Source organism: Sphingomonas sp. (assembly GCF_017745215.1).
Taxonomy (GTDB): Bacteria; Pseudomonadota; Alphaproteobacteria; order Sphingomonadales; family Sphingomonadaceae; genus Sphingomonas.
Genome location: NZ_JAGHZV010000006.1, coordinates 1 through 110,120 on the forward strand (window position 1 = coordinate 1; position 110,120 = coordinate 110,120).

The 110,120-nt window shown below is 68.6% G+C and carries 113 protein-coding genes and 1 tRNA gene (1 of these 114 running past the window's edge); 68 read left to right on the forward strand and 46 right to left on the reverse strand.

All coding sequences use genetic code 11. From position 1 onward, the window contains the following. Positions 1-662 (forward strand): RNA polymerase sigma factor RpoD (gene rpoD / locus J7495_RS07485; protein WP_294055852.1); only part of this gene is annotated, 662 nt, incomplete at its 5' end. A gap of 61 nt (positions 663-723) precedes the next feature. Here the strand turns inward: rpoD and J7495_RS07490 are convergent. Beyond that, the gene (locus J7495_RS07490; RefSeq protein WP_294055853.1) at positions 724-2,295 is read right to left on the reverse strand and encodes a hypothetical protein; all 1,572 of its coding nucleotides are present in this window, start codon (positions 2,293-2,295) and stop codon (positions 724-726) included. Positions 2,296-2,488: 193 nt separating this feature from the next. Beyond that, positions 2,489-3,427, reverse strand: a complete 939-nt coding sequence (locus J7495_RS07495; RefSeq protein WP_294055854.1) for a hypothetical protein — start codon at positions 3,425-3,427, stop codon at positions 2,489-2,491. A gap of 491 nt (positions 3,428-3,918) precedes the next feature. Here J7495_RS07495 and J7495_RS07500 point away from each other — a divergent pair, with 491 nt between their 5' ends. The 7 genes from J7495_RS07500 to J7495_RS07530 all read left to right on the forward strand — a co-directional run bounded on the left by J7495_RS07500 (position 3,919) and on the right by J7495_RS07530 (position 10,020). Then, positions 3,919-4,584 carry a hypothetical protein gene (locus J7495_RS07500; RefSeq protein ID WP_294055855.1) on the forward strand — a complete coding sequence of 222 codons (666 nt, stop codon included), beginning with the start codon at positions 3,919-3,921 and terminating at the stop codon, positions 4,582-4,584. 71 nt (positions 4,585-4,655) lie between these two features. Further along, positions 4,656-5,504, forward strand: coding sequence for a MoxR family ATPase (locus J7495_RS07505; protein ID WP_294055856.1), 849 nt, complete (start codon positions 4,656-4,658; stop codon positions 5,502-5,504). A gap of 4 nt (positions 5,505-5,508) precedes the next feature. Next, positions 5,509-5,934 carry a GFA family protein gene (locus J7495_RS07510; protein WP_294055857.1) on the forward strand — a complete coding sequence of 142 codons (426 nt, stop codon included), beginning with the start codon at positions 5,509-5,511 and terminating at the stop codon, positions 5,932-5,934. Positions 5,935-5,937: 3 nt separating this feature from the next. After that, positions 5,938-6,804: a DUF817 domain-containing protein gene (locus J7495_RS07515; protein ID WP_294055858.1), complete on the forward strand. Its 867-nt coding sequence runs from the start codon at positions 5,938-5,940 to the stop codon at positions 6,802-6,804. After that, positions 6,794-8,203: a hypothetical protein gene (locus J7495_RS07520; protein WP_294055859.1), complete on the forward strand. Its 1,410-nt coding sequence runs from the start codon at positions 6,794-6,796 to the stop codon at positions 8,201-8,203. Before J7495_RS07515 ends, J7495_RS07520 begins: the two co-directional genes overlap by 11 nt. Positions 8,204-8,261: 58 nt before the next feature. Next, positions 8,262-8,828 (forward strand): helix-turn-helix transcriptional regulator, encoded by a 567-nt coding sequence (locus tag J7495_RS07525; protein WP_294055860.1) that lies wholly within the window; start codon positions 8,262-8,264, stop codon positions 8,826-8,828. Positions 8,829-8,841: 13 nt separating this feature from the next. Continuing rightward, complete coding sequence (locus tag J7495_RS07530) at positions 8,842-10,020, forward strand: VWA domain-containing protein (RefSeq protein WP_294055861.1); 1,179 nt, start codon at positions 8,842-8,844, stop codon at positions 10,018-10,020. 153 nt (positions 10,021-10,173) lie between these two features. Here J7495_RS07530 and J7495_RS07535 read toward each other — a convergent pair whose 3' ends face one another. From J7495_RS07535 to J7495_RS07545, 3 genes are all read right to left on the reverse strand, one after another. Continuing rightward, positions 10,174-11,577, reverse strand: a complete 1,404-nt coding sequence (locus tag J7495_RS07535) for a nitronate monooxygenase (RefSeq protein WP_294055862.1) — start codon at positions 11,575-11,577, stop codon at positions 10,174-10,176. Positions 11,578-11,655: 78 nt separating this feature from the next. Then, positions 11,656-12,792, reverse strand: coding sequence for a glycosyltransferase family 4 protein (locus J7495_RS07540; RefSeq protein ID WP_294055863.1), 1,137 nt, complete (start codon positions 12,790-12,792; stop codon positions 11,656-11,658). A 29-nt stretch (positions 12,793-12,821) separates the two neighbouring features. After that, entirely contained in the window at positions 12,822-13,712 is an 891-nt protein-coding gene (locus tag J7495_RS07545; RefSeq protein WP_294055864.1) for an alpha/beta hydrolase, read from the reverse strand. 18 nt (positions 13,713-13,730) lie between these two features. On the opposite strand from J7495_RS07545, the gene J7495_RS07550 reads away from it, so the two are divergent. The 3 genes from J7495_RS07550 (at position 13,731) to J7495_RS07560 (ending at position 16,068) form a co-directional block, all read left to right on the forward strand. Further along, positions 13,731-15,125: a protein adenylyltransferase SelO family protein gene (locus J7495_RS07550; RefSeq protein ID WP_294055865.1), complete on the forward strand. Its 1,395-nt coding sequence runs from the start codon at positions 13,731-13,733 to the stop codon at positions 15,123-15,125. 158 nt (positions 15,126-15,283) lie between these two features. Further along, the gene (locus J7495_RS07555; RefSeq protein ID WP_294055866.1) at positions 15,284-15,613 is read left to right on the forward strand and encodes a metalloregulator ArsR/SmtB family transcription factor; all 330 of its coding nucleotides are present in this window, start codon (positions 15,284-15,286) and stop codon (positions 15,611-15,613) included. After that, a complete protein-coding gene (locus J7495_RS07560; RefSeq protein WP_294055867.1) occupies positions 15,610-16,068 on the forward strand; it encodes an SRPBCC family protein in 459 nt (152 codons plus the stop codon). The genes J7495_RS07555 and J7495_RS07560 overlap by 4 nt, the downstream gene beginning before the upstream one ends. Before the next feature lie 55 nt (positions 16,069-16,123). Here the strand turns inward: J7495_RS07560 and J7495_RS07565 are convergent, their stop codons facing one another. Beyond that, positions 16,124-17,605 (reverse strand): replicative DNA helicase, encoded by a 1,482-nt coding sequence (locus J7495_RS07565; RefSeq protein WP_294055868.1) that lies wholly within the window; start codon positions 17,603-17,605, stop codon positions 16,124-16,126. An 81-nt stretch (positions 17,606-17,686) separates the two neighbouring features. Here J7495_RS07565 and J7495_RS07570 point away from each other — a divergent pair, with 81 nt between their 5' ends. Both J7495_RS07570 and J7495_RS07575 read left to right on the forward strand, forming a co-directional pair. Beyond that, positions 17,687-18,169, forward strand: a complete 483-nt coding sequence (locus J7495_RS07570) for a UPF0262 family protein (RefSeq protein ID WP_294055869.1) — start codon at positions 17,687-17,689, stop codon at positions 18,167-18,169. Between the two features lie 32 nt (positions 18,170-18,201). Next, the gene (locus J7495_RS07575; RefSeq protein WP_294055870.1) at positions 18,202-18,654 is read left to right on the forward strand and encodes a cytidine deaminase; all 453 of its coding nucleotides are present in this window, start codon (positions 18,202-18,204) and stop codon (positions 18,652-18,654) included. Between the two features lie 130 nt (positions 18,655-18,784). On the opposite strand, the gene J7495_RS07580 is transcribed toward J7495_RS07575, so the two are convergent. Next, entirely contained in the window at positions 18,785-19,180 is a 396-nt protein-coding gene (locus tag J7495_RS07580; protein ID WP_294055871.1) for a DUF1330 domain-containing protein, read from the reverse strand. A gap of 72 nt (positions 19,181-19,252) precedes the next feature. Between J7495_RS07580 and dcd the strand changes: the two genes are divergently transcribed. After that, a complete protein-coding gene (gene dcd, locus J7495_RS07585) occupies positions 19,253-19,807 on the forward strand; it encodes a dCTP deaminase (RefSeq protein ID WP_294055872.1) in 555 nt (184 codons plus the stop codon). Positions 19,808-19,880: 73 nt separating this feature from the next. Here dcd and J7495_RS07590 read toward each other — a convergent pair whose 3' ends face one another. The 5 genes from J7495_RS07590 to J7495_RS07610 form a co-directional block, all read right to left on the reverse strand. Then, positions 19,881-20,255: a tetratricopeptide repeat protein gene (locus J7495_RS07590; protein WP_294055873.1), complete on the reverse strand. Its 375-nt coding sequence runs from the start codon at positions 20,253-20,255 to the stop codon at positions 19,881-19,883. A 183-nt stretch (positions 20,256-20,438) separates the two neighbouring features. Beyond that, complete coding sequence (locus J7495_RS07595; RefSeq protein ID WP_294055874.1) at positions 20,439-20,864, reverse strand: biopolymer transporter ExbD; 426 nt, start codon at positions 20,862-20,864, stop codon at positions 20,439-20,441. Positions 20,865-20,893: 29 nt separating this feature from the next. Continuing rightward, positions 20,894-21,373 carry a biopolymer transporter ExbD gene (locus J7495_RS07600; RefSeq protein ID WP_294055875.1) on the reverse strand — a complete coding sequence of 160 codons (480 nt, stop codon included), beginning with the start codon at positions 21,371-21,373 and terminating at the stop codon, positions 20,894-20,896. Positions 21,374-21,460: 87 nt separating this feature from the next. Then, on the reverse strand, positions 21,461-22,228 hold the full coding sequence (locus tag J7495_RS07605; RefSeq protein ID WP_294055876.1) for a MotA/TolQ/ExbB proton channel family protein: 768 nt from the start codon (positions 22,226-22,228) through the stop codon (positions 21,461-21,463). Between the two features lie 90 nt (positions 22,229-22,318). Further along, positions 22,319-22,993, reverse strand: a complete 675-nt coding sequence (locus J7495_RS07610; RefSeq protein WP_294055877.1) for a TonB family protein — start codon at positions 22,991-22,993, stop codon at positions 22,319-22,321. A gap of 331 nt (positions 22,994-23,324) precedes the next feature. Between J7495_RS07610 and J7495_RS07615 the strand changes: the two genes are divergently transcribed. Next, on the forward strand, positions 23,325-24,056 hold the full coding sequence (locus J7495_RS07615) for a hypothetical protein (protein ID WP_294055878.1): 732 nt from the start codon (positions 23,325-23,327) through the stop codon (positions 24,054-24,056). Between the two features lie 44 nt (positions 24,057-24,100). On the opposite strand, the gene J7495_RS07620 is transcribed toward J7495_RS07615, so the two are convergent. After that, positions 24,101-24,472 (reverse strand): dihydroneopterin aldolase, encoded by a 372-nt coding sequence (locus J7495_RS07620; protein WP_294055879.1) that lies wholly within the window; start codon positions 24,470-24,472, stop codon positions 24,101-24,103. A gap of 158 nt (positions 24,473-24,630) precedes the next feature. On the opposite strand from J7495_RS07620, the gene J7495_RS07625 reads away from it, so the two are divergent. From J7495_RS07625 to J7495_RS07640, 4 genes are read left to right on the forward strand one after another with little or no spacing between them, the layout of a single operon-like run. Then, positions 24,631-25,155: an N-acetyltransferase gene (locus J7495_RS07625; RefSeq protein ID WP_294055880.1), complete on the forward strand. Its 525-nt coding sequence runs from the start codon at positions 24,631-24,633 to the stop codon at positions 25,153-25,155. 17 nt (positions 25,156-25,172) lie between these two features. Further along, on the forward strand, positions 25,173-25,733 hold the full coding sequence (locus J7495_RS07630; RefSeq protein ID WP_294055881.1) for a DUF1285 domain-containing protein: 561 nt from the start codon (positions 25,173-25,175) through the stop codon (positions 25,731-25,733). Further along, positions 25,730-26,317 (forward strand): CoA pyrophosphatase, encoded by a 588-nt coding sequence (locus J7495_RS07635; protein WP_294055882.1) that lies wholly within the window; start codon positions 25,730-25,732, stop codon positions 26,315-26,317. The genes J7495_RS07630 and J7495_RS07635 overlap by 4 nt, the downstream gene beginning before the upstream one ends. Then, on the forward strand, positions 26,314-27,495 hold the full coding sequence (locus J7495_RS07640) for a CCA tRNA nucleotidyltransferase (protein ID WP_294055883.1): 1,182 nt from the start codon (positions 26,314-26,316) through the stop codon (positions 27,493-27,495). The genes J7495_RS07635 and J7495_RS07640 overlap by 4 nt, the downstream gene beginning before the upstream one ends. Positions 27,496-27,638: 143 nt before the next feature. On the opposite strand, the gene J7495_RS07645 is transcribed toward J7495_RS07640, so the two are convergent. From J7495_RS07645 to J7495_RS07655, 3 genes are all read right to left on the reverse strand, one after another. Beyond that, on the reverse strand, positions 27,639-29,216 hold the full coding sequence (locus J7495_RS07645; RefSeq protein WP_294056066.1) for a bifunctional diguanylate cyclase/phosphodiesterase: 1,578 nt from the start codon (positions 29,214-29,216) through the stop codon (positions 27,639-27,641). 235 nt (positions 29,217-29,451) lie between these two features. Continuing rightward, positions 29,452-31,707 (reverse strand): DNA topoisomerase IV subunit A, encoded by a 2,256-nt coding sequence (gene parC / locus J7495_RS07650; RefSeq protein WP_294055884.1) that lies wholly within the window; start codon positions 31,705-31,707, stop codon positions 29,452-29,454. Between the two features lie 54 nt (positions 31,708-31,761). Then, complete coding sequence (locus tag J7495_RS07655; protein WP_294055885.1) at positions 31,762-32,709, reverse strand: LysR substrate-binding domain-containing protein; 948 nt, start codon at positions 32,707-32,709, stop codon at positions 31,762-31,764. A gap of 149 nt (positions 32,710-32,858) precedes the next feature. Between J7495_RS07655 and J7495_RS07660 the strand changes: the two genes are divergently transcribed. The 3 genes from J7495_RS07660 to J7495_RS07670 all read left to right on the forward strand — a co-directional run bounded on the left by J7495_RS07660 (position 32,859) and on the right by J7495_RS07670 (position 35,365). After that, a complete protein-coding gene (locus J7495_RS07660) occupies positions 32,859-33,194 on the forward strand; it encodes a UrcA family protein (RefSeq protein ID WP_294055886.1) in 336 nt (111 codons plus the stop codon). A 214-nt stretch (positions 33,195-33,408) separates the two neighbouring features. Further along, positions 33,409-34,308 carry a hypothetical protein gene (locus J7495_RS07665; protein WP_294055887.1) on the forward strand — a complete coding sequence of 300 codons (900 nt, stop codon included), beginning with the start codon at positions 33,409-33,411 and terminating at the stop codon, positions 34,306-34,308. 172 nt (positions 34,309-34,480) lie between these two features. After that, on the forward strand, positions 34,481-35,365 hold the full coding sequence (locus tag J7495_RS07670; protein WP_294055888.1) for a DUF4349 domain-containing protein: 885 nt from the start codon (positions 34,481-34,483) through the stop codon (positions 35,363-35,365). Positions 35,366-35,392: 27 nt separating this feature from the next. Here J7495_RS07670 and J7495_RS07675 read toward each other — a convergent pair whose 3' ends face one another. Further along, the gene (locus tag J7495_RS07675) at positions 35,393-37,435 is read right to left on the reverse strand and encodes an acyltransferase family protein (RefSeq protein WP_294055889.1); all 2,043 of its coding nucleotides are present in this window, start codon (positions 37,433-37,435) and stop codon (positions 35,393-35,395) included. A 223-nt stretch (positions 37,436-37,658) separates the two neighbouring features. Between J7495_RS07675 and purC the strand changes: the two genes are divergently transcribed. The 3 genes from purC (at position 37,659) to purQ (ending at position 39,493) form a co-directional block, all read left to right on the forward strand. Then, positions 37,659-38,438, forward strand: coding sequence for a phosphoribosylaminoimidazolesuccinocarboxamide synthase (gene purC, locus J7495_RS07680; RefSeq protein WP_294055890.1), 780 nt, complete (start codon positions 37,659-37,661; stop codon positions 38,436-38,438). Positions 38,439-38,600: 162 nt separating this feature from the next. Further along, a complete protein-coding gene (gene purS / locus J7495_RS07685) occupies positions 38,601-38,831 on the forward strand; it encodes a phosphoribosylformylglycinamidine synthase subunit PurS (protein WP_294055891.1) in 231 nt (76 codons plus the stop codon). Beyond that, a complete protein-coding gene (gene purQ / locus J7495_RS07690) occupies positions 38,828-39,493 on the forward strand; it encodes a phosphoribosylformylglycinamidine synthase subunit PurQ (protein ID WP_294055892.1) in 666 nt (221 codons plus the stop codon). The genes purS and purQ overlap by 4 nt, the downstream gene beginning before the upstream one ends. Before the next feature lie 35 nt (positions 39,494-39,528). Here the strand turns inward: purQ and J7495_RS07695 are convergent, their stop codons facing one another. Together J7495_RS07695 and J7495_RS07700 are read right to left on the reverse strand one after the other, a co-directional pair. Continuing rightward, positions 39,529-40,377 carry an alpha/beta hydrolase gene (locus tag J7495_RS07695; protein ID WP_294055893.1) on the reverse strand — a complete coding sequence of 283 codons (849 nt, stop codon included), beginning with the start codon at positions 40,375-40,377 and terminating at the stop codon, positions 39,529-39,531. Between the two features lie 74 nt (positions 40,378-40,451). Next, a complete protein-coding gene (locus tag J7495_RS07700; RefSeq protein WP_294055894.1) occupies positions 40,452-41,201 on the reverse strand; it encodes a queuosine precursor transporter in 750 nt (249 codons plus the stop codon). A gap of 60 nt (positions 41,202-41,261) precedes the next feature. Here J7495_RS07700 and J7495_RS07705 point away from each other — a divergent pair. Beyond that, positions 41,262-41,338, forward strand: a tRNA-Arg gene (locus J7495_RS07705). Positions 41,339-41,345: 7 nt separating this feature from the next. Here J7495_RS07705 and J7495_RS07710 read toward each other — a convergent pair. Continuing rightward, positions 41,346-42,824, reverse strand: a complete 1,479-nt coding sequence (locus J7495_RS07710) for an esterase-like activity of phytase family protein (RefSeq protein ID WP_294055895.1) — start codon at positions 42,822-42,824, stop codon at positions 41,346-41,348. After that, positions 42,814-45,195, reverse strand: coding sequence for a TonB-dependent receptor (locus tag J7495_RS07715; protein WP_294055896.1), 2,382 nt, complete (start codon positions 45,193-45,195; stop codon positions 42,814-42,816). The genes J7495_RS07710 and J7495_RS07715 overlap by 11 nt, the downstream gene beginning before the upstream one ends. Positions 45,196-45,677: 482 nt before the next feature. Here J7495_RS07715 and J7495_RS07720 point away from each other — a divergent pair, with 482 nt between their 5' ends. Then, on the forward strand, positions 45,678-46,127 hold the full coding sequence (locus J7495_RS07720; RefSeq protein ID WP_294055897.1) for a hypothetical protein: 450 nt from the start codon (positions 45,678-45,680) through the stop codon (positions 46,125-46,127). Positions 46,128-46,135: 8 nt separating this feature from the next. Here J7495_RS07720 and J7495_RS07725 read toward each other — a convergent pair whose 3' ends face one another. Beyond that, the gene (locus tag J7495_RS07725; RefSeq protein ID WP_294055898.1) at positions 46,136-46,345 is read right to left on the reverse strand and encodes a hypothetical protein; all 210 of its coding nucleotides are present in this window, start codon (positions 46,343-46,345) and stop codon (positions 46,136-46,138) included. A gap of 104 nt (positions 46,346-46,449) precedes the next feature. Between J7495_RS07725 and J7495_RS07730 the strand changes: the two genes are divergently transcribed. The 4 genes from J7495_RS07730 to J7495_RS07745 all read left to right on the forward strand — a co-directional run bounded on the left by J7495_RS07730 (position 46,450) and on the right by J7495_RS07745 (position 50,430). Next, entirely contained in the window at positions 46,450-47,607 is a 1,158-nt protein-coding gene (locus J7495_RS07730) for an aminotransferase (RefSeq protein ID WP_294055899.1), read from the forward strand. A gap of 104 nt (positions 47,608-47,711) precedes the next feature. Then, positions 47,712-48,977 (forward strand): acetyl-CoA C-acyltransferase, encoded by a 1,266-nt coding sequence (locus J7495_RS07735; RefSeq protein ID WP_294055900.1) that lies wholly within the window; start codon positions 47,712-47,714, stop codon positions 48,975-48,977. 158 nt (positions 48,978-49,135) lie between these two features. Continuing rightward, on the forward strand, positions 49,136-49,867 hold the full coding sequence (locus J7495_RS07740) for a hypothetical protein (RefSeq protein ID WP_294055901.1): 732 nt from the start codon (positions 49,136-49,138) through the stop codon (positions 49,865-49,867). A 149-nt stretch (positions 49,868-50,016) separates the two neighbouring features. Next, complete coding sequence (locus tag J7495_RS07745; RefSeq protein WP_294055902.1) at positions 50,017-50,430, forward strand: hypothetical protein; 414 nt, start codon at positions 50,017-50,019, stop codon at positions 50,428-50,430. A gap of 213 nt (positions 50,431-50,643) precedes the next feature. On the opposite strand, the gene mtnA is transcribed toward J7495_RS07745, so the two are convergent. The 5 genes from mtnA to J7495_RS07770 form a co-directional block, all read right to left on the reverse strand. Beyond that, a complete protein-coding gene (gene mtnA / locus J7495_RS07750) occupies positions 50,644-51,690 on the reverse strand; it encodes an S-methyl-5-thioribose-1-phosphate isomerase (RefSeq protein WP_294055903.1) in 1,047 nt (348 codons plus the stop codon). Then, the gene (gene mtnC, locus J7495_RS07755) at positions 51,687-52,313 is read right to left on the reverse strand and encodes an acireductone synthase (protein ID WP_294055904.1); all 627 of its coding nucleotides are present in this window, start codon (positions 52,311-52,313) and stop codon (positions 51,687-51,689) included. The genes mtnA and mtnC overlap by 4 nt, the downstream gene beginning before the upstream one ends. 103 nt (positions 52,314-52,416) lie before the next feature. After that, positions 52,417-52,971: an acireductone dioxygenase gene (locus J7495_RS07760; protein ID WP_294055905.1), complete on the reverse strand. Its 555-nt coding sequence runs from the start codon at positions 52,969-52,971 to the stop codon at positions 52,417-52,419. Beyond that, positions 52,968-53,597 (reverse strand): methylthioribulose 1-phosphate dehydratase, encoded by a 630-nt coding sequence (locus J7495_RS07765; RefSeq protein ID WP_294055906.1) that lies wholly within the window; start codon positions 53,595-53,597, stop codon positions 52,968-52,970. Before J7495_RS07765 ends, J7495_RS07760 begins: the two co-directional genes overlap by 4 nt. Positions 53,598-53,628: 31 nt before the next feature. Next, entirely contained in the window at positions 53,629-54,432 is an 804-nt protein-coding gene (locus tag J7495_RS07770; protein ID WP_294055907.1) for a L,D-transpeptidase family protein, read from the reverse strand. A gap of 228 nt (positions 54,433-54,660) precedes the next feature. Between J7495_RS07770 and J7495_RS07775 the strand changes: the two genes are divergently transcribed. Then, positions 54,661-55,377: a murein L,D-transpeptidase catalytic domain family protein gene (locus J7495_RS07775; protein ID WP_294055908.1), complete on the forward strand. Its 717-nt coding sequence runs from the start codon at positions 54,661-54,663 to the stop codon at positions 55,375-55,377. A 4-nt stretch (positions 55,378-55,381) separates the two neighbouring features. On the opposite strand, the gene J7495_RS07780 is transcribed toward J7495_RS07775, so the two are convergent. Beyond that, entirely contained in the window at positions 55,382-57,067 is a 1,686-nt protein-coding gene (locus J7495_RS07780) for a hypothetical protein (RefSeq protein ID WP_294055909.1), read from the reverse strand. A gap of 158 nt (positions 57,068-57,225) precedes the next feature. On the opposite strand from J7495_RS07780, the gene J7495_RS07785 reads away from it, so the two are divergent. After that, entirely contained in the window at positions 57,226-59,286 is a 2,061-nt protein-coding gene (locus J7495_RS07785) for an NAD(+) synthase (protein ID WP_294055910.1), read from the forward strand. Between the two features lie 2 nt (positions 59,287-59,288). After that, positions 59,289-59,783 carry a hypothetical protein gene (locus J7495_RS07790; RefSeq protein WP_294055911.1) on the forward strand — a complete coding sequence of 165 codons (495 nt, stop codon included), beginning with the start codon at positions 59,289-59,291 and terminating at the stop codon, positions 59,781-59,783. On the opposite strand, the gene J7495_RS07795 is transcribed toward J7495_RS07790, so the two are convergent. Further along, positions 59,784-61,373, reverse strand: coding sequence for a response regulator (locus tag J7495_RS07795; protein WP_294055912.1), 1,590 nt, complete (start codon positions 61,371-61,373; stop codon positions 59,784-59,786). 87 nt (positions 61,374-61,460) lie between these two features. Continuing rightward, positions 61,461-62,210: a formate dehydrogenase accessory sulfurtransferase FdhD gene (fdhD, locus tag J7495_RS07800; protein ID WP_294055913.1), complete on the reverse strand. Its 750-nt coding sequence runs from the start codon at positions 62,208-62,210 to the stop codon at positions 61,461-61,463. Positions 62,211-62,237: 27 nt separating this feature from the next. Between fdhD and J7495_RS07805 the strand changes: the two genes are divergently transcribed. Further along, positions 62,238-64,505 carry an FdhF/YdeP family oxidoreductase gene (locus J7495_RS07805; protein ID WP_294055914.1) on the forward strand — a complete coding sequence of 756 codons (2,268 nt, stop codon included), beginning with the start codon at positions 62,238-62,240 and terminating at the stop codon, positions 64,503-64,505. Positions 64,506-64,566: 61 nt separating this feature from the next. Beyond that, the gene (locus J7495_RS07810; RefSeq protein ID WP_294055915.1) at positions 64,567-65,652 is read left to right on the forward strand and encodes an EAL domain-containing protein; all 1,086 of its coding nucleotides are present in this window, start codon (positions 64,567-64,569) and stop codon (positions 65,650-65,652) included. 25 nt (positions 65,653-65,677) lie between these two features. Here J7495_RS07810 and J7495_RS07815 read toward each other — a convergent pair whose 3' ends face one another. Continuing rightward, the gene (locus J7495_RS07815; RefSeq protein ID WP_294055916.1) at positions 65,678-66,094 is read right to left on the reverse strand and encodes a hypothetical protein; all 417 of its coding nucleotides are present in this window, start codon (positions 66,092-66,094) and stop codon (positions 65,678-65,680) included. Positions 66,095-66,236: 142 nt separating this feature from the next. Here J7495_RS07815 and J7495_RS07820 point away from each other — a divergent pair, with 142 nt between their 5' ends. From J7495_RS07820 to moaC, 8 genes are read left to right on the forward strand one after another with little or no spacing between them, the layout of a single operon-like run. Then, positions 66,237-66,998, forward strand: coding sequence for a phosphodiester glycosidase family protein (locus J7495_RS07820; protein WP_294055917.1), 762 nt, complete (start codon positions 66,237-66,239; stop codon positions 66,996-66,998). Between the two features lie 31 nt (positions 66,999-67,029). After that, positions 67,030-68,097, forward strand: coding sequence for an alpha/beta fold hydrolase (locus J7495_RS07825; RefSeq protein ID WP_294055918.1), 1,068 nt, complete (start codon positions 67,030-67,032; stop codon positions 68,095-68,097). Between the two features lie 32 nt (positions 68,098-68,129). Continuing rightward, on the forward strand, positions 68,130-68,345 hold the full coding sequence (locus J7495_RS07830; RefSeq protein ID WP_294055919.1) for a hypothetical protein: 216 nt from the start codon (positions 68,130-68,132) through the stop codon (positions 68,343-68,345). A gap of 45 nt (positions 68,346-68,390) precedes the next feature. After that, a complete protein-coding gene (locus J7495_RS07835) occupies positions 68,391-68,975 on the forward strand; it encodes an aminodeoxychorismate/anthranilate synthase component II (RefSeq protein WP_294055920.1) in 585 nt (194 codons plus the stop codon). A gap of 7 nt (positions 68,976-68,982) precedes the next feature. Next, positions 68,983-69,333: a nuclear transport factor 2 family protein gene (locus tag J7495_RS07840; RefSeq protein WP_294055921.1), complete on the forward strand. Its 351-nt coding sequence runs from the start codon at positions 68,983-68,985 to the stop codon at positions 69,331-69,333. Between the two features lie 47 nt (positions 69,334-69,380). After that, positions 69,381-70,376 (forward strand): anthranilate phosphoribosyltransferase, encoded by a 996-nt coding sequence (gene trpD, locus J7495_RS07845; RefSeq protein ID WP_294055922.1) that lies wholly within the window; start codon positions 69,381-69,383, stop codon positions 70,374-70,376. Then, positions 70,373-71,161: an indole-3-glycerol phosphate synthase TrpC gene (gene trpC, locus J7495_RS07850; RefSeq protein ID WP_294055923.1), complete on the forward strand. Its 789-nt coding sequence runs from the start codon at positions 70,373-70,375 to the stop codon at positions 71,159-71,161. The genes trpD and trpC overlap by 4 nt, the downstream gene beginning before the upstream one ends. Then, on the forward strand, positions 71,158-71,625 hold the full coding sequence (moaC, locus tag J7495_RS07855) for a cyclic pyranopterin monophosphate synthase MoaC (protein ID WP_294055924.1): 468 nt from the start codon (positions 71,158-71,160) through the stop codon (positions 71,623-71,625). Before trpC ends, moaC begins: the two co-directional genes overlap by 4 nt. Positions 71,626-71,662: 37 nt before the next feature. Here the strand turns inward: moaC and J7495_RS07860 are convergent, their stop codons facing one another. Further along, positions 71,663-72,214 carry a DNA-3-methyladenine glycosylase I gene (locus J7495_RS07860; RefSeq protein ID WP_294055925.1) on the reverse strand — a complete coding sequence of 184 codons (552 nt, stop codon included), beginning with the start codon at positions 72,212-72,214 and terminating at the stop codon, positions 71,663-71,665. A 112-nt stretch (positions 72,215-72,326) separates the two neighbouring features. Between J7495_RS07860 and J7495_RS07865 the strand changes: the two genes are divergently transcribed. From J7495_RS07865 to lexA, 4 genes are all read left to right on the forward strand, one after another. Continuing rightward, on the forward strand, positions 72,327-72,983 hold the full coding sequence (locus J7495_RS07865; RefSeq protein WP_294055926.1) for a glutathione S-transferase family protein: 657 nt from the start codon (positions 72,327-72,329) through the stop codon (positions 72,981-72,983). A gap of 145 nt (positions 72,984-73,128) precedes the next feature. After that, complete coding sequence (locus tag J7495_RS07870) at positions 73,129-74,103, forward strand: PilZ domain-containing protein (RefSeq protein ID WP_294055927.1); 975 nt, start codon at positions 73,129-73,131, stop codon at positions 74,101-74,103. A gap of 63 nt (positions 74,104-74,166) precedes the next feature. After that, positions 74,167-75,363 (forward strand): molybdopterin molybdotransferase MoeA, encoded by a 1,197-nt coding sequence (locus tag J7495_RS07875; protein WP_294055928.1) that lies wholly within the window; start codon positions 74,167-74,169, stop codon positions 75,361-75,363. A gap of 57 nt (positions 75,364-75,420) precedes the next feature. After that, positions 75,421-76,104, forward strand: a complete 684-nt coding sequence (gene lexA / locus J7495_RS07880) for a transcriptional repressor LexA (protein ID WP_294055929.1) — start codon at positions 75,421-75,423, stop codon at positions 76,102-76,104. Here lexA and J7495_RS07885 read toward each other — a convergent pair. The 3 genes from J7495_RS07885 to J7495_RS07895 are packed head-to-tail and all read right to left on the reverse strand — an operon-like array spanning position 76,098 to position 79,743. Then, positions 76,098-76,766: a 2OG-Fe(II) oxygenase gene (locus tag J7495_RS07885; protein WP_294055930.1), complete on the reverse strand. Its 669-nt coding sequence runs from the start codon at positions 76,764-76,766 to the stop codon at positions 76,098-76,100. The genes lexA and J7495_RS07885 overlap by 7 nt on opposite strands. After that, positions 76,763-77,623 carry a subclass B3 metallo-beta-lactamase gene (gene bla / locus J7495_RS07890; RefSeq protein ID WP_294055931.1) on the reverse strand — a complete coding sequence of 287 codons (861 nt, stop codon included), beginning with the start codon at positions 77,621-77,623 and terminating at the stop codon, positions 76,763-76,765. Before bla ends, J7495_RS07885 begins: the two co-directional genes overlap by 4 nt. Before the next feature lie 14 nt (positions 77,624-77,637). Next, positions 77,638-79,743, reverse strand: a complete 2,106-nt coding sequence (locus tag J7495_RS07895) for a ComEC/Rec2 family competence protein (protein WP_294055932.1) — start codon at positions 79,741-79,743, stop codon at positions 77,638-77,640. A 79-nt stretch (positions 79,744-79,822) separates the two neighbouring features. On the opposite strand from J7495_RS07895, the gene gltX reads away from it, so the two are divergent. The 3 genes from gltX (at position 79,823) to J7495_RS07910 (ending at position 82,857) form a co-directional block, all read left to right on the forward strand. After that, complete coding sequence (gene gltX, locus J7495_RS07900) at positions 79,823-81,253, forward strand: glutamate--tRNA ligase (RefSeq protein WP_294055933.1); 1,431 nt, start codon at positions 79,823-79,825, stop codon at positions 81,251-81,253. A 16-nt stretch (positions 81,254-81,269) separates the two neighbouring features. Continuing rightward, the gene (locus J7495_RS07905; protein ID WP_294055934.1) at positions 81,270-82,547 is read left to right on the forward strand and encodes a citrate synthase; all 1,278 of its coding nucleotides are present in this window, start codon (positions 81,270-81,272) and stop codon (positions 82,545-82,547) included. Positions 82,548-82,632: 85 nt separating this feature from the next. After that, positions 82,633-82,857: a hypothetical protein gene (locus J7495_RS07910; protein WP_294055935.1), complete on the forward strand. Its 225-nt coding sequence runs from the start codon at positions 82,633-82,635 to the stop codon at positions 82,855-82,857. Positions 82,858-83,052: 195 nt separating this feature from the next. Here the strand turns inward: J7495_RS07910 and J7495_RS07915 are convergent, their stop codons facing one another. Continuing rightward, complete coding sequence (locus tag J7495_RS07915) at positions 83,053-83,661, reverse strand: hypothetical protein (protein WP_294055936.1); 609 nt, start codon at positions 83,659-83,661, stop codon at positions 83,053-83,055. Positions 83,662-83,837: 176 nt separating this feature from the next. Between J7495_RS07915 and J7495_RS07920 the strand changes: the two genes are divergently transcribed. Next, positions 83,838-84,062, forward strand: a complete 225-nt coding sequence (locus J7495_RS07920; RefSeq protein ID WP_294055937.1) for a hypothetical protein — start codon at positions 83,838-83,840, stop codon at positions 84,060-84,062. Positions 84,063-84,169: 107 nt separating this feature from the next. On the opposite strand, the gene J7495_RS07925 is transcribed toward J7495_RS07920, so the two are convergent. Genes J7495_RS07925 through J7495_RS07935 form a run of 3 tightly spaced genes read right to left on the reverse strand, consistent with a single transcriptional unit; the run spans position 84,170 to position 87,914 of the window. Further along, positions 84,170-85,591, reverse strand: coding sequence for an ATP-binding protein (locus J7495_RS07925; protein WP_294055938.1), 1,422 nt, complete (start codon positions 85,589-85,591; stop codon positions 84,170-84,172). Continuing rightward, positions 85,588-86,682, reverse strand: a complete 1,095-nt coding sequence (locus J7495_RS07930; protein ID WP_294055939.1) for a DUF2336 domain-containing protein — start codon at positions 86,680-86,682, stop codon at positions 85,588-85,590. The genes J7495_RS07925 and J7495_RS07930 overlap by 4 nt, the downstream gene beginning before the upstream one ends. A 56-nt stretch (positions 86,683-86,738) precedes the next feature. Then, positions 86,739-87,914 (reverse strand): hypothetical protein, encoded by a 1,176-nt coding sequence (locus J7495_RS07935; RefSeq protein ID WP_294055940.1) that lies wholly within the window; start codon positions 87,912-87,914, stop codon positions 86,739-86,741. 107 nt (positions 87,915-88,021) lie between these two features. On the opposite strand from J7495_RS07935, the gene J7495_RS07940 reads away from it, so the two are divergent. Both J7495_RS07940 and J7495_RS07945 read left to right on the forward strand, forming a co-directional pair. Continuing rightward, the gene (locus tag J7495_RS07940; protein WP_294055941.1) at positions 88,022-88,786 is read left to right on the forward strand and encodes a hypothetical protein; all 765 of its coding nucleotides are present in this window, start codon (positions 88,022-88,024) and stop codon (positions 88,784-88,786) included. Between the two features lie 85 nt (positions 88,787-88,871). Further along, a complete protein-coding gene (locus J7495_RS07945) occupies positions 88,872-89,690 on the forward strand; it encodes a hypothetical protein (RefSeq protein ID WP_294055942.1) in 819 nt (272 codons plus the stop codon). A gap of 163 nt (positions 89,691-89,853) precedes the next feature. Here the strand turns inward: J7495_RS07945 and J7495_RS07950 are convergent, their stop codons facing one another. Next, the gene (locus J7495_RS07950) at positions 89,854-91,047 is read right to left on the reverse strand and encodes a DUF1343 domain-containing protein (RefSeq protein ID WP_294055943.1); all 1,194 of its coding nucleotides are present in this window, start codon (positions 91,045-91,047) and stop codon (positions 89,854-89,856) included. Positions 91,048-91,274: 227 nt separating this feature from the next. After that, positions 91,275-91,820: a DOMON-like domain-containing protein gene (locus J7495_RS07955; RefSeq protein ID WP_294055944.1), complete on the reverse strand. Its 546-nt coding sequence runs from the start codon at positions 91,818-91,820 to the stop codon at positions 91,275-91,277. Positions 91,821-92,042: 222 nt separating this feature from the next. Here J7495_RS07955 and J7495_RS07960 point away from each other — a divergent pair, with 222 nt between their 5' ends. The 4 genes from J7495_RS07960 (at position 92,043) to J7495_RS07975 (ending at position 97,433) form a co-directional block, all read left to right on the forward strand. Continuing rightward, positions 92,043-93,665: an FAD-dependent protein gene (locus J7495_RS07960; protein WP_294055945.1), complete on the forward strand. Its 1,623-nt coding sequence runs from the start codon at positions 92,043-92,045 to the stop codon at positions 93,663-93,665. Between the two features lie 88 nt (positions 93,666-93,753). After that, complete coding sequence (locus tag J7495_RS07965; RefSeq protein ID WP_294055946.1) at positions 93,754-94,677, forward strand: hypothetical protein; 924 nt, start codon at positions 93,754-93,756, stop codon at positions 94,675-94,677. 176 nt (positions 94,678-94,853) lie between these two features. Then, positions 94,854-95,468, forward strand: a complete 615-nt coding sequence (locus J7495_RS07970) for a PEPxxWA-CTERM sorting domain-containing protein (RefSeq protein ID WP_294055947.1) — start codon at positions 94,854-94,856, stop codon at positions 95,466-95,468. Positions 95,469-95,570: 102 nt separating this feature from the next. Continuing rightward, positions 95,571-97,433, forward strand: a complete 1,863-nt coding sequence (locus J7495_RS07975) for an ABC-F family ATP-binding cassette domain-containing protein (protein WP_294055948.1) — start codon at positions 95,571-95,573, stop codon at positions 97,431-97,433. 298 nt (positions 97,434-97,731) lie between these two features. Here the strand turns inward: J7495_RS07975 and J7495_RS07980 are convergent, their stop codons facing one another. Further along, a complete protein-coding gene (locus tag J7495_RS07980; RefSeq protein WP_294055949.1) occupies positions 97,732-98,613 on the reverse strand; it encodes an OmpA family protein in 882 nt (293 codons plus the stop codon). Between the two features lie 388 nt (positions 98,614-99,001). Here J7495_RS07980 and J7495_RS07985 point away from each other — a divergent pair, with 388 nt between their 5' ends. From J7495_RS07985 to J7495_RS08015, 7 genes are all read left to right on the forward strand, one after another. Next, the gene (locus tag J7495_RS07985) at positions 99,002-99,175 is read left to right on the forward strand and encodes a hypothetical protein (protein ID WP_294055950.1); all 174 of its coding nucleotides are present in this window, start codon (positions 99,002-99,004) and stop codon (positions 99,173-99,175) included. Next, on the forward strand, positions 99,172-99,471 hold the full coding sequence (locus tag J7495_RS07990; RefSeq protein WP_294055951.1) for a hypothetical protein: 300 nt from the start codon (positions 99,172-99,174) through the stop codon (positions 99,469-99,471). Before J7495_RS07985 ends, J7495_RS07990 begins: the two co-directional genes overlap by 4 nt. Further along, positions 99,468-99,638, forward strand: a complete 171-nt coding sequence (locus tag J7495_RS07995) for a hypothetical protein (RefSeq protein ID WP_294055952.1) — start codon at positions 99,468-99,470, stop codon at positions 99,636-99,638. The genes J7495_RS07990 and J7495_RS07995 overlap by 4 nt, the downstream gene beginning before the upstream one ends. Before the next feature lie 310 nt (positions 99,639-99,948). Then, positions 99,949-100,161 (forward strand): cold-shock protein, encoded by a 213-nt coding sequence (locus J7495_RS08000; RefSeq protein WP_294055953.1) that lies wholly within the window; start codon positions 99,949-99,951, stop codon positions 100,159-100,161. A gap of 74 nt (positions 100,162-100,235) precedes the next feature. Further along, positions 100,236-100,421, forward strand: coding sequence for a hypothetical protein (locus tag J7495_RS08005; protein ID WP_366810913.1), 186 nt, complete (start codon positions 100,236-100,238; stop codon positions 100,419-100,421). A gap of 267 nt (positions 100,422-100,688) precedes the next feature. Beyond that, positions 100,689-101,921 (forward strand): tyrosine--tRNA ligase, encoded by a 1,233-nt coding sequence (gene tyrS / locus J7495_RS08010; RefSeq protein ID WP_294055954.1) that lies wholly within the window; start codon positions 100,689-100,691, stop codon positions 101,919-101,921. Positions 101,922-102,040: 119 nt separating this feature from the next. Next, positions 102,041-102,358: a PilZ domain-containing protein gene (locus J7495_RS08015; RefSeq protein ID WP_294055955.1), complete on the forward strand. Its 318-nt coding sequence runs from the start codon at positions 102,041-102,043 to the stop codon at positions 102,356-102,358. Here the strand turns inward: J7495_RS08015 and recG are convergent. Both recG and J7495_RS08025 read right to left on the reverse strand, forming a co-directional pair. Further along, positions 102,355-104,418, reverse strand: a complete 2,064-nt coding sequence (gene recG / locus J7495_RS08020) for an ATP-dependent DNA helicase RecG (RefSeq protein ID WP_294055956.1) — start codon at positions 104,416-104,418, stop codon at positions 102,355-102,357. The two genes, J7495_RS08015 and recG, sit on opposite strands and share 4 nt — an antisense overlap. A 50-nt stretch (positions 104,419-104,468) precedes the next feature. Then, the gene (locus J7495_RS08025) at positions 104,469-104,666 is read right to left on the reverse strand and encodes a hypothetical protein (protein ID WP_294055957.1); all 198 of its coding nucleotides are present in this window, start codon (positions 104,664-104,666) and stop codon (positions 104,469-104,471) included. Positions 104,667-104,854: 188 nt separating this feature from the next. Here J7495_RS08025 and J7495_RS08030 point away from each other — a divergent pair, with 188 nt between their 5' ends. The 3 genes from J7495_RS08030 to J7495_RS08040 all read left to right on the forward strand — a co-directional run bounded on the left by J7495_RS08030 (position 104,855) and on the right by J7495_RS08040 (position 109,296). Beyond that, positions 104,855-105,121: a succinate dehydrogenase assembly factor 2 gene (locus J7495_RS08030; protein ID WP_294055958.1), complete on the forward strand. Its 267-nt coding sequence runs from the start codon at positions 104,855-104,857 to the stop codon at positions 105,119-105,121. Positions 105,122-105,217: 96 nt separating this feature from the next. After that, positions 105,218-108,676 (forward strand): transcription-repair coupling factor, encoded by a 3,459-nt coding sequence (gene mfd / locus J7495_RS08035; protein WP_294055959.1) that lies wholly within the window; start codon positions 105,218-105,220, stop codon positions 108,674-108,676. Between the two features lie 116 nt (positions 108,677-108,792). Then, positions 108,793-109,296, forward strand: a complete 504-nt coding sequence (locus J7495_RS08040; RefSeq protein ID WP_294055960.1) for a GAF domain-containing protein — start codon at positions 108,793-108,795, stop codon at positions 109,294-109,296. 314 nt (positions 109,297-109,610) lie between these two features. Here J7495_RS08040 and J7495_RS08045 read toward each other — a convergent pair whose 3' ends face one another. Then, positions 109,611-110,066 carry an SgcJ/EcaC family oxidoreductase gene (locus tag J7495_RS08045; protein WP_294055961.1) on the reverse strand — a complete coding sequence of 152 codons (456 nt, stop codon included), beginning with the start codon at positions 110,064-110,066 and terminating at the stop codon, positions 109,611-109,613. After that, positions 110,063-110,120, reverse strand: partial view of a hypothetical protein gene (locus J7495_RS08050; protein ID WP_294055962.1) — the end only. The gene runs 335 nt beyond the window's last position; only the last 58 of its 393 coding nucleotides appear in the window; its start codon lies off the right edge, out of view; the stop codon is at positions 110,063-110,065. The genes J7495_RS08045 and J7495_RS08050 overlap by 4 nt, the downstream gene beginning before the upstream one ends.

Here is a 110,120-nt window from a genome sequence, read left to right on the forward strand (position 1 = left end):
ACACCAACCGCGGCCTGCAATTCCTCGACCTGATCCAGGAAGGCAACATCGGCCTGATGAAGGCGGTGGACAAGTTCGAGTATCGCCGCGGCTACAAATTCTCGACCTATGCGACGTGGTGGATCCGCCAGGCGATCACCCGCTCGATCGCCGACCAGGCGCGGACGATCCGCATCCCGGTCCATATGATCGAGACGATCAACAAGCTGGTCCGCACCTCGCGCCAGTTCCTCCACGAGCAGGGCCGCGAGCCCACGCCCGAGGAAATGGCCGAGCGGCTCTCGATGCCGCTCGAGAAGGTCCGCAAGGTGATGAAGATCGCCAAGGAGCCGATCAGCCTCGAGACGCCGATCGGCGACGAGGAAGACAGCCACCTGGGCGACTTCATCGAGGACAAGAATGCGGTGATCCCGGTCGACGCCGCGATCCAGGCGAACCTCAAGGAGACGGTCACCCGCGTGCTGGCCTCGCTCACGCCGCGCGAGGAGCGCGTGCTGCGCATGCGCTTCGGCATCGGCATGAACACCGATCACACGCTCGAGGAAGTCGGCCAGCAGTTCAGCGTGACGCGCGAGCGCATCCGCCAGATCGAAGCCAAGGCGCTGCGCAAGCTCAAGCACCCGAGCCGCAGCCGCAAGATGCGCTCCTTCCTCGACCAGTAATCGAGGATGATCGACGGAAATGGGCGCCGCTCCGGGAGGCCGGAGCAGCGCCCTTTTCGTCTCAGCCGCGGATGCGCTTCGTGCTGAAGCCACCCTCGATCAGCTTCGAGACCAGCCCGGTCTCGCGCTTGAGGTCCTCGGTGAGCGCCGCCACGCCGGCGTCGGTGCCCTTGGCGAGCGCCGCGTCGAGCTCCTTCGCTGCGGGCGGGCCCTCCTTGATCGAACGCTTGCTGTGCAGCCCGAAGCTGGTGATCAGCTCGCGGACGATGCCGCCGGCGACATATTGCTCGATCGGCACGTCGGTATAGATCAGCTCGGGTGGCCACATCCGCCATTCCCACCAGGGGATCTTGGGCTTGTAGATCGGTTCCTTGGGCAGCACCCAGTCGAACACCGCGCAGCGCGAGGCGCGGCGGCCGAGCGCGTCGAGCCCGTAGCGGCCGAGGATGCGCAGCGGCGTGTCCGGCGTGAGCTCGACGATGATGTCCTGCCAGACGATCGACCACCACGCCGCCTGGCGCATCGCGCTCTGCACCGAAGGCGGGGCGAGCCAGACGCCGACGTTGAGGAAATAGGCGTCGATCTGCTTGAGCGCCGCCTGCCCCGCCGCCGTCGAGCCGAATCCGGTATAGGGCGCCGGCGAGCCCGAGAGGCCCATCAGGTTGATGTCGAACCAATGGTGCCAGGTCGAGTCCGCAAGGATGCGGCCGACGTCGACCATATGGCCGTTGTAGGCGGAGATCACCCCGATCTCCTGGCCGTGCTTGGTCGCGGTCGGGTCCTTGATCCGACCCCAGGCAATGACCTGCGGCGGCTCCTGCCCGCCCGCCCCGGTCGGCCAGTCGGCATTGCCGCCGACCGACGGCGCCAGCGCTTCGCCTTCGTGCTGGTGGTCGGGGAGATAGTTGATCGGTCCGTCGGGCCCGCACAGCACCGGGTGCGGGCGCGAATAGAAGATGCCGGTCCTGTAGCGGCGCCAGCGGATCGTCTGCGGAATGTCGTCCGACTGGTCGTCGAAGTTGAAGAAGTCGGCAGGTGGATCGGGATCGGCGGGCTCGCCCATCACCGGCGGACGCTGCACGATCGTGGTGTTCCAGTCATAGGGGGAGTTGGGCGGCGCCGGATATTGGCGCATCTGCTTGACGCGGCGGATCTGGCCGCAGAGCCCCTGCCCCAGGTTCGCATGGTCGCCGGTGGTGAGCACGCCGCCGAACTTGGGCGCGGCCATGAACTGGTCGAGCAAGGTCAGCTCGCCCGGGGTCAAGTTGCCGTTCCCCCCGGTGATGCCGAAGAACCAGATCTGGTCGTATTTGTTGATGATGTCGAGGTCGGTGAGCTTCTTCGGCGTGCCCGGGCTCACCGTGGCGCTGGGATCGAAGCCGTCGCGGTTGCAGACGTCGACCTTGAAGTCGACGTAGAAATAGGCGTGGGTCTCGAGCAGTGTCTTGACGTAGGTCAGGCCCTGGAACGAGCCGCCCTGGAGCATGATCGTGCTGTCGGTGTAGATCAGGATGCGGCACTCGGCGGGCGGGCGCCACCAGGTGAAGTCGCGTTCCCAGTCGGGGACGTTCCAGCGATCGCGCAGGATGTCGCCAAGATTTGGGCGCAGCACAGCCCCGGGAAAACTAGCCATTTTCCGTTCTCCGTTCGATAGCGATGTGTGGACGCAAGATCGATTATCGATCGGATCGAGCTGCGACTCGCCCAATACCGGGATCCGACCTGGGGAGCTTCCGTCCCGATCGAGATGGAGTCAAATATTCATCATACGATTATGGAGTCATGTCTCAGGCATCGTAACCGATCTATTATCAGTTACTTCGACATCAACCCTGCGACGGCCTGCACCAGAGCGAAACCCGCTTCGCCGCCTTGTCGAAGCTGAGCCTCGCGCAGGCGGCCAGCGCGGGCCGCGGGATGGTGAGGCCGAAGGCGGGCGGGCGGCCCTTCCAGTTCGCGGTCACCACGATCTCGTCGGGATCGTCGACCTGCCCTTCCTCGCGGATGGCCTCGCCGCGGCCGGCCTCGTCGACCCGGTCGCGCACGCGCACCGCGATCCGCGTGAACGCGAAGGGCGGCATGGCGAAGGGCCGCGCCAGCGTCATCAACCGCACCGGGCGCCTGACCCCCATGCCAACCTCGAAGTCCCAGCTCGGGCCGCTCAGCGTGCCGCCATAGGCCGCGGCGATCGCCGCGCCGGCCGCCGCCGTCGCGACGGGGTAGCGCTCGGCGGAGTCGAGGTCGAACGCCACCGTCATCCCGAAGCTCGCTTCCTTCCAGCCGGTGAGGCTCGCCGAATCGATCCCGCCGGTCAGCGGCATGTCGTAGCGGCCCTGCCCGGCGGCGAGCGGGGCGAGGACGAAGGTCACCTTGCTTTGCGGCAGGACCCAGGGCCCGACCGAACCGTCGCCCACGCTCGGCGGCGCGCCGACGAACCAGAAGGCGCGCGTCCGCTGGCGCCTGCCGCCGACCGCGAAGGGAACCGGGCGGTTGTAGCCCTTGAACTCGCGACGGCCCGAGACCGAGAGGTCGGCGCGGCCCATGATCCCGGCGGGGGAGAGGCCGTGACGGGTCACGAAGGCCTGGTTGAGCACCAGCCGGTCGGGCCCGGCCGAGACGATGTGCAGCTGCGCCGGCTCGCCCTCGACTTCGCTCGCCACGAGCTCGTCCGGCGAAACGACGAGCTCGTCTCGCGACGGAGCCTGGTCCTGCCCCGCCGCGCAGAGCAGCATCGCCGCGGTCGCCAGCCCGATCACCTTGCGCATGCGTTCCCCCTCGCCCGATCGCCGCGCCATAGCAGCGCCACCCGGCTGAATCCGTCCTGAACCGTCCGGAGCATGCCCTCGCCGAGGCGTCGCGCCCGACCTGAAGAGTCACAAGAGTCACGACCCGTCGCCGCGATCCGGCAGTCGGATCGGTACGAACCGAACGAAATCGCGCGTCATTGTTCCATCTGGCCCCGACAGTTTCAAAGAGCGGCCAGGAAACCCGGCGCGCCGAGCCAAGCAGGCGAAATCCTACATTGCAAGGAACCGTGAGCCACCCGCCACGACCGATCGTTCCAGTTGTGCAAAGGTATTTTTGGATGCCTCCAAAGAATTAACCGCAGTCATCCTCCGTCTCGTTCTGGAACAACGCGCTTCGACCTAGGTAAACTGCGCATAAACCACGTCTTTACGCGCCTTGGTATATTCCCGGATGGCATGAGAGGTCACTGCCGCCAGCGGGTGGCAGCTTTCGGTTCTTCTGGGGGCCTATGGCGTTCGATTCGGTCCAGATTGCGCGGCTCGGCGGCGCGTGGCAGGCGATGGGGGCACTGGCCGCTTCGGACGGCACGGTGAACCACCGCTGGCTGCAGCGCCTCGCCCGCACGCCCGAGCCGCTCCGCGACCTCGCGGACGCGGCGCATTATCTCTGCCTGCTCCACGGCCGCCACCCCGGCGTGGTCGATTTCGCGCTCGACCATGCGCACCTGCCGGGCGAGCATGGCTGGCTCGAAACCGCCGCCGAAGCCTTCGTCACCGAACGCGCCTATCTCGTCCGCCTCGTCGCTGCCGCCGGCCCGCTGCCGAGCACGCCCGGCCAGGCCGAGGCCGAAGCCGCCGCGGCGGCGCAGCGCCACGCGCTCGACATGCTCGCCCAATCCGATCGCAGCGGCTGCGCGAGCGGCGCCGCCTTCGCGCTCGCGCTGGACTGGCTGGCGATCCGCCCGGTGCTCGACAGCGCCGCGGAACGGCTTGGGCTCACGCCGCCGCCCTGCGGCCTGCCGCTTTCCGAGGAGACGGTCACCGTGGTCGACGCGCTCGCGCGCGAACCCAGCGTCGAGCGCGCGATGCTGTTCGGCGCGCAGCAGCTGTTCGCGCAGCACCGCGCGCTGTTCGACCTGCTCGAGGTCCGCGCCTCCGCCCGCGCGCACCATTGATTTTCAGGCGGGCGGCTTGCGCTCGCCCCCGCCTTCCCGGTACGCAAACGGTCCGTTTCAAAGGACCACCGATGCGTTTCCAGGGCACCCAGAGCTATGTCGCGACCGAGGATCTGAAGGTCGCGGTCAACGCCGCGGTCACGCTGCGCCGCCCCCTGCTCGTCAAGGGCGAGCCGGGGACGGGCAAGACCGTGCTCGCCTATGAGATCGCCAAGGCAGTCGGCGCGCCGCTGATCGAGTGGAACGTCAAGTCGACCACCAAGGCGCAGCAGGGGCTCTATGAATATGACGCGGTCGCGCGGCTTCGCGACGGCCAGCTCGGCGATCCGCGCGTCCACGACATCGGCAACTATATCCGGCGCGGCAAGCTTTGGGACGCCTTCACCAGCCCCCAGGTGCCCGTGCTGCTGATCGACGAGATCGACAAGGCCGACATCGAATTCCCGAACGACCTGCTCCAGGAACTCGATCGGATGGAATTCCACGTCTACGAGACCAACGAGACGGTGCGCGCCGCCGAGCGGCCGATCGTGGTGATCACTTCGAACAACGAGAAGGAGCTGCCCGACGCCTTCCTGCGGCGCTGCTTCTTCCACTACATCAAGTTCCCCGATCGCGAGACGATGCAGGCGATCGTCGACGTCCATTTCCCCGGCATCCAGAAGATCCTCGTCTCCAAGGCGATGGACATCTTCTACGACATCCGCGAGGTACCGGGGCTCAAGAAGAAGCCTTCGACCAGCGAGTTGCTCGACTGGCTGAAGCTGCTGCTCCACGAAGCGATGCCGCTCGACGTGCTCCAGTCGCGCGACCCGTCGAAGGCGATCCCGCCGCTCCATGGCGCGCTGCTCAAGAACGAGCAGGACGTGATGCTGTTCGAACGGCTCGCCTTCATGGCGCGGCGGCAGCAGGGGAAGTGACGCGATGACCTACACCGGGCAGTGCGCGTGCGGCGCGGTGACCGCGACGATCGAGGGCGAGCCGATCGCGGTGCGGCAATGCTGGTGCCGCCAGTGCCAGAAGATCGCGGCCGGATCCGGCACCACCAACGCGATGTTCGAGACCACGGGGATCGCGCTTCGGGGTGAGCTCGCGCACGGCAGCTATGTCGCGGCGAGCGGCAACCAGCTCAGCCAGCATTTCTGCCCGCGCTGCGGCACGCATGTGATGGGCGAGAGCTCGGCGCGGCCGCAGTATCGCAGCGTCCGCATCGGCTTCCTCGACGAGGGCCATGGCCTTGCGCCCAGCACGCTGATCTGGACCGGCGAAGCACCGGACTGGGCGCATCTCGACCCCGAGTTGCCGCACGTCGAGCGCCAGCCGCCGCCGCCCGTCGCCGCCAAGCCCTGACGCTTGCCGCCGCCCCGCGTCACGCCCGAGGTCGCCGGCGCCACCCGCTTCGCTGCGGTGCGCGCGTGGCTGGAAGCCTATGCGCCGCGGCCGGGGTGGCGGGCGTGGCTGTTCGAGTTCCTGCTGTTCGGGTTCAAGCAGGGCTGGGCCTGCCTGTTCGGCGCGCTGCTGCTGGCGCTGCTCTTCGCGACGCACCTGCTCTATCCGGCGCAAGCCCCGCTCGCGCGCTACGATTTCCTGGTGATCGCCGCGGTGCTGATCCAGGTTGCGATGCTCGCCTTCCGGCTCGAGAGCCTCGAGGAAGCCAAGGTGATCCTCGCCTTCCATGTCGTCGGCACGGCGATGGAAGTGTTCAAGACCAGCCAGGGATCGTGGCTCTATCCCGAGCCGAGCCTGCTGCGGATCGGCGGGGTGCCGCTGTTCTCGGGCTTCATGTATGCTGCGGTGGGCAGCTATATCGCGCGGATCTGGCGAATCTTCGACTTCCGTTTCGAGCCCTATCCGCCGCATCGGGCGACCTGGCTGCTCGCCGCGGCGATCTATGCCAACTTCTTCACCCATCACTGGCTGCCCGACGCGCGCTGGCTGTTGTTCGCCGCGACGGTGCTGCTGTTCTGGCGGACGCGCGTGTGGTTCACGGTGTGGCGCAGGCCGCGCTGGATGCCGCTGCTCAGCGGCTGGTTCCTCGTCGCCTTGTTCATCTGGGGCGCCGAGAATATCGGCACCTTTTCGCGCGCCTGGATGTATCCTGGCCAGGAGAAGGGCTGGACCCTGGTGTCGCCCGCCAAGCTGGGAGCCTGGTACCTGCTGATGATCATTTCCTTCGTGCTCGTCTCGACGATCCACCGCGGAGCGCGCGATGCGCGATGAGCCGCGCCGCGACTGGATCGCCGTCGGGCTGATCACGCTCGCGGGCCTCGGGCTGCGCATCGCCGCAGCGCGCGGGGGCCTATGGCTCGACGAGGCCTGGTCGGCAGTGAATGCGCAGGAGGTGGGCACCGCGCTCGGCGTGTTTCTGCGGATCAACCACGACAACAACCACCACCTCAACACGCTGTGGCTCCAGCTCGTCGGGCTCGACGCTTCGCCGGTCGTGCAGCGCGGGCTGTCGATCGCAACCGGCACGCTCAGCATCCCGCTCGCGGCGCTGATCGCGTCGCGGCAGAGCGCGGGCACGGCAGTGACCGCGGCGATCCTGTTCGCGATCTCGCCGCTGCTGGTGACCTATGGCGCCGAGGCGCGCGGCTATGCGCCGATGCTGTTCTTCCTGCTGATCGCGGTGCTGCTGACCGCGCGCTGGCTCGACGACACCAGCGCGCGGGTGCCGGCGATCCCGCTGTTCCTCGCGGTGCTGATGGGCATGTTCTCGCAGCTGACCTGCGTGTTCGGGCTGGTTGCGATCGGACTGTGGGTCGGCTGGGCGCTGCTGCGCAGCCGCAAGCCCAAGCGGGCACTGGTCGACGGCGCGCGGGTGCTGGCGCCGATGGCGCTCGCCGCGGGACTCGCGATCGGCGTGGTGCTGGGCGCGGCGCATGCGGCGGGGACGGGCCTCCAGGTCGGCTCCTACACGCCCTTCACCTTCGCCAAGCTGGGCGAAGGCCTGGGGGCGCTGATGCTCTCGACCTTCGGCGGACCCGTCGCGCTGGTCGCGGCGCTGGTGCTGCTCGCCCCGCCCGACAGCCCCGGCGATGCCGCGGGCGTGGCGCGCGACCGGTCGTTCTTCCTGTTCGCGCTGCTGATCCCGGTCGGCGTCGTCCTGCTCCAGCTCGGCAACAGCGGCGCGCCGCGCTACCTGCTGCTGAGCGGGATGGGCGCCGTGATGCTTGCGGCGGTGCACACCGCGCCGCGGCTGGCGGCAGGCTATCGCTGGCGCTGGCCGGTGATCGTCGCGCTGTCGGTGGTGATCGTCGCCTCGCTGGTCACCGACTGGCGGATCGCGGTGAATCGCCGCGCTGACCCTGCCGCGGCGATCGACGCGATGGTCGCGCGCGCGCCCGGCGGCGCCGAGGTCGCGGTCGGCTTTTCGCGCTCGGCCGCGGTGCTGCAGGCGGGCGTGGCGGCGCGGCGCTATCCGATCCGGATCGTCGAGGCCCCCTGCCCCGCGACGCGTTTCCTCTACCTCGACCGCAACGGCGGCGATCCCTTCCCCGCGGTCGCGACGCGCTGCGGGTCGCGCTACCACGAGATCGCCGGCGCGCGCCCGACGGGGCTCTCCGGCCTGCCCTGGAAGCTCTACGAGCGCGACGAAGCGCCAGTGGCGGGCCGCTGACGTGGCGCGCCGGCCTTCCCCGCTCCAACCTCGCCCCGCCAATCAGGAGGAACGATCGATGTGCGGTGAGCGAGTGAAGGCGTTGCGCGAAGCCAAGGCGTGGACGCAGGAGCATCTGGCCGAGGCGGCGGGGGTGAGCGTTCGCACGGTCCAGCGGCTCGAGGCGGGCAAGGGGTTCGCGTCCGAGACCGCGCTGGCGGTGGCGGCGGCGCTCGACGTCGACGTGCGCGAGCTGACCCGGCGCGAGGACGGACCCAACTGGCTGTGGCCGCCGGTGCCGCTCGCGGTGAAGCTGTTCGTGCCCGCGCTGCTCGTGCTGCCTGCGCTCGGCTGGCTGACGCTGCTGCTGCTCCGTCACGGCGTCGGCCTGACGGTGCCCGATCCGGCGCTGCTCGGCTCGCCCTTCCTGCTGGTCGGCGGGCCGCTGGTGGCGCTGCTGCTGCCGCTGGTGACGATGATCCACCCCGGCGCCAAGGCGGGCTGGAGCCCGGGCATGGCGACGCTGGTCCGCCCACGCACCCTGCCCTTCCTGATCGCGATGGGTGCGCTGGTGGCGCTGACCTTCTTCTTCCTGTTTTCGGCGGGGCTGGCGATCGGGCATCTCGCGCGCGCGGCCGGATTGTGACACACCGGCGCGCATGTTCTTCTCCTTCCTCGACGAGCTGCGCGCCGCCGGCATCCCCGCCAGCCTGAAGGAGCATCTGGTCCTGCTGGAAGCGCTCGACCGCGACGTGATCGAGCGCACGCCAGAGGCGTTCTACTATCTCGCCCGCGCGACCTTCGTGAAGGACGAAGGGCTGCTCGACCGGTTCGACCAGGTGTTCGCCAAGGTCTTCAAGGGCATTTCCTCGACCTATGGCGTGGCGCCGGCGGAGATTCCCGAGGACTGGCTCAAGGCGGTCGCCGAGCGGTTCCTGACCCCCGAGGAGATGGAAGCGATCAAGTCGCTCGGCTCCTGGGAGGAGATCATGGAGACGCTGAAGAAGCGGCTCGAGGAGCAGCAGGGGCGCCACGAGGGCGGGAGCAAGTGGATCGGCACCGGCGGTACCTCACCGTTCGGCAACGGCGGCTACAATCCCGAGGGCGTGCGGATCGGCGGCGAGAGCAGGCAGGGCCGCGCGATCAAGGTGTGGGAAGGGCGCGAGTACAGGAACCTCGACTCGACCCGCGAGCTAGGGACCCGCAATATCAAGATCGCGCTGCGACGCCTCCGGCGCTTCGCCCGCGAAGGCGCGGCCGACGAGCTCGACCTGGATGCCACGATCGAAGGCACCGCGCGCCAGGGCTGGCTCGACATCCGCATGCGCCCGGAGCGGCACAATGCGGTCAAGCTGCTGCTCTTCCTCGACGTCGGCGGATCGATGGACCCGTTCATCAAGCTCTGCGAGGAGCTGTTCTCGGCGGCGACGGCGGAGTTCAAGAACCTCGAGTTCTTCTATTTCCACAACTGCCCCTATGAAGGCGTGTGGAAGGACAATCGCCGCCGCTTCACCGAGCGCACGCCCACCTGGGACGTGCTCCACAAATACGGCCACGACTATAAGCTGATCTTCGTCGGCGATGCCTCGATGAGCGGCTATGAGATCAGCCACCCGGGCGGCTCGGTCGAGCATTTCAACGAGGAGCCGGGCGCAGTGTGGATGCAGCGGCTGACGAACACCTATCCGGCGGCGGTGTGGCTCAATCCGATCCCGCAAGCGCAATGGGGCTATACCCAGTCGATCCGGCTGCTCCGCGAGCTGATGACCGACCGGATGTACCCGCTGACGCTGGCGGGGCTCGACGAGGCAATGCGGGAATTGAGCCGGAAGCGGTAGGGCTCGCGCCACCCAAGAGCAAAATCGTCATCCCGGCGAAAGCCGGGACCCAGGGTTGCAAAGGACTTCCCTCGCGGCCCTGGGTCCCGGCTTTCGCCGGGATGACGCCTGTTGGTTCACGGCTTTGGGGTCGGTCGCCCGTCAGGCCCGGGGTCAATCCCCCGTCAGGATGCGGTCGACGAGCTGCTTCACCGTGGGCACGAAGCCGTTCGAGTAGAACGGATCGCGCTTGAAATTGTACGCGGCGTGGCCGGCGAACATCAGGTTCTGGTCGGTATCGCCGCCATGGGCGATGTCCTGCAGCGTCTTCTGGATGCAGAAGCTGCGCGGATCCGCCAAGCGCCCCGTCGAGTTGGTCTCATTGTCCGCCCAGCTCGAGAAGCCGCACTGGCTGAGGCAGCCCATGCAGTCGGCCTGGTCCTTGCGGATCACGGTGCGCTCCTCGGGCGTCACGAACACCAAAGTGTTGTCCGGCGTCTTGAGCGCGTCGGTGAAGCCCAGGCCATACCATTCGCGCGCGCGCAGCAGGTCGTTGCGCGTCACCCAGAAGTTCTTGCCCTTCACGCCCACGTCGAGCTGGAAGGTGTGATCGCCGGCATGCTCGGTCGAATAGGCGATCTGCCGGTCGCTGCGCGCTTCGAGATTGCGCAGGAACGGGTTGCGCACCGCCGAGGAGTAGAAGCCCGTCGGGGAGAAGCGGTGGAGGAGCACTTCGCGCTCCTCGATCTCCATCAGCTTGGCCTTCCAGCCGTCGGGGATCGGGCTTTCCTGGGTGAGCAGCGGGCGCGTGCCGAACTGGAAGGCGATCTGTCCCAGTTCGGGATTGTCGATCCAGTCGTTCCAGTCGCGGAGGTACCAGACGCCGCCCGCCATGATGATCGGCACGTCGTCCGGGATGCCGCCCTCGCGCATCGTCTCGCGCAGCGCCTTGACGCGCGGATAGGGATCCTCGGGCGCGCGCGGGTCCTCGGCGTTCGACAAGCCGTTGTGGCCGCCGGCGAGCCAGGGGTCCTCATAGACCACCGCGGCGAGCCATTCCTGCGCCTTCGAATACGCCCGCTTCCACAGCGCGCGGAAAGCGCGGCCCGAGCTCACGATCGGCAGGTACGAGACGTTGTAGCCCGCGGCGATCTCGCTGAGCTTGTAGGGCATGCCCGCGCCGCAGGTAACGCCCGCGACCATGCCGCGGGTACGCTCGAGCACGCCGTGGAGCACGCGCTGGGCGCCGCCCATCTCCCACAGCACGTTGATGTTGATCGCGCCCTTGCCGCCGGCGATCTCGAAGGCCTTCTTGACCTGCTGGACCGCGCCGTCGATCGCGTATTGGATAAGTTCCTCGTGGCGCTCGCGGCGGGTGAGCGCGCGATAGATCTGGGGGATGATCTTGCCCTCGGCGTCATAGCTGTCCGCATTGACCGCCGAGACGGTGCCGATCCCGCCCGCGGCCGCCCAGGCGCCCGCCGAGGCATGGTTGGTGGCCGAGACGCCCTTGCCGCCTTCGATCAGCGGCCAGACTTCATGGCCACCGTAGATGATCGGCTTGAGACCCTTGAACACATTTCCTCCAGTAAAGCTTGATCGCCCGAGTAAACCGAAGCGGATAGTTTAGCGAGCGGAATCACTCCGCCGGGCACCCTATGCCAGGACCCCCGGCCGTCCCATCGCGTCGGAATAAAGCGCTGCATAAGCGGCAATCATCCTCTCCTCGTCGAACAACGCTTGCGCTCGCTCCCGGTTCGATCGGCCCACCCACGCGCGTTCCTCGGGGTAGCGCGCGAGCAGGTCGATCCGGTCGCGGAGCAGGACTTCGGTTCGTTCCGGGGCAAGATACTTTTCGTTCGGGGGCGAAACCATCTCGGGAATATCACCTACCCTGGGCGCCACTACCGGCAGGCCCGCAGCCATCGCCTCGAGCACCGAAATGGGCGCCTGCTCGCTCCTCGAGCTCAGCGCGAAGATGTCGAACAGGCCGATGTAGCGATGCGGCTCCGGCAGGAAGCCTGGCATCACGAGCTGGTCGGTGAGCGCCATTGCCTCGGCCTGGTCGAGGATCGCCTCGCGCTCGGGCCCCTCGCCGACGATCACCAGCCTGGCGCGCATGTTGAGCCCGGCGACGGCGCGGACGAGCAGCGGCAGGTCCTTGACCGCACGCAGGCCGGCGAGCGTGCCGACGACGATCTCGCCCTCCTTCCTGCGGAAGCCGGGGATCGCATCGGGATCGGGCGTTCCGGCATAGGCGGAGACCGCGATGCCGTTGGCGATGCGCCGCACGCGGTCCTCGGGCACGCCCCAGGCCTTGGTCGCGATCCGCTGGAGCTTGTACGAGGGCACGACCAGCGCATTGGCGGCCGGGAGCGCGATCCGGCGGTACATGTTGCGCACCGGGCTGAGCCGCAGCGCCTCGTCCTCGTTGAAGCCGTCCTCGTGGTGGACGATCGGCGGCAGGCCCTTGCCGAACACGCGCGCGGCCATCACGCCGTCGATCGCGCCCCAATTGTAGGTGAGCACCAGGTCGAAGCGCCGCATGAAGCGCGCGATCGCTTCGTAGCGCCTGACCGAGGGCTTGCCGAGCAGCGGCGGCGGATCGAGCGCGATCTCATACTTGATCCCCGACGCAATCGCGTCGCGCGCGTTGAGCTCGTCGGGCGTCGCCGAGACGATGGTGTGCCGCGCGCGATCGCCGAACGCGTTCATCAGCCGCACGGCGCGCGCTTCCTTGCCGCCGAGGTTGAAGGTCGAATGGAGGTGGAGGATGTGGATCGGGGTCGCCATGCTGGGCGCGGTGATTAGCCTATCCGCGCTCAGCCTGCGACCGGGTAGTTGTCGACCTTGGCGAGCAGCCGCTCGATCGCCGCGACGACTTCGGGCTCCTCGAGCGTCGGCGCATGCCCGACACCCGCGACGGTGACCCGCTCCGAGCCGGGGAGGCGCTCGATCATCCGCTCCGCGGTCGCGGCGCTCAGGATATCCGAACGCTCGCCGCGGACGAGCAGCACCGGCTTGCCGGCCAGGCCGTCGAGCGTGGGCCACATGTCGGGGCCCGCCTCGTTGCCCGGCACGCGGAAGGGCTCGGCGATCTTCATGTCGTAATCGAGCACGATCCGGCCCTGGCTGTTGAGGCGATGGAGGCGCTTGGCCATGCGCAGCCAGTCCTCGATGTCGAAGTTCGGATAGACGTCGGCATTGGCGTCGGCGAGCGCGCGCGCGGCGTGCATCCAGGTCGGGTACCACACCGACTTGCCGACATAGCTGCGGATGCGCTCGAGCCCGATCGGATTGAGCTCGGGCCCGACGTCGTTGAGCAGCGCGCCCGCCAGCCGCTCACGATCGGTCGCGGCGAGCAGCATCGTGACGATCCCGCCGAGCGACGTGCCGAACGCCACCACTTTTGCCAGGTCGAGCTCGGCGAACAGCGCCTCGACGTCCTGGAGGTAGACGAGCGGCACATAGGTCATCGGGTCCTTGGCATAGCCACTCTCGCCGCGACCGCGGAACTCGACGAGGATCACGCGCCACTCGCCCGCGAGCCGGTTCGCCACGCCCTCATAGTCGCGCACGTTGCGCGTGAGGCCGGGGAAGCAGACGATCGCGGGGCGGTCAGCGCGGCCGGGATAATCGCGATAGTGGAGGCGAAGCCCGTCCTTGGACCACCAATAGCCGTCCGCCCAGGCGAGGTTGCGTCGATCTGCCATCCGGCCCCATATCGCCGGATGACCATGGCACCGCAAGCAAGTCCTGAGGGCCGCAAGGCAATATTCACGCCCGAGAGAGCGATCGAGGCGCTCGACAAGCCTTTCTATGACGCCGTGGCGCCGGCGGAATTTCCCAAGGCGACGCTGCGCTTCCGCAACCAGCGCTGGGCCGAGCGCGTCGGGCTGGGCGGACTGAGCGACGCGCAATGGCTCCGGCATTTCGCGCGGTTCGAGCCGCTGCCGGACAGCCTCGAGGGGCCACTGGCGCTGCGCTACCACGGCCATCAGTTCCGCGTGTACAATCCCGAGATCGGCGACGGGCGCGGCTTCCTGTTCGCCCAGCTCAGGGATGACCGCGGCAGGCTGCTCGACCTCGCCACCAAGGGATCGGGGCAGACGCCGTACAGCCGTTTCGGCGACGGGCGGCTTACGCTCAAGGGCGGCGTGCGCGAGATCCTGGCGACCGAGATGCTCGAGGCGCTGGGGGTGGAGACCAGCAAGACCTTCTCGCTGGTCGAGACCGGCGAGCAGCTCCACCGCGGCGACGAGCCCTCGCCCACCCGCTCCTCGGTGCTCGTGCGCCTGAGCCACGGCCACATCCGCATCGGCACCTTCCAGCGGCTCGCCTATCATGACGAGGGCGAGGCGATGGGCCGGCTCGTCGAATACTGCCTGCGCCACTTCTACGGCGAGGAACCCGGCGAAGCGCCCGCGGTGCAGCTGCTCGCGCATGTCGCGCGACGGACCGCGCGGCTCGCGGGGCAGTATATGGCCGCGGGTTTTGTCCACGGCGTGCTCAACAGCGACAACATCAACGTGACCGGCGAGAGCTTCGACTATGGCCCCTGGCGGTTCGCGCCAAGCTGGGAGCCGGGGTTCACCGCCGCCTATTTCGATCGCAGCGGCCTCTACGCCTTCGGCCGCCAGCCCGAGGCGATCTTCTGGGACGTGATGCAGCTTGCCGCCTCGCTGCGGCTGATCACCGGGGACGAGGATGCGCTGACCGGCGCGATGAACCTCTTTCCCGACGCCTATCAGGCCGCGCTGGTCGAGGCCTTCTTCTGGCGGCTGGGGCTGGTGCCGGGCGAGCCCGAGGAGAGCATGGCGCTGGTCCAGGCTGCGGCGAGTGCGCTCGACGAGACGAAGCAGTCGATCGATCGATTCTTCTTCGACTGCTTCGGCGGGATCGCGCCGCGGACCTATCCGAAGGCGTTCGACGGGGCGCTGTCGGTGCTTGGCCAGTTCGCCCCGCGCAAGACGCGCGTGCACGCCTATTGGCGCGACCACGAGCCCTGCTCGATGCTGATCGACGAAGTCGAGGCGATCTGGTCAGCGATCGACCAGCGCGACGACTGGAAGCCGCTCAACGACAAGGTCCTGGCGATAAGGCGGATGGGCGAAGCTTTGGCCTAGCCAAAACCCGTCATCCCGGCGAAAGCCGGGACCCAGGGTCACGAGCGACGCGCTTTGCTGCCCTGGGTCCCGGCTTTCGCCGGGATGACGGTTGAGGGGAGCGCGGATATGCAACTTTTCGGTTGCCTATCTGCAAACATGCAACTATCCGGTTCCATATGAACCCGCCCGACGACGACGACATCTTCAAGGCCCTCGCCGACTCCAGCCGGCGCCGGCTGCTCGATCGCCTCCACGCGACCGACGGCCAGTCGCTCGCCGAGCTCTGCGCCGGGCTCGATATGACCCGCCAGGCGGTCGCCAAGCATCTCGCGATCCTCGAGGCGGCCAACCTCGTCGCGACCCGGCGGCAGGGCCGCGAGAAGCGCCATTTCCTCAATCCCGTGCCGATCCACGGCATCGCCGAGCGCTGGATCCGCAAGTTCGAGCAGCAGCGCCTCGCCGTGCTCGCCGCGCTCAAGCAATCCCTCGAAGGAGAAGACCCATGACCGATACCCCGAAGAGCAGCTTCCTCTACGTCACCTACATCCGCACCACGCCCGAGCGGCTGTGGGAGGCGCTGACCGACTCCGATTTCTCGCAGCAATATTGGCTGGGCGCGCGCGCCGAGTCCGAGTGGAAGGTCGGCGCGCCGTGGCGGCTGGTGTTCCCCGACGGGCGCGAAGCCGATTCGGGCGAGATCACGGCCTTCGATCCGCCCAGCCACCTCGCGATCCGCTGGCGGAACCAATGGTCGCCCGAGCTCAATGCCGAGGGCTGGTCGCTTTGCACGATGGACCTCGAGCCCGCGGGCGACGCCGTGAAGCTCACCGTCACCCACAGCATCGAGCGCGCCGAATCGAAGTTCATCGGCGCAGTCTCGGGCGGCTGGCCCAAGATCCTCTCGAACTTGAAGTCGCTGATCGAGACCGGCGAGACGCTGATGCCGCCCAAGGCAGCCTGAGAGCTACTGCCATGCCACACCCTCTCCCCGCGAAACGGGAGAGGGCCGGCCAGCCTCAAGCCAGATCGCTGAACTTGGTGAACTGCCGATCGAACCGCAGGTCCACCGAACCCGTCGCGCCGTGGCGCTGTTTGGCGATGATCACGGTCGCCTTGTTCGCGATCTGCTGCTGGCGGTCGAACCAGTCCTGGTATTTCTGGATCTCGTCGGCAGTCGAATGGTCGCCCGGCTGCGGGGGCGCCTTGAAGTCGTGATAATATTCGTCGCGATAGACGAAGAGCACGATGTCGGCGTCCTGCTCGATCGAGCCCGATTCGCGAAGGTCCGAGAGCTGGGGGCGCTTGTCCTCGCGGCTCTCGACCTGGCGGCTGAGCTGCGAGAGCGCGATCACGGGCACGTGGAGCTCCTTCGCCAGTGTCTTCAGGCCGCGGCTGATCTCCGAGATTTCCTGCACGCGCCCGTCGCCCTGGCTGCGCGAGCTGCCCTGGAGCAGCTGGAGATAGTCGACCACCACCATGCCGATCTTGTGCTGGCGCTTGAGCCGCCGCGCGCGCGTGCGCAGCGCCGCGATCGTCAGGCCCGGGGTATCGTCGATGAACAAGGGCAGCTGCTCGAGATCGGCGGCGGCACGCGCGAACTTCTGGAAGTTCGCCGGGCTGAGGTCGCCGGTGCGCAGCTTCTCCGAGACGATCTCGGATTGCTCGGAAAGGATGCGCATCGCCAGCTGGTCGGCCGACATTTCGAGGCTGAAGAAGGCCACCGGCGCGCCGATCGACTTCTCCTCGTCGATCCCAGTCGTCTTGTCGTCGATCCAGCGGCGCGCCGCGTTGAACGCGATGTTGGTCGCAAGCGAGGTCTTGCCCATGCCCGGGCGACCGGCGAGGATGATCAGGTCCGATCGGTTCATGCCGCCGGTCATCGCGTTGAGGTCCGACAGCCCCGTGGTGATGCCCGACACGCTGCCGCCTGAATTCATCGCGCGCTCGGCCTGCTTGACCGCCAGCGCCGCGGCGCGGGTGAAGCTCTTGGCGCCGCTCTCGGTGCCGCCCTTCTCGGCGACATCGTAGAGCTTCATCTCGGCGCTCTCGATCTGCTTCTGCGGGTTCACTTCCTCGCTGGTGTCGAGCGCGCCCTCGACCATGTCGCGGCCCACGCTCACCAGCGCGCGGAGCACCGCCAGGTCGTAAATCTGGTCCGCGAAGGCGCGCGCGCCGATCAGGCTCGCCGGATTGCCGGTGAGCTGGGCGAGATAGGCCGGCCCGCCGAGCGTCTTCATCGCTTCGTCGGCCTGGAACAGCGGGCGCAGCGTCACCGGATTGGCGACGAGGTTCTCGCCGACCATGTTGGCGATCGCCGAATAGACGCGGCCGTGGAGCGGCTCGAAGAAATGCTCGGGGCGCAGCTTGATCATCACGTCTTCGACGACGCGGTTGTCGATCATCATCGCGCCGAGCAGCGCCGCCTCCGCTTCGATGTTCTGCGGCAGGGACAGGCCCTCGGGTTCCCCCGGGGCGGCAAGTCGAATCGGTTCGGCCATCCCCCCGTTTCAGCGTTCCGTGCCTGTTCCGCAAGGACCCGGCTTGTGGAAGACGGGGAATGCTAGGATAGGAGCGGCTGCATGGCCGATCCGCGGATCATCGACGTCACGCTCGACGAGCGCACCATCCTGTGGCGATCCGCGGACGTCGAGCAGGAGCGGCGCATCGCGATCTTCGACCTGCTCGAGGAGAATGCGTTCGCGCCGCAGCGAAAGGCGGCGGACGGCTATGCCGGGCCCTATCGGCTGCACCTGAGCGTCGAGGAGGGTCGGCTGGCGCTGGCGATCCGGCGCGAGGACGGCGCGCCGCTCGAGACGATCGTGCTGGGGCTCGCCCAGTTCCGCCGCCCGATCCGCGACTATTTCGCGATCTGCGACAGCTATTACAAGGCAATCCGCAACGCGACGCCGGCGCAGATCGAGACGGTCGACATGGCGCGGCGCGGCATCCACGACGAAGCCGCGCGGCTGCTGATGGAGCGGCTGGACGGCAAGATCGCCGTCGACTTCGCCACCGCGCGGCGACTGTTCACGCTGATTTGCGTGCTGCACATTCGGGGTTGAGGGGCGCGGCCGCGCGGCCCATGTTCGTGCGAATGGACGACAGAGTAAGCGAACTGATCGAAGCGGCACGCGCGGCGGCGCGCCATGCCCACGCCCCATATTCGCGCTACGGCGTCGGCGCGGCGCTGCGAATGGCCGACGGCGGTATCGTGACCGGTACCAATTTCGAAAATGCGAGCTACGGCCTGTCGCTGTGCGCCGAGACGGTGGCGCTGGCCACGGCGAACGCCCAGGGACGGCTGCGCGAGGTGGTCGAGGTCGCGGTGGTGGCGGGGCCGATCGGCGCGGACGGGCTGCCGGCGGGCGACGTGCTCGCGAGCCCCTGCGGGCGCTGCCGGCAGATGCTCAACGAGAGCGCGCAGCTGGGCGGGCGGGACCTGCTGGTCCATTGCGGGGCGCCGGATGGGGATGCGGTCGTGACTTACCGGCTGTCCGAGCTGCTGCCGCATTCGTTCGGGCCGCGGGATCTGGGCGTGGAGGGGTAGCCTCCGCGCCCTTCAAGTTCAGCCGCCATCCCGGCGAAAGCCGGGATCCAGGGGAGCAAGCCGTGTCGCCCGTGGCCCCGGGTCCCGGCTTTCGCCGGGATGACGGTTGATTGAACCTGGGTCCTCGCCCCTACTTCGGCGGAACCCCCTCGACGATGAACACCGGCCCCTCCGCCGACGCATGCCGCAGCGGCGCGATCGCCAGATAGTCGGGCGAGGCGTTGAATGCCCTGGCCGCCTCGACGCTCGGGAATTCGATGATCACCACTCGCCCGCTCGGCGCCTCGCCCTCGACCGGCGTGATCCCGCCACCGCGGACGATGTAGTGGCCGCCGTATTTCGCCAGGATCGCCGGCACCTGCGGCGCATATTGCCCGAACTTGGCCGGGTCATGAACGGTCAGCTGCGCGACGACATAGCCCTTGGGACCCGTGGCCTGGCCCACCGCCTGGCCCGCGCCGCTCGCCGCCGGCCCCGCAGTCAGCGCCGCCGCCGCGACCAATCCCGCCATTCCGATCCGCTGCATCCTCGCCTCCCCAAGCTGGCCCGAAAAGCCGGGCGCTTGCCCTCGCGCCATTTTGCCGCAAAGGCTCACCGCATGTCGATTCTTTCGGACCGCTGGATTCGCGAGCAGGCGCTCGAGCACGGCATGATCGAGCCCTTCGTCGAGGCGCAGCGCCGCGAGGGCTGCATCAGCTACGGCCTCTCTTCCTACGGCTATGACGCGCGCGTGGCCGACGAGTTCAAGATCTTCACCAATGTCGACAGCGCCGTGGTGGACCCGAAGAACTTCGATTCGAACAGCTTCGTCGACCGCAAGACCGACGTCTGCGTGATCCCGCCGAACAGCTTCGCGCTCGCGCGCACGGTCGAATATTTCCGCGTGCCGCGCGACGTGCTGGTGATCTGCCTCGGCAAATCAACCTATGCTCGCTGCGGGATCATCGTGAACGTGACGCCGCTCGAGCCCGAATGGGAAGGCCATGTCACGCTCGAATTCTCGAACACCACGCCGCTGCCCGCGCGCATCTATGCGAACGAAGGCGCCTGCCAGTTCCTCTTCCTCAAGGGCAACGAGGCCTGCGAGACGAGCTATGCCGACCGCGCCGGGAAATACATGGGCCAGCGCGGCGTGACGCTGCCGCGGCTCTGAGGCCCAGTCCGAAAACCTCCCATCCCAACTCGCGGAGCGCCCGGGCAGGCGACGCTCCGCACCGGAAACCGGCTCAGTTGGCAGCCGTCGCCGGACTCGCCTCGCGGCGGTCGAGACGACGCAGGCCTGCCTCGGCCAGCGCGTGCGAGCCGAAGCTCGACTGGTTGCGCATGTCCATCAGCACATTTTCCTGCGCCAGCACCTGGCGATAGAGCGCACGCGCCTGGTCGGCGCGGCCGGTGTGCGCATAGACCGCCGCGAGGTTTAGCAGCAGCTCGGGGCGGCCGGGATGGATGCGAAGTTCGCGCATCAGCACCTTCTCCGCATCGGCATAGTCGCCGGTCGTGATGGCAGCGCTCGAGACTCGCGTCGCTTCCTGGGCCTGGACGGGCGCCGCGACGCCGGCGAGCGGAACAGCAGCGGCAAGAGCGAAAACTGCGAAGCGCATGACGCCATCCCTCCTTAGGTTACGCCACAGTTACGATACTGTGACAATTGAGAGACTCTTTCATGACATTTTCATTGCAGTTTTGCAAACATCGCCCTCGGGATCGTGCGCAAAAAAAGAGGCGGCCCCGAGAGGCCGCCTCCGATCATTCCGCTGCGCCTCGAGGGCGCGGCGCCATGTTCCTCAGAACACGGTCATATATTGCTCGTTGCCGACGAAACCCAGCTTGGTCACGTTCGCGCGCTTCACGATCGCGAGCACGTGATCGACCACTTCGTAGCGCGCATTGGGATCGGGCTGGAAGTGGAGCTCGGGCTCCGGATTCATCGCCGTGGTCTGGTCCAGATACTGGCGCAGACGCGTATCGTCGACCTGCTCCGAGTTCCAGAACACGCGGCCGTCGGCATCGATCAGCAGCTTGTTCTTCACCGGATCGACGGTCATCGGCTGGTTGGGCTGCGCCTGCGGCAGGTCCACCTTCACGGCGTGCGTCTGGATCGGGATGGTGATGATGAACATGATGAGGAGCACGAGCATGACGTCGATCAACGGCGTCGTGTTCATTTCCATCATCGGCTCGCCGTCGTCGCGGCCACCGCTCATTGCCATCTTGGTCTACTCCTTATGTGCGGTGCTGGTCAGAGACGTTCGGTCGCCGTGCCCGCCTCGGGCTCGGAGATGAAGCCGACCTTGACGAAGCCCGCACGCTGCATCGTGATGATCGTACCGCCGATGCACTTGTACGGCGTGTTGATGTCGCCGCGGATGTGAACTTCCGGCAGTTCGAGGCCGGCAGCGTTCGGGCCGCCCTGCCGCGCGATCTCGTCTTCCAGGCGCTTCACCGCGCGCTTCAGCAGATCGTCGGAGCTCACCTTGGCGAGGCCCCAATAGACTTCGCACTGGCCGTCCACCGCGCGCACCGAGAGCGACACATTCTCGGGCTTGGTCGTGGTCGGCTCGAACGCCTGCTTCGGCAGGGTCAGCGGAATCGTCTGGATCACCACGGGGATCGCGATGAGGAAGATGATCAGGAGCACCAGCATCACGTCCACGAGGGGCGTGGTGTTGATGTCGGACATCGGTACGTCGTCGCCGCCGCTACCTGTGCTAATCGCCATTGCGCGCTTTCCTATCTTCGCATTCAGCCCGCCGCCTTCCGCGGCGGGAGGCCGTGCGGAGCTCCCGCACGGCCCATTGCCGTCAACTTACGCAGTGGTCGTCGCGGTGGTGGTCGCCGGCTTTGCAGCGGCGCCCTTGCGCGAGCCGGTCGCGGGCTTCACCCGGCCGTCCGACGCGAGGTAGCCGAGGACGTCGTTCGAGAACGAGCCCAGCTGCTCGGCGATCGCCTTGTTGCGACGCTGCAGGAAGTTGTAGGCGAGCACCGCGGGAACGGCCACGACGAGGCCGAGCGCGGTCATGATGAGCGCTTCACCGACCGGACCGGCGACGGTGTCGATCGACGCCTGACCCGCCGCGCCGATCTTGATGAGCGCGCGGTAGATGCCGATAACCGTACCGAACAGACCGATGAACGGCGCGGTCGCGCCGACCGTGGCGAGGAACGCCAGGCCGCCGGCGAGCGACGAGTTGATCGAGGCCTCCGAGCGAGCGAGCGAACCGTGCAGCCAGTCGTGCGCTTCGACCGGGTCGGTCAGCAGCTTGAACTGGTCCTGCGCCTGGAGCGCGTCGTCGACGATCTGGCGATAGGCCGAGTTCTTGGCGAGCTTGGCAGCGCCATCGCGGATGTTGGTGGCGTTCCAGAAGGTCGCGCGGACGCGGCGGCCCTGGTTGATGATCTTCTGCTGCTCGAAGATCTTCGTGAAGAAGATGTAGAGCGAGAAGAACAGGAAGACGGTCAGGATGATGAAGACCGACCAGGCGATGATGCCGCCCTGCTGCAGCGCTTCCCACAGGCCGTAGGGGTTGCTGCTCTTTGCAGCGGCAGCGCCGCCCGCGAGAATGGTGGTGAGCATGTTCAGTTCTTTCCTCTAGAAAATGTGTCGCTTCGTCATTCAAAAGGCCGGTCGCGCGGGATCACCCCGGGCGGCCGGCCAGGCAAAGGATCAGTTTTCAGGCAGACGCCAGGTAAAGCGGCTCGACCATGCCGAAGGGATCTTGTTCCCGGAGGCATCTTCCGCCGGCGAGAAGCGCGCGCGGCGCTTCAGCAGATTGCAGGCGGTGCTGTCGAGCAACGACGATCCGCTGGACCCGGTGATCGTGCAGTTGGTGACACGGCCGGTGGCGTCCACGTCGAGGCGGAAGCTGGTCGTGCCCGCCTGCTCGGCGCGGATGGCTGCGTTCGGATAGTCGTCGTTGGTCACCCAGCCCTGGGGGCTGCCGCGCGGTTCCACCTTCTTCGCGATCCGCGGCGGTGCCGGCGGAGGCGGCGGCGCAGGCGGAGCCGGCGGCGCGGGCGGGATGATCGGCGGCGCAGGCGGAACCGTGTTCGTCTGCTGGATCACCGGAGCGGGCGCAGGGACCGCGACCTGAGCCGGCGGCACATAGACCTGCGTCGGCGGCGGCGGCACCGGCGAGTCCGGCGGCGGGGGCGGCGGCACTTCCTCCGGCGGAGGCGGCGGCTCGCTCACGTCGAACGTGTTGAGCTCCTCCGCCTTCTTCTTGATGTACTGATACGCAAGGCCGGTGACGAAGGCGTATCCTAGGCCAGCCACGATGATCGCGACCATGACGATCGCGACGATCTTGCTGCCACTTGTATTCCGGTCAGCGTAAGCCATTCGGCAACGTCACTCCTCTATCTCTCCGCGGCCCCCGATTCGCACGGATAACCGCCCGGCGTTCGCCTATAGCGTCCGTCGGCAGAGCGCGAGTCTCTATCGTGGCACCCACGGGAGCGCAAACGCTTTGTCGGACATAAGGCACCTAGTGCCGGCTGATGACGGAAATATTTCTGTATAGGAACGGCACAATCCGGTAACGACCGTGCGTATGCGCCGTATCTTCGCACATGGAATTTGCGCGGCCGCCATCCTGGCCTGCGCTCCAGCCACCGCCCAGACCGCCAGACCCGCCCCTTCTCAAGGGGTTGCGGCGGCGGCCCAGCCGGCCTTGCCCAGCTATGCCAGCATGGCGAAGCTGGTGCTCGGCGCGCCGCTGGTGATCGACGCACGCGTGAAGACCGCCGACCGGGTGAAGCCGCAGGACGCGCCCGGTCTCGCCGCGGGACGCGCGCGCTTCTACGTCGTCGCCGACGTGGCCGCGCTGATTCGCGGCCGCGCGGGCCTGCCGGCGCAGATCTCGTTCCTGGCGGACATCCCGCTCGATTCGAAGGGCAAGCCGCCCAGGATGAAGAAGGCGCGGCTGCTGCTCTTCGCGCGCGCCATCGCAGGACAGGCCGACCAGGTGCAGCTCACCGGGATCGACAGCCAGCGCGGCTGGTCGCCGGGGCTAGACGCCATGGTCCGCGGGATCGTCAAGGAAGTGCTGGCGGCCGATGCGCCGCCCGAGGTCGACGGCGTGGGCAATGCCTTCAGCGTGCCCGGTGCGCTCCCCGGCGAGCGCGAGACGCAGATCTTCGTGACCACGCGGAGCGGCGCGCCCTTCTCGATCCAGGTGCTCCGCCGCCCGGGCGAGCAGCCGCGCTGGTCGGTTTCGCTGGGTGACATCGTCGACGATTCGGCGGGCGCGCCGAAGAAGGATACGTTGCTCTGGTACCGCCTCGCCTGCGGGCTGCCGCGCCAGCTGCCCGAGGCGAGCGTGGCGGGCGAGGATCCGGCCAACGCCCGCGCCGCGCGCGAGGACTACGGGCTGGTGATCCGCGACCTGGGCGCTTGCGCGTAATGCGCTGAACGGGTTGCGTTAAATCCAGCCGGAAATGATGTGCCTCAGCGCCGGTGGCGGACGAGGGTGATGCCGATCGATTCGCCCTGCTCGGCGATCGCGAGCTTGACGATGCGCACCTCGACGCGGCGCACGCGCGCGTCCGAGATGAAGAGCGTCTCGCAGATATGGTCCGCAATGCCTTCGATCAGCGTGAAATGCACGTCCCTGGGCAGCGCGCCGGTGGCAGCGTGCTTGAGGTCGAGATAGCTCTTCGAGGCATTCAGTGGCGTGTCCGGCGCGAAGCGCTCGGGCGGCGTCAGGTCGGCGGTGACCGAGATGCGCAGCGGCTGCGGCAGGTGCGTCTCCTCGGAATAGATGCCGGTGAGCACCTCCATTTCGAGATCGTGCACCTGGAGCTGAAGCAAGTCGGACAAGGGCAAGCCTTTCGTGGAACGGGTGCGCGGCCATAACGCCGGCTCCTGCCCCCTGCAAATCCTCCCCTGCAATTCATCCTTGCGTCACACCAGATAGCGATTAAAGGCGCGCTCCCCCGGGTACCCTCGCTCGGATCGCGCAACACGAGGACAAGGACGTGACCGCACTGGTGCCGCTCGCCGACATCGAACCCCAGCTGGTCGAGGCGCTGCTCGACCGTGCGTTCGGGGCCGATCGACGCACGCGAACGGCCTATCGCATCCGTGCCGGTGCCCGCGCGATCCCCGCGCTGAGCTTCGCGGCGCTCGACGACGACGGCGCGCTGCTCGGCACGATCCAGTGCTGGCCGGTGTCGCTCGCCTGCGATTCGGGCGCCGAGGTGGCGCTGGTGATGGTCGGCCCGGTCGCGGTCGAGCCGCAATGGCAGCAGGGCGGGATCGGCAAGGCGCTGATGGTCCGCATGATCGAGGCCGCCGACGCCGCGGGCGTCGAGGGCAGCGACGCGCTGATGCTGATCGGCGACCCCGAATATTATGCGCGATTCTTCGGCTTCTCGGCCGAGCGCACCGGCGGTTGGCGCCTGCCCGGGCCCTATGAGGCGCGACGCCTGCTCGCGCGCGGCGCCGGCGTGCCCGACTGCGAGGGCCTGGTCGGTCCGCGCGAGTTGAAGGCGGCGGCATAGGCGCCTAACCAACCGGAATGCCTACGCCCCCCGATTTCGCGTCGTTGAGTCTCGCCGAGATCGCGCGGCTGGCGCAGGCGCACAAGCTGCCGCCGGTCGAGAGCTGGAACCCCGAGCATTGCGGGGACAGCGAGATGCGGATCGCGCGCGACGGGACCTGGTTCCACCAGGGCTCGCCGATCGGGCGCGCGGCGATGGTCGAGCTGTTCTCGACAATCCTGCGGCGCGAAGCGGACGGTAGCTATGTGCTTGTCACGCCGGTGGAAAAGCTGAGCATCGACGTCGAGGACGCTGCGTTCCAGGCGGTCGAGATGAAGGCCGAGGGAACAGGCGAAGCGATGCGGCTCGCCTTCAGGCTCAGCACCGGCGACCTGGTCACCGCCGGCCCCGCGCATGCGCTGCGCTTCGCGGCGACCGAGGAGGGGCCGCGGCCCTATCTCCACGTCCGCGGCGGGATGGAAGCGCTGGTCGCGCGCACCGTCTATTACGAGCTCGCCCAGATCGCGCTGGCGAACGGCAGCGAGCCCGCCGGCGTGTGGAGCGAGGGGCAGTTCTTCCCCCTGGAGCCGGCAGAATGACGCTCGCCGAGCGGCTGCGCGCCGCGCTCGATGCTGCGGAAATGCGGGGGCCGCTGCCGCTGGCAGGCGACCATTTCGACTTCGACCCGACGCAGCCGGGCCGGGCCGCGGCGGTGCTCGTCGCGGTAACCGATCGCGCCGAGCCCGGCGTGATCCTCACCCAGCGCACCGAATCGTTGCGCCAGCATTCGGGACAGGTCGCCTTCCCCGGCGGACGCGTCGACCCGGAGGACGACAGCGCCATCGCCGCCGCGCTTCGCGAAGCGCATGAGGAGATCGGCCTGCCGCCCGCCGAAGTCGAGGTGGTCGGCACGACCAGCCACTACCGCACCGTCACCGGTTACGACGTGACGCCGGTGATCGGCGTGGTGCGCCCAGGCCTGCCGCTGGTCGCGGCCGAAGCCGAAGTCGCCGCGGTGTTCGAGGTCCCCCTCGCCTTCCTCGTCGACCCGGCGAACCAGCGCGAGGTTCGCGCACATTATCAGGGACGTGAGCGGCGCTATTATGAGATCAACTGGCACGACCGACGGATCTGGGGCGCGACCGCGGCGATGATCGTCAATCTGGCGCACGTGCTCGCATGACCGCAGTCACCCTGCCCCCCGCCGAATGGCGCGAGCGCGAAGGGCTCGACCGGCTGGCCGAGGTGCTCGGTGCCAGCGAAGGCACGTCGCGCTTCGTCGGCGGCGCGGTGCGCGACACACTGCTCGGGATCGGCGTGGCCGACATCGACCTGGCGACGCGGCACAGCCCCGAGACGGTGATGGCGCTGCTCAAGGCCGCCGAGATCCGCGCGGTGCCGACCGGCCTCGCGCACGGCACGGTGACCGCGGTTCTCCCCGGCGGGCCGGTGGAAGTGACGACGCTGCGCCGCGACGTCTCGACCGACGGGCGCCACGCGACGGTCGCCTTCACCGAGGATTGGCGCGAGGATGCGGCACGGCGCGACTTCACGATCAACGCGCTCTACGCCGATCCCATTTCGGGACAGGTCTACGACTATTTCGGAGGGCTCGACGACCTGGGGAAGCGCCACGTCCGCTTCATCGGCGATCCGCTGCAGCGAATCGCCGAGGATCACCTCCGCATCCTACGCTTCTTCCGTTTCCTCGCGCGTTTCGGCGATTCGCCCGATCTCGAGGGCCTTGCGGCGTGCGCGGCGCGGGCGAACGACCTGATGGCGCTGAGCCGCGAGCGCATTGCGGACGAGCTGCTCAAGCTGCTGGTGGCGAAGGATGCGGTGCGCGTGGTGGGGCTGATGATCGCCCAGGGCATCTTGGTGCCGGTGCTGCCCGAGATCGACAGCGCCGAGCGGCTGGAGCGGCTCGCCGCGCGCGAGGCCGAGGCGGAGGTCGCGCCCAATGCGATCCGCCGGCTCGCGGCGCTGCTTCCGGCCGATCCCGCGGTGAGCGAAAGCGTCGCGGCGCGGCTGAAGTTCTCGAACGCGCAGCGCCGGCGGCTGGCCTCGGCGGCATTGCCCGCGGAGGGCGGCGTCCAGGCGCTGGCCTATCGCACCGGGCTCGACGGCGCGGTCGACCGGCTGCTGCTCTCGGACCGTCCGCTCGGCGACTTGGCACCCATCCGCGGCTGGAACGTCCCCGCCTTCCCGCTGAGCGGCGGCGCGATCGTCTCGCGCGGGGTTCGCGCGGGGCCCGAAGTGGCGCGGCTGCTCCGGCGGGTTGAGGATCAGTGGGTGGCGGAGGGCTTTCCCGACAAGGCCCGGGCCGAGGCGATCGCGGACGAGCTTACGGCGGCGGGCTGACCTACTCGTTACTCCCCCACAGCGTCATCCCGGCGAAAGCCCGGGACCCAGGGCCACGAGCGGCGCCCCCTGTAACCCTGGGTCCCGGCTTTCGCCGGGATGACGGTTGGGGTTGGTGACGGTTAGCCTTTGAACCCAAACATTCAAACGTAAGGCTCGGAAATCAGCCGGTACGCTTCCATATCCTCGAGCGCGCGCGAGTAGAGGAAGCCCTGGCCGAAGCTGCAGCCCAGCGCCGCCAGCGTCTGGGCGAGCTCGTTGGTCTCGATGCCCTCGGCGGTGGTCTGCATGCCCAGCGCCTGCGCCAGGCTGAGGATCGCGCGGACGATCGCGATCTTGTCGCGGTCCGCGAGCATCCCCGAGACGAAGCTGCGGTCGATCTTGAGCAAGTCGATCGGCAGCTTCTGGAGGTATGCGAGGTTCGAATAGCCGGTGCCGAAATCGTCCATCGCCAGCGTGGTGCCGAGGCCCTTCAGCGCCTGCATCGTCTGGGCGATGCGATCGGGATCCGAGACGATCGCGCTCTCGGTGAGCTCCAGCGTCAGCCGGCGGCCCGCGACGCCGTGGCGTTCGAGCGCCGACTGGACCATCGGCGCGATCTGGTCGCGCTGGAGCTGGATCGCCGAGAGGTTGACCGCGACCTTGACGCCGCAATCGCCGCCCCAGCGCTTGTCCCACTCCGCGATCGTTCGCGCCGCCTCGTCCATCGCCCAGCGGCCGAGCGGGACGATCAGCCCCGATTCCTCGGCGACGGGAATGAACTGGTCGGGCGAGAGCTTGATCCCCTCCTCGTTGGTCCAGCGCGCGAGCGCTTCGAACGAGACGATTCGGCCGTTCGAAAGGTCGCAGATCGGCTGGTAGCTGAGCGTCAGCGCGCCGGTCTCGATCGCGCGGCGCAGCTCGGTCTCCATGCCGAACTGCTCGCGCGCGATGTGGAAGGCGCGGGTGTGATAGACTTCGACGCGGCCACTCTTCTTGGCGCGCTTGACCGCGAACTGGGCGTTGCGGACCAGCTCCTCGGCCTCGCCGTCATTGTCGGCGCCCATCGCGATGCCGATCGAGGCGTCGACGCGGATTTCGAAGTCCGAGAGGCGGAAGGGGTTGAGCAGCGCGGTGGCGATGCGCTTGGCGACGTGGAGCGCGTCGGTCGGGCCGTCGTCGAGCGTGAGCAGCACGCCGAACTCGTCGCCGTTCATCCGCGCGAGCACGTCGCGGCCGCGCAGCGCGCCCTTCAGGCGGCGCGCGACCGAGATCAGCAGTTCGTCGCCCGCGAGGCCGCCGAGGCAGGCATTGACGCGGCTGAACCGGTCGAGGTTGATCACCATCACCGCATAGCGCTCGCGGTTCTCCGGCGTGACCGCAGCCTCGACCTCGTCGCTGAAGCCGGCGCGGTTGGGCAGCCCGGTCAGGCTGTCGGTCGCCATCTCGCGGCGCAGGCTGTGCTCGGTGCGCAGCTCCGCGGTCTGGTCGACCAGCGTGATCATGCAGCGCATCGCCTGGCCGCGTGCGGCGCGGCGCGCGAACATCACGCGGAAATAGCGGCAGTCGACTTCCTCGCCGAACTGCCAGGCGATCTCGCTCTGCAGCTCGTTCGATTCGAGGAAGCGGCGGATGCGCGGGCCGAGCAGGCGGATCACCGGCGAATCGACCGGGGTCGAGCCCAGCCCGGCGTAGCGGAAGGGGCGATTGACCGCGTCGAAGAGGAAGTCGCGGCCGCGCATCTCGACGATCACGGCGGGCACCGGCAGCAGCTCGAGCAGCTGCGCCGCGGCGCCTCCCGCGAGCGCGAGATTGTCCTGCCCCGAGGAGTCCTCGGGTTCCACAGGCTGGGCACCGGAGTGGCTGCGTTTGAGCACCATCGCCCGCTCGGGATAGCGGGGGTTCGTTAAAGCCCGATAAATGCTAAGAAAAGCACGGGCCCGAAACGATTCGGAAATGGCATGATCAGCGAGGCTGTCAGCGGAACCGATTGTTCCGCGGGAAGCCGTTCGGCGGCAGCCTTCCGGCGGCACCGCGCGCCGCCCGCCAGGGCGAGAGATCGCTCTCGGTACGCACCCGCCCCTCGCTGCCGCCCATCGCCCAGCTGAGCCCATCGGCGAACTTGAAGGTGATCGCATCCGAGAGGCCGCCGTCGCGGAAGCGCTGGAGCTGGACGCCCTGGCCGCGGCTCATCTCGGCGAGTTCGGAGAGCGGGAAGACGAGCAGCTTGCGGTTGTCGCCGATCGCCGCGACATAATCGTCGTCGGGCTTCACCGGGCGGACCAGCGCGAGCGAGGCGCCGGGGCGCGGCGTCACCACCTGCTTGCCCTTGCGCGTCTCGGCGATGACTTCCTCGGTGCGCACGATGAAGCCGCGCCCGTCGGTCGCGGCGACGAGCAGCTTCTCGGCACTGCTCGCGGGCCACAGCCCGACGATCGCGCGCTCGCCTTCGAGGTCGACCATCAGCCGCACCGGCTCGCCGAAGCCGCGCCCGCCGGGGAGCTTGTCCGCCGCGAGCGTGTAGAAACGACCATTGTCGGCGGCGAGCAGCAGCTTGTCGGTGGTCTGCGCCGGGAAGGCGAGATAGCCCTCGTCGCCTTCCTTGAACTTGAGGTCGGCGATCTGCGGCGCCTCGAGATGCCCCTTCATCGCGCGGATCCAGCCGCGCTTCGAGAGGATCACGGTGATCGGCTCGCGCTCGATCATCGCCTCGAGCGGGATCTCGCGCGCCGGCGCGGCTTCCTGGACGAGCGTGCGGCGCTTGCCGAGCGGAGTCTCGGGGCCGTAGCGATCGCGCAGCTTGCCGAGGTCGCGCTTCATCCGGGTGCGCTGGCGCGCGTCCGAGGAGAGCAGCAGCTCGAGCTCGGCCTTCTCCTTCTCCAGTCCCGTCTGCTCGCGCTTGAGCTCCATCTCCTCGAGCTTGCGCAGGCTGCGCAGCCGCATGTTGAGGATCGCCTCGGCCTGGCGGTCGGAAAGCTCGAACTCGGCCATCATGATCGGCTTGGGCTCGTCCTCGGTGCGGATGATCTCGATCACCCGGTCGAGGTTGAGGAACGCGACGATATAGCCCGCGACCAGCTCGAGCCGGTCGGCGATCTTGGCGAGGCGATGCTCGGATTTGCGCCGCAGCACGACGAACTGGTGCTCGACCCAGGCAGCGAGCGCTTCGCCCAGCCCCATCACCCGCGGCGTGCGGTTGGCATCGAGCACGTTGAGGTTCAGCGACACGCGCGTCTCGAGGTCCGAAAGGCGGAACAGGCTGTCCATCAGCGTCTGCGGATCGACGGTTCGCGCACGCGGCTCGAGCACGATGCGGATGTCCTCGGCGCTCTCGTCGCGGACGTCGGCGAGGATCGGCAGCTTCTTGTCGTTGATCAGCGCCGCAATCGCTTCGATCAGCTTGCCCTTCTGCACGCCGTACGGAATCTCGGTGACCACCGCGACCCAGGTGCCGCGGCCCTGGTCCTCCTGGTGCCATTTCGAGCGGACGCGGAAGCCGCCGCGGCCGGTGGCATAGGCCTCGGCGATCGCCGCGGGGCTGTCGACGACCAGGCCGCCGGTCGGAAAGTCCGGGCCCTTCACATGCTCGAGCACGTTCGCCTCGGGGTTGTCGATCAGCGCGACCGCGGCGTCGATCAGCTCGGCGGCATTGTGCGGCGGAATGCTCGTCGCCATGCCCACCGCGATGCCCGCGGCGCCGTTGGCGAGCAGGTTCGGGAACAGGCCGGGGAAGAGCTCGGGCTCCTCGTCCTCGCCATTGTAGGTCGGGCGAAAATCGACGGCGTTCTCGTCGAGCCCGTCCATCAGGTCGATCGCGACCTGGGTCAGCCGCGCCTCGGTGTAGCGATAGGCGGCGGCGTTATCGCCGTCGATGTTGCCGAAATTGCCCTGGCCGTCGACCAGCGGGTAGCGCAGCGAGAAGGTCTGGGCGAGGCGGACCATCGCGTCATAGACCGACGCGTCGCCATGCGGATGGTATTTGCCGATCACGTCGCCGACGACGCGGGCGCATTTCTTGTAGCCCTGCGCCGGATCGAGCCGCAGCAGCCGCATCGCCCAGAGCAGGCGGCGGTGGACCGGCTTCAGCCCGTCGCGGACATCGGGGAGCGAGCGCGCCGTGATCGTCGACAACGCATAGACGAGGTAGCGTTCGGAGAGCGCGCTGTCGAAGGGGACGTCTGAAGCGTCGGGCGTCGGTTCGGGAGCTGCGATCGTGTCGTTGTCAACGGCCATTCCGACCGCCCTAGCAGCGCCCGCGCGCTCTTGCGAGCCGCGCAGGCCCTGCCCTCACGCTTTTTCCACAGCTTTCCGCCCCAGGGACTTCCGACGGGGCGTGCCCGGGTGCGGCGCCTGGTCGGGCGGGAGCAGCGCCCCCCAGGGGTCGTCGCCGAGCCAGGCCTGGACCTCGGGACCGATCCATTCGCGGAACGCACGGATCTTGGCGAGGCCGCGCTTCGCCTCGGGATAGACGAGGTGCATCGTGCCGCGCGGATAGTCGATGAACTCGTCGACCGCGGGGACGAGCTGGCCCGAAGCGATCTGCGCTTCCCACATCAGCGGGCAGAGCGCGGCGACGCCGTGACCCGCGAGCGCGGCGCTGCCGTCGAGGATCTGCGAATCGAAGCGCACGCCGGGCGGCGGCACGCCGTCGGGGTCCTCGGGCTTGAACCAGAGCCGCCACCAGATGTCGCCGGGCGTGAGCCGCGGCATCCGGAGCAGATCGTCGACGCTGCGAACCGGCGGATATTTGGCGAGGAAGGCGGGGCTGGCGAAGGGCATCACCGGCGTGCGCATCAGGAAGTGGCAGACCATGCCCGGCTGCCTGTCCTCGAAGCCGCGCAGCGCGACGTCGGCCTCGCCTGCCGCCAGGTCGATCACATCGTCGCTGACGTGGAGCCGCACCGCGAGCCCCGGCCGCTCGAGCTGGAAGCCGCCGAGCCGCCCGGCGAGCCAGTTGGTCGCGAGCGTGCGCGGCGCGGTGATCGTCAGCACATGCTCGCTCTCGGCGCGCACGGCACTGAACGCCTCGCCGAGCGAATCGAAGGCACTGGTGACCTGCGGTGCGATCCGCCGGCCGTGCTCGGTCAGGACGATGCCCCGCCCGCTGCGCGTGAACAAGGGCGCGCCGAGCCGCTCCTCGAGCACTTTCATCTGATAGCTCACCGCGGCCTGGGTCATCCCCAGCTCTTCGGCCGCGCGCGTGAAATTGCCGTGGCGCGCAGCCGCCTCAAACACGCGGACGGCAGACAGGGGCGGCAGGCGTCGCATGCGCAATTCATAAGCACAGCTTATTCGTTACGTCCAACGATTTGTTGGCCTGAATCGCTGCCCGGCGGCAGAAGAGCGCTATCGCCGACCCCCCGGCCCCAACAGAGGAAAGACCCATGAACCGCACCGCTGCTGTCACCGCGGCCCTGTTCGCCGCGCTGTTCGTTGCTCCGATCGTCGCCCCCGTTCCTGCCCTCGCGGCCGAGGACGGCAAGCGCGTCCATGTTACCTATGCCGATCTCGATCTCTCGACGCCGCAGGGCGTGGGCCAGCTCGACCGGCGCCTCGCCAAGGCCGTCAATTCGGCCTGCGAAGCGACGCCGAGCCGCGCGCTCTCGCAGGCGCTGGCGCTCCGCCACTGCCGCGACACCGCGCTCGCCTCGGTCGCCGAGCAGCGCGTCCATGCCATCGCCTCGCACCGCAGCGAGATCCAGGTCGCCGGCGGGCGCTGACTTTCCCTGACTCCCGCCAGTGATCCGAGGCGGGCGGCGCTGCGGGGCGCCGTCCGCCTCTTCGCATGCGCATTCCACAAGCCTTGCTCATGAATGTCCGCGACGCCGTTGCGCGTGCGCCGCACTCGTTCCCGAAACGGAACATCGCCTGGTCGGCGGAGTTGGGCCTTGGTTAATTCTCGGCTAAACACGGCACCCGACCAGGGAGAATTCGATGCGAGTCTTTGCGGCACTGGCAGCGCTGATGCTGCTCGCGGGGTGCGAAGTTCAGCCGGCAGGGCCAAACTCCAAGGATGCGTTCGCCGACGCGCAGACGATGTCGGGCGCGACCGGCCCGTTCGACTACCGCTACGCCTTCCGCCTGCCCGCACAGCGCGTGAAGCAGGTCCAGCAGTCCAACGCCGATGCCTGCGACAAGCTCGGGCCGGCGCGCTGCCAGATCCTCGCCGAGAAATATGTGGTGGGCGACACCAACCGCACCCGCGCAGTGCTGACGCTCAAGATCGACCCGACGATCGCGCGCGCCTTCGGCGACGCCGCGGTCCGGACGCTGCAGAGCGCCGACGGCCAGCTGACCGACAGCGAAGTCACCGGCGCGGTCTCGAACGCCAGCGTGCGCAGCGCCGCGATGGTCGATCGCCTCCGCGGCCAGCTTAAGGTCTCGCAGACCCAGGCCGACGCGGGCAGCGCCGAAGCCAGGGCACGCGCCGGCCGCATCCAGTCCGCGCTCGACACGATCGCCGAGGTCGAGGCCAGCCAGGGCCAGACGCTGGCGACCGCGACGATGCTCGTCAGCTATGAATCGAGCACCGCGCTCACCGGCCTCGGCAGCCCCGAAGCCAATTTCCACAGCGCCGGCATGACCTTCGAGAGCACGGTCTCCCGCGTGCTGATCGTGCTCGCGTCGTTCGGGCCGTGGTTCCTGCTGCTCGTACTCATCGTCCTGGTGCTGCGCTTCGTAGTGCATGGCCCCGGCGGCGGCTTCGAGACACCCGAGCAGACCGACGAGCGCGAGCGCGAGGAAGAGGCGGCACGGCACGAGAATCGCAACCTGATCCACCGCTGGTTCAACCGCGACGACGAGCGCCACCCCGAGCCGCAGCACGGGGTCTGACGACCCCCACCCAACTACGCACGCAACCGTCATCCCGGCGAAAGCGGGGATGACGACTGTTGGGTTGCGTCAAAATATGGCGTAAAAATGTCCTGCCCCATTTTTGCCATATTGACATAATCCCATCGCCATGATGGATTTTATCTCGTCGAAATGACGAGGAGACAGAGCCATGCGGTTTCGTGCGTTCCTTCCCGCCGGTGCGCTCGCGCTGGCATTGGCTGGCTGCAGTGCGGCAGATTATGGCAGCAATGCGACCACCAGCGTGACCGAAGACGCCGCCTCGGCGGACGCAGCCGACGCGCGCGCCAAGGACGGCGTGGGCGCCGAAGCGGTCAAGGTCTCCCTCCCCAAGCTCGCCTACAGCTACGAGCTCAGCTACCGGCTTCCCTCGGACAAGCTCGGCGGCGCGCAGGACGCGCATCGCCGGCTTTGCGAGAACATGGGGCCCGCGCGCTGCCAGCTGCTCTCGCTCACGCGCGGCGATGCGGAGAACAGCAGCGGCGACGCGACGCTCAAGGTCCGCGTCGCCACCGCCGAGGCGCAGGGCTTCGCCGACGCCGCCTCCAAGGCCGTGAGCGACGCCGGCGGCCGCACGCTCCAGACCAACGTGGGCGCCGAGGACGTCTCGAAGCAGGTCGTCGACACCGAGGCGCGCATCCGCCAGCGCGAGATGCTCGTCGCGCGACTTACCGACGTGCTGCGCCGGCGCAACGGCAAGGTCGAGGAGCTCGTCGCCGCCGAGCGCAGTGTCGCCGAGGCGCAAGAGGAACTCGACCAGGCGCGCGGCTGGCTCGCCGAGCTCAAGGGCCGTGTCGCCATGTCCGACGTCGAGATCCGCTACGAGGCGGTCGCACCGGCCACAAGTCCCTCGAGTACCACCGCCCAGCTCAACGACGCCGTAACCGGCTCGGCGACCGGCTTCGCGATCGGACTGCAGATGCTGGTGACGCTTGCAATCTATATCCTGCCCTGGGCGCTGCTGGTCGGGCTCGCCGCGCTCGGCATCCGTGCAGTGCGCCGCCGCGTCGGGCCGCGGATCGGCGCGGAAGGCTGATTCGCCCCGCGGCGCTTCGGCGGCCCGCTATTCGGAGTGCCGAAGCGCCGCGTCGAGCTGAGGGACGAGCCGCTGCTCGAGCCAGAGGCCGCCGCGCAGACTCAGATGATGCGAATCGAAATAGAGGATCGTGCTCCCCTCGTTCGCCGGGCAGGCCGTCCGGTCGCAGAGCACTGCGAAGGGGTCGACCAGCGCCAGATCCCCGCGCTTCGCCGCGAGCGCGCGCAAGGCTTCGGTCGCTTCGCTCCGCATGGCGTCGGCCCGCGCCCGCGGCATCGCGCAGCGCGCCGGCGCCGCACGCGCAAGACAGGATGGCCCGTCGTGCGGCAGCGTCGGATTGTCGAGCATGGCGACCACCCGCACGCCCAGCGGCTTCGACCAATCGACGATGTCGCTCACGGCACGCGCGACGCGGACGCCCACCGGTCCCGGCTCGCGATTGGGCATGTCCGGCACGTTCGACGCCGGCCAGCGCGAGGCGAGCACCAGCGTCACCGGCCGCTGCCGGGCCAGCTCCGCGACTTGCCGGCGCACTGCGTCGTTCAACGCAAGGCATTGCGCGCGGTCGACGAGATCGCCTGCGATCCCCAGCGAGTCCCATCCGGGCATCGGCCGGCAGCCACCCCGTGCGCGATAGAGCACCGCCACATGATGGTCGCGGCCCCAGCGATCGAACAGCGCAACGCTGTGGAGCGCGTGCGAATCGCCCCACAGGATGATCAGCGGACGAGCCGCGCGATCGCCGACCGTGCAACCCTCGACCGATGCGAGACCCGTAAAACGCGTCTGATAATGCGAGCAGGCCGCGGGCCAGTCCCCCGTCCGTTCGCGCCGGGCGGTCGCGATGGCCTGGAGCCAGGGCGAGCCGGCGAGTCGCGCCTGCGCGTCGAGAAGGACGCCGATCGACGCTGTCGCGCCAAGCACGAGCGCCGCGGCGCCGACGCCGAGCGAACGCCACTCACCGCGAGCGATCGCCCAGCGCCGCTCGCGGATCGGCGCCTCGACCAGGTGATAGCTCGCCGCGCTGATCGCGAACGATACGGCGAGCGCCGCCAGCAGCATGCCCGCCGAAGCCTCGCCGAGCGTCGCCGACTGGACGAACGCCAGCAGCGGCCAGTGCCACAGATACCAGCCATAGGAGATCGTGCCGGTATAGGCGAAGGGCCGCAGCGCGAGCAGCCGCGCCACGGGGTTGCGCGGGGCATGCTCGCCGGCCAGGATCACCGCGGCCGCACCAAGCGTCGGCAGCAACGCCGTATAGCCCGGGAAAGGCGTCGTCCCGTCGAACAGCCATGCGGCCCCGGCGATCGCCGCGAGGCCGGCCGCGGCCAGCGCGGTGGCGAGCCATGGCGGCAGCCGGCGACCGCGATGCTCGCCCGCCGCCAGCGCCGCGCCGATCGCGAACTCCCAGGCACGCGCCGGCGTGAGGTAGAAGCCCACCGAGGGGTTCAGCCGCACGACCGAAACGCTCAGTGCGAGCGACACGACGGCGAGGAGCCCGAGCAGGACGAGCAGCGCGCGCAATTGCCCTATCCGCGTCCGGCGCGCGATCCAGGCGGACGCGACGATCAGCAGCGGCCAGAGGAGATAGAATTGCTCCTCGACCGCGAGCGTCCAGGTGTGGAGCAGCGGAAAGGATTCGGGCTGCGCGGCAAAATAGCCCGACGCCTGCCGCCAGAAGAAGAAGTTCGACGCGAACAGCAGCACCGACAGCGCCGACCAGGCAAGCGACTGGAGCTCGCCGGTCGCCGGCAGGATCGCCAGCCCGCCGGCCAGCGTCGCGAGCAGCATCAGCAGCAGCGCCGGGAGCAGCCGCCGAGCGCGCCGCGCATAGAAGCCCGCGAAGTCGATCCGCTGCGTCCGGCGCTGCTCGGCGAGCAGCACGCGCGTGATGACGAAGCCCGAAATGACGAAGAAGACGTCGACGCCGACGAAGCCGCCGGTCAGCAGCTTGGGGAAGCCGTGGAACACCACCACGATCCCGACGGCGACGGCGCGCAGGCCATTGATGTCCGCGCGCCACTGGCGGCTCGCTGCTCCTGCACCCTTGTCGATCGTCAAGCCGGCCACCGCCCCATTTCGCGCGGGCCGATTAACAGACTGAAGACGGTCGAACAATCGCCGGAGACGGTCCGCAGCCGAGCGGCGTCCCGAGAGTTTTCCACAGCCTGGGGCATCCACCTGACCGGATGCGCGATTGCACCTCCCCACCCCTTCCGGTATAGGCGCGCCTTTCCGAGCCCCGGCATGCGCCCGCGCCGCCGGGGCAACGCATTTCAGGGGTTTCTGCCGCATGGCTCGCCGCCGCCAGATCTACGAGGGCAAGGCCAAGATTCTCTACGAGGGTCCGGAGCCGGGTACGCTCATCCAATATTTCAAGGACGATGCGACTGCCTTCAATGCCCAGAAGAAGGGCACGATCAACGGCAAGGGCGTGCTCAACAACCGGATCAGCGAGCATCTCTTCACGCTGCTCGCGGGGATCGGCGTCCCGACTCACTTCATCCGCCGGCTCAACATGCGCGAGCAGCTGATTCGCCATGTCGAGATCGTGCCGATCGAAGTCGTGGTGCGCAACGTCATCGCCGGCTCGCTGTCGAAGCGCCTCGGGATCGAGGAAGGCACGCCGCTGCCGCGCACGATCATCGAATATTACTACAAGGACGATGCGCTGGGTGACCCGATGGTCACCGACGAGCATATCCTCGCTTTCGGCTGGGCGAGCCAGGAAGAGCTCCACGACATGGCTGACATGGCGATCCGCGTGAACGACTTCATGTCGGGCCTGTTCGCCGGCATCGGCATCCGCCTGGTCGACTTCAAGCTCGAGTTCGGGCGGATCTGGGACAATGACTACAGCCGCATCATCCTGGCCGACGAGATCAGCCCGGACGGCGCGCGACTGTGGGACATGGCCTCGGGCGAGAAGCTCGACAAGGACCGGTTCCGCCGCGACATGGGCGGCGAGATCGAAGCCTATCAGGAAGTCGCGCGCCGCCTTGGGCTGTTCCCCGAGGGCGCGGATTCGGCCGTGCTCGACCTGGAAAGCCATCGCAAGCGCCGCGGACGCTGAGCGTCGCGACCTGGGGTCGCCCTCCAAGTGACCGCCGAGAGGCCACGGGCAACGTGGCCCGTCGTCCCCGAGCCCCGGCTTTCGCCGGAATGGCGGCTTGAGGCTCATCTTCCATCGATTTCGGATTGCCCCGGGCGCGCCGCCCCGCCATAGGGCGCGGGCATGAAGCTCCGCATCATCGTCACGCTCAAGAACGGCGTTCTCGACCCCCAGGGCAAGGCCATCCAGCACGCGCTCGCCGGCCTCGGTTTCGACGGCGTCGCCGACGTCCGCGCCGGCAAGATCTTCGAACTCGAAGTCGCCGACGCGACGAGCGACGAGGCGATCGACGAGATGTGCCGCAAGCTCCTCGCCAACACGGTGATCGAGAACTACCGAGTGGAAAAGTCATGAAGACCGCAGTCATCGTCTTCCCGGGTTCCAACTGCGATCGCGACATCGCAGTCGCGCTGGAAGCGGTGACGGGCAGCAAGCCCGCGATGGTCTGGCATGCCGAGACCGAGCTTCCCCACGGCCTCGGCCTGATCGCGCTCCCCGGCGGCTTCTCCTACGGCGATTACCTGCGCTGCGGTGCGATCGCGGCGCGATCGCCGGTGGTGCGAGCGGTGGTCGAGGCGGCAGGCAAGGGCGTGCCAGTGATCGGTATCTGCAACGGCTTCCAGGTGCTTACCGAGACCGGGTTGCTCCCCGGCGCGCTGATGCGCAACGAAGGGCTCGACTTCGTCTGCCGCGACGTGGCGCTGACCGTCGACAACAGCCAGTCGATCTTCACCAGCGGCTATCGCGCCGGCGAGACGCTCACGATCCCGGTCGCGCACCACGACGGCAATTATTTCGCCGATCCCGAGACGCTCGACCGGATCGAAGGCGAAGGCCGCGTCGCCTTCCGCTATGCCGATCAAGTCAACGGCTCGGCGCGCAAGATCGCCGGCGTGATCAACGCCGCGGGCAACGTCCTCGGCATGATGCCGCACCCCGAGCGCAAGATCGAAGCCGCACATGGCGGCGCCGACGGTCGGCGGCTGTTCGAGGGACTGCTCGAAGCGGTCGGCTGAGGGGGCCGGAACCCCCTCGCCTTCCCGTCCCCGATTTATCCCGCGCGCTCGCCCAGCCACGCCAGGATATCCCCCATCACCGCTTCCTTGCCGAGATCGGCGAGCAGGTCGTGGTAATGGCCGGCATAGATCTTCAGCGTCTTGTCCTCCGAGCCGGCGTGCTCGTAGAAATATTCGCTGCCCTTGCACACCGTCGCATGGTCGTCGCTGCCGTGCATGATCAGCACCGGCAGGGTCACTGTCTCGAAGCTGTCGTGCAGCCGTTCGTCAGCACGGACCAGCGCCGCCACCGTCGCGGCGGGCTGGTTCTCGTTCTCGATCAGCGGATCGGCGTTGAGCATCGCGACATGCTCGGGATCGCGCGAGAAATATTCGTTCTTGAGCTTGAGCACGCCGAGGTGCGGCGCGATGTGGCTCAGCCCCTTGATCGCCGCGAGCGCGAAGCCCGGCGCCGGCACCTGGAAGGCGAAGTCCTCGCAGATGAAGCCGTCGATCTCGGCCTGGTGGTCGAGCACATAGGTCGCACCGACGACGCCGCCGGCGCTGTGCGCGAGCAGGAAGACCTTGAGCCCCGGATGGCGCGACTTGGCGATGTCGATCGACCCCGCCTGGTCGGCGACATAATCGGCGACGTCGTCGACATAAAAGCGCTCGCCGCCCGACTTGCCGCGCCCGCGCAGGTCGGCGGCGTAGACCGCATAGCCCGCCTCGACGAGCTGCGACGCCGCCCATGCATATTGTCCGCTGTGCGCGTTGAAGCCATGCCCGATCACCACCACTGCGCGCGGCGCCTCGGCGGGCAGCCAGGAGCGCATGAAGATCTCGACGCCGCCCTTGCCTTCGAACGTCTCTTCCTTGCTGGTCATCGTGTCCATGGTGAGCATCGCGCATCTCCTCGAGGGTGTGCGCGCAACCAAGCATCGCCGCGGGGGCGCCGCCAGCTACCTCTTCGGGTAGTTCACACCGTCGTTCGGAACGGCGAGAAGTCAGTCCCCTCGTCGAACACGTCGACGCCTTCGCGGCGCTTGAGGAAGCCGACGACGAGATAGGTGAAGGGCGTGAGCAGCACTTCCCAGCCGACCTTGAGCGCCCACTGGGTGAGCAGGATCACCAGCACGTTGGTGGTCGTCCAGCCCGGCGCGCCGAGGAAGGCGAGCGGGTAGAAGATCAGGCTGTCGACGCCCTCGCCGAAGATCGTCGAGCCGATCGTGCGCGTCCAGAGGTGACGCCCCTGGGTCCAGAGCTTCATCCGCGCGAGCACGAAGGAATTGACGAACTCGCCCGCCCAGAAGGCGACGATCGAGGCCGCGGCGATCCGCGGGATGCTGCCGAAACCGAAGACCTGCTCATAGGCCGCCTGACCGGTCCAGCCCTGATCCGGCGGCAGCGCCACGACGACGATGCACATCAGGATCATGAACAGCATCGCTGCGAAGCCCGCCCAGATCACGCGCCGCGCGCGGGCATAGCCATAGACTTCGGTGAGCACGTCGCCGAGCACATAGGAGATCGGGAAGAACAGGATGCCCGCACCGAACGGCCAGGGGCCGATGAGGGGCAGGTCGATCACCGATCGCTTGCTCGCGCCGATGATGTTCGACAGCAGCAGGATGACGACGAACGCCACCATCACATAGTCGTAATAGCGGAAATGCCCGCCCGCGATGTCGCGCGCGGCGACGTGCGCCGGTCTTGCCCCCTCGTTCATGGTCCGGGACTATGATCGCGGTTCCGCCGCCGCGCAATCCGCGCTAACGGCGGCTGGCGCGCGCCCGTAGCTCAGCTGGATAGAGCACGAGCCTTCTAAGCTTGGGGTCGCAGGTTCGAACCCTGCCGGGCGCGCCATTTCCGCCTACCGCAACGGCTTCGGCAAGGTCAGGCGGTAGACCAGGATTCGGCTGTCGTTGTCGAAGTCCGAATCGCAGGCCTGGCCCGACATCCGGCAATGCCGCGCGATGAAGTCGTTGTCGTTGCCGACGAGGAGGAAATAATCGGCCGGCCGGCCCCGCTCGAGGGCGGGGACGAGGTCCATCGCTTCCCATTTTTCGGACAGTCCCTCGACGCTGAGCCCGAAGCGCCCAAGCTGGACGGGGTTGAGCAGATTGACCAGCTCGACCCAGTCCGCCGAGGCGACGCCCGGCCGCAGCGCCGTACCCGTCGGGTCGCGGAGCAGCGACACCGCGCCGGTCTCATAATCGGTGCCGGCAAGGTCGGTCGCGCCGGTGACATCGACGAGCAGCACGCTCTTGTACATGATCGGCGCCCCTCCCGGCCCGGCGCCATCGCCCAGCCCAGCCCCGTCGCGCGCGAGCATCAGGAAGCGATGGTCATCGAGCGCGCGGATCTCGCTCTGCGCGGCGGTGCGATCGGGCGCGCCGCCGTTGCCGTCGCCGGCATAAGCGGGGAGCTGGACGACATAATGCGCGCTGGGGGTCGCCGGGGTCGGCGAGCGGCTGACGTCATAGACCAGCACGCGGGTGTCGACGCGGCCGGCGGCACTACCGGTCGCGCTGTCCTGGATCAGCGCGCTCTGCAGCGCGACGAACAGCGTGCGGCCGTCGGGCGAGAGCGACATGCCCTCGGGGCCCTGGTTGTTGCGCCGGCCGCTCTCGGGCGGCTGGAGCGAGCCGAAGAAGGGCTGCCCGCCGCGCCGCGGCACCACGGCCGCGGGCGGCTGGATCACCCCGGTCAGCCGGCCGCGCTTGTCGAAGTGATAGACGTTCGCAGTATATTCGTCGCCGACGTAGAAGCCGCCGTCGCGGGTGAACTGCAGCGACTCCGCGTCGAGCGACACCTTGCCCGCGCCCACGCCGCTGGCTGGCGCCGGCAGCAGCAAGCCGCGCTCGGTCAGCGTGCCTGCGCCCGGATCGGCGCCGGTGAACGGCTTGCCGCGGAAGTCGCGCAGCTCGATCCCGCCGTCGGGGACGAGGTCGACCCGGCCCGAGCCGGACGCGAAGCGGAGGCGGAACCGCTCGAGCCGCGCCGGATAGTCGAAGAAGAGGTTGGCGGCGGGATCGTTGCGGCCGCGGTCGGGCAGCGTCCAGAGCACACCCTCATAGTGATCGGCGACGCGCTTCCAGCTACCCGGCGCGATCTGGAGCGAGGAGAAGGACCCGAGCGTGTCGCCGAGGAAATCGACCGTGCCCGCGGGAAGCGAGCCGGTGCCGACCAGCCCCTGGTTCGTGAAGGTCTCGCCCCGCAGTGCGACGCTGGTCGCGCCGGCGGTCTGGTCGAGGTGCGGCCGGGTGATCGCCACCTCCTCCCCGGCGGCGAGGCCGGGAAGGAGGCACGAGAGGATCAGCGCGGCGGCGCGGAGCGGCTTAGAAATCAAAGCCGATCGTGCCGAACACCTGGCGCGGCGCCGAGGCGTGGAACACCAGGATGGTCCCGGCCGCATCGTCGGGCGCGAACACGCTGTTGTCGAAGTTCGACGCGTAGCGCTTGTTGGTCAGGTTGGTGACGTTGAAGCGGATCTTCGCGCCCTTGAGCGGGCCCACGGCGCCGAAGTCGTAACCCAAACCGAGGTCGAGCGTGGCATAGCCGCCGAAGCTCTGGTCGTTGGTGTAGGTGTAGTAGCGCCGGCCGGTGTACTTGCCCTGGAGCGAACCCCAGAAGCCGTCGTGGTTCACCGTGAGGACGCTCGCGAACATCTGCTTGGGCGTATCCACCTGCTGCTTGCCGGCGGTCGCCTTGGTCACACAGCTGTTGCCCGTGCACCAGTTGAGATTGTCGTCATAGGTGGTCTTGTTGAGCGAGCCCGAATTGTACCAGCTCAGCCACGCCGTCGGCCGCCACAGCACGCCGAGCTCGACGCCCTTGCTGGTGACGCTGCCGGCGTTGTGGAAGGAGTTGCCGCAGCCGGGGTTCTGCTGCTGGTTGGTCGGGCAGGGGTTGTACTGCAACAGGCGATTGTCGAACTTCACGCGATAGCCGCTCAGCGACACCTGCAGCGGGCCGCTGACATAGCGATAGCCGCCCTCGAGGCTCTTCGACGTCTCGGGCTTGAGCGTCTTGCCCTGCACGTCCCAGACCGACTGAGTCACCGACTGCGGCCCGAGCTTGAAGCCGCCCTGGTACATGGCCATGTTCTCGGCATAGCTGGCGAACAGCTCGTGCCCGGGCGCGACCTGCCAGTGCGCGCCGACCTCGGGCAGGAAATTGTCCTTGGCGACCAGCGAGCCATTGGCGAACTGGGTCGAGGCCGGCGGCGCCGCCTTGGCGATGCCGGGAAGCGCATAGGCGTCCGAGCGCGAATAGGTGCTCTTGAAGCCGAAGTCGAAGCTCAGCGTGTCATCGAGCAGCCGGACCGTGTCCTGCACGTAGAACTGGCGGGTCTTCCACTTGGTCTCCTGCACCCATTGCGCGGTGTCGGGCTGGCCCTTGAGGAACTGCGCCAGGCTGAACGGGCCGGTGACGTTGGCCCAGATGTAGCGCGCCGCGCTGCTGGTGTTGCCTTCGATCCAGAAGCCCGCTTCGAGCTCGTTGAAGGCAACCTTCCAGTTGACGCTGCCGAGCACGCCGGTGCGGTCGATCGTGTAGCGCGTGTCGCGAATCTGGACGGGGAGGTCGTCGGCAGTCGATGCCGTGCCCTGGTTCGACAGGCCGAAGATCCAGTTGTTGCCCGCGCCCTTGTCGCTGTGGTGATAGCCCTGGATGCGCACGCTCAGCGACTTGGTGAGGTCGAACTCGCCCTTCAGGTAGAAGAGGTTGTCGTTGCGCAGGATCTGGCCGTTGGTGAAGGTCACGTCGGCGCGCTTCTCGGGCAGCGTCGAGTCGACGCAGGTGATCGAGGGCACGTTGGTGGTGCAGTCGGCGCGGGCGAGATAATCCTGCCAGTTCGGCGCATAGCCGCCCAAGTCCCAGCCGCGGCGCGAGAGCACTTCCTTCGAGAGATAGGTGTCGTCGGCCTGGTTGGTGCGCGAGATGTCGGCGAAGGCGGTCAGCTTGATGCCGTCGGTCTTGTACTGGAGCTTGCCGTTGAATTGCTTGCCGGTCGACTTGTTGTACGCGGCCTGGTTCACGAACAGGTCCTGCTGGACGTACTGGCCCGAGAAATAGGCCGAGAAGCCGCCATGCTCGCCGGTGTCGAAGCGCACGAAGGTGCGCAGGCTGTCCTCGCTGCCGACGGTGCCGTTGACCGACAGGCCCATGTCCTTGTGCGGATCGCTCGAGACATAGGTCAGCGCGCCGCCGAGGTTGCTCGTCGAGGGAATGCCGAGGCCGGCGATGCCGGTCGCGAGGTCGGCGCGGCCGAGGTTCTCGGAGATCAGCGCGCGGCTGATCGTGAGGCCGTTGTAGTTGTTGTAGGCGCCGTCGCCGAGCGGCATGCCGTCCAGCGTATAGCCGAGGTGGGTGGTGCTGAAGCCGCGAACCTGGAGCGACAGCGACTGTTCGTTGACGCCGAGCGCGTCGATCGACTGCGCCATCACGCCCGGCAGGAAGTTCAGCGCCTTCTGGACGCTGGTGCCCGGCGGCAGCGAATCGAGGTTCTGCGGCACGAGGGTCGAGACCGAACGGGTCTGGCCGGTACCGACGACGACGATCTCGTCCGACCCGCCGGCATCGACGCTTTCATCCGCCGCCACAGTCCCGTCGCTGGCCTGGGCGTGCGCGGCGGGCGCGAGCGCGGCCAGCGCGGCGGAGGCCATCAGGTAGGCGCAAGCGTGGCGGAGGCGCAGCGGGCGGCGCGAGAAATCTGTCATTATCAATCCCCATCCGACGGCAGGAGGCCGCCCCACCCGCGCCGCTAAGGCGGATTCGCGTCGGTATCGTTACGAAGCCACGACACTTTGATGACGATGCATGGCAATCAAATTTCGTTGCTCAACCGCAACGGCAGGGCGTGCGTTGCCGAACCATGCCGCGCGGGAAGCCGCGCTGCTCGAAGCTATCGGGGCGCGGCACTCAGGCGAAGCGAACCGCGACAGGCTTCACCGGATAGCCCTGGCGACCCGCGCCGCAAGCCTTCCGCCGCGAATCGGCTCCGACAGAATCGTTTCAGGTTCAACACATTAGATGAGAAACCTAGATCAACTGCGGCTCGTCACGCATCCGGAACGGCGCTTTCCGATTTGTTAAATTTCAAGCTGTTGAAAGGGCGCACGGGCGGGGGAGAACGCCAGAGGATATCATGTCGAGTCCGGTTCAGCGCGAACCTCGCAGGACGGTTCGGATCAGTGCGCGGATGCGTGTCGATTCGAGCTGCTGCAACGTCACGATCTGCAACGTCTCGTCGCGCGGGCTCATGCTGCGCGCGACGCAGGCGCCGCCGCGGGGCGCCTATGTCGAGCTGATGCGTCCGGGCGCGGTCACCGTTGCGCGCGTGGTCTGGTCGGACGGCGTGACGTTCGGCGTGCAGACACGCGAGAAGCTCGACGTCAAGGCGATGACCAATCCCGCCGCGGCGGGCAGCTCGCTCGCGCTCCAGCCGCAGCGCAGCTCGGCCGAGTTCGCGCCCGCCGCGCGAAGCTATGTCGGCGGCCTCCATGCCGGGGCGGCCAGCGAGGCGACCGGCCACCGACTGCAGTATCTCGCGATCGGTTTCGTCGTGCTGTTCGCCGCGATCTTCGGCGCGCTGCTCGCGCACGACTTGCTGAGCGGCCTCAGCCGCGCCGTCACCACCGCGATGCGTTGATCGCGATATTATTTGCGGTTGCCCCGCCAGTAGAGCAACCCGGCGACGATCGCCGCCGACCCGATGCCCACCGCGGCGCCCAGGCCGATCTGCTTCGCCGAGGGCGCCCAGCGCTTCTTCGCGTCGATCGCGGCCTTCACGGCAGCGAGCGTCTCGCCCATCGGTTCCTCGTCCTCGTTCGCGGGAGGCTGCGGCTTGGATACGGGTTTCCTGGTCATGGCCTTACTCTATCAGGAACTATACTTAACGAGCCGCTAACGAACGCGTTGCCTGCTGGCAATTCATGCTTTCCCCGAACCCATGTCCGTTGCAGAAGCAGCCGATGCACCGCGTCTATGCCCGGATGGGCACCACCATCTTCGAAGCCATGTCCGCCCGTGCCCGCGAGACCGGGGCGATCAACCTCGGCCAGGGCTTTTCCGATGGCCGCGGGCCCGAGCCGGTGCTCGAGGCCGCGGCCAGGGCGCTGCTCGATAAGTCGAACCAGTACCCGCCGATGCCGGGCCTCATCGAGCTGCGCCAGGGCGTCGCCGATCATTATGCCCGCCACCAGGGGCTGAACCTCGCTGCCGAGGAAGTGATCGTCACCTCGGGGGCGACGGAGGCGCTCGCCGCTGCGATCCTCGCGCTGGTCGAGCCGGGCGACGAAGTCATCTGCTTCCAGCCGCTCTACGACGCCTATGTGCCGCTGATCGAGCGCGCCGGCGGCGTGCCGCGCCTCGTCCGGCTCGAGCCGCCGCACTGGCGCGTCGACCGCGCGATGCTCGAGGCGGCGGTGACCGCGAAGACGCGGCTGCTGCTGCTCTGCAATCCGCTCAACCCGACCGCGACGATGTCGAGCGCCGACGAGCTCGCGCTGCTCGCCGACTTCTGCGTCGCGCATGACCTCACCGCGATCTGCGACGAAGTGTGGGAGCATGTCACCTTCGATGGCGCGCGGCACCTCCCGCTGATCGGCTTCCCCGGCATGCGCGAGCGGACCGTGAAGATCGGCAGCGCGGGCAAGATCTTCGCGCTCACCGGCTGGAAGGTCGGCTGGATGTGCGCCGCGCCGCACCTCGCCAGGGGGCTCGCCAAGGCGCACCAGTTCCTGACCTTCACCACCCCGCCCAACCTGCAATGGGCCTGCGCCGAGGGGCTCGCGACGCAGGACGGCTGGGTACAGCAGTCGCGCCACGGCTTCCAGGCGGGCCGCGACCGGCTGAAGGCGGGGCTAGAGGCTGCGGGACTGGTGACGCTGCCGAGCGCTGCGACCTATTTCCTCTCGGTCGACCTCGCCGCCTCGGGGATCGCGATGGACGACGTCACCTTCTGCGATCGGCTGATCGAGGAAGCGGGGGTGGTGACGATTCCGGTCTCGGCCTTCTACGCGCAGGATGCGGTGACCAACGTCGTCCGCTTCGCCTTCTGCAAGCAGGACGCGGTGCTCGATGCCGCGATCGAGCGGATCGGCGAATGGATGCGCGGACGGAACGATTAGTCGCGACAGTCCAAGAATTTCTACTGTCAACCACCCCCAAGGGGTAGCTTGCCGCCCGGCCGGCCGCTCCACACATCGGCGCTTTCAGCAGGAAGGTGCCTCCCATGCCTCGCTTCGCCCAGCCCGTCTACATCGCCGCCGGCCTCCGTACGCCTTTCGGGCGCGGCGGCGGAGCCCTCGCCGATCATGATGCGATCACGCTCTCGGTGCCGCTCGCCCAGGCGATGGCCGGGAAGGCGAGGCCCGACCTGTTCATCTGGGGCACGGTGATCCCGAGCCTCGGCTGGAGCAACCTCGGCCGCGAGATCTGGCTCGACGCCGGGCTCGATCCTACCGTCCCTGCCTGGTCGAACGTCCTCGCCTGCTCGACGAGCATGGTGGCGGCCTTCAACGGCGCCGGCATGATCGGGGGCGACATCGACCTCGTCCTCGTCGGCGGCGTCGAAGTGATGAGCAACCCGCCGATCGGGATCCAACTGGAGGTCTCCAAGCGGATCGTGAAGCTGTTCCGCACCGATCCTCCGGCAGCGCTGGCCGCGCTCCAGGCGCTCACTCCCAATGACCTGGTGCTGCCGGTCAAGGGCTGGGCCAACCGCATCACCGGCCGCACGATGGGCGACCATATGGAGGAGACTGCCAAGATCTGGTCGATCAGCCGCGAGGCGCAGGACGATTGGTCGCTCAAGAGCCACCAGCGCTCGGTCGCGGGCTGGGAGCGCGGCTTCTTCGACGATCTGGTGATCGCGCTGCCCGAGATCAGCCGCGATGCCAATCCGCGCGCGGACACCTCGGCGGAGAAGCTCGCGGCGCTGCCTCCGGCGTTCGACAAGACCAGCGGCCAGGGCACGCTGACCGCGGGCAACAGCTCGCCGATCACCGACGGCGCGGCGGCCTGCTGGGTGGCGAGCGCCGAAGGGCTGACGCGGCTTCCGGCGGGGATCTATCACGCCGAACTCGTCGACCATGAGATTGCCGCGGTCGACCATGGCGTCGACGGGCTGCTGATGGCGCCGAGCTTTGCGATCCCGCGGCTGCTCGCGCGGCACGGGCTGCGCTACGACGACATCGCGCTGTGGGAGATCCACGAGGCGTTCTCGGCGCAGGTGCTCGCCAACGTCGCCGCGCTCGAGAAGCCGGGCTGGACCCGCGAGCGCGCGGCCGTGGATTTCGACTTCGGGCCCTTCCCCTGGGATCGTGTGAACCCCAACGGCGGCTCGGTGGCGATCGGCCATCCCTTCGCGGCGACCGGTGCGCGCGACCTGAGCCAGGCGGTCAAGGAGCTGTGGGACAAGCCCTCGGGCAGCTGGGCGGTGGTCAGCGTCTGCGCCGACGGCGGCCATGGCACGGTGTCGCTTCTGCGGCGGCCCTGACACCTTGCTGTAACCGCTTGGTCATCCGGACGGTCGGCCGCCAGCCACCCCTCCACTCATCGCCGTACAGGCTCGTTCCATCGACGGGCGGGCAACAACCCCGCGCCGCGGCTCGTTCGCCGCATCGTCCGGGGAGTATCAAGTACGGAGTGTAAGGGATGACCAAGTTCGGGATGATGTTGCGCGGCGCCGGTGTCGCTGCGCTGCTTGCGACGACGGCGATGGCGTCGCCGGCGATGGCGCAAAGCCGCGAGGACCGCGCTCGCGTCGCGATCGGCGAAGCGCGCGCGAAGATCGATGCGGCGGTGAAGACCGGCGCGACGGGCGAAGTGCCCACCCTCGTCGCGCAGGCGCAGGATGCGCTACGCTCGGCCGAGGAGCAGTTCCACCGCGATCACAACGCCACCGCGATCGACGAAGCGCACCGCGCCTCGCTGCTCGCCGACCAGGCGCTTGGCCTCGCCGAGCGCAACAAGACCGAAGCGGCCCAGACCGCGGAAGCCGATCGCGTGAGCGCCGAGGCTGCGGCGCAATCCGCCCAGGCCAACGCAGAAGCCGAGCGGCTGCAACGCGAAAATGCCGAGGCCGCAGCGCAATCCGCGCAGGTGAGCGCGGCCGATGCGAGCGCACGTGCGGAGGCCGCCGAAGCGAAGGCCTCGACCGCGTCCGCCGATGCTGCCGCGGCGCGCGCCGAACTGGCCGCGCGCCCTGCCGCCACCACCACCGAAGTGACCACCACGACCCAGCCGGTGGCGCGAACCTATTCGGTCAAGAAATCGACCACTACCGTCCGCCGCGCGCCTGCCAAGAAGAAGGCTAGCACCACGACCAGGGTGGTGACGCCGGCGACGACGACCACCACGACGGTAAAGACACAGCAGCAACCGTAAGCCGTTCGTCCGGGGTGCGCCGTTCCCTCCAGGGGAGCGGCGCGCCTTGGTTATCAAACCTTTACGCGCGGCTGCGTTGTTTACCGAAATGGCAGCGGCACGCACCGCGGCCTAGGGTAGCTCGTCTTTTGAAGGGGGGCGCACCAGCCATGTATCTGCCTGACCGCGCCGCTCTCGCGGCGGATTTGCCGCTCGACGGCAGCCTCGAGGTCGAGTTCGACGCGGCGACGGGTGTCATCCGCCTTACCGGCAAGGGCGCGTGGGTGACCGAGACGGTCGAGGCGTGTTTCCGCGAGATGGTTGCGCTGGTGATGCAGCGCCGCGAGCAGCGCCGGCCGGTGCTGGTGCTCGTCGACCTTTCCGAATGCGCGGTGCAGAGCGATGAAGTCGCGGCGAAGATCGGCCTTGGCGCGGAGAAGGTCCAGCAGCCGGGGGACCGCGTCGCGATCGTGGTGCGCTCGAGCCTGGTCAAGGCCCAGCTCCGCCGCACCCTGCCCCAGCCGGGCGAGATCTTCATCTCGGCGAGCGCCGCCGAAACCTGGCTGATGGCCTATTCGCACTGAGGCCGGACGGCTTCCCCGCCTGATACAACGGCATTCCATCCTCCCGAGACGGGTTGGGGCACCCCTTAACCGTCATCCCGGCGAAAGCCGGGACCCAGGGTTGCAGAGGACGTCGCTCGTGGCCCTGGGTCCCGGCTTTCGCCGGGATGACGTCCGACGGGGGGCCGTCGACAATCGAGGACCTGCCCAGGCGCGGGACGGTTTGGGAGCCGGCTAGATCGTCTCCAGCACCCCGCGCTCGGTGATGTAGGCCGTCACCAGCCGCGCCGGCGTCACGTCGAAGGCCGGGTTCGCCGCGGGTGAGTCAGTCACGCGCACCGTCTCGATCGCGCCGTCGCTGCCCAGGCCGGTCAGCCGCGTCAATTCCTCGGCATTGCGCTCCTCGATCGGGATCTCGGCGCCGGTCGCAGTGTTCGGATCGAAGGTGGTATAGGGCAGCGCGACGTAGAAGGGCACCTGGTTGTCCGCCGCGGCGAGCGCCTTCAGATAGGTGCCGATCTTGTTGCAGACGTCGCCGTTGGCAGTGACGCGGTCGGTGCCGACCACCACCGCGTCGACCTGGCCCTTCATCATCAACAGCCCGCCGGCATTGTCGGCGATCACCGTGTGCGGCACGCCATGGTTGCGCAGCTCGAAGGCGGTCAGCAGCGCGCCCTGGTTGCGCGGGCGCGTCTCGTCGACCCAGACGTGGACCGGGATGCCGGCGTCGTGCGCGAGGTAGATCGGCGCGGTCGCGGTGCCGTAGTCCACGGTCGCGAGCCAGCCGGCGTTGCAATGGGTGAGGATGTTGAGCGGTCGGTCGGGGTGTTTCGCGTGCAGCTCGCGGAACAGCTCGAGGCCATGTTCGCCGATCGCGCGGCAAAGCTGGGCGTCCTCCTCGACGATCGCATCGGCGCGCGCGAAGGCGGCTTCGGCGCGTTGCTCCGGCGGCAGCGGCGCGACCGCCGACCGGACCGCGTCGAGCGCCCAGCGCAGGTTGATCGCGGTCGGTCGGGTGGCGTGGAGCTGCTCGTAAGCGGCATCCAGCGCCGTGTCGGAGGGATCGACCGCGAGCGCCATCGCCAGGCCATAGGCGGCGGTGGCGCCGATCATCGGTGCGCCGCGCGTCCACATCTCGCGGATCGCGACCGCCGCCGCGTCGACGTCGCGCAGCTCGACCCACTTCACCGCCCAGGGGAGCTGGCGCTGGTCGAGGATCACGCAGCCCTCGCCGTCGTCGGTGCGGCGGATCGAGCGCGTCGGCTTGCCCTCGAGGATCATGGCAGCACCTCCGCTAGGCTGTGGACATCGCCCGACCGACCCTCGCGATCGATCACCAGCGCCTGGAGCCCGGCTTCGCGCGCGGCGCCGGCCTCGGCGTCGATGTCGGTGATGAAGAGGATCTCGGCTGCCGGCAGCGCGAGCGCCTCGGCGATCCGGCGGTAGCTCTCGGCCTCGCGCTTGGGGCCGATGGTGGTGTCGAAATAGCCGCCGAGCATCGGCGTGAGGTCGCCCGCGATCGAATGGCCGAAGATGAGCTTCTGCGCTGCGATCGAGCCCGAGGAATAGATGTTGACGCTCAGGCCCCGCTCGACCCAGCGGCGGATCGCCGCGGGCGTGTCGGGATAGACATGGCCCTTGAGCGTGCCGTCGGCATAGCCCTCCGCCCAGATCAGCCCCTGGAGCGTCTTGAGCGGCGTCGCCTTGCGATCCTCGTCGATCCATTGGAGCAAGGTCGCGACGGGGTCCTCGCCGCCGACTTCGGCGAGGATCAGTGCGGCTTCCCCGGGATGCGCGGCGACGAACGCCGGGAGGTGCGCCCGCGCATAGGGGAAGAGCTCGTCGGCGACGAAGGAGATGCTGCTCGTCGTGCCCTCAATGTCGAGGAGGATGGCTTTGGTCATGTTCATTTCTGCTTCGTCATCCCGGCGAAAGCCGGGACCCAGGGCCACGAGCGACATCGCCTGCTGCCCTGGGTCCCGGCTTTCGCCGGGATGACGGTTGTGGTTATGCCGCCACCGGTTCGTGCCGGGGGAAGCGATCGGCGATGGCATCGCCGGTGAAGTTGGCGATCCAGCCGTCGGCATTGGTGAACAGGCGGATCGCAGTGAAGCGCGGGCTCGGGCCCATGTCGAACCAGTGACGCATGCCGGCGGGGACCGAGATCAGGTCGCCCTCCTCGCAGAGCACGGCATAGACCCGGCCCTCGTCCGAGCGCAGCGTGAACAGCCCCTCGCCTTCGACGAAGAAGCGCACCTCGTCCTCCGAATGGCGATGCTCGGAGAGGAATTTGGTGCGCAGCGCCGCCTTCTCCGGATGGTCGGGGACCATGCGGATCACGTCGACCGAGCGGTAGCCCTTCTCGGCCTTGAGCCGGTCGACCTCAGGCGCGAAGGCGGCGAGGACCTCGTCCTGCCCCGCCGCGGCGCCGAGCGGGCGCGAGGGCCATTGCTCGAAGCGCACGCCGAGCCCGGCGAGCGAGGCGGCGATCTCGTTGGGCTCGCGCGTGTCGAGCGCGGGCGTCCCGGCATCGTCGGCGGAAAAGATGCGCAGTCGTGTCATCGTCCCATCCCGTTCCTGAAGCCGAGCTCGGCGAGTTCCGCGGCGATCAGCCATTCGGTCCCCTCGAGCACGCGCTCGGCCTCGTCGAGGTCTCGGCCCCAGGCATAGAGCCCGTGGCTGCGGATAAGATAGGCGGGCGCGGCGTCGGGCGCCAGCCGCGCCGGCGCGACCGCGGCCTCGATCGCGGCCATGTCCTGGCTGTTGTCGACGATCGGCAGGCGGATCTCGGTCTCGTGCGTGGCGATGCCGGGAAAGACCTTGAGCATCTCATGCCCGCGGAACACCCATTCGCGGGCGTCGGGCACCGCGCGGCTGAGCCCGACCGCCTGGGGCGAATGGCCGTGCAGCACGGCGTTGGCCTCCGGAAAGGCATGATAGAGCGCGAGGTGCAGCCCGGTCTCTGCCGAAGGCTTGCCGGGGGTGAGCGGATTGCCGTCGAGATCGACCCGCATGATGTCCGCGGCGGTGAGCCGGCCCTTGTGCTTGCCCGAGATAGTGATCGCGACGCTGCCGTCGGCGAGGCGGACGGAATAGTTGCCCGCGGTCGCCGGCGCCCAGCCCCGCGCATCGATCCGCCGGCCGACCTCGGCGAGCGCGAAGGCGGCATCTTCGAAGTTCATCGTCATGGGGCGGCTTTAGCCGATTGGCGGGCGAGCGCTAGCGATCCTTCGCCGGCACCGGCTGGACGATCTCCTTCGCCGGGCCCATCACCCAATTGCCCGAGGAGACCGGGATCATCGTCGCGTCGAAGCTCCCGCCGGTCACCTTCTCGTACTGCGCGCCGCCCAGCGAGGCGGTATCGACGCTCAGCGGCGGCGCGTCGGGCATGCCCCAGGGGCCGAGCTGCGGATCGTCGAGGAACTCGTCGATGATCGACACCGGCACGCCGACGTTGGTCATGCCGTAGAGCTTCTTTGCGAACGCCATCGGCAAGCGGATGCAGCCGTGCGACGCGGGTCGGCCTGGATTATGCCCGGCGTGGAGCGCGATCCCGTCCCAGGTCAGCCGCTGCATCCAGGGCATCGGCGCGTTCGAATAGAGGTTCGAGCGGTGGAACACCTGCTTCTGGAGCACGGTATAGTCGCCCACCGGCGTGTCGTGCCCGGGCATGCCGGTCGACACCGTGGTGACGCCGATCAGCACGCCGTCGCGATAGACATAGGCGAGCTGCGCCGGGATCGACACGACCAGCGAGACGCCCGCCCCTGCCCCGCGCCGTTCGGCCGTGGGCTCGATCCGCGCGACATCGTCGTACCAGACGAACTCGCCGGGCTTGAGCACCACGATCGCGCGTTCGGCGGATCGCTCGCCCTGGCCGGGGATAAGCGGCTCGGGCTTGCCGTTATCCGGCGGCACCGTCGGCGCGCCTTCGCGCACCGGCAGTCCGGCCGAGACCTGCGCCGCCGCGGGCACGCTCGCGAATGCGGCGAGCGCCGCGAGGATGAACCAGGTCCGCCTCACATGTCCTCCCGGGTGATTCCTTAACGCAATTAACCGAAATTCTTAACGGCTGCGACTCAGGATAAGAGGACCGCGTCCCTCCGCGAAACGCCCCAGGGCGGCACGCATGGCGATGAATCGGGCAAGAGCTGCGCCGAACCGCCGACTTTGGGACAGATGTTCAACGCCTCGTTTGCCAAGCTTCTGATATAGCTATGGGCCTAGGGGCAAGTTCGTGGGCAAGAGAGCGTGACGGAACCTTTCGATGCGGCGCACACGCGCCGGGCAATGCTGAAGTCGGCACTGGTGATGGCGAGCGGCGCGGTGGTGAGCGCCTGCACGTCCAATCGCATCGTCGCCGCGGTGGAGCCGATCGTCGCGCGGCCGGTGCCGGTGCAGGCGGCGCCGAAGCTCGCCGAGCCGGTGCTCGCGGCCAAGGGCCCGGTCGCCCCCGCCGGCGTCCGCCCCGAGCTGTTCCGCAAGGCGATCGCCGCGCTCGACCGCCATTCGATGGCGATCGCCTCGCACGACCGCATCGCCATCGCCGACTTCTCGCTGAAGTCGGCCGACCCGCGCTTCCACATCATCAACCTGGGCACCGGCCAGTGCGAGACGCTGCTCGTCGCGCACGGCATGGGATCGGACCCCGATCACACCGGCCTGCTCCAGCGCTTCTCGAACGATCCCGGCTCGAACGCGACCTGCGAAGGCGCCTTCGTGACCAGCGACTATTACACCGGCCAGCATGGCGCATCGCAGCGGCTGCTGGGCCTCGACACGACCAACAGCAACGCGCTCGACCGCGCGATCGTGGTCCATTCCGCATGGTATGCGAACCCTGACATGATCCAGAAGTGGGGCAAGCTCGGCCGCAGCCAGGGCTGTTTCGCGGTGGGCGAAGCGGATCTCGAGACGGTGTTCCTGAAGCTCGGCCAGGGCCGGATGATCTACTCGGCCAAGGTCTGAAGGGTCACCGCAACCGGGTCCACACCGGCGTGGCCCTGACGTCCAGCCGGCACAATCCCGCCAGACCGTGCTTGCCCGCATAGGCAGTAATGCGCGCCGGATAGTCGGGCGCTTCGGGATCGGCGAAGTCCCAGTCGGGCGGGTTGAAGCTCGACATGCCGTTGACCGTCGGCACGCGCCAGCGCTGCGCAAGGTACATCGCATCGACATTGTGCGGATAGAGCGCGTCGAGCCGGGCGTCGCGGAACATCGGCTCGCCCACGCGCGTCGCCGTCACCACGAAGCTCTTGCAGCCCGGCGGCGGTGTGGGGATGGGCTCGAGCGCGGCGAGCTGTTCGCGGCGGCTCATACGTGCGGTGGGCGCGAAATTGATCTGCTCGATCACGAGCAGCGCGACGATCCCGAGCGCGAGCGCGCGATGATTACCGAGCAGCGCTGCCAGCCGCGTGCGATGGACCGCGGCGACGAGCAGCAACAGCGGCAGCAGCAGGAACAGCTGGTAGCGCAGCACCACGCGCAGCCCGCGCGCGCCGGGCACCAGCCAATAGACCAGCCCCCAGAGCGACACCGGCCCGAAGCGCAGCGTGAACGCCCAGCTGATCACGATCGCCAACGCGAAGGCGCGCAGGAAGCTCGCGTCGCCGCGCCTGCGCACCAGCGGCCACGCCGCGGTACAGGCCAGCGCGAACAGGAACAGCGGGAAGCCCGACTGGTGCTCGTTGCCGAACACCGCCTCGGCGAGCTGGCCGTTGCCGAACAGGAAACGCAGCCCGGCGATCAGCCAGCCCCACAGCAGGTTGCCGGGGCCGACGTTGATCAGGTCGGTCGGGTGGATGAGATAGGAAAGCTTGTAGCCATAGCCGCCGGTCTCGGCGAGCTTGGGGACATAGACGGCCAGGAAGGGAAGGATCGCGAGCGCGAACGCCGCGGCGGTGACCGCGATCGTGCCCCAATGGCCGTTCAGCACTGCGAGCCCGCGCAGGTTCATCCGGCGCGTCACGCCGGCCCAGCAGAGCAGCAGCACCAGACTGAAATAGAGCGCGAACCAGACGAAATAGAAGGACGTGACGAGCCACAGCCCGATGATCGCGACTGCCGCGATCGCGCGGCGCCTGGCGCGCCACACGTCGCCCGCCATCTCGCTTCGCCAGGCGCCGATCGCCGCGATCGCCAGCCATGGGAGCAGCGCGAGGCTGCGGATCTGGATGTGGCCGGCGCCGACGTACATGTTGTTCGAGATGCTGAAGAGCAGCGCGAGCAGCGTCGCCGTGGCCACGCCCCAGCGCAGCGTCCGCGAGGCCAGCACGAATGCGCCGGCGAAGCCGATGGTCTCGAGCGTCGCGCCGGTCAGCGTGTCCGCCCGGAATGGGTCGAAGCCCAGTCGCCAGGCGGAATAGATCAGCCCGTGGAGCAGATAGCCGTCGTTGTAGCCGAGCGTGTCGGGATGGGGATGGAAATACAGCGGCAGGTTCCATTGGCCCACACCCATGAAGACGTTGCGCCAATGTTCGAGGATGCTGATCGCGATGATCGAATCGCCGCGGTCGCCGAAGCCGAGGTCGAAGCCGCTCATGATCGGCAAGCGGTTGAAGATCAGCAGCGCAAGCAGCCAGGCGCCCAGGACGAGCAACCACTCGAACGGCCGCGCCCCCGGCGAGGACATTGCGAGGCCTTCGTTCGTCGTTTCCATCAAAGTCCCCGGCCCTCGGTGACCCGGCCATAGGATCGGCGCAGCGACGCTGTCCAGTTTCGTGTCGGCGCGGAATGGTCCGGCGCGGCGCCAATGGGACGGGCCCGGCCAATCGGGTGGGGTTGGCCCCGCTGTCCGAGGCGGTTAGGACGGCAGCGATGGCCGATCCGCACCCTTTCCATTCGCTGCATCGCCACGGCATGATCCGGGCGGGCGTCTGCACGCCGATCGGCACCGCGGGCGATCCCGCCGCCAATGCCGCGGCGGCGATCGCGCTCGCCGAGCAGGGCAGCGCCGCAGGCGCCGACCTGCTGCTCTTTCCCGAGCTCAACCTCACTTCCTATGCGATCGACGACCTGCACCTGCAGGACGCGCTGCTCGACGCCACCGAGGCGGGGCTGGCGGCGGTGGTCGCGGCGAGCAAGGACCTCAAGCCGCTGCTGCTCCTCGGCGCGGCGCTGCGGCGCAACGGGCGCGTCTACAACACCGCCGTCGCGATCCACCGCGGCACGATCCTCGGCGTGGTGCCCAAGAGCTTCCTGCCCAATTATCGCGAATATTATGAGAAGCGCTGGTTCGCGCCCGGCGTCGGGCTGACCGGGCTCGAGATCGCCATCGCCGGCCAGCAGGCGCCGTTCGGCACCGACCTGGTCTTCGCCGCCGATGCGCTGCCCGATTTCGTCGTCCATGCCGAGATCTGCGAGGATTACTGGTCCCCCACCCCGCCCTCGACGCTCGGCGCGCTCGCGGGCGCGACGGTGCTGTGCAACCTCTCGGCCTCGAACATCACCATCGGCAAGGCGCGCGAGCGGGCACTGCTCTCCGCCTCGCAGTCGGCGCGCGCAGTCGCGGCGTATCTCTACTCCGCCGCGGGACCCGGCGAGAGCACCACCGACGTCGCCTGGGACGGCCAGGGCGAGATCTACGAGCTGGGCGAGTTGCTCGCCACATCGCAGCGGTTCGAGCTGGCGACCGAGATCACCTACGCCGACCTCGACCTCGAGCGCATCCGGCTCGAGCGGATGCGGATGGGCACGTTCAACGACGCCGCCGCCGCCGCGGGCCACCCCGAGACGCGCTTCCGCCGCATCGCCTTCGCGCACCGGCCCGACGGCGCGGACCTCGGCCTCAGGCGCGACATCCGCCGCTTCCCCTTCGTGCCCAACACGCCCTCGAAGCTCGAGGCGGACTGCTATGAAGCGTTCAACATCCAGGTCGAGGGCCTCAGGAAGCGCATCGCGTCGACGGGCGCCAAAACGCTGGTGATCGGCATCTCGGGCGGGCTCGATTCGACGCATGCGCTGATCGTCGCGGCCAAGGCGATGGACCGGCTCGGCCGCCCGCGCACCGACATCCTCGGCTATACCATGCCCGGTTTCGCGACGAGCGATGGCACCAAGGCCAACGCCTGGGCGCTGATGCGCGCGCTGGACATCACCGCCGCCGAGATCGACATCCGCCCCGCCGCCAACCAGATGCTCGCCGACATGGACCACCCGTTCGCGCACGGCGAGCCGGTCTATGACGTGACCTTCGAGAATGTCCAGGCGGGCCTCCGCACCGACTATCTCTTCCGCCTCGCCAACCAGCACAACGGCTTCGTCGTCGGTACCGGCGACTTGTCCGAGCTCGCGCTCGGCTGGTGCACCTATGGCGTCGGCGACCAGATGAGCCATTATGCGGTCAACAGCGGCGTGCCCAAGACGCTGATCCAGTATCTGATCCGCTGGGTGGCGCGCACCGGCCAGTTCGACGAAGCGGCGAGCGAGACGCTGCTTGCCGTGCTCGACACCGAGATCTCGCCCGAGCTCGTGCCCGCCGATGCCGACGGCAGGATGCAGAGCACCGAGGCGCGGATCGGCCCCTATGAGCTGCACGACTTCTTCCTCCATTACGCCGTACGCCACGGGCTCAGGCCCTCGAAGATCGCCTTCCTGGCCTGGCACGCCTGGCGCGACGCCGCGGCGGGGCGCTGGCCCGAAGGCGTTCCCGACGACGGGCGGCACGAATACGACCTCGCGACGATCGCCAAATGGCTCGAGGAATTCCTCCGCCGCTTCTTCCAGACGAGCCAGTTCAAGCGCTCGGCGCTGCCCAACGGCCCCAAGGTCTCGGCCGGCGGCGCACTGAGCCCGCGCGGCGACTGGCGCGCACCCTCGGACGGCAGCGCGCGGGCCTGGATCGAGGAATTGAAGGCTTCACTGCCGGGAGGAGAGTGACGATGATCGAAACGATGCTGGCCATGGCGGCGGCGCTGACCCCGCTCGCGGGCGCTTCCGAACCCTTCACCACGCGCTGGAACATGACTCCCGAGCAGGTCATCGCGACGATGCCCAACGCCGTGGCGACGCCCGCATCGCCCGAGAATGCGATGCGCAGCCTCGATGCGCTGGTCTATGCCGACCTCAAGGACGGCGACGTCGCGCTGCACATCGGCTTCCACTTCACGCGCGATGCGAAGCCGGGGCTCCAGCTCGTCAACCAGAAGGTGACCGACCGCAACCAATGCGCCGCCTATCGCGACCTGCTCCGCGCCCGCTACGGCGCGGGCCAGGAGACGCTGGGCACGGCCCAGATGAAGGACCTCCAGGTCCCCGAGGTCGACATCGAGTGGAAGGGAACGCTGAAGGGCGAGCACCTTCTATTCGTCGGCTATTATTTCCCCGGCACGACCGAGTTCGGCCTCTGCAAGCTGATCCGCACGCCCAAGGGCTGATCAGCCGTCGAGCATCTCGGCCACGCGCCGAAGCAGCTCGCGCGATTCGAAGGGTTTCCGGAGCACGCCGATCTCGGCGTCTATCGTGTCGAGCGCGGCCGAATCCGCAAAGCCGGTGACGACGAGGATCGGCAGCCGCGGCGCGAAGCCGCGTATCTGGCGCGCGACGTCGGCGCCGGTGAGCCCGGGCATCGCATAGTCGACGATCATCAGGTCGGGGACGCGCGCCTGCGCGGCCGCCACGCCCTCGGCGCCGTCGCTCGCCTCGACCACTTCGGCACCCGCGTCGCGCAGCACGTCGGCCATCACCGCGCGGACTTCGTCGTCGTCGTCGATCACCGCGATTGTACGCCCGGCGAGGCTCACCATCGGCCCGGCCTCGGCTTCGCCCGCCGCCGCGAGGCTGGGCGCGGCTTCGCTCACGCGCAGCAGCAGCGTGATGGTCGTGCCCCGGCCCGGCTGGGTGTCGATCTTCAGCGAGCCGCGCGACTGGCGCATCACCCCGAACGCCATGCTAAGCCCCATGCCGGTACCGCGGCCGACTTCCTTGGTGGTGAAGAAAGGCTCGAGCGCGCGCGCGGCGACTTCGGGGGGCATGCCCGTGCCGGTGTCGGCGATCGACAGCGCGATATAGTCGCCCTCGGGCAGCTCGGGCGCAACCTCGCCGACGCGGCGCTGCGCGGTAATGGTCAGCGTGCCGCCGTCAGGCATCGCGTCGCGCGCGTTGAAGGCGAGGTTGAGCACCGCGAGTTCGAGCTGGAGCGGATCGGCCTCGACGTTCCAGCTCGAGTCGATCGTCTCGATCCTGACCTTGCCGAGCGGCGCCACCGATCGCTCGATCAGCTCGCGCGAGCCGCGGATCAGCTCGGCGAGGTTGACGCTGGTGATGTCGAGCTTCTGCCGCCGCGAGAAGGCGAGCAGCTGGCCCGAGAGCGCGCGTCCCCGCGCCACGGCCTTGAGCGCATTGGCGCCCCATGTCGCGATCTTGCCCGGCTGGTCGGGCTTGCCCGTGATCAGCTCGAGATTGCCGGCGATCGCCTGGAGCAGGTTGTTGAAATCATGCGCGATGCCGCCGGTGAGCTGGCCTACCGCCTCGAGCTTCTGCGACTGGCGCAGCGCCTCTTCGGCCTGCTCGCGCCGGTCGACCTGCGCGCGCAGCGCCTCCAGCGCCGAATCGCGTTCGCGGATCAGCGCGGCGAGCTCGAAATTGGCAAGCTGGAGCTTCTCGGCGGAAGGGAGCGCGATCGCCTTGGGCAGGAGCGGCCAGAGCAGCACCGCGGTCGCCACCGAAGCCGCGGCGGTGACTACCTTCACCAGCGCCTCGAGCCCGTAGACGCCCTGGTACAGCGTCCAGATCGACATGACGTGCGTCAGCCCGCACGCAAGGATGAAGGTCGCGAAGCACCAGAAGACCCAGCCGAACGCCAGGTCGCGGCGCCGCCTGACGAGGATCACCAGCGCGATGGGGATCGAGAAATAGGAGCCCGCGATGATCAGGTCGGCGAGGATATGGGTCCAGATCAGCCCAGGGTCCCAGAACAGGCAGTATCCGTGCGGTGCGTAGCTGCCGTTCCAGAAGGCCCTCAGCATTGGCTCCCCCTCCATTGCTTGCACCAGGCAAGCCCTATGCAACTCCGGGATATCCCGACAGTTCCGCGCATAATGGAATAATTCAAGTTAAGATGCCTGCCAAAGCAGGGCATCGGGCCGCGCGAGCACCGCAAGGCTCAGCCCCGCGCCCTTGGCCGCCTCCACCGCGAGCGCAGTGGGCGCCGAGATTGCGGCGAGCAGCGGGCAGCCGGCGAGCACCGCCTTCTCGACCAGCTCGTAGGAGCAGCGCGACGAGACCAGCGCGAAGCCGCCGTCCCAGCCCAGCCCTTGCCGCGCCATCGCGCCGACCAGCTTGTCGAAGGCATTATGGCGGCCGACATCCTCGCGGACGAGGCGGATGGCACCGTCCTCCGCGCAGAGCGCCGCGGCGTGGTGAGCGCCGGTCTTTGCATTCAATACCTGGTGCTCGCGGAGTTCGGCGGCGGCGCGGAACACCGCCGTCCGCTCCCCCGCGAACCGTGCCTCGACTCGCGGCAACGGCCGCAGCGCCGCCTCGAGGCTGTCGATCCCGCAGAGCCCGCAGGCACTGTCGGTGGTGCGGTGGCGGACGCGCTCGATCACCGTCGCGCCGTCCGCGACCGTCAGCCGCACGATCGCGCCCGCCTCGGTCCGGTGCGCCTCGGCGTCGATCACGCGGCCCAGCCGCTCGGCCGAAGCGAAGCCCCAGGCGAAGTCCTCGAGTTCCTGCGGCGTCGCCATCATCACCGCATAGCCGAAGCCGTTGACCTCCACCGCCACCGGCACTTCCTCGGCCAGCGCGCGCGACACCAAGGTATGAGTGCCGTCCGGCTCGACACGCTCGAATGCGGGGTCCATGGACTCGTCTTAGCAGTGGAGTCGAACATGGCGAAGGCGAAGGACGGCACCGCAACCTATCCGGGTCCGGTCGGCGGCTGGGGTTCGCTGCGCGGGATGGCCGAGACCTGGGCACGCGAGAAGGACGGGCCCGAAGTGCTCTCGACGCTGATGCGGCTCAACAAGCCCAATGGCGTGATGTGCGCGTCATGCGCCTGGACCAAGCCCGCGCATCCGCAGCTGTTCGAATTCTGCGAGAACGGCGCCAAGGCGCACCTCTGGGAGCAGACGCGGCTGCGCGCCACGCCCGACTTCTTCGCACGGCACACGCTCACCGAGCTCAAGAGCTGGAGCGACCACGACCTCGAACAGGCCGGCCGCCTCACCCATCCGATGCGCTACCACCGCGCGAGCGACCGCTATGTCGAATGCAGCTGGGACGAAGCCTTCGAGGCGATCGGGCGGCGGCTGAAGGCGATCCACGATCCCAGGTCGGTGGTCTTCTACGCCTCGGGCCGCGCGAGCCTCGAGACCAGCTACGCCTGGGCCCTGATGGCGCGGCTCTACGGCAACAACAACCTGCCCGACAGCTCCAACATGTGCCACGAAACCACCTCGGTCGCGCTCAAGGCGACGATCGGCGTGGGCGTCGGCACCTGCCTGCTCGAGGATTTCGAGCATTGCGACGCGATCTTCTTCTTCGGCCAGAACACCGGGGTGAACAGCCCGCGCTTCCTCCACACCCTCGCGCATGCCCGCAAGCGCGGCTGCCAGATCGTTACCTTCAACCCGATCGTCGAAAAGGGCGGCGTCGCCTTCCGCAACCCCCAGTCGATCCAGATGGTGACCGGCGGCTCGATGCCGATATCCACACAATATCACCAGGTGAAGGCGGGTGGCGACATCGCGGCGATCCTGGGGATGTGCAAGCACGTCTTCGCCGAGGACGAGCGGCGCGGCGGCGGGATCATCGACCGCGCCTTCATCGCCGGGCACACCCATGGCTTCGACGCCTTCGCCGAAAAAGTGACCACGGTCACCTGGGAGGAGATCGAAGCCGAGTCCGGCCTGCCGCGCGCCGCGATCGTCGAGGCGGCCGAGGTCTATATCGCTGCCGAGCGCTCGATCGGCATCTGGGGCATGGGGCTCACCCAGCACGTCCGCGGGTTCGAGAATATCGCGAGCGTGGTCAACCTGATGCTGCTCAAGGGCAACATGGGGCGGCTCGGCGCGGGCGTCTCGCCGGTGCGCGGCCATTCGAACGTCCAGGGCCAGCGCACCGTCGGCATCGCCGAGAACCCGGCGCTCGTCCCGCTCGACAGGCTCGCCGAGCTTTACGGCTTCGATCCGCCGCGCGAACATGGGCTGGGCACGGTCGAGACCTGCCGCGGGGTGATCGCGGGCACGGTGAAGGCGTTCCTCGGCCTCGGCGGCAATTTCCTCCGCGCGGTGCCCGACCAGTCGCTGGTCGAACCCGCCTGGGAAGGCATGGACCTCACCGTCCAGGTCGCCACGCGGCTCAACCGCGGGCAGCTGTTCTGCGGCGAGGACGCCTTCCTGCTCCCCTGCATCGCACGGAGCGAGTCCGACGTGCAGGCGAGCGGCCCGCAGGTTGTCACGATGGAGGACAGCCTCTCCTGCGTCCACGGCTCGTTCGGCAAGGCGACGCCCGCGAGCGAGCATATCCGCTCGGAGATGGCGATCGTCGCGGGAATCGCGAAGGCGTCGCTCGCGCCCAATCCCAGGGTGCCGTGGGACGAATGGGTCGGCGATTACGGCAAGGTCCGCGACGCGATCGAAGCGACCTATCCGGCGATGTTCAAGGATTTCAACCAGCGGCTGTTCATCCCCGGCGGCTTCTTCAAGGGCAATGCAGCGCGCGATCGCGTCTGGAACACCAAGAGCGGCAAGGCTGAGTTCACCACGCCCGAGACGCTCAACGCCACCGGCTTCAGGGACGCGCCGGGCCGCTACCGGCTGCTGACCCTGCGCTCGAACGACCAGTTCAACACCACCATCTACGGCTATTCGGATCGCCTCCGCGGGATCGAGGGCACGCGCGAGGTGTTGCTGATCAACCCCGAGGACATGGCGCGTGCGGGGCTCAGCGCGGGCCAGAAGGTCGCGCTGGTGAGCGACGCCGAGGACCAGGTCGAGCGCGTGGTCGAGGGCCTCGCGGTAACCCCCTTCCGCCTGCCCGACGACTGCGTCGCGGGCTATTATCCCGAGCTCAACCCGCTGATCCCCCTCGCGCATCACGACCACGCCTCGATGACCCCCGCGGCCAAATCGGTGCCGGTGAAGATCCGGGCCTGACCGGCCGAAATCCGTGGTCCACGAAGGGGTTGCTTAACGGACCCGCGCTAAGCTGCCGCCGATGGTTGCGTTCGTTTCCCTTGCTGCGGTTCTGCTCCTGCTCGGCGCCCTATGGCAGCGCCTCCGCGCGGCGGCACGCGACCTCGACCGGTTCGGCGAGGCAGCTATCCGGCTGGCCCGGGGCGAAGCCGCCGAGCTCAGCATCGGAGGCCGCGGCGCCGCAGCGCGTTTCGCCGAGCGGTTCAACGCCATGGCAGCCGCCCTCGCCGAGCGCGAGGCGCTGATCTTCCAGGCGGGGCTCGCCGGCGCCGGATCCGCGCGGAGCGCGATGCCGCTCGACGTCGCATCGCTCGCTCGCGGGGCGCAGGCGCGCCGCGTGCTCGAGGCAGACCTGCGCGCCGCGATCGCGGGCGGCCAGTTCGAGCTCCACTTCCAGCCGCTGTTCGACCTCTCGACCAGCCGGATCGGCTCGTTCGAGGCGCTGCTGCGCTGGCGCCATCCGACGCGGGGAATCGTCAGCCCGGCAGATTTCCTGCCGATCGCCGAGGAGAGCGGGCTGATCGTCGAGATCGGCGGCTGGTCGCTTCGCGAAGCCTGTGCGCATGCCGCGGCCTGGCCCGAGCATATCCGCGTCGCGGTGAACGTCTCGCCGCTGCAGGTCCGCCATCCCGCGCTCGCCGAAACGGTGCTGCAGGCGCTCGCGGCGAGCCGGCTCGATCCATCACGACTCGAGCTCGAAGTCACCGAAGCGGCCCTTGCCGAAGGGCCGGAGGCAAGCAATGCGTTGCAGCGGCTACAGGCGCTCGGCGTGCGCATCGCGCTCGACGATTTCGGCACCGGCCCGACCAGCCTGACATGCCTCCAGGAATTTCCGTTCGACCGGATCAAGATCGACCGCAGCTTCATCCACCAGCTGCTGACGCGCCCGGGCGCGACCGCGGTGCTCCGCGCGATCACCGGGCTCGCCGGCGCGCTCGGGATGGAGACGACCGCCGAAGGCGTCGAGGAGAGCGACCAGCTCGCCGAGTTGCGGCGGCACGGCTGCTCGTCGGTGCAGGGCTATCTGTTCAGCCGCCCCATCGCCCCGCGCGACGTGCTTGCGCTGCTGGCGGACGAGGATTCGGACCGCATGGCGCGGGCGGGCTGACCTCGGGCTTCTTGCGTCCTGGCCCTCACTCCGGCGCAGTCTCCTGCGCCTTCTTCGCTTCACGATCGAGCTTGTCCTGCGCCCATTGCCGGATGAAATTGCGCGTGCAGCCGCTCTGGCCGTAGCTGCCGACCACCGAACAGCTGCCCGGCATGCCGACGCGGTTGACTTCCTCCACCACTTCGGCACGGCGGCCCCAGGCGACGCCGTCGGGCTTGTCGGTGCGCTGGTCGCGGAAGCGCTTGGGGATGCGATACGGCGAATCGCCGATCGTCGCGCACACCACGATCTCGTCCGGGTCGGTCGAGGTCGGGCATTTCTCGTCGCCGACCAGCATCACGCTGCGGATCCGCTTGGGCGGGCCGTCCTGCGCAGGCGCGGTCTGGCCCTGGCCAGCCGGCGCGGCAGCGAAGAGAGCGGCGAACATCAGCGTGGTGATCATGACTTGTCCTTTGCACGGGCCGGTGGGCACCACCATAACCCTCAAGTTTAGTCCCTGTATCCCCCCGCGTTGCCCGGCGAATGCGGCGGGGCCGTGGCACGCCTCGGCTTGCCACCCGCGCGCGAGCGCCTAAGTCGGCAGCATGCCCAGCCGTTTGCCCTGGTTCCTCGCTCTCCTCCTGCTGCTTGCCGCCTGCGGTCCGGCGAAGCAGCGCGGCGGCGTCGACGCGGCGTGCAGCGATATTATTTTCGAAGGCGATCGCTTCACCGTCTGCCAGGCGCGGCCCGAGGTCCACGCGTTGCTGCTCGTCGACAAGGGCGCCGACGGCAAGCCGATGCGCGGCTTCGACCGCCTGCCCGAGCGGCTGGGCGCCGACGCCAGCCGCGTCGCCTTCGCGATGAACGCGGGGATGTTCGACGAGGCCGGCGCGCCGATCGGCTATTATGTCGAGGACGGTGCCGAGCAGGTGCCGCTCAACCGCCGCGACGGGCCGGGCAATTTCCACATGAAGCCCAACGGCGTCTTCTGGGGCGATGCCAAGGGCTGGCACGTCGCCGACACCGATGCCTTCGCCGCAGCGAAGCCGGGCCACATTCGCTTCGCCACCCAATCGGGGCCGATGCTGGTGGTTGGCGGGCAGATCCATCCGAAGATCGCGGACAACGGAACCTCGCTCCAGCTGCGCAACGGCGTCGGCGTGGCGAAGGACGGCTCGGCCTGGTTCGCGATCAGCGGCGTGCCGGTCTCCTTCGGCCGCTTCGCCCGGCTGTTCCGCGACCGGCTGGCCTGCCCGAACGCGCTGTTCTTCGACGGCAAGGTCTCGCGGCTGTGGGACCCCGTCGCCGAGCGCGAGGACGCGAGCCCGCCGGTGGGGCCGATGGTGGTGGCGCTCCAGCGGGATTGATCGGCGCAGCCGGGAGATTACCCTGTCCCGCATGACTCGCCTGCTCCTCGCTCTCGCCGCGCTGCTCGCGCTCAGCCTCCCCGCCCGCGCCGCGGACTGGCCGGTCACCGAGGGCGACTATGTCGCGAAGGACTTCCGCTTCGCCTCGGGCGAGACGCTCCCCGCGCTGCGCCTCCATTATCGGACGCTCGGCACCCCGCACCGCGACGCCAGCGGCAGGATCGACAACGCCGTGATGGTCCTCCACGGCACCGGCGGCACCGGCGCGCAATTCCTCCTGCCCCAGTTCGCCGACGAGCTCTACGGCCCCGGCGCGCCGCTCGACATCCGCACCACCTATGTGATCCTCCCCGACGGGATCGGCCACGGCAAGTCGTCGAAGCCCAGCGACGGCATGCGCATGGCCTTCCCGCATTACGACTATGCCGACATGGTCGAGGCGCAGCGCCGGCTGCTCGTCGAGGGGCTGGGCGTCACCCGGCTCAAGCTGATCCTCGGCACCTCGATGGGCTGCATGCACGCCTTCGTCTGGGGCACGACGCACCCGGGCTTCGCCGAGCGGCTCGCGCCCTTCGCGTGCAATCCCGTCGAGATCGCCGGGCGCAACCGGATGTGGCGCAAGATGCTGATCGACGCGATCGAGGCCGACCCGGCGTGGAACGGCGGCAACTACGCCTCGCCGCCGCTCGCCGGGCTGCGCACCGCCTTCGACCTCTCGATCCTCGCCGGCGGCAACCCGGTCGCGCTCCAGGCCAATGCGCCGACGCGCGCCCAGGCCGAGGCGACACTGGCCAGGTCGCTGGGCGCCCGCCTCGCCGCGCCAGACGACGCCAACGACATGATCTACCAGTTCGACGCCTCGCGGACCTACAACCCGTCGCCCCTGCTCGACCGGATCACGGTGCCGATGCTGTGGATCAACTCGGCCGACGACTTCATCAACCCGCCCGAGCTCGGCATCGCCGAACGCGAAGTGAAGCGCATGCCGCGCGCCCGCTTCATCCTCATCCCCGCCAGCGCCGAGACCAAGGGCCATGGCACGCACACCTGGGCGAAGTTCTGGAAAGCCGACCTTGCGGCGCTTCTCGCTACAAAATAGGCGTGGGGCGCAGTGCCGATCGGAGCGACAGGATGAGCGAAGATCTGAGAAATTCGATCTTACTTTGGGTCGGTGGAATCGCGATCTTCGGCGTCTTGTGGCTGTCGCTCCGCTTCGACTTGCTGAGGGGGCTGCCCGAGGGGTTCGGGCAGGCGGCATTGGCATTCGTGATTCTGGTTCAGCTGGTCCAGCTCTGCCGGTTCCTCTGGCGCCGCAGGACGGAACGAGAGTCGGCGGATAGCCGCTAGCCAAGCCCGCTTCCCCTGGTTCCGCGGCCTCGCTAAGGCAAGCGGATGATCCTCGTCCTCGACAATTACGACAGCTTCACCTGGAACCTCGTCCATTACCTCATGGAGCTGGGCGCCGAAGTGCAGGTGGTGCGCAACGACGCGCTCACCGCGCGTGACGCCGTGAACAGCAATGCCCAGGCCTTCCTGATCTCGCCCGGCCCGTGCACGCCCAACGAAGCGGGGATCAGCCTCGACCTCGTCGCCGCCTGCGCCGATCTCGGCAAGCCGCTGCTCGGCGTGTGCCTGGGGCACCAGGCGATCGGCCAGCATTTCGGCGGCAAGGTGGTGCGCGGCGGGCTCATGCACGGCAAGACCTCGCCTGTGCACCACGACGGCACCGGCCTGTTCGAAGGCCTGCCCTCGCCCTTCACCGCGACGCGCTACCATTCGCTGATCGTCGAGGACATCCCCGCCGAGCTGCTGGTCAACGCGCACGCCGGGGACGGCAGCGTCATGGGCTTCCGCCACGCCTCGCTCCCGATCCACGGCGTCCAGTTCCACCCCGAGAGCATCGCCACCGAGCACGGCCATGCGATGCTGGCGAACTTCCTCAAGGCCGCGGGGATCGAGGCGAAGGAAGTGGCTTGATCGCCTGATGGACCTCGACCCCCAAGCCTTCGCCGCCGAATGGGCGGCCGCCTGGAACGCGCGCGACCTCGAAGCGGTGCTGCGCCACTTCCACGAACACGCCGTGTTCACCTCGCCCTTCGCCGCGCAGATCGTGCCCGAGAGCGGCGGCCGTCTCACCGGCAAGCCCGCGATCCGCGCCTATTGGGCGCAAGGTCTCGCGCGCATCCCCGACCTCCGTTTCAGCGTGGACCGCGTCTTCACGGGCGTCGACACGATCGTAATCGCCTATACCAACCAGAAGGGCGGCAAGGTCAGCGAAGTGCTTCGCTTCGAAGGCGGCAAGGTGATCGAGGGCCACGGCACCTACGCCGGCTAAAGAAGGATTTGCTCGACTTGGGCGTCGTGGCTCGGGATAGAAGCGCCGTGACGACCTTCGCCCTTCTTCCCGATCCCGCGACGCCGCTCGCCCGCGAAAGCGCGGCGCAGGCGTTCGCCGACATCCTCGACGGGCTCGCGACCGAAGAGGCGATCGAAGCCTTCCTGATCGGCCTCAGCATCCGCGGCGAGACGAGCGTCGAGATCGCCGAAGCCGCGCGGGCGATGCGCGCACGGCTGATCCCGGTCACCGCCCCGCCCGGCGCGATCGACGTCTGCGGCACCGGCGGCGACGGGCACCATACGCTCAACGTCTCGACCGCGGTGTCGCTGGTGGTCGCGGCCGCCGGCGTCCCCGTCGCCAAGCACGGCAACCGCGCCGCGAGCTCCAAGTCGGGCGCCGCCGACACGCTCGAGGCGCTGGGCTTGAACCTCGACCGGGCCGCCGCACGCGCCGAGGAGAGCCTAGCCGAGCTCGGCATCGCCTTCCTCTTCGCCCAGGCGCACCACCCGGCGCTCGCCCGGATCGGCCCGATCCGCAAGCGCATCGGCCGGCGGACGATCTTCAACCTGATGGGACCGCTCGCCAATCCCGCGCACGTCACGCGCCAGCTTATCGGCATCGCCCGGCCCGATTATGCGCCGATCTATGCCGAGGCGCTCGAGCAGCTCGGCACCGAGGCGGCCGCCGTTGTCTCGGGCGAGGAAGGGCTCGACGAACTCTCGACCGAGCTGCCGAGCGTGGTGGTCAATGTCGGCAGCGCGCGGCTGCCGACGCGGATCACGCCCGAGGATGCCGGCCTGCCCCGCCACCCGCTCGCCGCGATCAGAGGCGGCGGTCCGCAGGAGAATGCGCGGGCGCTGCGCGAGCTGCTCCAGGGCGAGCCCGGCCCCTATCGCGACGCCGTGCTGCTCAACGCCGCCGCCGCGCTGATCGTCGCCGACCGCGTGTCGGACCTGCGCGAAGGCGTCGAGGAAGCTGCAGAAATGCTCGACAACGGGCTTGCCAATGCGCTGCTGGACTGCTGGATCGCCTTCGCATGACCACCATCCTCGACCGCATCCTCGAGACCAAGCGCGCCGAAGTCGCGGCGCGCCGGCGCGCGACACCGGTAATGGATCTGCATGGCCTCGCACTTGGACAAACACCGCCGCGCGGGTTCAAGGCGGCGCTCGACGCGCGCACGGCCGCGGGTGGCTACGGCCTGATCGCCGAGATCAAGAAGGCGAGCCCGTCGAAGGGCCTGATCCGTGCCGACTTCGATCCGCCCGCGCATGCCCGCGCCTATCAGGCCGGCGGTGCGGCGTGCCTCTCGGTGCTCACCGACTATGAATATTTCCAGGGCCATGAGGACTATCTGATCGCGGCGCGCGCCGCCTGCGAGCTGCCGGTGATCCGCAAGGACTTCATGGTCGATCCATGGCAAGTGCTCGAATCGCGGTCGATCGGGGCAGATGCGATCCTGATCATCGTCGCCGCGCTCGACGACGGCCAGATGGCCGAGATCGAAGCCTCGGCGGTCGAGCTGGGGATGGACGCGCTGGTCGAGGTGCACGACGCGCGCGAGCTTGAGCGCGCGCTCAAGCTCAAATCGCGGCTGATCGGCGTGAACAACCGCAATCTCAAGACCTTCGAAGTCGATGTTCAACGCACCTACGAACTGGTCGCATCGGCGCCGAAGGACTGTACCTTCGTCGCCGAGAGCGGCTTAACCACTCGCGTCGACCTCGACGCGATGGCCGAGCACGACATCCGCTGCTTCCTGATCGGCGAGGCGCTGATGCGCCAGGCCGACGTCGAGGCGGCGACGCGGGCGCTGGTGGGGTGAGCGGGCTCACCCACCTCGACGAGACCGGCGCGGCGCGCATGGTCGACGTCGCGGGCAAGCCGGTGACCGCGCGCGAGGCCGTCGCGAGCGGCCGCATCACCATGTCACCGGAAGCGGCAGAGGCGATCCGCGAAGGAAGCGCGAAGAAGGGCGACGTCCTTGCCGCCGCGCGCATCGCCGGGATCATGGCGGCGAAGAAGACCGCCGAGCTGATCCCGCTCTGCCACCCGCTGCCGCTCACTCGCGTCGCGGTGGACCTCGCGGCCGACGAGACCGGCGTCACCGCTACCGCCACGGCGGCCACCGAAGGCAAGACCGGCGTCGAGATGGAAGCGATGACCGCGGTCAGCGTCGCGCTGCTGACCGTCTACGACATGGCCAAGGCGCTCGATAAGGCGATGGAGATCGGCGAGATCCGGCTGCTGTCGAAGACCGGCGGCAAGTCGGGGGGCTGGGTGCGCTGACCGCTTACTCTCCTCCCTGGAAGGGAGGGGAATCAAGTCAAACCTCCCCCCGCCGAAAACACCCCGGCGCATGGTCGTTCACCATCCCGACCGCCTGCATCCAGGCATAGACGATCACCGGACCGACGAACTTGAACCCCCGCGCCTTGAGCGCCTTGGAGATCGCTTCGGACACCGGCGTGCTCGCGGGCACATGCACCCCGTCGTTCACCACCGGCGCTCCGCCCGCCAGCCCCCACACCCAGTCCGAGAAGCTCTCGCCGCTCCACGCCATCTCGACGTAGAGGTTGGCCGCCGCGATCGTCGCCTCGATCTTCGAGCGCGCGCGGATGATGCCGGGATCGGCCATCAGCCGCGCGACGTCGGTCTCGTCGAACGCCGCGACCTTCACCGGGTCGAACTCGGCGAAGGCGCGCCGGAATCCCTCGCGCCGGTGCAGGATCGTCCGCCACGAGAGCCCCGCCTGGAAGCCCTCGAGCATCAGCATCTCCCACAGCAGCCGCGAGTCGCGCACCGGCACGCCCCATTCCCGGTCGTGATAGGCCTCCATCAGCGGATCGCCCTCGGCCCAGGCGCAGCGCGTCACCATCGTCTTCTCCCCTTCGCGGTCGACGATGTTCCCCTTATGATCCGCGGGAGCTCAACGCAAGCCGCAGCCCGCGGGACTTGCACCCGGCCGCGCACAGGCGCAAAATCGCCCCATGAAACCCGCGCTCTACGCCCACCCCTTCTCCTCCTACTGCCAGAAGGTGCTGGTCGCGCTCTATGAGAACGGCACCGATTTCGCCTTCAAGATGCTGAGCCCGGACTGCCAGGACAATCTCGCCGAATTCGGCTCGCGCTGGCCGGTGCGCCGCTTCCCGATCCTGGTCGACGACGGACGGACGATCATGGAGGCGACCGCGATCATCGAGCATCTCCAGGCCCATCATCCCGGCCCGGCGACGATGATCCCCGCGGACGCCGACGACGCGATCGAGGTGCGGATGCTCGATCGCGTCTTCGACAATTACGTCATGACCCCGATGCAGAAGATCGTCGGCGACGCGCTCCGTCCCACGGAGAATCGCGACGGCTATGGCGTCGCCGAGGCGCGCCGGCTGCTCGACGCAAGCTATGCCTGGCTCGACGAGCGCATGGCCGGCCGCGACTGGGTGGCCGGCGATTTCGGCCTCGCCGACTGCGCCGCGGCGCCCGCGCTCTTCTATGCCGACTGGGCGCATCCGATCCCCGAGGCGCTTGCCCACCTCAAGGCCTATCGCGCGCGGCTGCTCGCCCGCCCCTCCTTCGCCCGCGCGGTCGACGAGGCGCGCTCCTACCGCCGCTTCTTCCCGCTCGGCGCCCCGGATCGCGATTGACCCTCCGCGCGTTGTTCCCGGTAAGCGCGAGCCGGCCCTGATCTGGATCAAACCCACCTCAGGGACAACTCCTGGCCCCGCGCTTAACGCTTTCTTCAATGCCCGGGCCGACATTCGGTCCCGGGAAACCGGGTGGATGTTGGAAATGCGCGAAGGGATTGCGTCTACGACGATTTTTTCCCTGTGCGCGGATTCCCCAACGGCGCTTCCGGCCGGTCTCGACCCCGAATCTGAAGCCCTCGACGCCGGCTGGCTCGCCGCCGACGGCCAGCGCATCGCCTGCCAGGTCCGCCGGCTGAGCGCCAAGGGCGCGCTGCTTCGCGTCGACGAGACGGTCGAGGTCGACGCCGCCTTCGAGCTCGAGCTGCCCAATGGCCAGTCGATCCCCGGCACGATCAGCTGGGTGGTCGAGGACGATGCTGGGTTCCTCTTCGCCGAGCCGATCGACATCGTCGCGACGCTTGCGCGCAACCTCGCCATCCTCCCCGCCGAGCGGCGGCGCGTGCCCCGCGTCGAGCTTCAGCAGGTCGTCGGCGTGCGCCGCGGCGGCGAGTTCGAATTCGCCCGCACGCGCGACTTGTCGCAGGCCGGCGTCGGGCTCGAGACCAGCCTGAAGCTCGAGGAGGGCGACCAGGTCCAGGTTGCCTTCGACGGGCTCAGCACGCTCTCGGGCACGGTCAAATGGGCGCAGGCCGGCAAGGCGGGCATCCAGTTCGATGCCGAGATCGCCTGGCAGACGCTGATGCCCTGGCTCCGCATCGCGGCGCGCAGCAACGGCGGGCGCGGCGGGCGGATGCGCGCGGTCGACGATGCGCCGCGCTTCAGCTTCGGCTCGGAGAAGCAGGTCATCCGCCTCAGCGCCGCCGCGCGCGTCCGCGAGGGCACGCGCTGGTGGAACGTCGAGGTGCGCCACCTCACCGCGCATCTCGTCGAGTTCGACTGCGTGACGCCGATCGCCAGGGGCACGCCGCTGTGGCTGTGGCTGCCGGGCTTTCCGGGCTGGCCGGCGAACGTCGTCGAGGTCGAGGGCCATCACTACCTCGCCGAGTTCCGCGTGCCGCTGCGCAAGCACGACATCGACCGCCTCCTCCCCGCCCGCATGGCGGCGCGCGGGGGCTGAGCCCGCCCGGCTCCGCGCGCGGAACTTGCCTCCCCACCCCGCCCGCGCCAAAGCTCGGCGCCGATGCAGCCCCTCCTCCCGCTCGCCGAGGCCCAGGCCCGGCTCCTTGCGCTCGCTGCGCCGCTCGCGATCGAGCAGGCGCCGCTCGCCGAGGCCGCGGGCCGCTGGGCTGCGGCCGACGTCGCCGCGCGGCGCACCCAGCCCGAGCAGGACCTGTCGGCGATGGACGGCTATGCCATCGCCTTCGCCGACCTGCCCGGCCCGTGGCGCATGATCGGCGAGAGCGCCGCCGGCCGCCCCTTCGCCGGGTCGATCGGCGCGCGCGAGGCGGTGCGCATCTTCACCGGCGCCGCGCTGCCCCCGGGCGCGGACAGCGTCCTCGTCCAAGAGGAGGCGGCGCGCGATGGCGACGCGCTCACCCTCGCCGGCGAAGGCCCGCCCGCGCGCGGCCGCAACGTCCGCCGCCGCGGGCTCGACTTCGCCGAGGGCGACAGGCTCCTCGCGACCGGTGACCGCATCACCCCGCCGCGCCTCGCCGTCGCCGCGCTCGCCGGCCATGCGACGCTGCCGGTCCGCCGTCGCGTCCGCGTCGCGATCGCCGCGACCGGCGACGAACTCCTCGCGCCCGGCGCGCCGATCGAGCCCGGCCGCATTCCCGAGACCAACCGGCTGATGCTCCGCGCCCAGCTCGCCGACCTGCCCGTCGAGATCCTCGACCTGGGCATCCTCCCCGATCGCCAGGACATGCTCGCCCAGGCCTTCGCCTCGGTGGACGCCGACCTGCTCGTCACCACCGGCGGCGCTTCGGTCGGCGACCACGACCTCGTCCGCCCCGCGCTCGAACAGGTCGGTGCGGCGATCGATTTCTGGAAGGTCGCGCTGCGTCCCGGCAAGCCGGTCATGGCCGGCACGCTGGGGTCGACCGTGGTGCTCGGCCTCCCCGGCAACCCCGTCTCGGCGTTCGTTACCACCTTGCTCTTCGTCCGCCCGCTCGTCGCGCACCTCTCAGGCGCCGCCGATCCCTTCCCTCGCACCCGCTCGGTGCCGCTTGGCGAGCCGCTTCCCGCCAACGGCCCGCGGCTGGATTATCTCCGCGCCGAGCTCCGCCAGGGCGCCGCCTTCGCCTCGACGATCCAGGACAGCTCGATGCTCCGCACGCTCGCGCGCGCGACCTGCCTGATCCGGCGCGAACCCCATGCCCCGGCCGCCGGGATGGGCGACTCGGTGCAGGTCCTCGACCTTTACGCAGGCGACTCTTGACGGCCCGCGGAACATTGCATAAACGTTCCTCGTCTGTTCCTACGAAGAGGGCCGAGCATGCTTACCCGCAAGCAGCATGAGCTGATCTGCTTCATCGCCGATCGCTTGAATGAGACCGGCGTTTCGCCATCGTTCGAGGAGATGAAGGAGGCGCTCGACCTCAAGTCCAAGTCGGGCGTGCACCGGCTGATCAGCGCGCTCGAGGAGCGCGGGTTCCTGCGTCGCCTCGCCAATCGCGCGCGCGCGCTCGAAGTGGTCAAGATGCCCGAGCGCGGTGGGGTCGCGCCTGGACAACCTTCGCAATCTTCGGCTGCGGCGCCCGCGGCCGACGCCGCCCGTTCGCTGCCCCAGCCCGCCAACGACGTGATCGAGATCCCGCTCCACGGCCGCATCGCCGCGGGCACGCCGATCGAGGCGCTCGAAGGCGCGACGATGCTGCCGGTGCCGGCGGCGCTGCTCGGCGCGGGCGAACATTATGCGCTCGAGGTCGCCGGTGACTCGATGGTCGAGGCGGGCATCCTCGACGGCGACTATGCGCTGATCCGCCGCACCGATACCGCACGCGACGGCGAGATCATCGTCGCGCTGATCGACGAGGCCGAGGCGACGCTGAAGTTCTTCCGCCGCGAAGGCGCGATGGTCCGGCTCGATCCGGCGAACCGCAGCTACGATCCGCAGCGCTACCGTCCCGAACAGGTGCGCGTGCAGGGCAAGCTGGCCGGTCTGCTCCGCCGCTACTGAGGAGCGCCGAGCGGGCCTGCGGCAGCTGCCCGTGGCGCGCTGCGGACCCAGCAGTTCACGGCGAAGCGGGAGTCGATGAAGCGGCCCGACGGGCACTGGACGGGGAGGACCTCGTGCGGGGCCCATGAAGGGAAGACCAGCAGCATATTCTGCTCGGGCGTGAGGTCGATATATCGCCCGATGCCGGGTGCGAGCGCGTGGAGGCGCAGTTCGCCGCCGAGATAGGCCTTGGGCTCGGCATGGAAATAATAGACTGCGCTGAGCACTCGCAGGCTCTCGATGTCCTTGCCGAACCGGCTGTCGATATGCTGGCGATAATAGGCGCCGTCGCCATAAGTGAGCAGCTGCGTCTCGATCCTTGCGACCGCAAAGCGTTCGACGCCGACGGCAGCGCAAAGATCGCCGAGCCGGCCCATGATCCGGTCGCTCAGCAGGCCGTGCCATTCGCGCAGCTTACGCTGGCCCAGCGTATACGAATGGCGGATTTCGGGTCTGAGCTGGCCCGCGTCGACCACCGAGGGCTCGAATTCGGCCTCGCGTCCGAAGGCCCAGTCGCGGAGCCGGGCATGTTCCGCTGGATCGAGGAAATCGCGAAAGCGCGCGTGCGGCGGTACTCGCTCGAACCCTGGGGAGCCCCGGTTTTCGCGGCCGGTCTCGCTCACGGCTTGGGCATCTGCGCGGCGAGCTCGCGCTTGAAGTTATCTTCGGCCTCGTCGACCCGGCGCCTGAGCTCACGCGCGTCGACGAAGGCGAAGCGATCGCCGGCAAGCAGCTTCGCTCGCTTGGTCTCCATGTCGAACGCCGCGGGATGGAAGTTGAGGAAGATATCGGCCTTGAGCGTCCTGAGCTTGGCGAAGGTCGCAGGAAAATCGCGGTCGACGCCCGGATAGCTCTGCTTGCCCACCAGTTTCTCGCCCGCGACCGTGAGGCTGCAGGCGAACAGCACCGCGAGCTTGCGCCCGCCTTCGGTCACGCGCGTCGTCCAGCTCGTGCAGCCGCGCGTGTGGCCGGGGGTGAGCCGCGTGACGAGGTCGGTCGTGCCGAGCCGGATGTGCTCGCCCTCGCCGATCACGCGATCGACCTTCACCGGCGGGAACTTCAGCAGCTCGGGCCGGCCGCTGGTGAAGCCCGCCTCCAGGTCGGATGTGTCGCTCGCGCTCGCGAGCAGCTGCGCGCCGGTGAGCGCCTTGAGCTTCGCCAGCCCCCCGGCATGGTCGAAATGCGCGTGGTTGATCAGGAGGATCTTCACGTCGCTGAGCTTGAAGCCGAGCTGGGTGATGTGCGCGGCGATGACGTCGGCGCTCTGCGGCAACGCGCCGTCGATCAGGATGTGCCCCTTGGGGCCGGTGACCAGATAGGCCGAGATGCCCGCGGTGCCGACGTAGTAGACGTTCCCCGCGATGTGGAACGGTGCCATCGGCTTGGTCCATTCGGCCACCGCCTGCGCCCAGTCGGTGGTCTGCGCGGAAGGCGCCGCAGCACCGGTCAGCAGCAAAGCAGCAAGTGCCAACGCGCGCATAATCTCTCCCGAACTCAGTTTCGCGCAACTGGCGGCATCACGCGCGGCGGGTCAAGCCAGGGATGGCGATCGCCCGGCCACCGGACCGTCCGCACGCGGGCATCGGCGAAGCTGATCGCCACGCCGCCGCTCGCCGCGAGCGCGCGCCGGTCGAGCTTCAGCCAGCGGGGCGCGCAGCCCGCGGGCAGTCGCCGGTCGCTCACCAGGATGTCGACCGAGCGGCAAAGCTCGGTAAACGCCGCCCAGGGCAGCGCATAGCTGCTCCGCGTCGCGGCCACCCTCCAGTGCCGCGCCCCCGAAGCGACATCGACCAGGCATAGGTCCGGACTGCACCGCGCGTCCGGCTGCTCGGCGAGCGCGACCAGCGCGTCGTCGACCCCGCCATTCTCGCCGAGCATGTCGCGAACATAATCGCCCGCGCGGTCGCGGAGCAGCGCCATCCGCCCGCCCTCGACGCGCACCGCCATGTGCCGTCCATCGCCGGTCACGAGCAGGTCGGGTGCGGGGGTGAGCAGCGCCCAGCCCAGCCCCAGCACCAGCGGCACCGCCCCTGCCAGCCGCACCCGGCTCCGCCACAGCGCGAGCCACAGCAACCCCGCGACGACCAGCGCATAGGCGCCGCCCGGCATCCCCGGCAGCGACGCGACCGACCCCGGTGCCGAAGCCGTCGCATGCGCGATCCACAGCAGCAGGTCGAGAGCCCGCTCGGCCAGCCACCAGACCGGTGCCCCGATCCCGCCGAGGTCGAGCAGCAGCGCCAGCGCTTCGAGCGGCATGATCACGAAGGTGGTCAGCGGGATCGCGACGATGTTGGCAAGCGCGCCGTAGAGCCCCGACTGGTGGAAATGGTAGAGCGCGATCGGCATCAGCGCCGCCTCGACCACCACGCCGGTGAGCAGCAGCGAGCCCAGCTCGCGCAGCAGCCGCCGCCCGCGCCCCTCGTCGCGCCGCTCGAACCAGCCGCGCACGCGGGGGTTCTCGTGGAGCGCGACGATCGCGGTCACTGCGGCGAAGCTCAGCTGGAAGCTCGGCCCGGCCAGCGCCTCGGGCCAGAGCAGCAGCACGAAGCACGCCCCCGCACAGACCAGCCGCAGCGTGATCGCCTCGCGTCCCAGGCTCAGCGCGAGCAGCACCATCAGCGCGGCGACGCAGCTTCGGATCGTCGGCACCTCCGCGCCGGTAAGCAGCGTATAGCCGATCGCCGCCGCCGCGCCCGCCCCTGCCGCGACCAGCGGCAGCCGCCAGCGCAGCGCCAGCCATGGGCTCAGCGCGAGCAGCCGCAGCACGATCAGCATCGCCGCCGCGGTCACCGCGCTGACGTGCAGCCCGCTCACCGAGAGCAGGTGGGCGAGCCCCGAGCGCTGCATCGCTTCCTGGTCTTCGAGTGCGATCGCGCCCTGGTCGCCGGTGGCGAGCGCGCTCGCGATCCCGCCCGCGCTCCCCGGCACCTGCGCCTCGATGTGCCGCGAGAGGCCGGCGCGAAGGTCGGCCCCGGGCACGTCGCCGGGCGCGATGAGCTCGACCGGCGCGAACCCCCGCCCTGTCGCGCCGATCCCGGCGAACCAGGCGACGCGCGCGAAGTCATAGGCGCCGGGCACCGACGCTTCGGGCGGTGGCATCAGCCGCGCGCGCAGCTTCACCATCGCACCGCGCGCCAGCCCCGCCGGCGCATCCTCCGCCTCGAGGTTCACCCGCACGCGCGGCGGCAGTCCGCTCGCGCCCAGCGGCGCCAGCGTCAGCCGCACCAGCCCGCGCGCCGGCAACGGCTCGACGCGCTCGACGCGCCCTGCAAACGCCGCGACCACTGGCCGCGCCAGCACCGGTGCCGCCACCGACTCAGCCCGCCACCACACCAGCGCGCACCCGAGCATCGCCGCCAGCGCGCCGACCAGCACCGCCCGTCCGGCGCGTCCGCCCTGCGTCACCGCCACCGCCAGCGGCGCCAGCGCACCCGTGCCGACGAGGAACGCAGTCCACGCCTCGCGCCCCGGCAACAGGAACCAGGCGGCAACCCCTGCCCCGAGCGCCACCGGCAACCACAGCACCAACTGCTCGCGCTCGTCTTCGAGCCAGATTTCCAGCGCCCCTCGCCCCTGGTGGAAATGCTTCGCCAGCCCCATTTGAAGGGCGGAAATCCCCGTGCTAGGGGCCTCGGCGGCTGAGCTGGCCATCGAACACGAACACTGGGAGCATGCGCGGTTGAGCGCAACATCGGATACCGGCAGCAAGCCTGTCGTCACGCGCTTCGCCCCTTCGCCGACGGGGTATCTGCACATCGGCGGCGCGCGCACCGCGCTGTTCAACCTCCTCTATGCCCGCCACCACGGCGGCAAGTTCCTGCTGCGCATCGAGGATACCGATCGCGCACGCTCGACCCAGCCGGCGATCGACGCGATTCTCGACGGGATGCGCTGGCTCGGGCTCGATTGGGACGGCGACGAGGTCTATCAGTTCGCTCGCGCCGCACGGCATGCCGAAGTCGCGCATGAAATGGTCGCGAAGGGCGCCGCCTATCGCTGCTACCTGACCCAGGACGAGCTCGCGAGCATGCGCGCCGAGGCCGAGGCGGCGAAGAAGCCGCTGCGCATCCGCTCGCCCTGGCGCGACAAGACCCATAACGATCCCGATACGCCGCACGTCATCCGCCTCAAGGCGCCGACCGAAGGCGCGACGACGATCCGCGACCAGGTCCAGGGCGAAGTCACCGTGCAGAACGCCGAGATCGACGATCTCGTGCTGCTCCGCTCGGACGGCACGCCGACCTATATGCTCGCGGTGGTGGTCGACGACAACGACATGGGCGTGACGCACGTCATCCGCGGCGACGACCATCTCAACAACGCCTTCCGCCAGCTCCCCATCTATCGCGCGATGGGCTGGGCCGAGCCCGAATACGCCCATATCCCGCTGATCCACGGCGCGGACGGCGCCAAGCTCTCGAAGCGCCACGGCGCGCTCGGCGTCGATGCCTATCGCGACGAGCTGGGGCTGCTGCCCGAGGCGGTGTCCAACTATCTCCTCCGCCTCGGCTGGGGCCACGGCGACGACGAGATCATCAGCCGCGAGCAGGCGATCGAATGGTTCGACCTCGCCGGTGTGGGCAAATCACCAAGCCGGTTCGATCTGAAGAAGCTCGAGAACCTCAACGGCCATTATATCCGCGAGTCGGACGATGCCCGTCTGGCCGATCTGGTCGCCGCGCGGCTGGGTTTCGAAACCAGCGACTCGCAGCGCGATCTTCTGCGCCGCAGCATGGCCGCACTGAAGCCGAGAGCCGCCAATCTCCTCGAATTGGCCGATGGTGCGATGTTCCTTTTTCGCACTCGCCCACTGGAATTGGACGACGGCGCACAAGCTCTGCTAGAGGGCGACGCGCGGGGGCTTCTGGCCCGACTTCACGCGGCGCTTGACGCCGCCGAAGCCTGGGATACGGAGGCGCTCGAAGCGGCGGTACGGGCCGTCGCGGACGATGCGGGGGTGAAGCTTGGTGCAGTCGCGCAACCGCTCCGGGCGGCGCTCACCGGACGCCGGACCTCGCCGGGGATTTTTGACGTCCTGGTTCTCCTGGGGCGCGAAGAAAGCCTCGGCCGCATCGCCGACCAAATTACCGCCCCAGTCGCAGGGGCCTGAGACAAGGAACGACAGGATGACCGACACGCCCAGCATCAAGATCGGGGATCAGGATTATGCCATTCTCTCCGGCAGCGTTGGGCCAGACGTCATCGATATCCGAAAGCTCTACGGGCGAACGGGCCAGTTCACCTACGATCCCGGCTTCACCTCGACCGCGTCGTGCGAGTCGGGCCTGACCTATATCGACGGCGACGAGGGGGTCCTCCTCCACCGCGGCTATCCGATCGGCCAGCTCGCCGAGGAATCGAGCTTCATGGAGGTCAGCTACCTCCTCTTGAACGGCGAGCTGCCGTCGAAGGACGAACTCGACAAGTTCGTCTGGACGATCACGCGCCACACGATGCTGCACGAGCAGCTCGCGACCTTCTACCGCGGCTTCCGCCGCGACGCGCACCCGATGGCGGTGATGTGCGGCGTGGTCGGCGCGCTCTCGGCCTTCTACCATGATTCGACCGACATCACCGATCCGTACCAGCGGATGGTCGCGAGCCACCGGCTCATCGCCAAGATGCCGACGATCGCGGCGATGGCGTACAAGTACAGCGTCGGCCAGCCGTTCCTCTATCCGAAGAACGAGCTCAGCTACACGGGCAACTTCCTGCGCATGACCTTCGGCGTGCCCGCCGAGGAGTACATCGTGAACCCGGTGGTGGAGAAGGCGCTCGACCGCATCTTCATCCTCCATGCCGACCATGAGCAGAACGCCTCGACCTCGACCGTGCGGCTCGCCGGCTCGTCGGGCGCGAACCCCTTCGCGTGCATCGCGGCGGGCATCGCCTGCCTCTGGGGCCCGGCACACGGCGGCGCGAACGAGGCCGCGCTCAACATGCTTCGCGAGATCGGCCGCCCCGAGCGCATCCCCGAGTATATCGCGCGCGCCAAGGACAAGAACGATCCGTTCCGCCTGATGGGCTTCGGCCACCGCGTTTACAAGAACTACGATCCGCGCGCGACGGTGATGCAGAAGACGGTGCGCGAAGTGTTCGCCGCGCTGAAGGTCAGCGATCCGGTATTCGACGTGGCGCTCCAGCTCGAGGAAATGGCGCTCAAGGACGATTATTTCGTCGAGAAGAAGCTGTTCCCGAACGTCGACTTCTATTCGGGCGTGATCCTCTCTGCGATCGGCTTCCCGACCACGATGTTCACCGCGCTGTTCGCGCTCGCGCGCACCGTCGGCTGGGTGGCGCAGTGGAACGAGATGATCTCGGACCCCGACCAGAAGATCGGCCGCCCGCGCCAGCTCTACACCGGCCCGACCCAGCGCGATTACGTGGCGATCGACCAGCGCTGAGGAGTTGAAACCGCGCCCGGCAGGCGTTGAGCCGCCGGGCCGCGGGCGCTATTGAGGCTAGGTGCGACGCCTAGGGAGGGCAGCGATGCGCCAGAAGATCCTCATCATCATCGGCATTCTCGGCTTCATCTTCGGCGTGCTGTTCGCGCTCCAGGGGCTGGGCGTGCTGCCCTATCCCAAGACGAGCTTCATGGTGAACAATCGCGACTGGGTGCTCCGCGGCGCGATCATCGCCGGGCTGAGCGCGATCCTCGTCGCGGGGGTGCGGCTGGTCCCCGACAAGCGCCGCAAGGGCGACGGCGAAGGCTGAGCTCGTCAGGCGGGCCTTGCCCAGCCTTCAGCTGTCATCCCGGCGAAAGCCGGGACCCAGGGCAGCAAAGAACGTCGCTCGTGGCCCTGGGTCCCGGCCTTCGCCGGGATGACGGTTCAGAGGAACGGCATCCTCCTCGCAATCTCTCCAAACGGCGCAGATGAGGACACGCCCGAGTTCCTAAGTGGCCGACGATCAAGGGCGCGGCGTCGGCGCCATCCGCTTCACCTTGCGCGCCGGCGAGTCCGGCAGTTCCTTCGCGTCCACCCGCCCGTCGCTGTTGCTGTCCAGAGCCTGGAAACGCTGCATCGCCGCGCGCTCGAACTCGTCGCGCGAGACGCCGCGGTCGAGGTTCAGGTCGGCGGCGATCACCGGCTCGGGAAGCTGGAAATAATTGAAGCGCGCCGCGCCCGCGATGCCGCGATAGCGCATCGGCCCCGGCGGGCCATCGGCCATGCTGTCGGGGCCGTCCACCGTCGGATCGAGTGCGCGGCGCATCGGACCGGCCGGTCCGCCGCCCCCGGTCTCGACGTGCAATATCATCTCGTAATGGCGCAGTTCCTCGGGGCCGATCTCGCCGTTGCCGTCGCGGTCGAGCGTCGCGAAGAACCGGTCGGCATCGGCGATCATCTCGGCCTGCGAGAGCCGCCCGTCGTGGTTGCCATCGGCCTCGGCGAACCATTTGAGATCGGGCGGGGACGCCTTGTCGCCGTGGAAGACCTCGCCCATCGGGCTGACGAACACCAGATCCTCCTCCGCGGCGGGCGAAGCAAGCAGCAGCAGCGCGGCGAAAGGGACGGGCATCGGCGGAGCACTCCAGTAGGAAGTTGCGCCCTAGTCTCGCCAGATTGCGGCGGAATTTCGCTGCGTAACGATCCTGTACGGCAGCTTACGATGTGATTCAGCATCGCGAATGCCTGCGCGACCTAGCCTTCTCCTCACCGGGGAATCGTCCCGGCCACGACAGAGGAGAGAAACCCATGAAGCTGACCCGCATGGCCGCCGCTGCCGGCCTCGCGCTTGCCGCGCTCACCGCTTCGACCGCCGCCAGCGCGCAGCCCGCGCCGCAGCATGGCCGCGGCTACGACCGCCACGATCGCCATGACCGCCACGGCTGGAACAGCCGCGACAGCCGCCGGCATCATCATGTGAAATGCCGCGTGGTCTATCGCCATCACCATCGCGTCAAAGTCTGCCACCGCTGAAGCGAAGGGCGCCCGTTCGTCGGAACGGGCGCTCCCGCATTCGTTCGGATCGAACCATCAGCCGTCATCCCGGCTTTCGCCGGGATGACGAGGAAAACCGGGGGTGCTCAAACCCCGAAGGCGCTGCCTCGCATCGGGTCGCGGTACGGCAGCAGGAACACGAAGCGCGCGCCCATGCCCGGCGCGCTGTCCACCGTGATGTCGCCGCCCATCGCGCGCGCGAGCCGGCGGGCGATGTAGAGCCCCAGCCCGCTCCCGCCGGGCTCGCTCGGATCGACGCGTCCGAACTTCTCGAAGATCCGCTCCTGGTCCTCGATCGCGATGCCCTTGCCCTGGTCGGCGACGATCACGCAGCCCATGTCGCCGTCGCGCTCGAGCCGGATCCACACCTGGCCGCCGCCCGGCGAATAGCGCACCGCATTGCCGATCAGGTTGACCAGCACCTGGAGACAGCGGCGGAACTCGCCGGTGACGGGCAGCGTCTCGTTCGCCGCGGGCTTGTCGATGCGCACCTGCGCCTGCGCCGCGCGCACCGCGAGCAGCCCGGCCGCGCGCCGCGCGACATCGGCGAGGTCGATCTCCTCCGCTGTCGTCGAGAAATCCTCGCGCTCGATCGCCTGGAGGTCGACGAGGTCGTCGACCAGCCCGAGCAGATGGCGCCCGGCGTTGGCGATGTCGCTCGCATATTCGGCATAGTCGGTGCGGATCGGCCCTTCGGTCTGGGCGCTGATCGAGTCCGCGTTGGCGATGATCTTGCCGAGCGGGCCCCGCAGCGCGCGGTCGAGCCGCTGGCTGAAGCTGTCGGGGAACCCGCCGAACTCGATCGTCGTATCATTGGACTCGAGCACGTCGTGCTTGGGCGCCGGTGCCGCGTCGAGCATGTGTGCCGCGCCGACGAAGCCCGCGAAGCGCCCGCCCGGATCGGTGCGTGGGCTCGCGTCCAGCCGCACCGAGCGTCCGGTGCCGCGCAGTTCGGCCTTCTGCCCGTCGAACCGGGCCTGCGCCGCCACCGCGCTCAGGATCGGCAAATTGCCGCTCTCGTCCTCGCTCAGCGCGAACAGCCGGGTCAGCGGCTGGCCGAGCATCGCCGAACTGTCGAAGCCGTAGCGCGCGCCGGCCTCGATCGAGAGGAAGGTGATGCGCAGCGAAGCGTCGGTCTCCCAGAGGAAGTCCGCCGCCGATCGGAAGAAGTCGCCGTCGCGCTCGGGCTCGGCCGCCGCCGCGCGCCAGCCCGGCCGCACGCGCCAGCCGCTCACTTCGAGCCGCACGCCGCCGTCCTGGGGTTCGGCGCGGACCCAGAGCTCGAGGTCCTCCTCGCCGTCCGCCGCGATCACGTTACGCGAGATGCCGATCCCCAGCCGGTGCGCGAGCCGCGCGAGGGTCGCGATCTGCGGCACCGCGAGCGGCCCGCCATTGGTGCCCCCGGCCCGCGCGTTGAGCTCGGCGAGGCGCGGCTCGGCGTCGAGCAGCCGGCCGTCCGAATCGATGAAGCCGTGCGCGATCGGCATCGCGGGATCGATCGCGTTCACGACGCGCCTCCCCGGCCGAGCGCGATCACCGCCGCGCGATAATCGGGATGGAGCTTCATCGGTGCCAGCGCCGTCCGCGCCTCGCCCGGCGCGATCGAAGCGATGGCGTCGAGCGCGTCGGCGAAGCTCTCGAGGTCGCGCCGCGGGTCGGCTTCGCACAGCGCATAGCCGATCTTGGCGATGGTATCGCGGCTGAGCTCGAGCGCGCGGCACGCCAGCCACAGCCGGTCGGCCTCGGGATCGAGCACGATGTCGCGAGCGAGCGCATGGCTGACGCCCATCGCATGCGCGAGCAGCGCGGTGAACACCACGATGCGGCGGTCCCCCAGCGATTCGACGAGCAGCCCGGGAAGCTCGCCGGGCTGGGCGTCGATCGCGGCGGCGAAGCGCATCGCCGCGGCCTCGAGCCGGTCTCCCTCGTCATAGGCGGTGAGGCTGCGCTGGGCGGCGTCGGAAAGCGCACGGTCGAGCGCGTCGACGGCGTCCTCGGCTTCGTCCGCCACGCGTTCCCGAAGCGCCGCAGCGACCCACCAGACGAGCCGGTGATGGAGCTCGGACGGCAGCTCGGTCTGTGCCAGCTGTCCCGATTCGGGACCTCCGCGGCGACGGCTTTCGACGAACAGGACCGCCATTGCGCTCGCCGCGACGACGCGATCGGGGTGCTGGACGAATCGGTTGATCAGGCTCGGCCGCTCGGGATCGTCGGGCGCGGACATCGGCAGGGCATTGCCGATCAGTTCCTGGCGCACGCGCGCGATCAGCTCGGCCATCAGCTCGGGATCGCGCAGCAGACCCGAGCCCGCGAGTCGCGCCATCACGCTCGCGTCGCCCTGCGCCAGCGCGGTCGCCAGCCCGCCCTCGCCGCGCGCGCCTAGCAGGCGGGCGCCATGCTCGCGCACCTCGGCCTCCACCGTCTCGACCAGCCCGCGCAGCAGGACGCCCAGCGCCGAGCGGGTGCGCTCGTCGAGCCGCCGGTCCTCGGGGAGGAAGAAGTCGTCGACCGCGACCTTAAGCGCTGCGTGCGCGCGCGAATCAGCCGCCGCCGCTCGGGCAAGCAGCCTCTTGGCGCCGATGGTGGCACCATCGCGCATGTCGACGGGATTGTCCGACATGGACCTCGACTAAAGGAAATGTCCTTAAGACGAGACTAAGCTTTTTCGCGGCTCGCCTCAACCGCCGCGGCGTTCGTTGCGAACGCGTACAGGGCGGAAATCGCGAGGCCGATAACTGCCTGTCCGGCAAGCGCAAAGGGTGCAAGAACCAGCAGATGCGCCGCCCCGCTCGCCCACCAGCGGCGATGCGGCACCGGCGAGCGCTCGGCGACGACCTGGCAGGCGACCGCGGCGAGCGCGAGCACCAGCGGCGTCGCGCTGCCGGTGCGCAGCTCCTCGCTCACCCCGGTGCTGAGCGCCGCCGCGCCGAACAGCGCCGTGACGATCGCCTCGAGCAGGTGCGCGCGCTTGGTCTCGCCCATCACCGCAGCCATCGCCGCGCCGACGCCGAACAGCGCGACCGAGAGGAGCGTGACGGTGAGCCCCGTCCCTTCCCAGCCCCAGGCGATCAGCCCGAGCGCAACGAGCGCGAAGACGCCCCCGCCGAGCACGATCGCGCTCGATGGCACGCCGCGGCGCGTCAGCTCGGGCAGCGCGCGCCGAGCGAGCGGCGTGAAGATCCAGCGGTCGGCCCAGTTCGGCCGCCGCTCGGTGAGCGCCGCCAGCACCGTCGCGCCGCGCTCGGCCAATGTCGCGGCATCGAGCACGACGAGGTGGCCGCTGCGCTCCCACGCCTGGCTCAGCATCACATGCGCGGCGTGCGCCTGCACCGCGACGCGGAGCAGCGCCGACTGGAAGTCATAGTCCGCCGGCATATGCGCGATCTCGACGAGGTGCTCGCCGGTCACGCGCGCGACGCCGGCCCAGCAGACCTGCTTGTCGAGCCGCTCGATCGCCGAGGATGACGCGGCATCTGCGGTGACGAGCAGCGCCTCGCCGCCTTCGGCCGCCATCCGCGCGATCACCGGCTCGCTGGTGACGAGCCCCTCGGCGAGGACGATGACATGCGCCTGCGCCGGGATCAGCTCGGCGGCTTCCTCGGCGGACTGGACGATCTCGACGTGCAGCCCCGGCCGCATCGCCCGCTGGACCGAGGTCATCAGCAGCGGCGTCATCTTGGCCACCGCGACGAGCACGCGGTCGGCGCCGGCCGCGTGGAGCAGCCGCACCTGATATTCGAGCAGGGTCATGCCGCCGAAGGGCAGCGTGGCGGCGAGCGTTCCGGGGCGGTCGGTGGCGTCTTCGACGGCGAAAATCAGGCCTGCAAGCATCGCGGCGGGTTAAAACGTCCGCAGCGATCGTGCAAATGTCCTGCGCGGGAAGAGTGGATTTCGGCCCGCTTCGGCTATGATCCGCCGCGAACCGCAGGGGATGAGGGATGCTCGGAAGATTGTTCGGCCGCAAAAAGGAGAAGCCCGCCACCCGGCAGGCCGACTTCCCCTGGTCGAACCTGACCGAGGCCGGCGCCTGCAACCTCGCCTTCGGCGACCTGGTGAACCACGCCACCGGTTTCTACTTTATCGAAGGCCGCGGCCCGCATGCCGAATCGACCCTCGCCGCGCTCGGTGCGATCGCCGGCATGGCAGCCCGGGTCGCGCTGTTCGAGCGGATCGCTTCGGGCGAGCGCAGCCCCGAGGGGCTCAACACCGCCACCCTCGACGACGGCCGGCAGTTCACCTTCGGCGACCCGCTCAACCTGCTGCTCACCCAGGCCGATCCGTCGATCCACAGCCTCGGCCTCTGGCCGGTCGCCGCCGGCGCGACGCTCCAGGCGGGCGTCGCCGAGCACGAACTGCCCGACCTCGGCGAGCAGTTCGCCATCGTCACCCGCCGCCTCGGCACACCCGACGAAGGCTGGCCCGACACGCCCGAGGGCAACCGCCCCGCCGCCTCGACACACGACATCCTCGCTCGCGTCTGGCCGATCGCGAAGACGATCCTCACCCAAAGCTACCACGACAAGCCCGGCCCGCTCGGCCCCGCGCCGCTGCGGCTCTGGCCGGCGATCACCACGATCGCGGTCTCGCCGATCCTCGGTCGTACCGCCGCGGTGCTCGACCCGCGGATCGGTCTCGCGATCGTGATGCAGTCCGCGATCTATGCCTCGAAGCTCGATCCCGCCGCGCTCGAAACGGGCAGTTAGCACCAGAATCGTCCCGTCTCGTTCCGCTCGCGACTGATCCATGCTAATGTGCGCAGGTACGTCATTCGGAAGGAGGGGTCCGATCATGGCAACTGCTGCAGACACTATCGGTATCGAGGCCAAGGGCGGCTGGACCGCGTTCGTCGATCGCTGGATCTACGTGTTCATGGCGGTGCTGTTCATCGCCACCGTCTTCGCGGGCTTCATCCCGCATTCGATCAACATGCTCGGCGACGTCTCCGCCGGCAAGCGCCCGCCGCTGCCGCCGATCCTCCACATCCACGCCGCGCTGATGGGCAGCTGGCTGGTGCTGCTGCTCGTCCAGGCCACATTGATGGCGACCGGTCGCGACGGCTTCCACAAGCAGCTCGGCCTGCTCGCGATGATGCTCGCGCCGGCGATGGTGCTCGCGGGCTTCTTCCTGATCCCCACGATGGACGGCCAGGTCATCGACGGCATCCGCCACGCCCCGCCGCCGGTCGCCGCGCAGCTTCGCGCGGTGCTGCCGATCGTGCTCAACATCATGCTCGTCCAGATCCGCATCGGCGTCGAGTTCGCGATCCTGGTGGCGATCGGCCTCAGCGCCCGCCGTTTCGATTCGGACACGCACAAAAGGCTGATGTTCCTCGCGACCTCGGTCGCGCTGCCCGCGGCGACCGATCGCATCCCCTGGCTGCCCAGCAGCATCCCCGGCTCGGCGCTCACCGTCGAGCTCTGGCCGCTGCTGGTGCTCGCGCCGATGTTCGTTTGGGACCTGTTCCGGCTGAAGCGGATCCAGCGCGCCTATTGGATCTGGCTCGGCGTGATCCTGGTGCCGGGCATCCTGATGCACCTGCTGTGGAACGCGGCCGGCTGGCAACGCTTCGCGCTCAGCCTGCTCGGCGCGAGCGACATCGCGATCTGAGGCAGGCGCCCAAACGCTGGTAGATTCTTCAAAATTCCGTCACCCCGGCCTTGTGCCGGGGCCCACCGCGCGGCGAGCGATGGAATCGAGGCAAAGGCCAGTCCGCGCGACTGGGTGGGCCCCGGCACAAGGCCGGGGTGACGAGAGATTGTACGGATCGGCCTCAGTAGAGCAAATACTTCCGCCGCGTCTCGTCCCAGGCCGTTTCGTCCGGCCGGGCGAGCGCGTCGAGGTCGCCTGCCTCGCCGCCGCCATCGACCCAGTCGCGCAGCCCCGTGCCGCCGTTGATCACGTCGATCGCCAGCTTGTCGAAGACGTACTCATAGGGGAAGTCGCGCCAGAGGTCGTAGCCCGGGTGGAGGTTGCGGATCGCGCGGAAGCCCGCCGCCTGCAACCGCCAGGGGCGGAAGCCGCCATGGTCGTACGCCGCGCCCTCGGCATGGATGAACACGCCTGAGCAGAGCTTGCCGACATGTTTGTGGAAGGTCGGCTGGAACCAGATATCCCTCAGCGTGCAGCCCGCCAGCCATTGCGGCGCGATCCGGTGCATCTCCGCGATCACGGCCTTGGCGTCGATGTCGGGTGCGCCGAACAATTCGAGCGGCCGCGTCGTCCCGCGCCCTTCGGAGAGCGTCGTCCCCTCGAGCATCACCGTGCCGGCATAGGCGCGCGCCATGTTGACGTTGGCGGCGTTGGGGCTCGGGTTGATCCAGACCCGCTCGGGCGGCCAGCCCCAGCCGGGGCCTTCCGCGGGCTGCCACCCCTCCATCGCCACCACATGATAGTCGACGTCGAGCTTGAAGTGATCGATGAACCAGGCGCCCATCTCGCCCAGCGTCATGCCGTGGCGCATCGGCATCGGCCCCGCGCCGACGAAGCTCTCCCAGCCCGGCAGCAGCGCCGTCCCTTCGACCGGCCGCCCGGCGGGATTGGGCCGGTCGAGCACCCACACGCTCTTGCCATGCTGCGCCGCGGCCTCGAGCACGTAGAGCAAGGTCGTCACGAAGGTGTAGATGCGGCAGCCCACGTCCTGGAGGTCGACGAGCATCACGTCGAAGGTGTGCATCGACTGGCCGGTCGGCCGCCGCACCTCGCCGTAGAGGCTGAACACCGGCATGCCATAGGTCGGGTCGGTGAAGTCGGGCGACTCCATCATATTGTCCTGCAGGTCGCCGCGCACGCCGTGCTGCGGGCCGAACACCGCCGAGATGTTGACGCCGGCCGCGACCAGCGCGTCGAGCGAATGGGTGAGGTCCGCCGTCACTGAAGCCGGGTGCGCGAGCAGCGCGACGCGGCGGCCCTCCAGCGGCTTGCGAAGGTCAGGGTCGGCGAGCAGGCGATCGATACCGAAGAGCATGGACGCTTGCTGGCGGGAGTCGCGATTCGGCGCAAGCCGGAAGCGCAAGCGCCTAGGGGCTCTGCACCCCCGCGCTGGCAGACTGGCGAGGAGCAAGAGCAGCCTTACCAAGTGGGACAGTGGAGGTCATAGCGGCCCTGCTCCTCGCCCCCGCGGGCCTTACCCGGCCCGTCGCTCTGGTCACAGCTAACCTCAGTAAAGAAAGAAGGTCAACACGCTGATTATATTCATTTTGGCGAAGGCAAGGCGATCGTCATGCAGGCGCGGTCGTGGAAGTCGGGGGTTTCCGTAGCGTGAACCGCGGCCCACCAGCTCCTGGTGCCGTCCTTCTCCTCGATCACCGTCGTGAAGTTGAGCGTCTTGCCGTCGAACGGCAGGGGCAGCTCGGCGATCAGCACGAAGCTGCTCTTCCCCTGGAAACGCGCGATGGTGACCGGCCCATCGAGCGCGAGGTCGTGCATCGCCTCGCGATAGCCGGTGAAGCCATAGGCCGCCCAGTCGCCCGAGGGCGCGAGGTTGAACTCCTGATATTCGGCCTCGCCGGGGATGCCCGCGAACAGTTCGAAGCAGCTCGTCTGCCAAAGCCCGTCGCGCCGCTCGGGCGCCGCCGCCCTGGCCGCGAGGCTGATCGCGTCGACCTCACCCGTGACCGCATATTGCACTGCCCAGCCGCCTTCGGGCCGAAGCATGATCCCGGCCTCGATCTCGATCTTCGCCTTCGGCGGCGCCGAAGGATGCGGGGCGAGCGCCCGAGTGGCGAGGATGAGGGTCATTCGGTCTCCTTTGGGCGCACGCTTAGAATTGGTCCGCCCGGGATTATCAACCGTCATCCCGGCGAAAGCCGGGACCCAGGGCCGCGAGCGATGTCCTGCTTGGCCCTGGGTCCCGGCTTTCGCCGGGATGACGATTCAAGTTGATGGAAGGCGAGTCTATCAACGGACGGCTTGGCGGCAAGCATTGGCCTTCCCCGTCATTTCCCCCTAAAGCCCGCCGCCATGCTCCGCCTCTCCGGCCTTTCGCTCCCGCTCGACCATCCGGCCGATGCGATCGCCCCCGCGATCTGCACGCGCCTCGAGATCGCGCCTGCCGAACTCAAGGGCTACACCCTCTATCGCCGCGGCAACGATGCCCGCCGGCGCAACGCGATCCAGCTCGTCTACACCTTCGACGTCGAGCTCACCGACGAGGCCCAGGTCCTTGCCCGCTTCGCCGACGACAAGGACGTCCGCCCCACTCCCGACATGACCTGGCGCGCGCGCGTCCACGCCCCGGAGCGCTGGAACGGCCTGCGCCCCGTCGTGATCGGCGCCGGCCCCTGCGGGCTCTTCGCGGGCTTGGTCCTCGCGCAGATGGGCTTCAAGCCGATCATCCTCGATCGCGGCAAGATCGTGCGCGAGCGGACCAGGGACACTTGGGGCCTTTGGCGCCGCGGCGTGCTCAACCCTGACAGCAACGTCCAGTTCGGCGAGGGCGGCGCGGGCACCTTTTCCGACGGCAAGCTCTATTGCCGCGTCAAGGACCCCCGCTTTCTCGGCCGCAAGGTGCTCGAGGAGTTCGTGAAGGCCGGCGCGCCTGACGACATCCTGTGGGAAGCGCATCCCCATATCGGCACCTTCCGCCTCGTCACCATGGTCGAGAGCCTGCGCGAGACGATCGAGGCGCTCGGCGGCGAATATCGCTGGCAGACCCGCGTCGACGACCTCGAGCTCGTGCCGCTGCCCGACGGCCGCCAGCGCATACGCGGCGTCCACCTCCACGACGGAAGCTTCCTCGAGACCGGCCATGTCGTGATGGCCGTGGGTCACAGCGCCCGGCCGACCTTCGAGATGCTCCACCGTCGCGGCGTCCATATCGAGGCCAAGCCCTTCGCGATCGGCGTGCGCATCGAGCATCCGCAGAGCTGGATCGACCAGGCACGCTTCGGCAGGTGCGCGAAACACCCCGATCTCGGCGCCGCCGCCTACAGCCTCGTCCACCACGCCTCGAACGGCCGCAGCGTCTACAGCTTCTGCATGTGCCCCGGCGGCCGCGTCGTCGCCGCGACGAGCGAGGAAGGCCGCGTCGTCACCAACGGCATGAGCCAATATTCGCGCGCCGAGTTCAACGCCAATTCCGGCCTTGTCGTCGCGATCGATCCGGCGCGCGACTTTCCCGGCGGGCCGCTCGCCGGCATCGCGCTCCAGCGCCATTGGGAGGACCAGGCGTTCCTGGCAGGCGGCTCCAACTACCACGCTCCTGGCCAGAAGGTCGGCGACCTGCTCGCCGGCCGCGCCTCGGCCGCGCTCGGCGAAGTCATCCCCAGCTACAAGCCCGGCGTGACGATGACCGACCTGTCGCGCTGCCTCCCCGGCTTCGTGATCGAGGCGTTCCGCGAGGCCTTGCCCGTCTTCGGCCGCCAGATCGCACGCTACGACCATCCCGACGCGGTGATGACCGGCGTCGAGACGCGCACCAGCTCGCCGGTGCGCATCACGCGCGGCAAGGACCTGCAGAGCCTCAACGTCGAGGGCCTCTATCCGGGCGGCGAAGGCGCGGGCTATGCGGGCGGCATCCTCTCGGCCGCGATCGACGGGATCAAGCTGGCCGAAGCCGTGGCGCATAACCTTGTCCCGGCCTGAGCACCCCGGCGCTTGATACTGATATGAAACGACATTCCTGCACGCCGGCGCTTGATCGCGACCGTCCAATGCGCGAATGAGCCGGCCGATGACCGCCGCGATCAGCCGCCCCAGGGGCCCGACCCGTCTCGTCGCTCGCCAGGTCTCAGAGCTGCTGCTGACGCGCGCCGGGCGCTGGCAGCCGCTGGTTCCGCACGAGCGGATCGCCGCGATCGTCTTCGCCTCGGCGCTCGGCGCCACCCTCGCCCACCACCCCTTCCGCGACGCCGAATCCGGCCGCTGGATCGGGATCGAGGCAGCCAACCGCCTCGGCCGCCCCGTCAGCGGCGCCGCCATCGCCGAGTCGATGGGCCTGCCGCACACCAATGTCCGCCGCCGGGCCGCCGAACTGGTCGACGCCGGGCTGCTGATCCGCGAGGCCGCTGGCTTCCGCATCGCCGAGCGATTCCTCGCGGACGAGCGATTCGGCCCGGCCGCGGCCGAGGACGTCGCGGCCCTGACCCACAGCCTCTCCGCGCTCGCCGACGCCGGCTACGCCCCCGCCGCCCGCGCGCTCGACGCCGGCTTCTCCGTGCTGCCCGATGGCGTGGTCGGGCGCTTGCTCGTCGCCTTCACGCTGCGTGCGCTCGAGACGTTCACCGAACTCTACGGCGACGTTACCAGCGGCACGATCGTCGCGGCGATCGTCGCCGCCAACGTCCGCCAGGTGACCGGCGACCCGCGCCTCGCCGAACGCTATGCCGAGGAGGATATGCCACTCCCCGACAGCCTGCGCGAGCCGATCGGCCTGCGCCCGCTCGCCCGCGCGATCGACATCCCCTTCGAAACCGTGCGCCGCCGCGTGAACGCGCTCGTCGCCGAGGAGGTCGTCGCCTGGAAGGACGCCGGGGTGATCGTCCCCACCCACGTCCTGCTCGACGAGCGGCTGCTCGAGAACAACCGCCGAATCATGGCGCATTTCGAGCAGCTGCTGAACACGCTCGTCACCCTCGCCGCCGAGGCGCATCGCTGACCCTTCCTGTGCCACAAGGAACCAGCTGACCCATTTCGGCGGGCGGCCGCGTTGCCGCGCCCCTTAACGCTCCGTTAGGGAACCCCTGCCGCCGATCAGCGACTCGTAACTGATTGGTATCAAATCACTAATGCTCCCGGGATCATCGATTCCGGGGCGCCCTGGGGGTATCGGAAATGAAATTTGCTGCTGCCGCGATCGCGGCCCTTCTCTGCGCGACTCCGGCGTGCGCGACCTCGCTCGACTTCACCTCGATCGCGTCCGGCACCACGCTCGCCAACGGCCAGAGCGTCACGCTCGGCGACTTCATCCTCAAGAACATCGGCGGCCAGACCGGGGTGTTCTTCAACGGCGCCGACGGCTCGATCGCGTTCGGCGACGACCAGACGCTCACTTCCGCGGGCAGCCTCTTCACGCTCACGCGCGTCGGCGGCGGCCTGTTCGACGTCAACTCGGTGGTGTTCGCGCTCAGCGCCGGCGCCAGCGGCCGCACCGACCTGTTCGACTACAGCCACCGGATCCAGATCACCTCGGATGGGCAGAGCACCACCGGCACCACGGCAATGCAGGGCATCGACTCGCTCTACATCGACTTGTTCTCGAACGCCGGCTCGGTCGGCATCCGCAACTTCGACCTCACGCCCGTGGGCCCCTCCGGCGGCTCGGGCGGCTCGGGTGTCGGCGCGGTGCCCGAGCCGGCGACCTGGGCGATGATGCTCGGCGGCTTCGGCATCGTCGGCTTCGCGATGCGCCGCCGCCACAAGCCCCGGACCAGCGTTACCTACGCCTGATCCATCGCAGGCGTGAGCCGCCGGCCGGGCGAGGCCGGCGGCTCGAACCTGCCAGGCCAAGACGCTTGGGACCGGCGCGCTCCCCTGCTAGGGGGCGCCCACATGCTCAACCTGAACGACATCACGGTTCGCCTCGGCGGGCGGACCATCCTCGACGGCGCCACCGCCAAGCTGCCCCCGCGCGGCCGAATCGGCCTGATCGGCCGCAACGGCGCCGGCAAGACCACGCTGGTCCGCGTCATCGCCGGCATGCTCGAGCCCGACATGGGCAGCGTCGAGATGCCCCGCGGCGCCACGCTCGGCTATATCGCGCAGGAAGCCCCTGCCGGCGACGCCACGCCCTTCGACACCGTCCTCGCCGCCGACACCGAGCGCGCCGCGCTGATGGCCGAGAGCGAGACCAGCCACGATCCCGACCGGCTGGGCGAGATCTACGACCGGCTTGCCGCGATCGACGCCTATACCGCCCCTTCGCGCGCCGCGACGATCCTCGTCGGCCTCGGCTTCGACGAGGCGATGCAGAACCGCCCGCTCGACAGCTTCTCGGGCGGCTGGCGGATGCGCGTCGCGCTCGCGAGCCTGTTGTTCTCGCAGCCCGATGTCCTCCTGCTCGACGAGCCTTCGAACCACCTCGACCTGGAGGCGGTGCTCTGGCTCGAGGATTTCCTCGTCTCCTATCCCGCGACGATCCTGCTCGTCAGCCACGAGCGCGACTTCCTCAACAACGTCGTCGACCACATCCTCCACTTGGGCAGCGGCAAGCTCACCCTCTATCCCGGCGGCTATGACGCGTTCGAGCGCCAGCGCGCCGAGCGCCAGGCCCAGCTCGCCGCGGCGCGCGCCAGGCAGCAGGCCGAGCGCGAGAAGCTCCAGGATTATGTCGCGCGCAACTCGGCCCGCGCCTCGACCGCGAAGCAGGCGCAGTCGCGCGCCAAGATGCTCGCCCGGATGCAGCCGATCGCCGAGCTGTTCGACGATCCGAGCCTCAGCTTCGACTTCCCCAACCCCGACGAGCTGCGCCCGCCGCTGGTGACGCTCGACATGGCCGCGGTCGGCTATGACGAGACGCCGATCCTGCGCCGCCTCAACCTGCGCCTCGATCCCGACGACCGCATCGCGCTGCTCGGCCGCAACGGCAACGGCAAGACCACGCTCGCGCGGCTGCTCGCGATGCAGCTCGCGCCGATGGAGGGCGCGTTCAACGCCTCGGGCAAGATGCGCGTCGGCTATTTCACCCAGTACCAGGTCGAGGAGCTCGACCGCGAGCACACCCCGCTCCAGCACATGACCCAGGCGATGCCCAAGGCGAGCCAGGGCGCGGTGCGCGCGCAGCTCGGCCGCTTCGGCTTCCAGGGCCCCAAGGCGACGACCGAGGTCGGCAAGCTCTCGGGCGGCGAGCGTGCGCGCCTGGCCCTCGCGCTGATCACCCGCGACGCGCCGCACCTGCTGATCCTCGACGAGCCGACCAACCACCTCGACGTCGACGCGCGCGAGGCGCTGGTCCAGGCGCTCAACGCCTATTCGGGAGCGGTGGTGATCGTCAGCCACGACCGTCACATGCTCGAGCTGACCGCCGACCGGCTGGTGCTGGTCGACGCCGGCACCGCGCGCGAGTTCGACGGCTCGATCGAGGACTATATCGCTTTCGTCCTCAGCAAGGACAAGGAAGCGGCCAGACCGGCCAAGGGCGACAGGAAGGAAGATCGCCGCCGCGGCGCCGAAGCGCGCGAGAAGGAGAAGGCTCTGAAGAAGGCGGCGCGCGAGGCCGAGGCGGAACTGGCGAAGCTGGGCGACCGGCTGAAGGCGCTGGACCGCGCGATGTTCGATCCGGGCAGCGCCGAGCCGGCGCTGGCGAAGCTCACCATGACTGAGCTGATGAAGCAGCGCGCCGACGTCGCGGCGCGGATCGAGACGGCCGAGGCCGCGTGGCTGGAGGCAAGCGAAGGGCTCGAGGGCGTCGGGTAGGTCGCAGCGGCGGTCGGTGTTTCGTCGCTGGCGCCAACCAGCGGGCCGTCATGCTGAACGCGTTTCAGCATCCAACCCTCTCGAAACGCATCATTCAAACGTCATCCCGGCGAAAGCCGGGATGACGATCCGGGGGGAGGCGTTCCTTCCTCGGGAGCGCCTGTCGAGCAGCGAAATGATGACTCGCCCAAGTTCAGGGTGACAGGCCACGAGTGGGCCCGCGAGCCCGACCGTCGATACACCCAAAGGCCGGGAGCGGACCCGCCGCTCCCGACTCGATTACGAAGTCGCGCGGGGCTTACAGCCCGTCGACGCTCTTGCTGACGAGGATGTTCACCGCGACGCGGCGGTTCTGCGCCTTGCCTTCGTCGGTGTCGTTCGGCGCCATCGGGTCGGCCGTCGCCATCCCGGTCGGGGTGAGCATGCGATAGGGCTTCCAGCCGCACTTCTGCTGGAGATAGTTGATCACGCGGCCCGCGCGCTTCTCGCTAAGCGCCTGGTTGAGGTCGTCGCTGCCGGTCGAATCGGTGTAGCCGACGACGAGGATCAGCGCATTGTCGGTGCCTTCGGCCGAGTTTGCCGTCTGGCAGAGCTGCGCCTTGTCCTGTTCGGAGAGGTCGGCCTTGCCGACGTCGAAGTGCACGTTGGTCGTGCTCTTGATGTTGTACTTGTCGATGTCGCCCAGGCGGCCGCGCAGCGATTCGGTCGCCGCGGTCTGTTCCTCGAAGCCCTGCGCCGTTCCGGTGCGGATCATCGTCGCGGTCCTCAGGTCGCCGCTCTTGAAGCTGATCTGGCTGGCTACCAGGTCGTCGCCCGCCGGTTGGCCAACCGGCTGGAGCGTCTTGACCGTCACCGGCAGCCCGTTGAGCAGCGAGTCCGCGGCAAGCTTGCTGCGGCTGCTGAACAGGCCGCCGCCGGCCCGGATCTGCGTCGCGTCGTTGATCGCGATGATCACGCTGCGGCCGTCGGCGGTCGCGACCTTCATCCGGTCGCCATGGCGCGCGGTGATCACGCCCTTGATCTGGGGACCCGGCGTCATCGGCCCATCGGGCGCGCGCTCGCCGGTCACGACGATGCTGGGATCCTGTGGGGTCTGCTGCGCCGACGCGCTGACCGGCGCGGACACGGCCAGCGCAGCAAGGAGCAAGCGAACTTCCGGCCTCTTCGATATGATACGCATGAGCGACTCCGTCTTAAACCCGCCCCGGGCACCGCCTGCCTGTTCGGATCAATCTGTCTCCCAGATGAACGACTCGGGTGAGAGCGTCGAACGAACGGACGATTCGAGCGCGTCGTGCGGCGAACCGATGCGGCCCGTGTCGTGGCCGTCGCGCTTCGCCGAGGGCAAGCTCTCCTCCCTCGCGAGCCCCCGAAATCGCCTGGCCGGAAGCAGGCAAGGTGCTGGCCCCGGCGGTCGCGCGAAGTCACCGGGATCGTACGGAAAAAGATAAAGCTATGATGTTTTTGGAAATTCTGCTAGCAACAACCATCGCTGGCAGACGGATTTCGTAGGCGCCATCGGCTGAGAGACGGACGCGCTCCCGCTTACATTAGCAGGAGCATCCGCAATGGATCTCAATTATCTTTATTCCCGCCATCAGGTCTCCCTGATGCTCGCCAAACGTGCGGCTTCGCCCGAGGCGCGATGGGCCCATCGCGCCATGGCGCGCGCCTATGCCCAGCGAATTCGCCTTGTCCAGGAAGCAGTCGGCATCACCGACTCGACGCCGCTCGTCGCATGACCGGGGACGAGTCCGGCGGCGCCGATCCCGCCGCCACGCCGCCGCGGATGAAGCGCTTCCGCAAGACGTTTGCCACGCCCAGGCTCTCCGCGGAAGGCGCCGAGCGCCAGAGCAGGATCACGCTTCTCGCCTGGGACGCCCTGGGCCCGGACGCGGCGCAGGCATTCCTCAACGCCCATGACGATGCCTTGGGCGGATGGCCGCTCAACCTCGCGGTAGAAAGCGCGGCTGGGGCCGAAGCCGTCGAGCGCGCGATCGCGGCGCGGTTGGCGGCGAAGCGGGGGCGGGACGAATGATGCCCGCGAACCTCGGCCTGCTCGCTGCCTATGGCGCGATCGCCGTCGTCACGCTCGCCGCCATGGGTATCGTCATGCTGCGCCGCCCTGGCGCGATCTCGCGCAAGCTCCGAACCGATCGAAGACTCGAAGCGGACGAAATCAGTAGAAAATCTTTGGACGCCTGACCTCTAGATCCCTCATCCTCCAAGAGAGAACATTTAATCTCTCCTGGAAACGACATCCGTCATTCAATCAATCGAATCATTTCCATGATCGATGCCGTACCTCCGTGCGTGAATTCGAAGAGCTCCGGCATTTTATTTTCAAAAAATCGTCATGACTTCCTTGCAATGGCTTCGACCTACCCCATATGCCATATGCTACAGTCGCAAATCGACGGTCTTCGGAGCTTTGCGGCCCCCATTCCTTCTTTCTGCCCCTTGCAGCACGAGGTCCGCCCACGCTGGGCGCGCCGCCAGCATGAAGGAATTCCACATGAGCCATACCGGCACCGTCAAATTCTTCGATACCGCCAAGGGTTTCGGCTTCATCGCCCCCGACGGCGGCAACCAGGACCATTTCGTCCATATCAGCGCCGTCGAGCGCTCGGGCCTGCAGACGCTGAGCCAGAACCAGCGCGTCAGCTATGAACTGGAGAACGACAAGCGCGGACGTCCGTCGGCTGCGAACATCGCACCGGCGGACTGAGGGGCGGCTCCAGCCGTCCCGCGGCGCCTGTCCCCTCGACGGGCGCCGCACCGCCTTCTCTCTTCCCAGGAGCCATGATGTCCCAGCCCGATTATCGCGCCTTGGCCGCCAAATGCCGCGCCGAAGCCGAACTCGCCACGCTCGAAAACGTCCGTGAACGTTGTCTTCGCGCAGAAGCCGCATGGCTCGACATGGCAGTGCGTCAGGAGCGCGTCGTCAATTCGCGCGCGGCCCGCGTCGCGCCGGCCCTCGGCCAATAGCCGCTCGGCTCGCTTGACATGTAGGACCTCGCCTGCGTCCTTCCCGCGCATGCCGCGCGCCGTCTCCTCCCTTCTCCCTCCCTGCAAAGCCGCCGCGCACCCCGCCGGTTTTTTCCGAATGGCTGGTGTCAACCGTGTCAACTGTGTTAGTGAAATAATACACACCGATGCGGCGGCGAGCTCCGTTCTTGGCCTCACTTCCCTGACTTTCGCGCCGCCAGCCTCGGGGATGACGCAGCCCCCCGCCTCGGCTAAAGCGCCGCCACCATGACCGAGCACAAGTCCGATCTTCTCCGCCTCCTCGCCTCGCGCGGCTACCTCCACCAGGTCACCGACGCCGAGGGGCTCGACGCCCTCGCGACGAAGCAGGTCGTGCCGGCCTATGTGGGTTTCGACGCCACTGCGGCGTCGCTCCATGTCGGCAACCTCGTCTCGGTGATGCTGCTCCGCCGGCTCCAGCAGGCGGGGCACAAGCCGATCGTGCTGATGGGCGGCGGCACCACCAAGGTCGGCGACCCCTCGGGCAAGGACGAGGTCCGCAAGCTGCTCGACGACGATGGCATCGGCGCGAACATCGCCAGCATCCGCCGTATCTTCGAGCGCTTCCTCACCTTCGGAGACGGTCCCACCGACGCGGTGATGGTCAACAATGCCGACTGGCTCGACCGGCTCGAGTACATCCCCTTCCTGCGCGACGTCGGGCGGCACTTCACGATCAACCGGATGCTCACCTTCGATTCGGTCAAGCTCCGGCTCGAGCGCGAGCAGCCGCTGACCTTCCTCGAATTCAACTACATGATCCTCCAGGCCTATGACTTCATGGAGCTGTCGCGCCGCTTCGGCTGCCGCCTCCAGATGGGCGGGTCGGATCAATGGGGCAACATCGTCAACGGTATCGAGCTCGCGCGCCGCGTCGACGGCGCCGAAGTGTTCGGCGCGACGACGCCGCTGATCACCAATGCCGACGGCACCAAGATGGGCAAGTCGGTCAACGGCGCGGTATGGCTGCACGAGGACCAGCTCTCGCACTATGAATACTGGCAGTTCTGGCGGAACGCCGACGACCGCGACGTCGGCAAGTTCCTCCGCCTGTTCACCGACGTGCCATTGGACGAGATCGCCCGGCTCGAAGCGCTCGAAGGCGCGGAGATCAACGAGGCCAAGAAGATCCTCGCCAACGAAGCCACGGCGCTGTGCCGCGGCCGCGCCGCGGCCGAGGAAGCCGCCGAGACCGCGCGCCGCACCTTCGAGGAAGGCGCCGCGGGCGAGGCGCTCCCCAGCTTCGCGGTGGAGGGCGGCAGCATCGCCCTCGTCGATGCGCTGGTAAGCCTGGGCCTGAGCGCTTCGAAGGGCGAGGCCCGGCGGCTGATCAAGCAGGGCGGCGCGCGCGTGAACGGCGAGCGCGTGGACGACGAAGGCCATGCGATCACCGTCGCCGGCGAGCCTGTTCGGGTCTCCGCGGGCAAGAAGAATCACGGGCTTTTGACCCCGCTTCCGTAGCTGACCGGAGGCGGGCATAAATCGATGTTAATCAGCTTTGTTTCAAAGAGATTCACGCCACGGCGTTATTCGTGGCAATCGTACCTTCGGGTCTTTGAACGGGGCGGGCGAGTTTGGCCATGGGTATTCCGGCCTTTGCTGATTTCCGGCAAGCAGGCCGCGACGCGGTCCATTATCGGGCGCGCGCCTTCGGTCCGGATGCCCGCCAGCTCAACCTGCTGATCGTCAACATCTCCGCCCACGGCCTGATGGCGCGCTGCGACGCGGCGCTCGAGATCGGCCAGCGCATCCGGGTGAATCTGCCGATCATCGGCGTGATGGTGGCCGAGGTCCGCTGGTCACTGGGCGGCCGGATCGGCTGCCAGTTCGACACCGGCATCGACCTCGCGAGCTATTATGAACTGCTCGCAGTGCTCCTCAAGAACCACAAGTTCTAACCCGCCCGCAGCAGCCCTACCGCCGCATCGCGCTCGAACAGGTAGAGCGCCGTCCGCGCCGCCTGCCCCCTTGGCGTCTGCAGCTTGCGATCCTGGTCCTCGAGCAGCCGCGCGTCCGCCGTCGCCATCTCGAGCAGCGGCGCCAGCAGCTCGGGCGGGGTGAGCCGGAACTGCTGCTCGCCCGATTGCCGCGTGCCGAGCAGTTCGCCCGCGCCGCGCAGCTCCAAGTCGCGCTCGGCGATGACGAAGCCGTCGGTGGTGTCGCGCATCAGCGCCAGCCGCGCCCGCGAGGTTTCGCTCAGCTGCTCGCCGCGCAGCAGGATGCAGTGCGACTTGCCATCGCCGCGCCCCACGCGCCCGCGCAGCTGGTGGAGCTGGGCGAGCCCGAAGCGATCGGCATGCTCGATCACGATCAGCGTGGCATTGGGCACGTCCACGCCCACTTCGATCACCGTCGTCGCCACCAGCACCGCCAGCTCGCCGGCCGAGAAGCGCGCCATCACCGCGTCCTTCTCGGGCCCCTTCATCCGCCCGTGCACCAGCCCGATGCGATCGCCGAACCGATGCCGCAGCTCGGCGGCGCGCGCTTCGGCGGCCGCCATGTCGATCTTCTCGCTCTCCTCGACCAGCGGGCACACCCAGTACGCCTGCTTGCCGCTCTCGATATGCCGACCCAGCCCCGCGACGACGTCGCCGAGCCGAGCGTCGGCGATCACGCTGGTCTCGACCGGGGTGCGGCCCGGCGGCATCTCGTCCAGCCGGCTCACGTCCATCTCGCCATGCGTCGCGAGCTGGAGCGTGCGCGGGATCGGCGTGGCGGTCATCACCAGCAGATGCGGCGGCACGCTCGCCTTGGCCTGGAGCATCATCCGCTCGGCCACGCCGAAGCGATGCTGCTCGTCGACCACCGCGAGCCCGAGATTGCGATAGCCCACGCCCTCCTGGAAGATCGCATGCGTGCCGACGAGGATGTCGATCGATCCGTCGGCGAGCCCCATCAGCGTCGCTTCGCGCGCCTTGCCCTTATCGCGCCCGGTGAGCACCGCGACGGTCACGTCGAGCCCGGCAAGCAGCCGCGACAGCGTCTCATAATGCTGGCGGGCGAGGATCTCGGTGGGCGCGAGCATCGCCCCTTGCGCGCCCGCCTCGACCGCGATCAGCAGCGCCATCGCCGCGACCAAGGTCTTGCCCGAGCCGACATCGCCCTGGAGCAGCCGCAGCATCGGCCGTTCCTGTGCCATGTCGCCCTCGATCTCGCGGATCGTGCGGGCCTGGGCGCCCGTCGGGGCGTAAGGCAGCTTGAGCGCGTCGCGCAGCCGCCCGTCGCCGCGCAGGGGCTGGCCGCGCTTCGACCGCGCCTCGCCGCGCACCAGCAGCAGCGCGAGCTGGGTGGCGAACACTTCGTCATAGGCGAGCCGCTCGCGCGCCTTGGCGTCGGCGGGATCGGCGTGGATGCGCGCCAACGCTTCGTGCCAGCGGGGCCAGCCCTGGCGCGCCTTGAGGCTCGGCTCGATCCATTCGGGCAGCTCGGGGGCGCGCTCGATCGCCTGCTCGACCAGCGTTGCAATCCGCTTCGAGGTGATGCCTTCGGAACAGGGATAGATCGCCTCGCGGCCCTGGTGGCCCTCCGCCTCGCCGGGCTCGAGCACATAGTCCGGATGGACCATCTGCAGCTCCTGGCCATAGGTCTCGAGCTTGCCCGACACCCAGCGCGGCTCATTCAGCGGCAGCAGCTTCTTCACCCAGCCCGAGCTGCCGCCGAAATAGACGAGCGTGACATGGTTGCCGTGCGCATCGACGGCCTGGACGCGCGCCGGCGAGCGCGCGCTGCCGCCCATGCGATAGTTCACGGGAGTAAGCTGGATCGCGATCACCCGGCCCGCGTCCGACGCCATCAGCTCGTCGCGCGGCAGCCGGTCGACCCAGCCGGTGGGAAGATGGAAGGCGACATCGACGGCGCGATCCAGCCCGAGCCGCTCGAGCGGCTTGGCGAGCGCCGGGCCGATGCCCTTCAGCGCCGTGACTTCGGCAAACAAAGGATTGAGGACGTCGGGCCGCATGCCCCCGACCTAGTGACTAGGCGGTCACGTGCCAACCACGAGCGTCAGGATCAGCCGATCGCCGAGGCCTTCTCGATCGCGGCGAGCACTTCGGTGACGTTCGAGCCGACGACCAGCTCATGGTCCTTGTCGAACGCGATCACGCCGACTTCGTCACCGGCCATGTTGATCGTCGAGACGGCGCGCACCGCCGAGATGTTCACCAGCATCGGATCGCCGTTGATCGACTTCAGCATCACGAAACGCATTACGACACCCTTCCTGGCAACCGGTTTGGGTTAATTATAGAGGCACGACACGCGCTTGGGCCTGCCGGGCGGCATTTATCTTGGGGTGGCGAGACGCTGGCGTTCGCGCCCGCGAGTGCCTATCTGGGCGGAAACCCCGTCGCCGACGGCGCATTCCAGCGCTGCCGGCCAATCGTCGTTGGAGCATCATGGATCGCGAAACCCGTCTCAAGCGCCTGCACTTCCGCGCCTGGCACCGCGGCACCAAGGAAGCCGACCTGTTCGTCGGCGGCTTCTTCGACACGCATCACGCGCGCTGGAGCGACGCCGAGATCGACTGGTTCGAGGCGCTGATGGAAGAGCAGGACGTCGACATCATGGCCTGGGCAATGGGAACCGCCGCGGTTCCCGTGCGCTGGCAAGGTCCGTTGATGGACGCGCTGAAGCAGCTGAATTTCGTGCCCATAGCAAGATAACCGTCCTCCCGGCGAAGGCCGGGACCCAGGGTCAAGAGCGATGCCCCTTGTGGCCCTGGGTCCCGGCTTTCGCCGGGATGACGGCTGAAGAGAACCATGCCCGACCTCAAGACCATCCTCTCCGCCGCCAAGCCGCTGACGCTCGCGGGCGTGCCCGCCGGCTTCCTCCCCTGGATGCTGGCCGACCTCGCGCGCGCCGGGCGCACCGCAGTCTACATCGCCCCCGATGAGTCCGCGATGCGCGCCGTCGCCGCCACCGCGCCCTATTTCGCGCCCGAGCTCGACGTCATCGCCTATCCGGCCTGGGATTGTCTCCCCTACGACCGCGCCTCGCCCACTCTCCGCATCATGTCCGAGCGCCTGGCCGCGCTCCACGCGCTCCAGACGCAGCCGAAACACGCCCGCCTCCTCGTCACCACCGTCAACGCCGCCACCCAGCGCACCCTCACCCCCTTCCGTATCCGCCAGCTCGTCGCACGCCTCGCGCCCGGCGAGCGGATCAGCCTCGAGAAGCTCGGCACGCTGCTCCAGTCGAACGGCTATGTCCGCGTCGACACGGTCAACGACGCGGGCGAGTTCGCCGTCCGCGGCGGCCTCGTCGATCTCTTCCCGAGCGGCGCCGACCAGGCGCTGCGGCTCGACTTCTTCGGCGACGAGATCGAGAGCGTCCGCACCTTCGATCCCGCCGACCAGCGCACGACCGGCCGGATCGACGGCTTCACCCTCCTCCCCGCCTCCGAAGCGCTGCTCGACGAGGAGAGCATCCGCCGCTTCCGCACCCGCTACCGCGACAAGTTCGGCGCAACCGCCACCGGCGACCCGCTCTACCAGGCGATCTCCGACGGCCGCCGCCTCGCCGGCATGGAGCATTGGCTCCCGCTGTTCGAGGAGCGGCTCGAGACGCTGTTCGACCACCTGCCCGGCGATGCGGTGCTCATCCGCGACGCCGGCGATGCCGGTGCCGCCGAGGCGCGCTTCGAAGCGGTCGCCGACTATCATTCGAACCGCGTCCGCGCCCAGTCGGGCGATCCGGGCAGCTATCGCCCGCTCGCACCCGACGCGCTCTACCTCACCAGCGCCGAATGGACCGACAGGCTCGACGCCGCCCCCGCGCACCTCGCCACGCCCTTCCACGAACCCGAAAGCAAGACCGTCCTCGACTTCAACGTGGACGGCCCCCGCGACTTCGCCCCCGAGCGCGCCGCGGGCACCAATGTCTACGAAGCCGTCGCCGAGCATCTCGCCAAGCTGCGGCGGGAGAAGAAGAAGCCCGTCCTCGCCAGCTATTCGAATGGCGCGCGCGAGCGGCTGAAGGGGCTGCTCGAAGACCATGGCCTCACCGGCGCCGCCCCTGCCGACAGCTGGCAGGAAGCGCTGGGCATCGCCGATCGCGGCGTCGCGCTGATCGTCCTGCCGCTCGACCATGGCTTCACCGCGCCCGACATCGCGCTGCTCACCGAGCAGGACATGCTCGGCGACCGGCTCGTCCGCCGCGCCAAGCGCCGCAAGAACACCGACGCTTTCCTCGCCGAGCTCGCGACGCTCTCCCCCGGCGACCTCGTCGTCCACGTCGACCACGGCATCGGCCGCTACGACGGGCTGACCCAGATCCCGGTGCAGCAGGCCCCGCACGACTGCGTCCAGCTCAGCTATCTCGGCGGCGACAAGCTCTACGTGCCGGTCGAGAACCTCGAGGTGCTCAGCCGCTACGGCTCGGCCGAGGATGGCGCGCAGCTCGACAAGCTCGGCGGCGAGGCGTGGCAGCGCCGCAAGAGCCGGATGAAGGAGCGCATCCGCGAGATCGCCGGCGAGCTGATCGCCACGGCGGCCAAGCGCGCGCTCCGCCCCGCCGAAGTCGCGGAGCCCGATCCCGGCGGCTATCCCGCCTTCGTCGACCGCTTCCCCTATGAGGAGACCGACGACCAGGACCGCGCGATCGGCGACGTGCTCGAGGACCTCGGCGCCGGCCGGCCGATGGACCGGCTGGTGGTCGGCGACGTCGGCTTCGGCAAGACCGAAGTCGCGCTGCGTGCCGCCTTCGTCGCGGCGATGGCGGGGATGCAGGTCGCGGTGGTCTGCCCGACGACGCTGCTCGCGCGCCAGCACTTCAACAACTTCACCGAGCGCTTCCAGGGCTTCCCGATCAACATCGGCCGGCTCTCGCGCCTCGTCCCCGCCGCCGAAGCCAAGGCGACGCGCGACGGGCTCGCCGACGGCACCGTCGACATCATCATCGGCACGCATGCGGTGCTCGCCAAGGGTGTCGAGTTCAAGCGGCTCGGGCTCGTCATCGTCGACGAGGAGCAGCGCTTCGGGGTGACGCACAAGGAGCGGCTGAAGGCGCTGAAGGCCGACGTCCATGTCCTCACCCTCACCGCCACGCCGATCCCGCGCACGCTGCAGATGGCGATGTCGGGGCTGCGCGAGCTCTCGGTGATCCAGACCCCGCCGGTCGATCGCCTCGCGGTGCGCACCTATGTCATCCCCTGGGACCCGGTGGTGCTGCGCGAGGCCTTGCTGCGCGAACATTACCGCGGCGGGCAGAGCTATTTCGTCACCCCCCGCATCGCCGACCTGCCCGACATCGAGACATTCCTGCGCGAGGAAGTCCCCGAGGTCCGCTACGTCGTCGCGCACGGCCAGATGGCGCCCGGCGACGTCGAGGAGCGGATGTCGGCCTTCTACGACAGGAAGTTCGAAGTCCTCGTCTCGACGACGATCGTCGAGAGCGGGCTCGACATCCCCAGCGCCAACACGATGATCATCAACCGCGCCGACAAGTTCGGCCTCGCCCAGCTCTACCAGCTGCGCGGGCGCGTCGGCCGGTCGAAGACGCGCGCCTATGCCTATATGACCACGCCGGCCCAGCGGCTGATGACCGAGGCGGCGGAGAAGCGCCTGAAGGTGCTCTCGGATCTCGACTCGCTCGGCGCGGGCTTTCAGCTGGCGAGCCACGACCTCGACATCCGCGGCGCGGGCAACCTCCTCGGCGACGAACAGTCGGGGCACATCAAGGAAGTCGGCTACGAACTCTACCAGTCGATGCTCGAGGAGGCGATCCTCGAGGCACGCGCGGGCGGGCTGCGCGAGGAGCTGCGCCCCAGGGACTTCTCGCCGCAGATCACCGTCGACGCGCCGATCCTCATCCCCGAGGACTATGTTCCCGACCTCGACCTGCGCATGGGGCTCTACCGCCGCCTGAACGAGCTCGACGACCGCGCCGGGATCGAGGCGTTCGCCGCCGAGATGATCGACCGGTTCGGCAAGCTGCCCGAGGCGACCGAGAACCTCGTCACGTTGATCGAGACCAAGCTCAACGCCAAGGCCGCATGCGTCGCCAAGCTCGACGTCGGGCCCAAGGGCGCGCTGGTGAGCTTCCACGACGACAAGTTCCCGAACATCGACGGGCTGCTCGCCTATGTCGACCGGCTCGACGGCACCGCGCGGCTGCGGCCCGACATGAAGCTGGTGATCACGCGCGAGTGGAAGACGCCGGCGGCACGGCTCAATGCTGCGCTGCAATTGTCGCGGGGGCTGGCAAAGGCGGCGGGCTGACCAGCGGTGTCATTGCGGCATCGGCATAAATATCGGGATTTCCCGATGTTTATTTGTGCCGGTTATGGTTGTAGCAACTTCTTCCCGGTCATCATCTCGACTCGGGAGGAGCAGGAATGTCGACCGAACAGGTTTTCGAACGCCGCCGGATGCTGATCACGGCGATGACCTCGCTGGTCGGGGCCGAATCGTTCGACGAGCTGGTCGAGGTCCTTCGCCGCCACGCCCGCTTCATCGCGGCTTCCGAAGGCGTCTGCGTCGTGCGGCGCGAGGGCGACCAGGTCGCGTATCTCGCCGAGGACGCCGTGCGGCCGCTCTGGGCAGGGCGGCGCTTCCCGATCGAGGCGTGCATCTCGGGCCGCGCGATCGTCGAGAAGCGCGCGATCCAGATCCCCGACATCTACGCCGACGAGCGCGTGCCCCACGCCGCCTATCGCCCCACCTTCGTGGGCAGCATGGCGATGTTCCCCATCGGCCTCGACGAGCCCTCGATGGCGCTCGGCGCCTATTGGCGCGCGATCAAGCCGATCGAGCCGGTCGCGGTCACCTTGCTCTCCAGCCTCGCCGACTGCGCCGGCCACACGCTCCAGCGACTGACCTCCTCGGCCGCGGCGGCCTGAGCCGGCCTGAAAGATCGATAAAATCGATAACGGTTGACAGTGTGGACAACAACCATTGCAGATACTGCGAAAGCGCGTTGATCGTTTCAATCGATCAAAGAAGGGTACGATGAGAAAGAGCGCCCCCTAACCTCGCAGTCCGATTCCTACATTGCAATCCGAGCGAGGCATCAACCTGGACTCGAACCCGATCGGGCCAAGCAGCCGTCATCCCGGCGAAAGCCGGGACCCAGGGTTACAGAGGACATCGCCCGAGACTCCTGGGTCCCGGCTTTCGCCGGGATGACGAGGGAGGTGACGAAGGCGATCGCCGCTCAGCTGCTGTGATCCGCGATGATCTTCCAGCCGCCGGCCTCCTTGCGGAAGACCAGCGAAGTCATGCCCGTGTCGGGCTTGTCCGTTTCGATATTCTCCAGCGTCCATTGCGCGATCAGCAACGCATGGTCCGGCCCCAGCATCCGGAAATCCTCGATCCGGAAGCTGAGCCGCGTCGGCACTGCCGCGGCCATATGCCCGAACTGCCTGGCGTAGGTGACCATGTAGCGGTTGCGGATCTCTTCCTTGCCGCGCGTGACGATCTTGCCGGTGAAGCTCGTCGCCGGATCGTCCGAATAGACTGCGAGGAACCGGTCGATGTCGCCGCTGTTCCAGCCTTCGGCCGAATCCGCCATCGCCGCCTCGACCGCCGCGCGCGGATCATCGGCCGGCCGCGCCATCGCCTCAGGCACCGCCAGCAGCAGCGCGAGCATCGCCAGCATCGCTCGGATCATCGCAGTTCCTCCTCCACTTCGCGCTCGTCGGCGAGCTCCTCGGCGGCGAATTTC

Excerpts from the sequence above, each read along its gene's own strand:
- J7495_RS07740 (WP_294055901.1), top strand. The coding sequence starts at position 49,136 with ATGACCAAGTTCGGGATGATGTTGCGCGGCGCCGGTGTCGCTGCGCTG.
- J7495_RS07525 (WP_294055860.1), top strand. The coding sequence starts at position 8,262 with ATGTGCGGTGAGCGAGTGAAGGCGTTGCGCGAAGCCAAGGCGTGGACG.
- J7495_RS07665 (WP_294055887.1), top strand. The coding sequence starts at position 33,409 with ATGCGAGTCTTTGCGGCACTGGCAGCGCTGATGCTGCTCGCGGGGTGC.
- bla (WP_294055931.1), bottom strand. The coding sequence starts at position 77,623 with ATGCGCGCGTTGGCACTTGCTGCTTTGCTGCTGACCGGTGCTGCGGCG.
- J7495_RS07745 (WP_294055902.1), top strand. The coding sequence starts at position 50,017 with ATGTATCTGCCTGACCGCGCCGCTCTCGCGGCGGATTTGCCGCTCGAC.
- J7495_RS07545 (WP_294055864.1), bottom strand. The coding sequence starts at position 13,712 with ATGGCAGATCGACGCAACCTCGCCTGGGCGGACGGCTATTGGTGGTCC.
- J7495_RS07560 (WP_294055867.1), top strand. The coding sequence starts at position 15,610 with ATGACCGATACCCCGAAGAGCAGCTTCCTCTACGTCACCTACATCCGC.
- J7495_RS07510 (WP_294055857.1), top strand. The coding sequence starts at position 5,509 with ATGACCTACACCGGGCAGTGCGCGTGCGGCGCGGTGACCGCGACGATC.
- J7495_RS07555 (WP_294055866.1), top strand. The coding sequence starts at position 15,284 with ATGAACCCGCCCGACGACGACGACATCTTCAAGGCCCTCGCCGACTCC.
- J7495_RS07905 (WP_294055934.1), top strand. The coding sequence starts at position 81,270 with ATGACCGACACGCCCAGCATCAAGATCGGGGATCAGGATTATGCCATT.
- J7495_RS07805 (WP_294055914.1), top strand. The coding sequence starts at position 62,238 with ATGGCGAAGGCGAAGGACGGCACCGCAACCTATCCGGGTCCGGTCGGC.
- J7495_RS07565 (WP_294055868.1), bottom strand. The coding sequence starts at position 17,605 with ATGGCCGAACCGATTCGACTTGCCGCCCCGGGGGAACCCGAGGGCCTG.
- J7495_RS07635 (WP_294055882.1), top strand. The coding sequence starts at position 25,730 with ATGACGCTCGCCGAGCGGCTGCGCGCCGCGCTCGATGCTGCGGAAATG.
- J7495_RS07865 (WP_294055926.1), top strand. The coding sequence starts at position 72,327 with ATGAAACCCGCGCTCTACGCCCACCCCTTCTCCTCCTACTGCCAGAAG.
- J7495_RS07730 (WP_294055899.1), top strand. The coding sequence starts at position 46,450 with ATGCACCGCGTCTATGCCCGGATGGGCACCACCATCTTCGAAGCCATG.
- J7495_RS07610 (WP_294055877.1), bottom strand. The coding sequence starts at position 22,993 with ATGGCTTACGCTGACCGGAATACAAGTGGCAGCAAGATCGTCGCGATC.
- J7495_RS07955 (WP_294055944.1), bottom strand. The coding sequence starts at position 91,820 with ATGACCCTCATCCTCGCCACTCGGGCGCTCGCCCCGCATCCTTCGGCG.
- J7495_RS07990 (WP_294055951.1), top strand. The coding sequence starts at position 99,172 with ATGACCGGGGACGAGTCCGGCGGCGCCGATCCCGCCGCCACGCCGCCG.
- J7495_RS07870 (WP_294055927.1), top strand. The coding sequence starts at position 73,129 with ATGCGCGAAGGGATTGCGTCTACGACGATTTTTTCCCTGTGCGCGGAT.
- J7495_RS07985 (WP_294055950.1), top strand. The coding sequence starts at position 99,002 with ATGGATCTCAATTATCTTTATTCCCGCCATCAGGTCTCCCTGATGCTC.
- J7495_RS07550 (WP_294055865.1), top strand. The coding sequence starts at position 13,731 with ATGACCATGGCACCGCAAGCAAGTCCTGAGGGCCGCAAGGCAATATTC.
- J7495_RS07835 (WP_294055920.1), top strand. The coding sequence starts at position 68,391 with ATGATCCTCGTCCTCGACAATTACGACAGCTTCACCTGGAACCTCGTC.
- J7495_RS07670 (WP_294055888.1), top strand. The coding sequence starts at position 34,481 with ATGCGGTTTCGTGCGTTCCTTCCCGCCGGTGCGCTCGCGCTGGCATTG.
- J7495_RS07575 (WP_294055870.1), top strand. The coding sequence starts at position 18,202 with ATGGACGACAGAGTAAGCGAACTGATCGAAGCGGCACGCGCGGCGGCG.
- parC (WP_294055884.1), bottom strand. The coding sequence starts at position 31,707 with ATGGCCGTTGACAACGACACGATCGCAGCTCCCGAACCGACGCCCGAC.
- J7495_RS07530 (WP_294055861.1), top strand. The coding sequence starts at position 8,842 with ATGTTCTTCTCCTTCCTCGACGAGCTGCGCGCCGCCGGCATCCCCGCC.
- J7495_RS07810 (WP_294055915.1), top strand. The coding sequence starts at position 64,567 with ATGGTTGCGTTCGTTTCCCTTGCTGCGGTTCTGCTCCTGCTCGGCGCC.
- J7495_RS07920 (WP_294055937.1), top strand. The coding sequence starts at position 83,838 with ATGAAGCTGACCCGCATGGCCGCCGCTGCCGGCCTCGCGCTTGCCGCG.
- purC (WP_294055890.1), top strand. The coding sequence starts at position 37,659 with ATGGCTCGCCGCCGCCAGATCTACGAGGGCAAGGCCAAGATTCTCTAC.
- purQ (WP_294055892.1), top strand. The coding sequence starts at position 38,828 with ATGAAGACCGCAGTCATCGTCTTCCCGGGTTCCAACTGCGATCGCGAC.
- J7495_RS07500 (WP_294055855.1), top strand. The coding sequence starts at position 3,919 with ATGGCGTTCGATTCGGTCCAGATTGCGCGGCTCGGCGGCGCGTGGCAG.
- purS (WP_294055891.1), top strand. The coding sequence starts at position 38,601 with ATGAAGCTCCGCATCATCGTCACGCTCAAGAACGGCGTTCTCGACCCC.
- J7495_RS08000 (WP_294055953.1), top strand. The coding sequence starts at position 99,949 with ATGAGCCATACCGGCACCGTCAAATTCTTCGATACCGCCAAGGGTTTC.
- J7495_RS07860 (WP_294055925.1), bottom strand. The coding sequence starts at position 72,214 with ATGGTGACGCGCTGCGCCTGGGCCGAGGGCGATCCGCTGATGGAGGCC.
- J7495_RS08030 (WP_294055958.1), top strand. The coding sequence starts at position 104,855 with ATGGATCGCGAAACCCGTCTCAAGCGCCTGCACTTCCGCGCCTGGCAC.
- J7495_RS08015 (WP_294055955.1), top strand. The coding sequence starts at position 102,041 with ATGGGTATTCCGGCCTTTGCTGATTTCCGGCAAGCAGGCCGCGACGCG.
- J7495_RS07715 (WP_294055896.1), bottom strand. The coding sequence starts at position 45,195 with ATGACAGATTTCTCGCGCCGCCCGCTGCGCCTCCGCCACGCTTGCGCC.
- J7495_RS07645 (WP_294056066.1), bottom strand. The coding sequence starts at position 29,216 with ATGCGCGGCCGCGACTTCCTCTTCGACGCGGTCAATCGCCCCTTCCGC.
- J7495_RS07660 (WP_294055886.1), top strand. The coding sequence starts at position 32,859 with ATGAACCGCACCGCTGCTGTCACCGCGGCCCTGTTCGCCGCGCTGTTC.
- J7495_RS07495 (WP_294055854.1), bottom strand. The coding sequence starts at position 3,427 with ATGCGCAAGGTGATCGGGCTGGCGACCGCGGCGATGCTGCTCTGCGCG.
- tyrS (WP_294055954.1), top strand. The coding sequence starts at position 100,689 with ATGACCGAGCACAAGTCCGATCTTCTCCGCCTCCTCGCCTCGCGCGGC.
- J7495_RS07505 (WP_294055856.1), top strand. The coding sequence starts at position 4,656 with ATGCGTTTCCAGGGCACCCAGAGCTATGTCGCGACCGAGGATCTGAAG.
- fdhD (WP_294055913.1), bottom strand. The coding sequence starts at position 62,210 with ATGGACCCCGCATTCGAGCGTGTCGAGCCGGACGGCACTCATACCTTG.
- J7495_RS07590 (WP_294055873.1), bottom strand. The coding sequence starts at position 20,255 with ATGCGCTTCGCAGTTTTCGCTCTTGCCGCTGCTGTTCCGCTCGCCGGC.
- J7495_RS07580 (WP_294055871.1), bottom strand. The coding sequence starts at position 19,180 with ATGCAGCGGATCGGAATGGCGGGATTGGTCGCGGCGGCGGCGCTGACT.
- dcd (WP_294055872.1), top strand. The coding sequence starts at position 19,253 with ATGTCGATTCTTTCGGACCGCTGGATTCGCGAGCAGGCGCTCGAGCAC.
- J7495_RS07595 (WP_294055874.1), bottom strand. The coding sequence starts at position 20,864 with ATGGCAATGAGCGGTGGCCGCGACGACGGCGAGCCGATGATGGAAATG.
- recG (WP_294055956.1), bottom strand. The coding sequence starts at position 104,418 with ATGCGGCCCGACGTCCTCAATCCTTTGTTTGCCGAAGTCACGGCGCTG.
- J7495_RS07960 (WP_294055945.1), top strand. The coding sequence starts at position 92,043 with ATGCTCCGCCTCTCCGGCCTTTCGCTCCCGCTCGACCATCCGGCCGAT.
- J7495_RS07970 (WP_294055947.1), top strand. The coding sequence starts at position 94,854 with ATGAAATTTGCTGCTGCCGCGATCGCGGCCCTTCTCTGCGCGACTCCG.
- J7495_RS07765 (WP_294055906.1), bottom strand. The coding sequence starts at position 53,597 with ATGACGATGAACTTCGAAGATGCCGCCTTCGCGCTCGCCGAGGTCGGC.
- mfd (WP_294055959.1), top strand. The coding sequence starts at position 105,218 with ATGCCCGACCTCAAGACCATCCTCTCCGCCGCCAAGCCGCTGACGCTC.
- J7495_RS07930 (WP_294055939.1), bottom strand. The coding sequence starts at position 86,682 with ATGCGCGATGGTGCCACCATCGGCGCCAAGAGGCTGCTTGCCCGAGCG.
- mtnA (WP_294055903.1), bottom strand. The coding sequence starts at position 51,690 with ATGATCCTCGAGGGCAAGCCGACGCGCTCGATCCGCCGCACCGACGAC.
- J7495_RS07945 (WP_294055942.1), top strand. The coding sequence starts at position 88,872 with ATGGCAACTGCTGCAGACACTATCGGTATCGAGGCCAAGGGCGGCTGG.
- trpC (WP_294055923.1), top strand. The coding sequence starts at position 70,373 with ATGACCACCATCCTCGACCGCATCCTCGAGACCAAGCGCGCCGAAGTC.
- J7495_RS07630 (WP_294055881.1), top strand. The coding sequence starts at position 25,173 with ATGCCTACGCCCCCCGATTTCGCGTCGTTGAGTCTCGCCGAGATCGCG.
- J7495_RS07995 (WP_294055952.1), top strand. The coding sequence starts at position 99,468 with ATGATGCCCGCGAACCTCGGCCTGCTCGCTGCCTATGGCGCGATCGCC.
- J7495_RS07540 (WP_294055863.1), bottom strand. The coding sequence starts at position 12,792 with ATGGCGACCCCGATCCACATCCTCCACCTCCATTCGACCTTCAACCTC.
- J7495_RS07910 (WP_294055935.1), top strand. The coding sequence starts at position 82,633 with ATGCGCCAGAAGATCCTCATCATCATCGGCATTCTCGGCTTCATCTTC.
- mtnC (WP_294055904.1), bottom strand. The coding sequence starts at position 52,313 with ATGACCAAAGCCATCCTCCTCGACATTGAGGGCACGACGAGCAGCATC.
- J7495_RS07975 (WP_294055948.1), top strand. The coding sequence starts at position 95,571 with ATGCTCAACCTGAACGACATCACGGTTCGCCTCGGCGGGCGGACCATC.
- J7495_RS07825 (WP_294055918.1), top strand. The coding sequence starts at position 67,030 with ATGACTCGCCTGCTCCTCGCTCTCGCCGCGCTGCTCGCGCTCAGCCTC.
- J7495_RS07780 (WP_294055909.1), bottom strand. The coding sequence starts at position 57,067 with ATGGAAACGACGAACGAAGGCCTCGCAATGTCCTCGCCGGGGGCGCGG.
- J7495_RS07520 (WP_294055859.1), top strand. The coding sequence starts at position 6,794 with ATGCGCGATGAGCCGCGCCGCGACTGGATCGCCGTCGGGCTGATCACG.
- J7495_RS07790 (WP_294055911.1), top strand. The coding sequence starts at position 59,289 with ATGATCGAAACGATGCTGGCCATGGCGGCGGCGCTGACCCCGCTCGCG.
- J7495_RS07760 (WP_294055905.1), bottom strand. The coding sequence starts at position 52,971 with ATGACACGACTGCGCATCTTTTCCGCCGACGATGCCGGGACGCCCGCG.
- J7495_RS07840 (WP_294055921.1), top strand. The coding sequence starts at position 68,983 with ATGGACCTCGACCCCCAAGCCTTCGCCGCCGAATGGGCGGCCGCCTGG.
- J7495_RS07830 (WP_294055919.1), top strand. The coding sequence starts at position 68,130 with ATGAGCGAAGATCTGAGAAATTCGATCTTACTTTGGGTCGGTGGAATC.
- J7495_RS07820 (WP_294055917.1), top strand. The coding sequence starts at position 66,237 with ATGCCCAGCCGTTTGCCCTGGTTCCTCGCTCTCCTCCTGCTGCTTGCC.
- J7495_RS07950 (WP_294055943.1), bottom strand. The coding sequence starts at position 91,047 with ATGCTCTTCGGTATCGATCGCCTGCTCGCCGACCCTGACCTTCGCAAG.
- J7495_RS07980 (WP_294055949.1), bottom strand. The coding sequence starts at position 98,613 with ATGCGTATCATATCGAAGAGGCCGGAAGTTCGCTTGCTCCTTGCTGCG.
- J7495_RS07935 (WP_294055940.1), bottom strand. The coding sequence starts at position 87,914 with ATGCTTGCAGGCCTGATTTTCGCCGTCGAAGACGCCACCGACCGCCCC.
- J7495_RS07940 (WP_294055941.1), top strand. The coding sequence starts at position 88,022 with ATGCTCGGAAGATTGTTCGGCCGCAAAAAGGAGAAGCCCGCCACCCGG.
- J7495_RS07875 (WP_294055928.1), top strand. The coding sequence starts at position 74,167 with ATGCAGCCCCTCCTCCCGCTCGCCGAGGCCCAGGCCCGGCTCCTTGCG.
- J7495_RS07490 (WP_294055853.1), bottom strand. The coding sequence starts at position 2,295 with ATGGCTAGTTTTCCCGGGGCTGTGCTGCGCCCAAATCTTGGCGACATC.
- J7495_RS07785 (WP_294055910.1), top strand. The coding sequence starts at position 57,226 with ATGGCCGATCCGCACCCTTTCCATTCGCTGCATCGCCACGGCATGATC.
- J7495_RS07640 (WP_294055883.1), top strand. The coding sequence starts at position 26,314 with ATGACCGCAGTCACCCTGCCCCCCGCCGAATGGCGCGAGCGCGAAGGG.
- J7495_RS08005 (WP_366810913.1), top strand. The coding sequence starts at position 100,236 with ATGATGTCCCAGCCCGATTATCGCGCCTTGGCCGCCAAATGCCGCGCC.
- J7495_RS07915 (WP_294055936.1), bottom strand. The coding sequence starts at position 83,661 with ATGCCCGTCCCTTTCGCCGCGCTGCTGCTGCTTGCTTCGCCCGCCGCG.
- J7495_RS07795 (WP_294055912.1), bottom strand. The coding sequence starts at position 61,373 with ATGCTGAGGGCCTTCTGGAACGGCAGCTACGCACCGCACGGATACTGC.
- J7495_RS07735 (WP_294055900.1), top strand. The coding sequence starts at position 47,712 with ATGCCTCGCTTCGCCCAGCCCGTCTACATCGCCGCCGGCCTCCGTACG.
- J7495_RS07720 (WP_294055897.1), top strand. The coding sequence starts at position 45,678 with ATGCGTGTCGATTCGAGCTGCTGCAACGTCACGATCTGCAACGTCTCG.
- J7495_RS07965 (WP_294055946.1), top strand. The coding sequence starts at position 93,754 with ATGACCGCCGCGATCAGCCGCCCCAGGGGCCCGACCCGTCTCGTCGCT.
- J7495_RS07695 (WP_294055893.1), bottom strand. The coding sequence starts at position 40,377 with ATGCTCACCATGGACACGATGACCAGCAAGGAAGAGACGTTCGAAGGC.
- J7495_RS07570 (WP_294055869.1), top strand. The coding sequence starts at position 17,687 with ATGGCCGATCCGCGGATCATCGACGTCACGCTCGACGAGCGCACCATC.
- J7495_RS07895 (WP_294055932.1), bottom strand. The coding sequence starts at position 79,743 with ATGGGGCTGGCGAAGCATTTCCACCAGGGGCGAGGGGCGCTGGAAATC.
- J7495_RS07815 (WP_294055916.1), bottom strand. The coding sequence starts at position 66,094 with ATGATCACCACGCTGATGTTCGCCGCTCTCTTCGCTGCCGCGCCGGCT.
- J7495_RS07725 (WP_294055898.1), bottom strand. The coding sequence starts at position 46,345 with ATGACCAGGAAACCCGTATCCAAGCCGCAGCCTCCCGCGAACGAGGAC.
- J7495_RS07700 (WP_294055894.1), bottom strand. The coding sequence starts at position 41,201 with ATGAACGAGGGGGCAAGACCGGCGCACGTCGCCGCGCGCGACATCGCG.
- lexA (WP_294055929.1), top strand. The coding sequence starts at position 75,421 with ATGCTTACCCGCAAGCAGCATGAGCTGATCTGCTTCATCGCCGATCGC.
- J7495_RS08025 (WP_294055957.1), bottom strand. The coding sequence starts at position 104,666 with ATGCGTTTCGTGATGCTGAAGTCGATCAACGGCGATCCGATGCTGGTG.
- J7495_RS08040 (WP_294055960.1), top strand. The coding sequence starts at position 108,793 with ATGTCGACCGAACAGGTTTTCGAACGCCGCCGGATGCTGATCACGGCG.
- J7495_RS08045 (WP_294055961.1), bottom strand. The coding sequence starts at position 110,066 with ATGATCCGAGCGATGCTGGCGATGCTCGCGCTGCTGCTGGCGGTGCCT.
- J7495_RS07605 (WP_294055876.1), bottom strand. The coding sequence starts at position 22,228 with ATGCTCACCACCATTCTCGCGGGCGGCGCTGCCGCTGCAAAGAGCAGC.
- J7495_RS07600 (WP_294055875.1), bottom strand. The coding sequence starts at position 21,373 with ATGGCGATTAGCACAGGTAGCGGCGGCGACGACGTACCGATGTCCGAC.